Below are 115343 nucleotides of genomic sequence, written 5' to 3' on the forward strand. Positions count from 1 at the left end.
ACAGGTGGAGCTGTCTTCGCCTTTCGTGGGCGGCGTGGTGATCGGGTGAAGCTGCTGTATTTTGATGGCCAGGGATTTTGCCTTTACTATAAAATTCTGCAGAAAGGCCGTTTCCCCTGGCCTTCAGCGGCCGATGGGACGGCTCGACTGACAGCAGCCCAACTGGCGATGCTATGGGAAGGAATAGACTGGAGACGTCCGGACTGGGGTGCTCCGCCGGCACGTGTCGGTTGATTTTATCTTACTGAAACTACTTGTTTTTATGGTGTTCTGTCCTGACTTATGCTAGTCAGGATCATGTCGAATGCGCGCTCAACTCTTTCTGATGATCCAGCCTTTCTGAAGGCGATGATCACCGCCTTGCAGGCGGAGAATGCGAAGATGTTGGCGGCGTTGAAGGCGCATGACCACCTCATTCAGGGCTTGAGGCTACGCATTGCCCGGCTGAAGAAACAGGTCTTCGGCAAGTCTTCTGAAAAGATCGAACGGGAAATCGCGCAACTGGAACTGGCGCTGGAGGATCTGTTGATTGCCAGTGCCGAACACGAGACTGCGCCCGTCGAAGAGCTTGAAGACGAGACGGCTTGCGTTTCGGAGGAAACTTCACAGTCCCGGCCACTGCGTCGGCGTCCGCGCGTGTCGGAAAATGCCGTTCGCGAACGCCGGGAACTGGATCCCGGTCATTGTTGTCCTGCCTGCGGCGGAGAATTGCGCCTTGTCGCAGAGGATGTCAGCGAAATCCTCGACATGATCGCAGCCACGATGAAGGACATCGAGATCGCCCGACCAAAAAAGTCGTGCCGTTGCTGTGAGAGAATGGTGCAGGTACCTGCGCCCAGCCGCCCGATACCGGGTAGTATGGCGGGTGCCGGGCTTCTGGCCTATATCCTGGTCTCGAAGTTCGACGATCACCGTGTGTCCTGAGTACCAACATGGAAAGGAGGTACGTAACTGCAAGAGAGATGAGGGTGGGCCCCTCGGGTTCGGCGATCAGGAGCCGATCCCAAACCACCACAAGCTGCTGTCGTAAAGAGCGATGGTGGTGAGCGTTGTGGAAACGGCGGGACATGATCCCGTCAGGTAAGATCCAGAGAGACGAGCGAAAGCGAACCGTCGATGAACTGCCGAAAGCGTATGGTTGATGTCAGAACCGGGGGTGGTGGTCATCCCGGGATGAGTATGGGCGGTGCCCTGAAGTCCGGCCCACACGGCATCCGGCTCGAAGGCGGCGTGAATCTGGGTCAGGCTCTTTTGCGGAACAGGAGAACCTGTCGTCCCGATGCCAAGGGAGAGGACCGATCGGGCAGCCCCCGAAAGGGCCAGAGTACCGATGCGGGGCACAGGGACAGAACAGCTCGTAGTAGGGTTGAAGGCGCTGTAATGGTGCTGGACCAAAGGGGCTGTGGTGTTCAGCCGCTGCCACTGGCCAACTGGTAACAGGATGAGCTGGATGACAGAGGCAAGACCGTTTACAATTGAGAAGAGAGAGATCTGGGAGGCGTTCCAGCATGTGAACGCCAATCAGGGAGCAGCTGGTGTAGACGGGCAGACGCTCGAAAGCTTTGGGGAACGGCTTGGTCCGAACTGCGTAGCGACAATCAAGGTGAGATTCAGCGTCAATCAGGATGAGACTCGCGCCGGGGTGTGACGGAGAGAGGGCGTAGCCCGACCGTAGTCATATCCCGGCGCGGCGCAGATTTTCGACGTCTCATGATCGCGGTCGGTCCGATACATTTCAGGTTTTCTGGATTGGAGAACCAGTTTGTGCCGGGTCGTCATGTAACCGATCATCAGATGAGATTATTCATGAAGTATCGACAAATGCATTCAGTAGAGGTCGCCGCTGCAAAAGCGTCGATCAGCCGGGCCACGGCCTATCGTCTCGATAAGGAGACGCAACTTCCATCCCAAAGCAAAGCACCACGCGGGCGTCGTCGTCCTGATCCGCTTGAGCCGATATTCGATACGGAAGTTGTTCCGCTCCTCAAAGCAGCACCGGGCATCCGCGCCGTGGCCGTTTTCAACGAGATGCTACGGCGGCATCCAGAACTGCCCGAAGGTATCCGCCGCACGCTCGAGCGTCGCATCCGGTCCTGGCGTGCTGTTCACGGTGAGGCCCAGGAGGTCATCTTCCGCCAGACGCATGAACCTGGTCGGCTGGGCCTTTCGGATTTTACTGACATGAGCAGCCTCGGCATCACAGTCGCCGGCCAGCCGCTCGATCATTTGTTTTATCACTTCCGGCTTGTCTGGTCTGGGTTCGAGCATGCTCATGTCATTCTCGGCGGCGAGAGCTTCGTTGCGCTGGCAGAAGGGTTGCAGAACGCCCTGTGGTCTGTGGGGGGCGCGCCCCTTTATCACCGCAGCGACAGTCTGTCGGCCGCCTTCCGCAACCTCGATGCCGATGCCAAGGTCGACCTGACAAATCGCTATGACGAACTGTGTGCCCATTATCGCATGACGCCGACGCGCAACAACAAGGGCATCGCACATGAGAACGGCTCGATCGAAAGCTCCCATGGCCATCTCAAGAATGCTGTTCGTGATGCCTTGCTGATGCGCGGTACCAGGGAATTCGCTGATCTCAGCTCTTACCGCGCCTTTGTCGACGAGATTGTCAGCCGGCGCAACGCCGCCCATGGCAAGCGTATCGATGCCGAGCGGTCCCATTTGCAGGCGCTGCCCGAGCGCCGGACCACGGACTTCGAAGAGGTTGTCGTGACGGTATCTCGCACCGGCGGCTTTACCTTGCGCAAGGTGTTCTACACCGTGCCGTCCCGCCTCATCGGGCATAGACTTCGGGTGCGCTTGTTCGACGATCGGCTTGATGTCTTTGTCGGGGGTACGCACCTGATGACGCTGCGCAGGGGACGTGGCCATGCCGACGGGCGGCATGATCAGGTCGTCAATTACCACCACATCATCCATTCCCTGCGCAAAAAGCCGATGGCGCTGCGTGGTCTCGTCTATCGTGACAAGCTCTTTCCACGGCAGGAATACCGCAGAGCCTACGAGACACTCATCGAGCATCTTCCCGACAAGCAGGCCTGCAAGATCACCGTCGAGCTTCTGGCGCTGGCGCATGATCGCGGCTGCGAGCGCGAACTTGCCGAAGAATTGGCCACGACACTCGATGCCGGAGATCTGCCCGATCTGGCTGCAATGCAAGCGCTCTTCGGTCCCGATCCAGCCAAATTGCCGACCGTCCATGTCCAACTCGCATCGCTTCATGGCTACGAGGCCTTGATCGGGACAGGAGAAGCAGCATGAAGAACGCTCATGTCATCGATGAAGCGCGGCTCGGCATCATGCTCAACGAACTCCGACTGCCGACAATCAAGACTCTATGGTCGCAATTTGCCGAACAGGCCGATCGAGAAGGATGGCCGGCCGCACGCTTCCTATCGGCCATCGCCGAGCACGAATTGGCCGAGCGTGCCCACCGCAGGATTGAAAGGCATCTCGCTGAGGCACACCTGCCACCTGGAAAGACCCTGGATAGCTTCGCTTTCGACGCCGTGCCCATGGTCTCAAAGGCCCAGGTCATGGCAATTACCGCTGGCGACAGTTGGCTCGCCAAAGGTGCCAATATCCTCATGTTCGGCCCACCCGGTGGAGGAAAGAGCCATCTCGCTGCCGCTATCGGCCTCGCACTTATCGAGAATGGATGGCGCGTGCTATTCACCCGAACAACCGACCTCGTGCAAAAGCTACAGGTCGCGCGCAGGGAACTGCAGCTCGAATCTGCTATCGCCAAACTCGACAAGTTCGACTTGCTCATCCTCGATGATCTCGCCTACGTCACCAAGGATCAGGCCGAAACGAGCGTGCTCTTCGAGCTGATATCGGCACGCTACGAGCACAGATCGGTCTTGATTACCGCAAACCAGCCATTTGGAGAGTGGAACCGGGTCTTCCCAGATCCTGCCATGACACTCGCAGCGGTCGACCGGCTTGTTCATCACGCTACGATCTTCGAGATGAATGTCGAAAGCTACCGGCGAAGAACGGCGCTGGAGGAAAAACGCCAACGCGGACGACCGGCATCTTTTGCGACAATCAAAACCTCGACGGTGATTGCCGCGGAGCGACAATCAGAAAGCGACGAAGAGCTTGCCAGCGACATTCAACGTGATAACTTCAACTCGACCGCGACATAAGAATCTCATCCAGATTGTCGCCCGCGTCTCATCCTGATCGCCGCGCTATACCGAACCTTTACAAGCTTTGGAACAGAATGTCTTCGGGCAGCTACATGCCATCGCCGGTACGCCGGGTGATGATCCCCAAAGCAGACGGGACCCAACGGCCGTTGGGTATTCCGACTGTCACGGACCGCATCGCGCAGGAGGTCGTCCGGCTTTATCTGGAGCCGCTTGTGGAACCAGTATTCCACAAGGATTCCTATGGGTATCGGCCTGATCGCTCTGCCATTGACGCCATCCGGACGGCGCGTCAGCGATGCTGGCGTCACGATTGGGTGTTGGACATGGACATCAAAGGGTTCTTTGACACTATCGATCATGGACTTTTGCTCAGGGCGGTCCGCCATCATACGGATTGTCGCTGGGTTCTGCTCTATATCGAACGGTGGCTAAAGGCACCAGTGATGATGGCGGATGGCAGTCTTGTCTCGCAGGAACGCGGAACGCCGCAGGGTGGGGTGATCTCGCCGCTGCTGGCTAACCTGTTTCTGCATTACGCTTTCGACAAATGGATGGATCGAGAGAATCCGCAAGTGCCGTTCGAGCGCTATGCGGATGACATCATCTGCCATTGTCGGACGGAAGATGAAGCACGCAGGCTATGGCAGCAGGTCGAAGATCGTCTCGCTGACTGTGGACTGACGCTTCATCCGCAGAAGACAAAGATCGTCTACTGCAAGGATACCAACCGGAAAAGATCGTTCCCGACGGTTGCTTTCGACTTTCTCGGCTACAGGTTCCAGCCCCGGCTGGCGATCTGGCGTGGAGGGTTGTTTGGCGTATCCTACCTTCCGGCGGCCAGCCCAAAAGCGCTCAAGGCGTTTCGACGTCGGGTACGCAATTGGGGATTGCAGCGGCGTAGCGACAAGGGGCTGATCGATCTGGCCCGTATGTTTAATCGACAGATTAAAGGTTGGATCGGCTACTTCAGGTGTTTCTACAAATCGGCGCTTTATCCGACACTTCGTCTGATTGACGCTCATTTGCTCCGATGGGTGATGCGGAAGCATAAACGCTTTAAGCAGCGGCCCCGGCAAGCGCGACTCTGGCTCGCCAGACTTGTGAAATCCACGCCGGGGTTGTTCGCCCATTGGTCTCTTCTTTACGCAAATGGTTGAATACTGGGAGCCGTATGAACCGAGAGGTTCACGTACGGTTCTGGGAGCGCGTGAGGGTGAAATCCCCTCGCGCGACTCGCTTGCCGCTCTATCGCCTCAACGAGATCTTCACGCGGATGGGGGCCGATATACCTGACAGCACACTGGTGGACTGGTGCGGTCGTGCCATGCAGGTGCTTCGGCCGCTGATCGAGCGCATTGAGAAGGAGATCATGAAAAGCGATCTCCTCCATGCTGACGATACGCCGATCCGGGTGCTGGAACGCTCATTGCGCGACAAGGGATTGGGCAAAGGTGTGAAGAAGGGCAGGATCTGGACATATGTCCGCGATCAACGTCCATGGGTGGGCAGCGCACCGCCGGGTGCGGTTTATACTTCGCTCCCGACTGGAAGGAAGAGCACGTCCACCATCATCCGCGAGAAGCGAGCGGCATCCTTCAGGCTGATGGTTATAAAGGCTACGCAAAACTATACGAACCTGATGCGGGTGGGAACCGCCGCTTCCGCGAGGCTTCCTGCTGGGCACATTGGCGGCGTGACTTTCATGACATCTGGACCGCGAACAAATCCGGGATTGCGCGCGAGGCGCTTGATCGGATCGGTGCGCTGTATGATATCGAGCGGGGTATTGCAGGTCGGCCCGCCGATGTAAGGCTTGTCACGCGTCAAAAGCACAGCAAGCCGAAGGTCGATGAACTGCACGCATGGGCAGAAAAGCAGTTGCTTCGCATTCCGGGAAAAAGCGAATTGGCGAAGGCTTTGCGCTATGGGCTGAGCAGATGGCCGTCATTATCCCTGTTCCTGGAGGATGGGTGTGTGGCCATAGACAACAATGCTGCGGAGCGAGCCCTGAGGCCCATTGGTGTTGGACGCCGGAATTGGTTATTCGCAGGTGCTGATACCGGCGCGGAAACTCTGGCACGCCATGACGATCATTGAAACGGCGAAGATGAATGGCATCAATCCGCAAGCTTATCTGGCCGATGTGCTCGAGCGCATTCATGATCACAAAATCAATCGGCTCGATGAGTTGCTCCCTTGGAACTGGAAGCCTCTCGCAGCAGAACATGCAAAGGCAGCTTGATGGCGACGGTCAGATTTGTCTTCACGCTCGACTATGTCGCCGAAATACTCGAAGAGGAGGTCGATCTTCTTCAAGCGATCATCTACAATGACGACAACCTGACCTATGGCAATATCATCACCGTCGTAACCGGCGACGATCAGACTACAAGCGCCCTGACGGACGACGGCATTGATGAGCTCAGACAGATGCTGGCCGACGCACGGCGATCAGCCGAAAAATGGCAAGAGTTCCTCGAATGCTTTGTCGACGACCAAGAAGTCGTCGAACGTGTCAAGACATATTCCCCACGGTAACAATCGGGACGTTACTATAGCTCAGCAGAAGTGAAAAATTTGCGACATAACCGGGTGGACAACGGTCCGGAATATATCAGTGGCAAGCTGATGGAATGGGCAGAGAAGCGGGGAATAGCCTTGAGCCACATCCAGCCAGGCAAGCCCCAACAGAACGCCTACGTCGAACGCTATAACCGCACGGTCCGACACGAATGGCTCGACCAGCACATTATCGAAAGCATTGAGGAGGCACAAGAGTTTGCCACGCAGTGGCTATGGACCTACAATAATGAACGGCCCAACATGGGCATCGGCGGCATTACACCCGCACAGAAACTGAAAATGGCCGCGTGAATTCTATGATCGAGCCCCGCTAAGAACGGGGGGATTACCTATACAGTCGAGATAAGCGTAACTTGTATATGGCAGTGTATGATGCGATGGGCGTTAATTGAAATTATCGTCTTCTCATCTCAATCGCTTCTTGAAACGTATCGAGCAGCATATTTGCACTTTGATTCCAATCAAAGCGTTCTGCATTTGGTCGTGCCCGACTTTTGAGACGCTTATAAAGTGCAGCATCATTCAAAAGATGCATTATTGAATCTGCAATAAGTCTAGTATTGTTCGGGTCAGTAAGTATCGCAGCATCGCCCGCCACTTCGGGCATAGAGGAGCAATTTGATGTTAAAACGGGAATACCAGCAGCATTAGCTTCAATGATGGGGAACCCAAAGCCTTCATAAATGGAAGGCATGATCAAAAAGTGTGCGTTCGTGTAAAGTCCCGCTAATTCACTATCCTTAACGTAGCCTGTGAGCCGAACGGAAGGTTTAATTCCAAGCTCTGTGATAAGCTCTGTCAGATTCGTGAGGTGCCAACCCTGTCCGCCTGCTATAACGAGAAGTAGTTTTTTCCGAGTTGCTTCTGGCAACATTGAGAAAGCTTTTAACAAACGTGGTAGGTTTTTCCGAGGTTCTAGAGTACCAACAAAAAGTAAATACGGACGATCAATCTCGAGCTTCCTTGCAAAATGTAAAAAATCAGAACAGTTGGATGCTATCTCGCTCCGCCCTGGATATATAACCTTAGTCTTTGCACCCGCCTCAGGGAAATATTTTCTTAAATCCTCCGCAGTAGATTTCGAATCAGCGACGATTTGGTCGGCGTGCCTAATCGCCGGTTTCATCAGAATACTTTCGGCAAGCCATGTCTGGGATCGCATAGTGGAAGGCGCCTTCTTCCATACTAGATCATGGATGGTAACAATACGCGGGATACGCTTATCGAGGGAACTAGGTAGACGGTGCGCGGGACCCCAGAATACCTCAATGGCGTCTTCTGCGGCGAGTTTGGGTAAAACAGATTGTCCCCAAACCATACGCAGGATGCCACCGGGGTGGTTGCCAATCCGTAGGCTCGTCCTTGGCCAATCTGGAAGGGAGCTTGCAGGATTTTCAGGCAAATAGAGAAAAAGTTCATGTCCTTTAAACGATAAATGACGACACATTTCAAAAACATACCGCCCTATGCCTGTCATACCCGGAACAAGATTACGCGCATCAATTCCAATCTTCATGTTTCAATTCACGCCGCCTATTTCTCTCGAGTTCTGATTTAACGGGGCTCCGCAGTGGAATTTATGCAGCTATTTTCAGTTTGTGTACGGGTGTGATGCCGCCGCATTTGGCTCGCTATTCCGCTATTTGTAAAACGACGCCGTGCACATCTTATACTCTCTGCACAACTCCGGCACCGAAACATCACCTTCCATTCAGTGTAGGATGACAGGGACTTGTGGTTTTCTAGATCTGTTAGCTTTTATCAAAATCTCTTCAATCATCGGGAAATTCTAATATTTAAGTCTATATTAATCGTCTGGAGGCATACGCCCTGCGGAAGGATACTTGGCAGATACTAGTTCTCAAGCTTCGCTAGTTCGTGAAAGGACTGCCCAAATTTAGATTTGGTACTGCGACTCGTAAGTTAGTGCCTCTTCCGTGATTATAAGCGCATCTCCAATGTTAGAACTCATATGTTACGTTACTCTGCTGAATTTAACGCTCTAAGTTTATTTTCCTAATAGTTCCATCATCCATTCAGGCGGGGTGGCTTCCATCTTCTTAAACCCTTCCAAAAGATTATCCTTAAAACCCGGCGTCAACCTATAATGCTGCTCACGAAGAAAAAGTTCGCGATAACGTACGGGATGTTTTCTGTACAACAGTGCGTCGTTCTGAAAGAATTTGGCTCTGTTAGCAGCAGACTCGCGTTCGTTTGCACGGGGCTGGGCAGGATGAAAAACTTCGACTTCTTTGGCATAGGGAATAGCACCAAGTGTTTGAACGCGCCACCCAAAGTCGGTATCTTCCCTGAAATGAGGGTTGTCAAATTGAAGATCAAACCCACCAACATATTGGAAGACAGAACTCCGGACAAATAAGTTCGCCGTCATAAACCCGATGCCCTCAAACCCTACATTTGTCACCGGTCGCCAATCGCTCTCGCCGAGATGGTCGGAGGTAATTATTCCCTCTACGCCGACGACATCAGTGACTTCGAAGTATTTCCGCGCATTAGCAAGCCAATGAGCACTTGGTTTACAATCGTCGTCAGTAAAAGCTATTACTCGCCCTTGTGCAAGGAATGCTCCAGTATTTCTTGCAGTAACAGCCCCTTTAATTGGAGAATGATAATAAGTAAGTGGGAACCCATAAGAACGGTTGCTCTCTGTCCATGGATTTGAACTTTGATCAATTACAATTACTTCGAAATCACGCTCTATCTGCAATTGTAATGAAAGCATTACTTCATTTAGTTGATGGTGTCTTTCGTAACTGGGTATAACAATTGAAAAAAATGGCTTCGTTTGGCTCCGCATTTTTGCGTGGGAGTTCAACAAATTGCCTACTAATGTCGATATGCGCTCCCATGAGTAGCTATTTACGACACAATTACGAGCTGCAGTGCCGATTTCACTGCTCTTTCCAATGTCCTTCAAAGAACGAATAGAGTTGGCGAATTCCTTTACAGTAGGTTCTGAAATCAGCATTACGTTCTTACCACCCGTATCAATGCCGCGCGCCCCTGTTTTTGTCGTTACAGTTGGTAAGCCCATTGACATGAAATCAAACATTTTTATGTTTGTGCCAGATCCGGAGAACATAGGATTAAGCGCCAGATCTGCTGCTGTAAGCCATGTTTTCTTATCCTCTTCATTTAAGGGTCCGGTTATAAGAACATTGTCAAGGTGACTTTTCTTTACCTCCGTACCTACTCCACCAGCAATGATGAACAAAACGTCGGGAACTGATTTTGCTAAGGATTTTACAATGAAGTTGGCGGCTTCGATATTTGGCCCATATGCACTTCCTAAGAAGATTGCAACTCGTTGGCTTGATTTAATTCCAAGCGTCTTTTTCGCAATTTCACGAGTCGCAGCGTCTGGAATTTTATATCCGAAAGCCATTACGCCATTTGGGACTATCTTCATTTTTTCAGGAGAAAAATCATAAATACGCTGAAAACGCAGCATGTCTTCGTGTGAACATACCAATATCAGATCAGCTTGCTGACCAAGCTTATATTCGTCAGCTAGGACTTGATGTATAATTGATAGCTCTGTTTCATTTTTTTCGTCAAACAATTGAGCGCGAAGATAGCCTTCGACGTTCTGAGCGTCATAAACGATCAGCTTTCCGTTCAAAAGTTTCGGGTCTATTAACGGGAAAACCCACGGATGAGAAAAAACAACCACATCGGATTCTTTAATACTGTCTATTAAAGTAGAAAGATACTCTAGTGACAAGTGGCCTAACCGGCTAAACATCACATCAATTACTGTTTTTCCACCAGTTCGGGCGGACCACTCTTTAGCGGCAATGTGATGATCGTCGCTAAGCGGGATCACTATTTCATTTAAGCCTGCAGACAGCTTTTGTTGACGGTAGGACTCACCGGGCCAATCATATGAACCTATATACGTGGCGTTTACATGCTCACCAAGATTATGATAAAGACCCAATAACCGCATACGGCCACCGCCAACAGGTGGATCAATAGGCTGCATATCCGTAATAGTTACTTTCAAAGGCTCAGCAGCAATTTCCACTACTGGAGAAAGGCCAGCAGAAACGAGCTTCCTCGCCACTGAGGCCCATGACATCTTTTGTACGTGTTGGAATCCTTTTTCGCCCATCGATTCGGCCATGTCACGATTGTTGTATAACCACTCAAACGCCTCAGTAAGCGCGTTGGGTGTAGGCTCGCAGAGTAAACCTGTCTCTCTGTGACGGACGAAATAGGTGGGTTCACCAGAATCTATACACGTAACCACTGGTTTGGAGCTGGCAAATGCTTCTAAGGTAACATAACCGTAATCTTCTTTCTTGGGCACAAAAGCAACAGCCAGCGCGTTTGCATAGTGCCACAAAAGCTGTTCATCGCTTAACCGACCTACAAATTGAATTCTTTCATCTTCACCTGCCAAATTGCGTAGTTCATTCTCCGCCTCCCCAGTCCCTGCTATAATCAGCTTCATCGGTAGAGGGGAATTCTTTATAGCTTGGATGGCAAGTTGAACCCGTTTCCAAGGGTGTAAACGTCCGGGTAAGAAGATGAAGTCACCAAGCTTATCTTTACGTAAACCTGTCACTCCTAAGGGTGGATGAATCACATCGGCTCGAATTCCTCGCCAACGATATAGCCGGTCAGCCACTTCGTGGCCAATCGTGAACCTCGCTTTAGTGCTATTAATAGCCTCATAATCCCAAGCATGTACTGTCGCTCGCTCTTTCAGGCGAATTGGATCTTCGCCAGAAAAAGTTTCATAAAACATGTCGTCAAATACTCGTACAGTATGAACTAAGTATAAAACGTGATTGGGGTGTTTAATTGCAAATGTTGGGGCCTTTGTGGAAATGATTACATCAAATCGACTAAGATCAAGCGCAGAACATCGCCGATAGTTGTTGGCTATGCTATCAAATGACGATTCGTCTGCGATGATGGGAACTCTTTCAGCAAGGCAACCTATACTAATTAAACCTTCAAGAAGCCCAAGATAAAAGCGTTCTGCTCCGCCTTCTTCGCCGCCTGCAGATTCTGCAGTTAAAACAGCCACTCTCAAACCGTGGAATTGTTCTAGCTCGGTATAGGAATTTTTGTATCTCACGTATCTCTCTTTTCGGACCGTAGTTTAAATCTCTGCCTTAACCCGACGATGTAACTCTTGGACAGTTAATGGGGGGGCTCCTTCAGCCGAAAGAAAAGATAAATCATGGGTAGTAGTCTTAGAATCTACTGGTGACAATGCCATTAAACGCCCCCCTTCAAAAGACCTAAGATAAATCTTCCGAGCAAAATGGTATATTCCCAACTTATGGGTAGTTGTTGATATAACTCGCTTTAATCGTGGATAGCGATCTATTCTTGAAAGCGAGAAAATTCCTTTGACGGACTTACGAGAATGATTCAACTTACGCCGCAAAGACCTCGCGGGAGCCGACGCTCGCCAAAAAATACTTTGATGTATTTCTGAAAGCTGCGCTTGAATTTGTAAGTTTTCACGCTCTAAGTCAAAAATTTTATCGTTGGCTTGAGAATAGGATTTGGACAAAATATCGTATGCAATATGTACGCGCTCAACCTCGGTAGTAAGCTCTTGTATCTGTCGGCCGCGATCATGGTATTCATCTAACAGTTTCAGAGGCTCAAGGCTATCCATTATAGCCACCAGAGCCTCTTGAACTTTCATGTTTTCTGCTTGTATTTTGCTTAGTGCACTATCAAAGAGTTGCTTCTGCTGCATGGTCTCAACATTGATAATTTTAGAATATAATCTTTCTTTTTCCTTAGCCTTTTTTTTAAATTTGTCAAACTTATTTTGAATTAGATTGCGTTCCTTAACCGCATTCGCCTCGCTGATCGTCTGATAGTCATCAAAAACATTTGGAGGGTATTTGAATCCTTCCAATAACTCTTTGTGTTCCCCTGCAACGTAATATCTGTTTAGACCATCCGCATACGCAAAAATATACCTTTTCTCTAGAAGAAACTGCTCAATGTCAGTGTGCATTTCTATTTGTGTATTGGGAAAGGTGGCTTCAACGACGACTATCCATGGTCTATACACACCCCAATTGTTGCCTTTGAGGACGGATAATTCTAGCCCTTCTACATCTACCTTAAGAAAATGTATATCCTTAGATGGGTATTGATCACTAATATCGGTTAATGTCCTTACATCAACTTCATGCCATTGTCCGATATGGCCCTCGCGATCATGAGCTTCGGCTACAGTTTTATCCATTGTAGCCCACCCGCGCACATCGCATTCCCAAATGGCCAAGCTGCCTGTAACATCACTGACAGCGCAATTGAGATTGATATCCTCTGGGCGGTGGGTTGTTAATTGTAGGTAGTATTGGCGCACTGGCTCGATATTAATGCCTCTCCAACCTAAATCGTAAAACGACTTTGTCACTGAATCGATTACTGGATCGTTGGCACCTACATCAATGTAGAACCCTTTTTCTACATGTTTGAGTGCTTTCCATAGCATTACATCTTCCAAATTTTGCGCGTATGATAGAAAACTCATAAGATTGGTATCCTGACCTTAATAGTGGAATTTTGTAATTCTTTAATTAAAATATGGTGTGTTATTAAGGCAACTCATGGCATGTATGTGGCGATAGCGAATTTGGTTAGTCATTATAAATATACGTTGTGCTTATCCCATACCCCGCATGGCTAGCATATTACCCGTTGATCAATTGTAAAGTGAAGCATCGCTCATCTGGTGCCACCTGTTTATGGCCTAGTCAGGCGCTGGAGCGCTGCCTGCTGGGGAATCGCAAGAATCTATAGATTAGTTAATTCGCTTGTCTTCATGCAAATCTCTCCGATCCTACTATGGCGAGAAAATTCTTTAACATTGCCTACTTTTGGGGAGGGTTGCCTGGGGTTCTGTGGGTACGAAACTCAGCGGCAAGGCTTGAAGTTCCTATGAAAAATGTTTTGTCAAAGTTCACCACATTAAAAACAAGCGCGTTGTCTACCCAGTCATAATTTTGTTCTAGATGAGTGTCGGAAGATACCAACGCGGGGGAAAATGAATATGATCCAGGGCCAAGATCACAAGTAAAACGGAGTTCAAAATATACTTTTTCCCCTTGTTTAAGATCGTACAGTACTTGTCGAGTATGCCAAGTATTAGATCCCCAAACGACATGCCCAGTTCTATCCCTTAGCATAAATCCGAGTACTAGCTTTTCTATTTGGCTGCCGATCTCCGCTACAAGGCGCAAAATAAGCTTCTGCCCAACAGATACGGTTTTCACCAAATCACCAGTTTTTTCGTCAACTAATTGCAGGTTGATAATTCTTGCCTCAAAGGTACCTGACCGTGTTTTAAGCCAGCCAGTCTCATCTCGAGTTTGTTCTATTCTTAATGAATGGGCTTCTTTTTCAGCGATCATTGCATTATAGTAGTCAATTACCTCATCAGGCAAACCGTCCTTTACCGCTGTACCTTTATCCAAGAGAATGACGCGATCGCAAAGGACCCGAACATCACCTAGCGTATGGGTGACTAAGATAATTGCGGTGCCTTGTTCTTTAAATTGACGTATTTTTTCGAAGCTCTTGTGCTGAAAATAACTATCACCAACTGATAAAACTTCATCCACGATCAAAATATCGGGTCTTTTTGCGGTAGCTAAGGCAAATGCAAGTCTGGCTTGCATACCACTAGAATAAACACGAACGGGTTTCTCAAAAAACTCACCAATTTCTGCGAATGATTCGATTTCTGGCATGAGGTTAGTCAGTTCATCATGCGAGTATCCCATTAGCCCACCAGCGAGAAATACATTTTCACGTCCAGTGAACTCCGGATTAAAGCCCAATCCGAGTTCAAGTATAGCATTGATTTTGCCCTCTATGTGTATGCTGCCAGTAGTTGGGCGTATAGTTCCGGTGACCATTTTTAACAGAGTGCTTTTTCCCGCACCGTTCTGGCCAATTAATGCTAATGCCTCGCCCCGCTTAATTTCAAAGCTGATGTTTCGATTTGCCCAGTATTCTGACAGGGGGTCCGATTTAACGCCAAACCATGACGCAAAACGCAGAATATTGCTGCGGTATGTTACGTAACATTTGCCAATTTTGTTTGCTTTTAAAACGTAGCTCATTATATGGCGTCCACCAGTTCTGGGCTTGCTTTACGAAATAAATAAAATGATATGATGATTGCTATTACAGCTATAGTTGAAGATGGAAGGAGGCTAATCAACGTGGGAGGTTGATCTAGCAAGAGCACGTTCTGGTACAGAGATACTAGCCCGGTCATGGGGTTATAATCAATCAGAGCACGGAGATTTTCTGGAACGACACTACTAACGTAAACAATCGGCGTCAACCAGAACCACAGTTGCATAATAACTATCATGACTTGGCCAATATCTCTAACAAACACATTCAGAACACCAAGAAAAACCCCAAGACCGAAAGCTAAAGAAGATATAATCAGGATGCCGATTATGAGATACAGCCAGTTAATATTTGGATTGTGTCCAAAGAAAGCAAAAATGACTCCTATTGCAGCCAATAGAAGAACATGATTAATTATTGCTGTTCCCCAGATAATGATAGGAAGGCACAGCCTTGGAAAAGCTATTTTCTTTAGAACCGAAGCCTGGTCTACAAAGACAGATATACTTCGGTTCAGTATCTCACTGAATAATCCCCAAGCAGCCATACCGGACAGCAAGTAGATTGGATAAGCTGATGAATTATCCATGGTCGGAAGACGTGCGCGCATGACTTCAGATAATACAATTGAGAAAATCAGAGCCTGAGCGAGTGGATGTAATATAAACCACGCCCCCCCCAGATAGGATCGCGCAAAACGGCCTTTCAGTTCCCCCCGAATAGAAGACAGAATGAAATTTCGATATTGCCACAAACTTTTTAGCAAAATGCAACTCCTCGAACACGTGTCTTACTTGCTGACCATAATAGGGTCCGGTATATGGCGTTCTGGTTGGTAATTCTAAGAGGCCTCATGGCTTTCTATGGGCTTGCGTATTGATGAGTAAAAGTGAAGTTCCCAGTTGAACTTGCTGTGTCGCTGTACTTACCATTCTGATTTAGTTCGATATTATCTAGGTGAGGTACGCTAATCTTTTTGTTTTTTGTACGAAGACCGATACAGTTTTAGATGATAAAAATCATCGCTCTTGTGACTTGGCAATTCGATAGCGCCAATCATCTAATATGGAGACGATGGTTGTTTCAATATCGATGACTGGGGACCAATCAAATGCCTTCTTTGCAGCTTTGGCGTTGCCAATAGCTATTGCGATTTCTACGGGGCGAACCCTCTCTGGGGAGACTACAATGTCAATATGGTATCCTGATAATTTGATCATTGTATTGAGTATATCGTTTATTTGCGTAGCTCGTCCGGAGGCAAGATTGAATACCTTGCCTTCGTGGTTAGGATTGTTCATTAAAGCGGTTTGCGCATAAATGCGAACTACATCACGAACGTCGATGAAGTCACGAAATGCCTCAAGGTTACCAACTTGGATTACTGGCTCGGTTCGCCCCTCCATAATCTCAGCAATCTGTTTAGCAAATGCCGATACGACGAATGAATCTGCTTGGCCTGGGCCTGTGTGATTAAATGGACGGAAACGGACAGAACGGAGGCCATCATAGTACATTTGGCCCACCGCAATATCTGCCGCTGCTTTTGTAGCGCCATAAACAGTCTTAGGACGCAATAGGCATTTCTCGTTAACAGGTTTCCCCGCCTTCTCTTCAAAGGTAACGCCATATACCTCTGAACTGCTAGCATATATAAACCTACACTCAGGAACTGCCGACAAGACAGCTGAAGCCAAATTCAATGTACCGTGAAAATTTACATTCCAAGCCATTGAAGCATTGCGCTTTGCTTCCATAGGCGCAGCTATTGCAGCCAGGTGGATCACGGATGTAGGTTGCACTTCGCGGACGATACGATAGGTCTCCAGCCGATCGACCAAATCAAGCTTAATATCGCTATCTTCTGATCGACCGGCAGCAACTAACTCGATTGGCATCGTTTCCGCATACTCGCGAAGAAGCCTCATCAACCAAGTTCCAACAAAACCACTGGCCCCAGTGACAAGGATTCTATGCTGGCGCGTGGATGCTGAGGTTCGAATAGTCATTTCAGGTGGTTTAACCTTTGCAGATCGGCATCTACCATTTCAACGATCATTTCTTCCAGCGAAATTGTAGGTGTCCACCCAAATGCTTTCTTAGCTTTTTCTGGATTTCCAAGAAGAACATCAACTTCTGCGGGACGAAACAGGTCTGGGTCAATAACGAGGTGGCTGTCGAGATCCAGACCAGCATGGGCGAACGCAATTTTGCACATTTCACGTACAGTGGTTGTTCTGCCAGTTGCGATGACATAATCATCTGCGACGTCTTGCTGTAACATCATCCACATCGCACGAACGTAATCTTTGGAATGTCCCCAGTCACGCTTTGCATCTATGTTGCCGAGGCGAAGCTCGTGTGCGAGGCCAAGTTTGATACGTGCTACGCCATCAGTCACCTTACGAGTCACGAATTCAATACCGCGTAGTGGAGATTCATGGTTGAAGAGAATGCCACTGGATGCGTGAAGATTAAAGCTTTCACGGTAGTTCACGGTTAGCCAGTGACCATAAAGTTTGGCAACCGCATACGGGGAGCGTGGATAAAAGGGAGTTAATTCCGACTGCATCGGCTCCTGAATTAGACCATACATTTCCGACGAGGATGCTTGATAAAAGCGAGCGTCTGGAGATTCCAGTCGAATCGCTTCCAGAACATTGGCAACACCCAGACCTGTTACATTGCCTGTCAAAATTGGCTGTTGCCACGACGACTTTACAAATGACTGTGCTGCGAGATTGTAAACTTCATCAGGTTTAGTGTCGCGCATCGTTCGAATAAGGCCTGAGAGATCCAAAAGGTTACCGTCTACGATCTTGACGTCTTTCGTCACGCCAAGCCAATCCAAACGGCTCAGATTTACATCTGATGTGCTGGAGCGGCGCGCAAGACCAAAAACCTCATAGCCTTTTTCAAGAAGGAAGGCTGCTAAGTAAGCGCCGTCCTGCCCTGTTATGCCGGTAACCAAAGCCCTTTTTGTCACATGTATCTCCATTGAATATTGCACAGCAGTTATGTTAACGGCCAAGTCCGATCGCAGAGCTAACACGTTTATAGCAATGTGCCTCTACAATCATCTATTCGAAAGTCAACTAAAAACCATCATATATGTCAGTGAGGTTGACGAGTTCTCTTATAGGTGTGTAGCGAAATGGGCAAGCCCTTCCTGTCAGCATTAAATTGTGTTCTCAGCAGATATTGACCTACTCAAACGCAGAATGATTCGTTTAGTTTTCAAAATAGCGGAAATTTGGGTGGTAATGTGTATTTGACTTGATGATTTAATTGGTTGCTTACATTGAACATGTTCGTGCAATTGTAGGTTTTTTGAGGAAAAGCAGGTTAGGTAGTGGCTTGAAATGACTGTTACTTTTGGAACATCGGGTCTGCGAGGTCCATCAGTTGACTTTACAGATAAGGTTTGTACAGCCTACGTCGTTGCGTTTTTGCGGCATATTAGTTGTGATTTCGAGTTTCGCGATATCTATGTAGCTGCTGATTTGCGCGAATCTAGCCCTCGTATTGCGGCCTCGTGCCTGACTGCAATTGAGCTTGATGGAAAAAAGGCAATCTGGTCAGAGAACGTCCCTACGCCTGCACTTGCGGCGTATGCTATGGCACGGAATGCGCCTGCCATCATGATAACGGGGAGCCATATCCCTGAGGCCTACAACGGCATTAAATTTTATCGCCCAGATGGCGAATTTCTGAAGGAAGACGAGGCACCCGTGCGCCGCCTTGCGGAAGAATTATTGAGTAAGGTTATCGACGGACAGACCATCAACATGCCAGTTCCTCTGGCCGATGTGGCAGAGGAATATGTGAATCGCTCCATCAATTCTTTCGGCTCGGACGCGCTGACTGGAATGAAAATCGGTATCGATCTTCATTCCGCTGTTGGGCGCGATCTTCTTGTTCGTATTTTTGAAGAGCTTGGGGCAGCGGTTTATCCATTCCGCAGGATGGACAAGTTCGTCGCTGTCGATACAGAAGCGCTTGATCCTTCGGATCTATCTCGGGCGAGCGCATTCATCGCTGAGCATGGACTCGACGCAGTAGTGTCGACAGATGGAGACGGTGATAGACCTCTGGTCATCGATGATCAGGGAAGACAGGTAAATGGCGATATATTGGGTATTCTGACGGCTCGATATCTCGGTGCGAAAACTGTCGTTACGCCACTCAGCACGACAAGTGCGCTGGAGGAAAGCAGTTGGTTCGAGAATATCCACAGAACACGGATTGGCTCGCCCTATGTCGTGGCCGAAATGGCGCATGCAACAGCGCACCCCGTCGTTGGTTTTGAGGCGAACGGAGGCTTTTTGCTCGGCGATGATGTGAAGTTGAAGGGTGGCTTATTGCATCGTCTCCCTACGCGTGATGCTGTTTTACCAGCAGTAGCCGCCCTTGTGCGGGCGAAAGGTCAGGGGCTACGGTTGAGTGAGATGGTCGCGACACTTCCTTCTCGCTTCATGAAAGCCGATAGGGTCAAGGAAGTTCCCTCTGATCGCGCTGCTTCATTTCTGCATGCTATAGAAACGTCACAATCATTTCGTTCTAGTTTCTCCCCGTTGATCGTCGAGCCGGAATCAATCTCGACTGTCGACGGCGTGCGAATGGCGTTTGCAAATGGTGATACGGTTCATTTCCGACAATCAGGCAATGCGCCGGAAATGCGGATTTATATCGAAACGGATTCCGCAGAGAAAACTGATCGAATGTTGAGCAAATTTATTGCAAAGCTCTCAGAAACGATCTGAAATCATCTGCGAAAGGAAGTTAAGGTGCGTGAAATGTTGATCAGGCCAGTAGTGTTGGCAGGAGGAAAAGGTACGAGATTGTGGCCGATGTCGCGCTCGCAGCGCCCAAAACAGTTTCTGGCTCTGACTGGCGAACTTAGCCTCTTTCAGATGACCCTGAAACGCTTGTCGGACCCGAAGCGCTATTCCAGGCCGATTATCATAACGAATGCTGACTATCGGTTTCTGGTGGCGGAACAGGCATTGGAATGTGGAGTCGAACTTTCGGACGTTATTCTGGAACCAGTCGCTCGTAACACGGCGCCGGCAATTGCTGCTGCGGCTTTGATTGCTTCCAAGGATGAGCCGACCCTTATTCATGTTGTGGCATCTGACCACAACATTGAAATGGACGATGCCTATTTTCAAGCTATTGATACGGCCAGCAACGCCGCTCGCATGGGGTGTCTTGCGACTTTTGGCATTACGCCGACGGAACCGGCGACCGGTTTTGGTTACATCGAAGCAGGCGAGTTGGAAGAAAGTGGAGCTTGTGCAATTAAGCGCTTTGTAGAAAAGCCAAAGGAAGAAGTTGCGCGCGAAATGCTTGCTGCCGGTGGCTTCTACTGGAACTCAGGGATGTTTCTGTTCCGTTCAGACGTATTCCTCGATGAATGCAGACTTCACGCACCAGCAGTATATGAGGCTGCAGAGGCATCCGTTGCGACTGCACAAGGGGATCTCGATTTTGTGCGTTTGAATAGTGCCGAATTTGAGAAAGCGCCGGATATTTCCGTCGACTATGCGATTTTCGAGAAGACAAAGCTCGCTTCTGTTGTTCCGTCACCGATCCGCTGGTCGGATCTCGGATCGTGGGATGCTGTCTGGAAGGAAAGCAAGCAGGATCTGGCTGGAAACGTTGCTCGCGGACCAGTCAGCCTGCACAACACCAATAACTCGCTGGTCTTGTCTGAAGGCGTTCATGTCGCCGTCAATGGTGTCGATGATCTGACGATTGTGGCCTCGGAAGATGCGCTTTATGTCGGCAAGCTCTCAGAAGCGCAAGGTGTAGGCACGATCGTAAAGGCGCTGATGAAACAGCCCGCCACGGCGAAGCTTGCTGAGGAGCATCGGACCATCTATCGCCCTTGGGGTGGCTACACCCATCTGTTGTCGGGTGATCGCTTTCAGGTAAAGCGTCTGTTCATCAAGCCGGGCAAACAGCTCTCGCTGCAGAAGCATCACCATCGTTCAGAGCATTGGGTGGTAGTTCGAGGCGTGGCCGAAATCGTGATCGATGACAAGAGCCTTTTCCTGTCCGAGAACGAATCGACATATATTTCTCAAGGTGCGGTACACCGTGTCTCAAATCCGGGTAAAATTCTGCTTGAACTGATTGAAGTTCAAACTGGAGCTTATCTGGGCGAAGACGATATTGTGCGCTTCGAGGATGATTTCGGTCGCGTTTGATCGTGTGATTATTTCAGCATGAAAGCCGTGTAATGAATGATGTGACACGTAAACTTCAGGCGGAAGTGGAGCGCTTATCGTTGTGGCTCCACAACGATGCGCTGCCTCTTTGGTTGTCTGCTGGTGTGGATGCACCGAATAACGGTTTCTTTGAACGTGTGGGGCAGGACGGAGTCGCAACGGATGCTGATAATCGTCGGTCTCGTGTGCATCCGAGACAGATTTATTGTTTCGCCAAGGCTGGTGCCATGGGCTGGCAAGGCGAATGGAAGCATACCGTTGAAGCTGGAATAGAATATTATGATCGCGTCTATCGGCGAGAAGACGGTTTCTATGGCAGTCTTGCCGGTCAAAATGGTGAGATGATCGATCACACGTTCGATCTCTATAATCAGGCTTTTTCCGTTTTTGCGGCCGCGCAGATCGCTGTTTCCATACCCGATCGGTTTGATGAAATGCGTCAGCGAGCGCTTGGTCTGATGAATTCGCTCGTGGCAGGTTATCACCATCCTCTTGGCGGATTTGAGGAAGCCAATCCGCCAAAGCTTCCTCTGTGTTCAAATCCACATATGCATTTGTTCGAAGCAATGCTTGCTTGGGAGTCAGCAGATCCAGAAACACAGTTCTGGTCGATATATGCCGATGAGATCGCAAATCTTGCATTAACGAAATTCATAGATGGCAAGACCGGTGCGTTGCGTGAATTCTTCGATCACGATTGGCGACCTTACCCAGGGGACAAGGGCAGGGTGGTTGAACCGGGGCATCAGTTCGAATGGTCCTGGCTGATTGGCCAGTGGGCGGATCGACGGCAGAATAACGATGGTTTGAGGGCGGCTAAGCGTCTATTCCAGATTGCAGTAGATCGTGGTGTGTGCGAGCAGCGCAAAGTTGCCATCATGAGCTTGTATGATGATTTTTCGGTTCATGACGGTCTGGCCCGCCTCTGGCCGCAAACTGAATGGATAAAATCGGCCTTGTTATTCGCTTCGTTGAGCAAGGGCGAAGAGCGAGTTTACTATCTGCAGTCCGCCTTGCGTGCCATTGACGCCCTACGGCCATTTCTTGAAACGCCGATCAAAGGCTTGTGGTACGACAAGTGGCCGGAAGGCGGTACGCTCATTAATGAGCCCGCGCCAGCATCGACCTTTTATCATATTCTCTGCGCCTGTTATGAAGCAGAGAAAACAATATCCGAACTTTAGGCTGTCACGACTTTTTAGCTGTCGCCGCTGATGACGAACGATCAGATATGCCGCTGATGATGCGGCTGTATTGGAGAAACATGCGAGTTCTGCATTTTTTTAAGACCTATTGGCCGGATACATTCGGCGGTATGGAGCGAACCATTCATGCGCTCGCGAAAGGTGCGCTCGAACACGGTATCGAGTCGGACGTGTTGTCCTTGAGCGCAAAGCCGGAAGAAAATACCCGAAATTTTGATGGTCACATGGCATATAAGGCCAAGCTCGACCTTGAATTTGCATCAACGGGATTGTCGCGCGATGTGTTTTCCCGGTTCCGGGAATTGAGCAGCAAGGCCGATATTATTCATTATCATTTCCCTTGGCCAATGAGCGATATCATGCAGATCGGCGTGCGTCCGGGCAAGCCGACTATTGTGACCTATCAATCGGACATCGTTAAACAGAAACTACTCCTGCAACTCTATCGCCCTTTGATGAACCGCTTTCTCGGTAGTGTGGACCGGATCGTTGCCACCTCTCCGAATTATCTTGCAACAAGCGATGTTCTGCAGCGGTTCAGCGATAAAACAACGGTCATTCCGCTTGGCTTGAACGAGGCGGATTATCCTGCTGCCGACGCCACAACCAAGGCGCGCTGGCGCGAACAGTTTCCTCGGCCTTTCTTTCTCTTCGTCGGTGTGCTGCGTTATTATAAAGGCTTAAAAACGCTGCTGGCCGCAGCAAGAACTTCCGATATTGATATTGATATTGTCATTGTCGGCGATGGCCCTATGAAGCCTCAGCTCACCGCTTATGCGAATGAACATAACCTTTCGCATGTTCATTTTTTGGGAGCGCTGCCGGATGCGGACAAAACTGCTCTTCTGGAGTTGAGCTCCGGACTGATTTTTCCGTCGCATCTACGTTCTGAAGCGTTTGGGCTGTCGTTGGTGGAAGCCTCTATGTTTGGAAAGCCGATGATCTCGTGTGAAATTGGCACCGGTACCAGTTACGTCAATCTGAACGGGCAAACGGGAATTGTGGTGCCGCCGCAGAATCCAGAAGCGCTATCAGCTGCAATGCGAAGCATTGCACACGACACGGAGCAGGCCAAAGTTTTCGGAATGAATGCACGAGCGCGATATATCGAGCATTTCACAGCTGATAAAATGGCGCTAGAATATGTGAAAAATTATATCTCGCTGGTGCAGTGATAGGAGGTTGTCCTGCCATTTGAACAACAGGGAATTGTCATTATCTGATGGAGCGCTCAGACGGATAGAGCCGTTTCAAGAGAATAGTTTTGAGCGCGGCATCACTCAACGGGCGGTGCCGCGTTTTTTGTATCGAGCGGAAATAATCTGCCACCTCTCTGCCAGCCCCTTGACGCCGTGCGCCAACTGTAGCACAAACCTATGACACATTTGGCGGATTTGAAAAAATGATTTGTTGAAATCATTGAGGAATTTGGCTTAGCTGGGAATCCAGGCGTCCCGGTGGGCAAGATCACGCGGCCCATTTCAGTACTTAAGAGCGCGTCAATTCCATCGCGATTAGAACAACGTGCCAAACTCCACAGCAATTATTAACGCAGACTGCGTTAAGGATTTGAAATTGCCCGTATATACGGATTATGACCAGCAATAAGGTGCATATGATTGCACTATTGTGGGGATGATAGTTTTCAGGCTCACGTTATAAGATGACAAAACTTTTGAGCTGGGGGCGCTTGCGGGCGTTGCTTTTTTGATGTTCGAAAAGAATGAGTGGAAAGCATGAGCGGCACATCCCTTAAATTTGGCACAAGCGGTCTTAGGGGACTGGCGGACGAACTGAATGGTTTGCCCGCTTATGCCTATTCTCTTGCTTTCGTTAAAATGCTGTTGAAAGCTGGAAAGCTGCAGAAGGGCCACAAAGTTTTCGTTGGTCAAGACCTTCGCCCATCCAGTCCGGCTATTGCAGCACTTTGCATGGCGGCAATCGAGGATGCGGGGTTTCAGCCGGTCGATTGCGGTGTTCTGCCAACCCCGGCTTTGAGCCACTTTGCGATTTCGCAGCAAGCGCCATGCATCATGGTTACGGGCAGCCATATTCCGGACGACCGCAACGGGCTTAAGTTCTATCGCAATGACGGAGAAATCGACAAGAATGACGAGAGCGCCATCAGCGCGATCTATGCCGCTCTGCCAGAAAATCATGCCTTTCGTCATCTGCATGATGTGCCCCTTAGCAGTGATGCAATCGACCGCTATGTGAAGCGTTATGTTGATTTTGTCGGACTTGAGAGCCTTCGCGGCTTGCGCGTCGGGGTCTATCAGCATTCGTCTGTGGCGCGTGATCTCATTATCCGTATCCTCACCGAGCTTGGCGCAGAAGCCGTACCGCTCGGTCGATCCGATGTATTTGTGCCTGTCGACACGGAAGCTTTGCGCTCCGAGGATATCGAACTTCTCGACCAGTGGGCGAAGGAAAGCCGCTTTGACGCCATTGTTTCCACGGATGGTGATGCCGACCGCCCGTTGATCGCGGATGATAAGGGCCGTTTCGTTCGGGGCGATCTGGTGGGAGCGATCACTGCCGACTGGCTTGGCGTCAAAACGATTGTGACGCCGGTGACGTCCAACTCCGCTCTTGAAGAAAATTTCGAGCGGGTCATCAGAACACGGGTGGGGTCGCCCTATGTCATCGAAGGCATGGCGCAGGCCATCGCCTCGGGCATATCGGCGGTGGTCGGCTTTGAGGCCAATGGCGGTGTGTTGCTGGGTACGGATATCAGCCGGGACAATCGCACATTGACTGCGCTTTCGACCCGCGATGCGTTGCTGCCAATTCTCAGCAGTCTTGGTTCCGTCAAGGAGCTTGGCAAACCATTGTCCGAAATCGCAGCCCGCTTCCATTTCCGTATTGCGCTGAGCGACAGGCTGCAGAACGTCCCGCAGGAAAAGAGCCTCGCGTTTTTGTCCTTGTTGAAGAATGAGGCGACGCGAAGTGCACTGTTTCAGATTGACGATCCGATTGTCCGCTCCGAAACGATTGACGGCGTGAAACTCTTCTTCCATTCCGGTAATGCAATTCATTATCGCGCTTCCGGCAATGCGCCGGAACTGCGATGCTATGTGGAAGCTTCAGATGAGAGCCAGGCAGCGAAGCTTCTGGAAACGGGAATTGCCATCGCCGGCAACGCAACGAAGGACAACTGAGCAATGAGCTTTATTCCTGTCATTATCAGCGGCGGTTCCGGTTCCAGATTGTGGCCGCTTTCGCGCGATGCGCATCCGAAGCCCTTCATCGAACTGCCCGATGGCAGCACCTTGATCGGCAAGACCTACAAGCGTGCGGCTCTGCTCGACGGTGTGGACCATATCCTCACCGTGACCAACCGCGATTTCCTGTTTCTGACGCTTGATGCCTATGCCGATGCCAAGGCGCCCAAGGTCGATAATGCGTTTCTGCTGGAGCCGCTCGGACGCGATACGGCGCCAGCTGTGGCGGTTGCGGCTCTGCATGCTGCGGCGACTTACGGCCCGGACGCGACATTGCTTGTCATGCCCGCCGACCACCTGATCGAGGATGAGGCTGCTTTTGCCGAGGCTGTGACAAAGGCCCGCGAGCTTGCTGAAACGGGGCGCATTGTCACTTTCGGTATTGTGCCTGATCATCCGGAGACCGGCTTTGGCTATATTGAAGTTGAAGGCATGGACGTGCTGCGTTTTGTTGAAAAGCCTGATGCCGAGACCGCGCAAACCTATGTTGAGAGCGGTCGATATTTCTGGAACTCCGGCATGTTCTGTTTCACGGCCGGAACCATGCTCGCAGCAATGCAGCATTTCGCGCCTGAAATCTTCAATTCCGTGCAGGCTTCGCTCGAACATGCCCGACGCGGCGTCAACGGTGAGACCAGGACCATCGAAATCGCAAAGGATGATTTTGCGATGGCTCCTGCGATTTCCATCGATTACGCGATCATGGAAAAGGCCGAAAATATTGCCTGCATTCCGGTGTCTTGCGGCTGGTCTGATATCGGGTCCTGGGCCGCGATGGCGGATCTCATCGCGCCGGACGGTGAGGGTAACCGTCTGCGCGGCGAAACGGTTATAGAAGACACGACCGACAGCTTTGTTTTGTCCGAAACCCGGCTCGTCAGCCTCGTCGGCGTTCACGATCTGCTTGTCGTGGACACACCGGATGCTTTGCTTGTGGCGCATCGCGACAAGGCGCAGGAAGTGCGAAAGGTCTTCAATAAGCTGCGGGCAAGTGGTCATGAAGCGGCCAAGCTTCACCGCACTGCGCATCGTCCATGGGGCACTTATACGGTTCTAGAGGAAGGTGATGGCTTCAAGATTAAACGGATCGAAGTGAAGCCAGGACGGCGCTTGAGCCTTCAGGCGCATCATCATCGTTCCGAACACTGGATTGTCGTTTCGGGAACGGCGAAAGTTACCAACGGCGACCGCGAGATCCTGCTAACGACCAATCAGTCGACCTATATCCCCTGTGGCTTCCGCCACCGGCTGGAAAACCCGGGCATCCTACCGCTTGTGCTTATCGAGGTGCAAAGCGGCGAATATCTGGGCGAAGACGACATTGTGCGTTTCGATGATGTCTATGGGCGCACGTAGGGCCGCCTGACCGGCGATACGTAAATAGGGAATCGGTGGGTGCTGCATTTATTCGGGAACCATTCGCTGCCGCGGATGTTTGCCTTTACATGCCCAGAACGGAACAGGACCCGGCTACCGATCTGATCGGTGTGCCGGTCATTGACTTTCAAAAAAACGCCCTTTTTTTCGATGTGGACGGAACACTGCTCGATATCGCGGCCAATCCCGATGGCGTTATCGTTCCAGTTAGCCTGCAAAAATCGCTTTCGCTCATTTCCGACCGGCTGTCCGGTGCAATGGCGCTGGTCACGGGCCGGGCAATTGCGTTCATCGAAGAACGCTTTCCCGATTATCGCGGCCCCATAGCCGCGTTGCATGGTGCCGAATTCCGGCACGCATCCGGGTTGGTTGAGCTGATCGAGCCCGGCGAACATTTTTTGATTGCGAAGGATTTTCTACGACAGGCTGCACTTCGCGTCAGCGGCTTTCTCGCCGAAGACAAGGGTAGTGCGGTTGCCCTTCATTATCGCTCCGCGCCAGAAAAAGCCGATCTGGCACATGATCTCGTCGGGAAGGCACTGAAGCTCGCCGGGCCGGACTGGATCGTGCAATCAGGCAAGATGGTTTTCGAGCTGCGCCCGGCAATCAGCGACAAGGGTGCTGCCTTGCGCCGCTTCATGGAAGAAGAGCCATTTGCGGGGAGGGTGCCGATCGCATTCGGCGACGACCTGACAGATTTACCGATGCTTGGCGCGGCGCGCAAACTTGGCGGTACAGCCGTCGTGATCGGCCGTGCGATCGACCATCCGGGCGCAGCCAGACTGGCAAGCCCGGGTGAGCTGTGGCTTTGGCTTTCTGGGATCGTGAATGAGAATAATACTGAAAGGACTTGACGTATGGGCCGACTGATCGTGGTCTCCAATCGTGTTCCGTTGCCTGATGAGCAGGGCAAGGCGCCTGCGGGCGGCTTGGCAGTTGCGTTGCAGGCGGCGCTCAGCGAACGCGGCGGTATTTGGCTCGGTTGGTCCGGAAAGACACTTCCCAATCGCCAAACACAGGAACTGGCGATCCGCGATGTGGGCTCCATTCGCTACGCGCTGCTCGATCTCCACAAGAAGGATATCGATGAATATTATGCTGGCTTCGCCAACCGCATGCTCTGGCCGCTCTGTCATTATCGTCTCGATTTGATCGATTACACGCGCAAGGACATGGCGGGATATTTCCGGGTCAATCGCTTGTTTGCGAAGCATCTTCTACCGATGATCGAGCCGGAGGATGTGATATGGATTCACGATTACCATCTCATTCCACTGGCCGCCGAACTACGCAATCTCGGTGTCACCAATCGCATCGGCTTTTTCCTGCATATTCCCTGGCCTCCCGCTGATATTCTATTCACGCTGCCCGTGCATGAAACGATCATGCGTGGCCTTGCTTCATATGATGTGGTGGGCTTCCAGACCGAGAACGACGTCGATAATTTCATCGGCTGTCTGCGGCGGGAGAAAATCGGCAAGCGTCTCGATGATGACGGTCTGTTCGAGGCTTTCGGACATCAGTTCCGTGCCGAGCGCTTCGGCATCGGTATCGAGACAGCCGCATTCGCCGAGATAGCCAAAAAGGCGCAACGCCACCCGACGGTAAAGCGCATGAGCGACAGCATGCTGGACCGCGATCTTATCATCGGTGTCGATCGGCTGGACTATTCCAAGGGCATCACCAACCGAATGGAAGCTTTCGAGCATTTCTTGAAGGTTGATCCCGGCAATCGTGGCAAGGTCACTTTCCTGCAGGTCACGCCGAAATCCCGCTCGGAAGTCCAAGAATACAAGGACATGCAACGCGCGGTGGCGGAACTTGCCGGGCGAGTGAATGGTGCGAACGCTACCGTCGACTGGACGCCAATACGTTACATCAATCGCTCTTTGAACCGGGAAGTGCTGGCAGGGTTATATCGGCTTGCCGCTGTGGGACTGGTTACACCGTTGCGCGATGGCATGAATCTTGTCGCCAAGGAATATGTCGCCGCACAGGATCCCGAGAATCCGGGCGTGCTAGTCCTGTCCCGCTTTGCCGGTGCCGCGCAGGAACTGGATGGCGCAATTCTGGTCAACCCGTATGACACCGAGGCGATGGCTTATGCGATGGCCCGCGCACTTTCCATGCCGCTTGAGGAGCGTAGGGAGCGGTTTGAAAGCATGATGGCTTTTCTGATCACCCACGACGTCAATCACTGGTGCGATGACTTTCTGGACCGTCTTTCTTCCGGTTGACGGGCTAGGGTTTGACAACGCCGAGTTTGGCGGCTTCTTCGGCAAGATGTATCGTATAATCGAAGTTGCCCATATCTGACGATAGCAGCGGGGCTTTTGTCTCACGAGCTTCCTTTGGGGAAATGCCAAAACGAATCTTGAATGCCCTGGTAAACTGTGCGCCGTCATGAAATCCGCAGCGATAAGCGATTTCCTTGAATGTCACGTGTCTGCTACGCTCGCGCTCGCCGACCAGAATGCGATAGGCATGATCGAGCCGCTTCTCACGAATGATTGTGGCAACACCACCCTCTGTATCAAATGTCCGGTAAAGACGTGAGCGGGAGACGCGAAGATTCTGGACGATAAGATTTGGCCCCAGCAGAGGATTGAACAGGTTATGGTCGATATAGGCGAGGATAGTCTTGCGCATGGGAAGATTGACGTGAAGGCTCTGCATTTCTTCTCGGGCAACGCCTTTGATGCCTGCGCCAAGCAGTGTCAGCATTGCTTCCTGCGCTGATTTTTCTTCGGCCTTGTCCAGTTTGCCAATCAATGATTGCAGACTATTGAGATATTCAAAAAGCAGACGCGTCAGGGGAGCATTCACTGACAAGACAAGGCCGTGTAAATTGCGCCAGCCTACTATCCCCTCCAGTTCATTGCGGGGGATTGTCACAGTGATGCGTGAGCCGGCGGATGCCTGGCTTTCTACGGTCTGTGTCAGATCGATGATAATAATATCTCCAGGCTTTGCCACGACATCGACCCCGTTGAAATCGCCGCGTAAACTGCCTGCCGTAATAAGTTGCAGAACGTAGTGATCAAGCCCACCCTGTGCGATGAGTTTGCGTGTGCGTGAGTAGTTCTGGGTGTTGAAGGAAGTCGTTCCTACATGGAAAGTGCCGAGTGCGCGAGCAGCAATTGTTCCAAAAAACTGGTACTTCCTGTTCTCTGCCACGATTTCATATATGGGTTTGATTGCAGATCGCCAAAAATCATTGCGAAGCTTGTCGTCGACCATGTCGGTCGAGATTGAAATCTCATTAGCCATCACAAGTCATTCAGTCCAAGGCAGGTTGTTGATATGAAATCGCACGATGTGCGAAATATTGATAGCATGTATTAATATCAATATTTTTTGTTTAGGCGCATATTTTATGCATTCTTGTACTTGAACAAATAAATTCTTCTGCATGGGGATTTGATTTTAGCTAGCCACCCAAAGCGTATATTATTAATCTCTAATATAACTGAAACCTCTCGATTTTGACTAATAAACTCAACCCTGTTGGAACTATCACCATATGTTGTCTGATGCCGAACAGGAACTATTCTCGATAGAATGCCAGAATAGAACTTCTGCTTGTTCGCAGAAGTTTGAACGTCTCGTACAGGGGGCGCTGTTGAACGCCTGGATAAATCTTCTATCTTTGGTTTCAGGTTTGAAGATGTCCCGAATGGCCTTGTCGGTACAAATGGAGCCGGGTTGAGGAGGCGCTTTATAGTCGTGAGCCTGATCGACTTTGGGGCATTTGGGAGTGTTGTTTTGAAAGTGTTTCGATATGAGACTGTTTTTTGCCGCTTTGGCGCTTGCTCTGATCAGCTTCACCAGTGTTGCGGCCTCAGCCGGATTAAACGGTACTCTCGGGACCGAGTGTCGACGTATTCCCGTTCAAGGGACAGGTGCTTCCGATACGGTGACAAGGCCGTCTTGGGCCATGCCGTTATGGAATTCACCATCGGTTCCAGCCAGCCAACGGTCGCAACGTGCCATCGTCTATCCGCAGGCAGTGCAGTCGCCACAGCTTTACCGCTATGACTGTACGCCGACGCCCGCAGAACCAACTTCAATTCCGCGGGCCGATTACAGCGGTCAATAAGGGCTGTCGACCTTGCCCATCTCAACATAGACAGTCTTGATCTGGCTGTAATGGGCCAGCGCGGCAATACCGTTCTCGCGTCCGATGCCAGATTGCTTATAGCCGCCGAACGGTACTTCCACTGGCGTCAGGTTATAAGCATTGATCCAGCAGGTCCCGGCCTTGATCTGGCTGATTACGCGATGGCCCCGTGCTATGTCGGAGGTGAACACACCCGCCGCCAGACCGAACTCGGTATCGTTGGCGCGTGCGATTACTTCGTCCTCGTCGGAGAATTCCAGAACGCTCATCACCGGACCGAAGATTTCCTCGCGAGCGATGGTCATGCCGTCGGTCACATCCGTGAAGACGGTAGGCTCGATGAAAAAGCCTTTGTCGAAGCCTTGCAGTTTCGGCACGCCACCGCCGCAGGCAAGCTTCGCCCCTTCTGCCTTACCCTTTTCGATATAGGACAGCACCTTGTCGCGCTGTGCACTGTTGACTAGTGGCCCCATCTGGGTTGCTTCATCCAGCGGATCGCCAATGCGAATCTTGCGTGTACGTTCGACCAGCCGTTCGACAAAACGTTCGCGCACCTTCTTGTGAACGAAGACGCGGGTGCCGTTCGAACAGACCTGCCCGGTCGAATAGAAGTTACCGAGCATCGCGCCGCCGATAGCGCTTTCAAGGTCGGCGTCATCGAACACGATGATCGGCGACTTGCCACCAAGCTCCATGGTGACGTGCTTCAGGTGTTCGCCTGCCTGCGCCATGATGCGCTGGCCTGTCGGCACAGAACCAGTCAGTGAAACTTTGGCCGTCAAGCGATGATTGACGAGTGCGGCGCCGACATCGCCGAAGCCCTGCACGACATTGAATAAGCCATCGGGAAGGCCCGCTTCCTTGTATGCTTCCGCCAATGCAAGCACTGAAAGCGGCGTGTTTTCGGACGGCTTGAAGATGAAGGCATTCCCCATCGCGAGTGCAGGCGCGGATTTCCACGCAGCGATCTGGATCGGATAATTCCATGCGCCGATACCGACGCAGATGCCGAGCGCTTCGCGGCGCGTATAGGCGAACGAACCGCCAAGCTCCACGAACTCGCCGTTGAAGCCTGAAATGATGCCGCCGAAAAATTCCAGTGCATCCGCGGCCGAAGCTGCATCCGCCACCAGCGTTTCCTGAAGCGCCTTGCCGGTATCAAGCGTTTCGAGCTTCGACAGCTTCTTGTTCTTTTCGCGCAGGATTTCTGCAGTGCGGCGCAGGATGCGTCCGCGTTCGACGGGCTTAAGCGCAGCCCATTCGCCTTGCGCTTTCAGCGCTGCTGCATAAGCCGCCTCGATCACATCGGGTGTCGCCGAATATAGCTTGGCAATTTCCTCGCCGGTTGCTGGATAGATGACCGGCAACGGCTTGCCCGCCTTGTCTTCCATGAATGCGCCGCCGATGAAATGCGAGGCTTTGGGTTGTGCTTTCATTGTTATCCCTTAAATTTTATCAGCGGTCGGAAACTTGCCAGCGCGGATTGATCCAAGGCTCCTGATTGGAGCACGCCAGCGGCGTACGGCCGAGAATATGATCGGAAGCCTTTTCGCCGACCATGATCGACGGGCCGTTGAGATTGCCGTTGGTGATGCGCGGGAAGATGGATGAATCCGCAACGCGCAAGCCTTCGACACCGATCACCCGGCATTCAGCATCGACCACTGCCATTGGATCGTCAACCGCACCCATTTTGCACGTGCCGCATGGATGGAATGCGCTTTCGACGTGTTCCTTGATGAAATTATCGATTTCATCGTCGCTCTGAACATGTGCGCCCGGCTGGATTTCTGCTCCCCGATAAGGATTGAACGCGGCCTGTCCGAAGATTTCGCGGGTCAGCCGTACGCAATGGCGGAAGTCGGCCCAGTCGTCTTCATGCGACATATAATTGAACTTGATGACAGGCTTTTCACGCGGATTGGCCGATCGAAGCGTCACGCTGCCGCGTGATTTTGACCGCATCGGCCCGACATGAGCCTGAAAACCGTGCGATTGTGCTGCCGCCTTGCCGTCATAGCGGATCGCGACCGGCAGGAAGTGATACTGGATATCGGGATATTCCACGCCAGCCTTCGAGCGCACGAAAGCCGCAGATTCGAAATGGTTGGTTGCGCCGTCGCCGGTCTTGAAGAACAGCCATTCCGCACCGATCTTCGCTTTCGAAAACAGGTTCAGTTTGGAGTAGAGCGTGATCGGCTGCGTGCACTCCTGTTGGATATAGACTTCCAGATGGTCCTGCAGGTTCTGCCCGACGCCGGGACGGTCGGCGACCACTTCAATTCCGTGTTCTTTCAGTTGTGCGGCGGGACCGATGCCCGAGAGCATCAGGAGCTTCGGCGAATTGATCGATGAGGCGGCAATGATGACTTCACGCCGTGCACGGATGGTCGAGAAGCTGCGGCCTGCCTCGATCTCAACGCCAACCGCGCGCTTGCCCTCAAGCACGATCTTGCGCGCGAGGCCCTTGACCAGCTTGACATTCGGGCGCTTGAGGGCCGGTTTCAGATAGGCATTGGCGGCAGACCAGCGACGACCATTATGGATCGTCTGCTCCATCGGGCCGAAGCCTTCCTGTTTCTCGCCATTATAGTCTTCCGTGACTTCAAAGCCCGCTTCATGGCCAGCCTCGACAAAGGCATGGAACAGCGGATTGTCGCGTTTGCCGCGCTGGATAAAAAGCGGACCGCTGGTGCCGCGCCAGCCTTCCTGACCGCCGCTCGAATTTTCCATCCGCTTGAAATAGGGCAGTACATCGGCATAGGCCCAGCCGCGCGCACCGCTTTCCGACCAGTGGTCGTAGTCACGGGCATGGCCGCGCACATAGACCATGCCGTTGATAGAAGATGAGCCGCCCAGCACCTTGCCGCGCGGCGTCACAAGGCTGCGTCCGCCGATATGCGGTTCCGGTTCGGTGGAAAAGCCCCAGTCATAGGTTTCCATATTCATGGGGAAGGAGAGGGCAGCCGGCATCTGGATCAGGGGGCCAACATCGGGCACGCCATATTCGATGACGATCACCGAATAGCGACCGTCTTCCGACAGTCGATACGCCATGGCCGATCCGGCGGAGCCGGAGCCGATGATGATGAAATCCGCTTCCATACTCATTTCTCCCCCGCAAACTGGCCCAAAAGCTGAACCGCGATGTAATCCTCTACCAGCGCAATCGCCGAGGCTGCATTGGGCGCATCCGCACCGAGCGCATGACGGATGTAGAGGCCATCGATCATGGCACCAGCGCCCTCGGCAATGCGGCTTGCCCGCTCGCGCGTGGTCAGTTGTTCAAGTGCGAAAACGAGGTTTGAATGCAGGCGGCGCGCGTAGATGCGCAAGAGCCGGCGGGTGTCCTCCGACTGTTGCGCATGCACATAGAAGGTAAGCCAGGCGGCAATGGTTTCCTGCGCGAACTGCGATGCGGAAAAATTGACCGCAATGATGGCCGCGATACGTTCCCGCGGCGTCTCGGTTCGTCCGATGGCGGCGTTGAGATCCTGCCCCAGTTCACGCAGCAAATGCCGCATGGTGGCGAGAATGAGCTTGTCCTTGCCGCCGAAATAATGATGCGCAAGCGCAGGTGAAACGCCCGCCTCATGCGCGATCTGCGCGACGGTCACGTCCAGCGAACCACGCTGGCCGATGGTACGAATGGCGGCATCGATCAACTCGCGCCGCCGCAAGGGTTCCATCCCGATCTTGGGCATAATCGTGGTCCGTTCTCAGGCTAATTATCCGCCAGTTTAACGTTGATTGACTCATCAATCAATAAAAACCAGATGTGCAAATCATGCATTTACCGTCGCAACAGTGGGTGGGTTATCTGGCAGGAGGCTTGCCGGGGATGTGCCAACTGCCTACATTCAACTGATGAGCAGAGCATTCACCAGGGAACAGGATGACGCGCCGACCGATCTTGGCGAGCGCCCGGTCAGTCCGCATCGCAATCTCGTCACGCCGACGGGCCTGAAGATGATCGAGGACGAAATCGCCCAGCTGCAGCGCGAGCTGGCAGACGCCAATGTAGCGGGCGAGCGTTCGGCGATTGCGCGTATCTCGCGTGATCTGCGCTACTGGACGGCGCGGCGCGAAAATGCCGAGCTTTCGGTTCCCGCTTCCGACAGTGATGTCGTGCGTTTCGGCATGACGGTGGAACTGGAAAATCTGGACGACGGCAAGGTTCGCCGCTGGACCATCGTGGGCGAGGACGAGGCCGACCCATCAAACGGCAAGATTTCCCACGTGGCGCCCGTTGCCATTCTGTTATTCGGCAAGCCGGTCGGCGATGTCGTGAAAATCAATAATGTCGAATGGGAAATCGTGTCGCTGAAGGTTGTTTAGTCTTCTTCTATAGCGACCGTATGGTCACGAAAAAACGCTGCGGCGCCGGTTTCATCGATTTCACTCGTTGAAACCATCAGGACGAGTTGGATAATGTCTTCCTGTTCGGCCTCAAGACTGAAACCATTGAAATAAAGAAACAAGTCGGCGGCAGCCAGCCCTGTTCTCTTGTTGCCGTCCACGAAGGGGTGGTTTTTCAGCACACCGAACAGATAGGCTGCCGCCAGGTCGAAGATATCCGGATCGCCATAGGCTTCCTTTTGCAGCGGACGCGCAAGTGCTGAATCAAGCAAGCCAGTATCGCGAATGCCGGTTGCACCGCCATGCAAACGCAATTGCTCCTGATGCAGCGCTTCTATGAAAGCCCGCGAATGAAACTCAATCATTGAGCGAGCACGCGATAAGCGGTCTCGTATTTTTTCATCCGCTCGCGGGCGATCTTCATTTTCTTCTCGAAGATTTCCGGGTCTTCCGTGCTCCTGGTCAGTCTCAGCCCATCCTTGTCTGCGGTCAGGACCAGAGTGTCGCCAGTTTGCACGTTCAACTGCTCCAGCATTTCCTTCGGGATGATCACACCGTCGGAATTGCCGATTTTGCGCAGGGTTACGTTCATGGCTTTGCTCCTATGTTATAACGCATGATATAACATGTTGCGCCTGTGTTGTCACCACAAGCTACAGCCAACCCTTTCGGCGGAAATAGTAAAGCGGCAGCAGGGCGGAGGCGATCATCAGACCAAGCGCCATCGGATAACCCCATGGCGATTGCAGCTCCGGCATGAAGGAAAAGTTCATGCCGTAGATGGAAGCCACTAGCGTCGGCGGCATAAAACCGACCGCCGCCACAGAGAAAATCTTGATGATGGCGTTCTGTTCTACCGAAATCAGACCAACGATCGTATCGAGAAGGAATGTGACCTTGTTGGACAGAAAATCCACATAGGCGGTCAGGGATTGCGTGTCGCGTTCCAGCGACTTGATCCAGCTGCGCGTTTCCTTCTTGCCGGCTGCGGGATTGTTGATGGCCGACAGATAGACCAGCATGCGGCTGATCCCCGCCAGACTTTCGCGCATTCGCGAGAGAAATGTTCCCTGTCCACCGATCTGGGTCAGTATGTGACGGAAATCCTCCGTCGTCATCGGTCGCGCTTTCGGCTGACGGCGATAGATGGAATGCGAGGCAGCATCGATCTTGCCTGCGACACCTTCCAGAATGTCGGCGAGGCGGTTCGTCGTGGCTTCGGTAATACCAAGCATGATCGACAGGCCCGAGCATTTGGGTGATATCAACCCGTTGCCCGGTTTGGTGGAGCGCAGGATATAGGTGCTGAACGATTTCGGATTGGCATAGCGCACGGTTATCAGCCGTGAACCATGCAGGATGAAGGTGACGGGCGCCAGCTCGCGATGGTCGAGATCGACCGCGTGCAGGATCGGCACTGTGAGATATTGGGCGCCGGTTTCCATGTAGAAGCGGCTCGATTCCTCGATTTCCGTCATGTCTTCGCGGGTGGGGATCGAAATGCCCATCCATGCTTCGACAATACTGTCTTCATTGACGCCAGGAGCAAACAGGTCGATCCAGATAACATTTTCGGGCAGCGGAGTGCCGGGCTCGACTTCCACTTGTTCGAGGTGGTCTCCGGAAAGGCTGTAAAGTGTGATCATACTGGCACCTGACGTCTGGCCCGAAATCTCGAGCGGCTGGATTATGGGGCACTGTGCGCGAAAATTGTTAACGGAATGCGGCAGTGGTTTCCAGCCCGCAATCAGCTTTCTTCATGATGGTTGACAGCTCCATTACATAGGTCTAATTCATCAAGTCATCAGATGACTTTGGTGAAGATATGAAGGCGATATCCCGCAAGACTTTGACGGATTCGGCCACGCAGGCATTGCGAGGCGAAATCACGTCGGGACGCTGGTCGATAGGCGACCAGTTGCCAAATGAAGCCGCACTTTCCGCAACGCTCGATGTCAGCCGCGGCACGGTGCGCGAAGCTGTTCGGGCGCTGGTGGCGCAAGGAATGCTGGAAACCCGGCAGGGTTCGGGAACCTATGTCCGTTCCACTGCCGACACGGCACGCAGCCTCGACCGCATCCGCCATACCAGCCTGCGCGACCGCTTTGAGACCCGGGCAGTTCTCGAAACGGAAGCCGCGCGTCTGGCCGCCTTACGCATCAAGCCGAAGGGGATTGTGCATCTGGAGAAAATGCTGGCACAACGCGGCAATCGCGATGAACTCGACCGGGCAACTTTCGTGGCCCGAGACTTTGCCTTTCATGAGGCCATCGTCGCTGCCTCGGGCAACAGCGCACTGATCGAGGTCTATGCCTTTTTCTCCGCCTCCATTCGCGAATCCATAGAAGCTACGCTCGACGGCGAACTGCCCGAGCCAAACCATGAGGCGCACCGCCAGATCGTTGAAGCTATCGCTTCGGGCGATCCTGACCAGGCCGGTGCAACGGTTCGCCGCTTCATGGCGCCCCTGATTGAAGAACTTGAAAGGTTGCTGGCATCATGAGCCACACGAACACAGGCCTGTCGGAAGCGGCAGAAAGCGAGGCGATATTTCAGCCCGAGGCGCTGGTCGACGCTGAGGCGGACAGCGTTCCGCCGCCGCCAGTCCAGCAACCGCCAAGCAAGGCGATGCGCATTTTGCTGGGTCTGAGCCTCGTGCTGATCGCCGCCAATCTGCGACCGGTATTTTCCAGCGTTTCCGTGCTTTTGCCGGAAATCATCGATGCCACCGGCATGTCATCCGTTGCAGCCGGTATCCTGACCACATTGCCGGTTGTCTGCCTTGGCGTCTTTGCGCCATTCGCACCACGGCTGGCGCAGCGTTTCGGCGCCGAACGCGTTCTGCTTTTCGTGCTGGTCGTGCTGACTGTCGGCACCGCCATTCGCGGCTTCGGTTCGTTCTATTCGCTTTATATTGGCGCAGCATTGGCCGGTGCCGCAATTGCTACTGGCAACGTGCTGCTTCCGGGCGTCGTCAAGCGTGATTTCCCGAAAACTGCGGCCATCATGACCGGTCTTTATACGATGGCGCTATGCGGCGGCGCTGCCTCCGCGGCCGGATTCACCATTCCCATCAAGGGGATGCTCGGCGGTTCCTGGAATCTTGCTCTGGCATTCTGGGCTGTTCCGGCGGCAGTCGTTCTGCTGTTGTGGCTGCCGCAGGCCATGCGTGCGAAACACAATGTCGCCCATTCGGGTTTCAAGGTGATCGGCTTGTGGAAGGATAAGCTGGCCTGGCAGGTAACCCTGTTCATGGGTCTGCAATCCTCCACCGCCTACATCGTTTTCGGATGGCTGGCGCCGATCCTGCGCGAACAGGGCCTGAGCCCGGCAGCGGCCGGCGGTCTGGTCTCTTTTTCGATCCTGGCTCAGGTCATCACCTGTCTCGCGGTACCGTCGATTGCTACCCGCCAGAAGAACCAGAGCCTGCTCAATGTCATTCTCTGCGCTTGTGCGGCCTTGCCGCTGATCGGCTTTCTCTATCTGCCACTATGGACCTATTGGGGACTGGCGGTCATTCAGGGCATCGGGCAGGGCGGTCTCATCGCCGCCGCCATGATGGTGATCGTGCTGCGGGCGCCGGACTCACACACGGCGGCGCATCTGTCCGGCATGGCGCAGTGCGTCGGCTATACGCTTGCCGCAATCGGCCCGCTCATCGTCGGGCTGATCCACAGCGCAACGGGCAGCTTTACCGCCTGTGGTCTTTTCTTCGCTGTGTTGGGGCTGGGGGCTGCCATCGCCGGATGGGGAGCCGGGCGCGCGCAACATGTAGGTGTGCAGGTAATCAAGGAATAGCAGCAACAAAAAACCCCGGCAAAACCGGGGTTTTTCTTTATTGTTGTATGAAGGCTCAGGCCTTTTCGTACAGTTCTTCGACGAATTCCCAATTGATAAGGCTATCGACGAAGGCCTCGAGGTACTTCGGACGCAGATTGCGATAATCGACATAGTAGGAGTGTTCCCACACGTCGACGCCAAGGATCGGCGTTGCACCGTGAACCAGCGGGTTTTCGCCGTTCGGGGTCTTGGAGATTTCAAGCTTGCCGTCCTTGACCGACAGCCAGGCCCAGCCTGAACCGAACTGGCCGACGCCAGCAGCGATGAAATCCGCACGGAACTTGTCGTAGCCGCCAAGATCGGACTCGATTGCCTTTTCAAGCTTGCCCGGCAGCTTCTTGCCGCCACCGTTCTTCTTCATCCACTTCCAGAACAGGATGTGGTTGTAGTGCTGGCCGGCATTGTTGAAGAGGCCCTGGTTCTTGCCGTAGCTTTCCTTGACGATCTCTTCTAGGCTCTTGCCTTCGAGGCCGGAGCCTTCGAGCAGCTTGTTGCCGTTGGTGACATAGGCCTGATGGTGCTTGTCGTGATGAAGTTCAAGCGTCTCGCGCGACATGAAAGGCGCAAGGGCGTCATAGTCATACGGCAGGGCGGGCAGTTCGAAAGCCATTGGAAACTCTCCTCTTTTCTTTGAGCTTACATGGGCAGCTTGCGGCGGGCCGAGCAGATGCTGCCTCAAAACTTGCGTGCAGAATCTACATAGGCCGCATCGGTGCGGGCGGCAATGGCGTGAATGAGCAATTCAGCTTCAAGACAATGAATTATTATTGAAATCACAGTAGGATGGCGCAATTCTAGATTTTATGCTTCGCCATGCGTGGCGGACCCTCACAGGAGGAAACGGTGTCCCACAGTTCTTATGTCTTCGACGCTTATGGCACATTATTCGATGTCCATTCGGCGGTGCGGCGACATGCAGACAAAGCCGGGCCGGACGGCCGGGCATTTTCCGAACTGTGGCGGGCCAAGCAGCTCGAATATTCCTGGGTGCTCAGCCTGATGGGTGCCTATAGCGATTTCTGGAAACTCACCGAGGAGTCGCTCGATTTCGCATTCGCGCGTTACCCGTCCGTAGATCCGGCACTGCGCAATGATTTGCTCGATGCCTATTGGAAGCTCGATTGCTATCCGGAAGTGCCCGCTGCTCTCAAAAGCCTGAAGGAGAAGGGCGCACGGCTTGCGATCCTTTCCAATGGTTCGCCCGCCATGCTCGAATCCGCAGTGCGTTCGGCAGCGCTCGACGTCCTGCTGGACGACGTGATTTCGGTTGATGAAGTCAGGAAATACAAGACTGCCCCGGCGGTCTATGAGCTCATCACTCTGCAATGGCGGCTTTATCCTTCCGCAATCTCGTTCCAGTCCTCGAACCGCTGGGACGTGGCAGGGGCGGTGCGGTTCGGCATGCGCGGGGTCTGGATCAATCGGACCAACCAGCCCGACGAATATAAACAGTTTGCTCCGGCACTGATTCTGCCAAGCCTTCAGTTGCTTGATTGAGTTCTCACTAAAATTTGAACTCGCCGGGTTTATGGAAAGCTGGCTCCTGCACCCAAAATTGTGTCGCGGCTGCAACACGAGCCATGCTGGTGGGCTTTCGCCACGTTTAGGCCGCATTACGAACGGGCGTACGCCACATTTTTCGGGCGTTTTCCGTGCAACCAAACACCGGAAACAGCCGTTTACGGCCTTTTCGATGGCTCACTGCGTATCTGCCACAATTGGCCGGGTCGCAATTCGTTAACCCTGAATGTGTATCTGTAACTCCTCCCGTCACTAAACTGGTTTTCATATGCAAACGACCCTTACCCGCCGTTCCTTTCTGACGGCAATGACAGCAACAGCGGCCGCCGGTCTGGCCGGTTGCGCTCAGTTGGGGCAGAATGTTCCAATCATTGATGTGGATCAGTCGGGCAACCCGATCAACCGCACCCCGCAGGCTAATGTCGATTCCTCCTATGGCGGATGGACGCAGATGTATGCTGCCGTCGAGGATGGCGGCTTCCAGCTTCCGGCAATTCCGATCCAGAAGATGGACAAGCGCTTCCTGCGTCAGGTTGTGCAGGATCCAACCGGCGAACTGCCCGGTACATTGGTCATCGATACGGCCAACCGCTTCTGCTATCTGGTCCTCGAAAACGGACAAGCAATGCGCTACGGCGTGGGCATTGGCCGCGAAGGTTTCGCGTGGTCGGGTCGCGCTGTGATCCAGTACAAGCGCCAGTGGCCGCGCTGGACCCCACCGGATGAAATGGTCGCCCGTCAGCCGGAACTGGTGCAGTACAGCGCCAGGAACGGCGGCATGGCTCCGGGCCTCAAGAACCCGCTCGGCGCCCGCGCTCTCTATATTTTCCAGGACGGCAAGGACACGCTGTACCGCCTGCACGGCAATCCGGAATGGTGGTCCATCGGCAAGGCAGTCTCTTCGGGCTGCGTACGCTTCCTGAACCAGGACATCATCGACCTCTATGATCGCGTTCCGGCGAAATCGCCGATTCTCGTGATGTAATAGCGATTGTCTGAACGACAGATTGCAAAAGCCCCGGATAGCCAGCTGTCCGGGGCTTTTTCCATTGTGCCGCGCGCCAACTTGCCGCCGCCTTGAAAATAAGTCACTTTCCGCGCGGACAAATCGTCGGAACAAGGGGAGGGAAGTCATGTCCGAGGAAAAAGTCGCCAAGGAAGTCGTGAAAGGCCCTGCATCCTATTTCCCGTCCATCGAGAAAAAATACGGGCAGCCTGTCCAGCATTGGCTTTCGCTGATCGAGCAGCGAAAGGGCGACAAGCATATGGAAATCGTCAACTGGCTGAAGTCGGAATTCGAGATGGGGCATGGCCATGCCAATGCCCTTGTCGCCTACGCCCTCGCCAAACCGGCGAAGGCGTGACACTGGCACCTTCTACCGTTTGAAGCCGCCGAGAATGCCGCGCACAAGTGCGCGGCCAAGCGAATTGCCGACCGAGCGGACAACGGACTTCATGGCCGTTTCCGCGACCGTCTGGCGACCGGAGCGGCGACCAGTACCAAGTGCGGTGCCGACGAGGTCGCCAAGGATACTACCGCCGCCTTCTTCCTCTTCCTTGGTCTTTTGCTGGGCTGCTGCAGCATTCTGCGCCTTGCGGGCCAGCATTTCGAAAGCGGAATCGCGATCCAGTACCTGATCGTACTGCCCGGCAACCGGGCTTGCGGCGATGATCTTCGCGCGTTCTTCCGGCGTCAGCGGGCCGATACGCGATGAAGGCGGGCGCATAAGCGTGCGCTGCACGATTGAAGGCACCCCCTTGGCTTGCAGCGTCGACACCAGTGCTTCGCCAGTGGCGAGATTGGTGATCGCCTGAAACGTGTTGAAATCCGGGTTCGGACGGAATGTATCGGCTGCCGTCTTCACGGCATTGGTTTCGCGCGGCGTATAGGCGCGAAGCGCGTGCTGCACGCGATTGCCGAGCTGCGCCAGAACGGTTTCCGGCACATCGAGCGGATTCTGCGTCACGAAATAAACGCCGACACCCTTGGAGCGGATCAGGCGCACCACCTGTTCGACACGGTCGACCAGAGCCTTCGGCGCTTCATCGAAGAGAAGATGGGCTTCATCGAAGAAGAAGACGAGCCGCGGCTTATCGGGATCGCCGACTTCCGGCAGTTCCTCGAAGAGTTCCGACATCAGCCAAAGCAGGAAAGTGGAATAGAGCCGCGGGCTCATCATCAGCTTGTCGGCAGCAAGCACGCTCACTACACCGCGCCCGTCGGTCGTGGTGCGCATCAGGTCTGAAATCTTGAGCGCTGGTTCCCCGAAGAATTTCGAGCCGCCCTGCTGGTCGAGGACCAGAAGCGAACGCTGGATTGCACCCACCGAAGCCTTGTTCACATTGCCGTACTTGCCCGAAAGTTCTGCCGAGCGCTCCGCCATTTCGGCGAGGATGGCTTGCAAGTCCTTCAGGTCCAGTAGCAGCAAGCCTTCTTCGTCCGCCAGGCGGAAGGCGATGTTCAGCACACCTTCCTGCGCCTCGGTCAGATTCATCAGGCGCGACAGGAGGAGCGGCCCCATTTCGGAAATGGTGGCGCGGACAGGGTGTCCCTGTTCGCCGAAAATATCCCAGAAGATCACAGGCGCCGCGCGCATTTCGTACGGATCGAGCTTCACTTCCGCTGCACGCTTGAGGAGGCCGTCATTTTGAACGCCGATCGCGCCAATGCCGGAAAGATCGCCTTTGATGTCGGCGCAGAAAACCGGAACGCCAGCCGCTGAAAAGCTTTCGGCCAGAACCTGCAGCGTGACCGTTTTACCCGTGCCGGTCGCGCCGGTGACGAGACCGTGCCGGTTGCCGTATTTCAGCGCTAGATATTCCGGCTGCTGGTAGGAGTCGTCAGGCTTGCGGCTCGCGCCAAGAAAAATAGCGTCTTCGGCAGTCATCAGGCAGCTTGCTCCCTCTGTTCAACTATAACTTATGATATAGAGCAAAATCCGGCCGGAGTGAAACGAGGATCGGTAAGATTATGCCGGATCGCGGCCCTCAACGCGCAGGATAGCCGTTTGGGTGCGACGGAATAGCTTCCAGGTAGGCAGCAATGGCATTGCGGTCGGCTTCGGCAAGGTGAGCCATGTTCGCAACCACATCGGTCATCGATCCGCCAAGCGAATCGAAATCCGGGGTAAAGCCGCTTTGCAGGGCGTAGGAGATGTCTTTCCCGCTCCAGCCGCCGATGCCCGCTTCATCCGGCGTGATGTTCGGCACGACGCCTTTTTTCCCGTCACTGCCGGTTTCAGGCGACAATGCTCCGGCGAGCCACTTGCTTGTGTCTACCCCCCCAATCGCATTGCGCGGTGTGTGACATTCGCCGCAATGGCCAAGGGCTTCAGTCAGATACTGGCCGCGCTTCACCTGGTCGGAAGCATTTGCGATTTCCACCGCAGGCTGGTCGGACAGGTAAAGCTGTTTCCAGAGGCCGAGCCCCCGTCGGACCGTGAAGGGGAAGGAAAGCTTGTGCGGCGCTGCGACATTATCGGAGGGCGGCAATGTTTTCATAAACGCAAAGAGATCGGCCACATCCTGGGGCTGCATTTTGGTATAAGAAGTGTAGGGGAACGATGGATAAAGATGTTCGTCCTGCTTGCCGACCCCCTTCAGCATCGCATTGGCAAAGTCCTGTATGGTCCATGTGCCGATACCTTGCTCTGACGGGGAAATATTGGGAGCGATGAATGTCCCGAAATCTGAAACCAGTTCATGTCCGCCTGCCAGAACCTTGCGTGCATCGCCGGAGGCACCTGGCGCGGCATGGCAGGAGGCACAGCCGCCTGCCCAGAAAACCTGTTCGCCCTTGACGGGATCGCCCGGCTTCATCGCGTCCAAAACGGTCGCGTCCACCTTCTGCGGAGCGGTCAGAATCCAGAAGGCAGCGGCTCCAAGGACGACCACGGCGCCTGCGGCATATGCCAGTTTTCGGACCATTCCATCTGTTCCCGTGAGGCGGTTCCAGGACAAGCCAGACCGCTCTTATGACCGTTATTTAGCGTGACAGTTCCAAAGTACGGATGCACTGGAATTGCACCGCACTTTTGCTGCAAATTTTTTTGCACACCGAGTGTTTCCGTTCGGTGTGCATTCTGTCAACAGCGAAGATCAGTTCTTCTTGACGCGATAGGCTTGATGGCAGGAACCACAATTGGCGGCAACCTGCTGGAAGGCTGGCTTCAGCGCATCAAGATCCTGCGGTTTGGCAGCCAGTGCCGTAGCGGCGTCGGTCCGGAATTTTTCGACGTGCTTGACGAAGTCGTCTTTGGTTTCCCAGATTTTCGGCGAAGCTTCAGTATCGCCCTGATCCGAACCGGCCGGGAACAACGCATCCACATCCAGCTTCTTGGCATCGGCATCGATCTTTTCCAGCGCAGCAAGTGCTGTGGTGGCGTCGAATGGCTTCTCACCCTTGATCATCGGAGCAATTGACCCGACTGAGCGTCCAAGGTCCTTCATGATTGCCTGACGATCTGCGGTGACGTCAGCCTGTGCTGCGCCGGCGATCAATACAGCTGCAGAGCTGATAGTCAGGAAAAACAAACGCATGCGATCCTCCGCATTTAAAAATTGAACAGACTTCGTCCCTTGGTTCAAATATCCGATACAATCCGGGGCATTGCAATCATTGCGTCGGTTAAATCCCCAGTGCAGCAAGTATCATCCTGAATTTATAGGGATTATTACATAGGCTTCACGTTATCGTGAAAAACATGACTTAAATACTATTGTTTTATACTGATCGGTGTCATTATTTGTGCCGGTATACTCGGTTGGGCAGCCCAAAACAAAAAGGCCCCGGAACCCGGGGCCTTTTCGAGCATGTAAAGTTTGATCAGACGAACTGGCCGAGGCCCGGAATTGCGCCGATGACGGCATCAACTGGTTCGTCACCAGCCTTTTCCTTGGCAAAGCGGATGGTTTCCTTGGCAACGCCGGAAATTTCACCCATGCCCAGACCAGCGCCCATGAGCTGGGAGCCGAGACCCATCACGCCGCCCATCAGGCCGGACAGGAAGCCGCCGCCCTTGACCTGCGCGATTGCTTCTTCAGCGCCGGGGAATGCTGCCAGAAGCTTCTGGACTTCCGCTGCCGGGCCTTCCTTCTGCAGGAAGGCGAGGATCATGCCGACTGCCTTTTCTGCCGTTGCCGCATCGATGCCAACTTTGGAGGTGATGCGTGCGATCAGTTCTTCCATGGAAACTCTCCCAAAAATCTTACGTTTACGTAATATGCATTCTCGCCTTCGCTTTGCAAGCCGCCATGAGCGAAAATATTAGAGCATGATTCCGAAAAGTGGGAACCGGTTTTCGGATAAAATCATGCTCAAACAAAAACTTGGAGCGAAACGACGATACACTTACAAACATCCCGCTCTAGGAGAATATGTCTCGTGATGTGACGAGATAATTACGCTGTTCGAATTTCCTGCAATTCGAGTTCCTCGATCATGACCTCCCGCATGACGAATTTCTGGATCTTGCCGGTTACGGTCATCGGAAACTGATCCACGAATCGGATATGGGCTGGAACCTTGTAATGCGCGATGCGCTGTCGGCAATATTCGGCCAGTTCCTCTTCGGAAAGCTGGCCATCCTTGTGCAGCTTGACCCAGGCGCAGATGATTTCGCCGAACTTTCGATCGGGAATGCCGAATATCTGGACGTCGCTGATCGCGGGATGGCTGAAGAGGAACTCTTCAATCTCGCGGGGATAGATGTTCTCGCCGCCGCGAATGATGAGATCCTTGATGCGCCCGACGATGTTGCAATAGCCTTCCTCGTCTATCGTCGCGAGGTCTCCCGTGTGCATCCAGCCCGCATCATCTATGGCGCCGGCTGAACTTTCCGCATCGTTCCAGTAGCCGCGCATGACGCTGTAGCCCCGCGTCAGCAATTCGCCCTTTTCGCCACGCGGCACCACCTTGCCATCCGCATCGACGATCTTCACCTCCAGATGCGGATGGATGCGCCCGACGGTGGAAACGCGCCGTTCCAGTGGATCGGTCGTCGAACTCTGAAAGCTGACCGGGCTGGTTTCCGTCATGCCATAGGCGATGGTGATTTCGCTCTGGTGCATCTCGCTCACCACACGCCGCATCACTTCGATGGGGCAGGGCGATCCGGCCATGATGCCGGTGCGCAGGCTGGTGAGGTTGAAACGGCTGAAATCCGGGTGATCCAGCATCGCAATGAACATTGTCGGCACGCCATGAAGGCCGGTGCATTGCTCCTCTTCAACGGTCTGGAGCGTCAGGAGCGGATCGAAACTCTCGTTCGGGATCACCATGCAGGAACCATGGGTCACGCAGGCAAGATTGCCGAGCACCATGCCGAAGCAATGATAGAACGGCACCGGGATGCAGAGCCGGTCCTGTTCGGAAAGCTGCATCGCCTCGCCGACGAAAAACCCGTTATTGAGGATATTGTGATGCGAGAGCGTTGCGCCCTTCGGGCTGCCGGTCGTGCCGCTGGTGAACTGGATATTGATGGGATCGTCAAATTGCAGTTCTTCGGCAAGCTGCGCCAGTTCTTGCCCGGTGACTTCATCGCCGGATTGGGCGACATCGTCGAAATTCAGCATGCCCGGCGTCTGTTCCGCGCCGATCCGGATGACGCACCTTAGATTGGGAAGTCGCTCAGACATCACGTGGCCGGGGCGGGCTTCATCCAGTTCAGGCACGATGCTGCGCAGGATATCGATATAGTTGCTGGTTTTCAGTGACGGCGCGAGGATGAGTGCTGCGCATTCGACTTTCCCCAGCACATATTCCAGCTCATGCGCCCGATAGGCCGGGTTGATGTTGACGAGGATCAGACCCGCCTTTGCGCTCGCAAACTGGGTGAGAATCCATTCGAGATTGTTCGGCGACCATATGCCGAGACGTTCGCCGGGGCGAAGCCCGATGGCGAGGAAGCCTTCGGCAAGCCGATCGATCAGTTGTTTGAGTTCGGAATAGGTCAGCCGGATATTCTGGTGCCGGACGATCACGGCAGGACGGTCGGGATATTTTTCCGCGATCTGGTCGAGATGCCGACCGATCGTATTGCCGATGAGAAGCTTGTCGCTCGCACCGTGTACATAACTGGCCTGCTGCATTTCCGATCCTCCCAAACCGAAGATGACGCCCGAAGGCGATGCATCAAGTGTTGGGAGGATGCCATTCGCGAGGCTTCGTGAAAACCGCAGTTTTTATGTTCAGCTTCAGCGCTTGGTGCAACGCACCAGAGTAGCGGCGCCAGCATTGGTATATTTGCTCTGCATCGTATAGAGCCAGCCCTTGCATTCAGACATGCTGCTGAAGCACCGGACACGGTCGATCGAAACCAGTCCGTCGCCGCCTGTGATGAAGGGCGAGTCGTCCACGCCGCTGAACTGGCCGACGATGATGCCGCTGCCTTTTCTCGGCACGCTGCAACGCTGGCCCGCATATTCGCTGACATCCTTGCGCACCTGCGCTTCAGCCGACATCGGCAACGCGACAAGGCCGGAAACCGCAAGCGATGCGGAAGTGAGGCAAACGGCAATGACCTGACGCAACATCGGTTTTTCCCTAAAAAGAATAGCTATTGAACAATACTATAAGATCATAAGCGAAGTAGCGCGTTTTTTCAGAGCATGTCTCCCGTAAGTGGGAACCGGTTTCGGGATCAAGACATGCAAAAAATGAAGGAAGCATCGCATCCTAAAAAAGCCGGACGCGATGCTTGTTTTCGCGGATCAGAGCGTGTCGCCCGCCTTGCCTGTCACCTTGAGCGCGAAGGCATAGGTATAGGCGACTTCCTCCAGTCGCGAGAAGCGACCCGACGCCCCGGCATGGCCCGCATCCATATTGATACGGAACAGGACGGGATGGTCGTCGGTCTTGAGCTCACGCAGTCTGGCGACCCACTTTGCAGGCTCCCAATACGTGACGCGCGGATCGGTAAGGCCTGCCACGGCCAGAATGGCGGGATAGGCCTGACGGCTGACATTGTCGTAGGGCGAATAGCCGGCAATGATCCGGTAATCCGTTTCCGATGTGATCGGATTGCCCCATTCGGGCCATTCCGGCGGGGTCAACGGAAGAGTGTCGTCCAGCATCGTGTTCAGCACGTCAACGAATGGCACTTCGGCAATGATGCCGCCGAATGCGTCGGGGGCCATATTGGCAATCGCGCCCATCAGCATGCCGCCTGCCGAACCGCCATGCGCAACGATGCGGTCATGACTGGTGAAGCCTTCGGCAACGAGGTGCCTTGCGGCAGCGATGAAATCGGTGAACGTGTTCACCTTCTTGTCGCGCTTGCCGTTTTCATACCAGGCAAAACCCTTGTCCTTGCCGCCGCGGATATGCGCGATGGCGTAGACGAAGCCGCGATCCACGAGCGAGAGCCGCGACGTGCTGAAGCTTGCCGGAATGGTGATGCCATAGGAGCCGTAGCCATAAAGCAGGCAGGGCGCGGAGCCGTCGAGCTTTGTATCCTTGTGATAGAGCAGGGACACCGGCACCAGTTCACCATCCGAAGCCTTGGCGAACACCCGGCGCGTGACATAGTCATGCGCATTGTGACCGGAAGGAACTTCCTGCGTCTTCAAAAGCTTCCGCTCGCGCGTCCGCATATTGTAGTCGAAGAGCTGTTCCGGCGTCGTCATGGACGAATAGGAGAAGCGGATCACATCCGTATCATATTCGGCGCTGCCGTGAAGGCCGAGCGAATAGGCCTCCTCGTCGAAGGCGATGGCATGTTCCTCGCCGGTTTCGCGATCACGGATCACGATGCGCGGCAGGCCGTTATCGCGTTCCATCCAGACAAGATGATGCTTGTAGGCGGAGTGTGACAGGATCAGCCGCCCCGGCTTTTCCGCCACGACCTCGACCCAGTTTTCCGGCTGCGGTGTGGCAGCAGGCGCCTGGCATATCTTGAAATCCTTGGCGCCATCCGCATTGGTCAGGATGTAGAACACATCGCCACCCGGTGCGATGTCATATTCCGTACCGGTCTTGCGCTCCATGACGAGCTGCGGCTTTGCCGCCGGATCGCTGGCTGGAAGGAGCCAGCATTCCGACGTTTCATGGTCATGAATGTCGATGAAGATATAGTCGTCCAGCGCCGAGCCGCCGACACCGAGGAAGAAGCCTGGATCTTTCTCTTCGTAGATCAGATGGTCCTCAGACTGGTCCGTGCCCACCTTGTGATAGAAAACCTTGGACGGTCGATGGTTCTCATCAAGGCGCGTATAGAAAAAGCCCTTGCTCTCCGCATCCCACGCACCGCCGCCATTCGTGTCGGTGACGATGTCTTCAAGGTCTTTCATGGACGACAGGTCGCGGACTTTCAGCTTGTAGAATTCCGAACCCTTGTCATCGTAACCCCAGATCAAAAGCTGGTGATCCGGCGCATGATCGGCTGATGCAAGGCGGAAATAGGCCTTGTCCTTGCCTTCGACGTCACCGTCGAGAAGGATGGTTTCCGCGCCGCCATCGCGTGGCGTGCGAATGAAATAGGGCTGCTCGCCGCCGGTGCGATAGGACACGCCATAGGCGAAAGGCCCATCCTTCGCGGGGACGGAGGAGTCGTCTTCCTTGATGCGTCCTCGCATTTCTGCGAACAGGCTTTTCTGTAGCGCTTCCGTGTCCTTCATCAGCGCTGCCTGATATGCATTCTCTGCTTCCAGATGCGTGCGAATTTCAGGGGACAGAACCGACGGGTCCTTGAATACTTCCTGCCAATTGTCCGCACGCAACCAAGCATAGTCGTCGGTGCGTGTGATCCCGTGGCGGGTGTCATTGACCGGATGTTTGGCTGCATGCGGTGGTTGAAGTTGGGGGGAGCTTTGAGACATCCACAATTCCGATGAAAACTGTTTCGATTTGCTGCAAGGCCGGTAAGCCGTGCCTTCTAGAGCATTTCCTGTTTTGATTGAATCATTGGAAATGCTCTATCTGTTTGTTTTTACGCATGTCTTTATCCCGAAACCGGTTCCCACATTCGGGAGACATGCTCTAGTGGATTGAATTTGACGTTTGAATCCCGGCTGACATAGATGCTGTTTCAAACGTCAAATTCGAAAAATCCACCAGATACATATACTTCCTAGTGGTCTTTTGGATACCAACATTTGCTCAGCGCTTGAACCGAGGGATGCAAATGTTGGAATCGGACCACTAGCGGGTGATAGTGATATTTATATAGTTGGCCGAAGTGGCGAAAGCGAGTTGATTTCGTTGAAATATATTTGAGCAATGCCTTTTTGAGGCCCGATTCTGTCGCCAAAAGCTACCTAGCGGAAACATGTTAGTCTTGGACTTCGTACAAGAAAACTTGAGGGAGAAAACTATTGCTAACGCAGTTCGAGCAAATTAAAGGAAGCACGGCTGTGAACTGCAGCTTCATCCATATCCTTCAATAAACGGCAGGGGCGGCAACGCGAACACATCGCGATTCAAAGTTTCCCCATCTTAGTAAGGTTGAGTTCGAGTTTTTCTATTTGATGATTCAAGAAGAAAGACTTGTTGTTAATGTAATGTGGTTTGACAATTCTATTGCAAATGACATTATCAACTGGTATTCGCAGCCGGGAACGGATGGGGCAGGGTTTAGGAATACGTAACGACGATGGCAGGCGGGGATCCCCAGTCGTCGATTACGCAACAATAAGAAGTAAAAAGGAAATACAATGGAAAATCTGGACACGCACGACGAAAGCGCGGAACTGCTTCTGAGCCTTACTGCAGATGTTGTCGCCGCATATGTCGGCAATAATTCGATTCGCGCTGGTGAACTGCCGCTGTTGATCGCTGAAGTACACGCTGCTTTCAAGCGTCACGTCGAACGCGAAGAAGCGCCTGTCGTTGTCGAGAAGCCGAAGCCTGCCGTCAATCCGAAGAAGTCGGTTCACGACGACTACATCATCTGCCTCGAAGACGGCAAGAAGTTCAAGTCGCTGAAGCGTCACCTGATGACCCATTACAACATGACGCCGGAACAGTACCGCGAAAAGTGGGATCTCGACCCGAACTATCCGATGGTCGCTCCGAACTACGCTGCTGCTCGCTCGCGCCTGGCTAAGAAGATGGGCCTGGGCCGCAAGCCTAAGGACGCTTAATCGCTCCGACTGTCGAGCGGACCGCGCTTTGCAGTGTCTGTTCTGAGAGCTTTATAGAAATGGCCAGTATCGTTGAGCTTACGCTCCTAGATGCTGGCCATTTTGTTTTGGATTTGAGCACGTCCGGAAGCGCATGGTCTTTTCAACCAATCCGGTCGAATGCTTGTTTTAGTGCAATGTGCCTGTTCAGGTCATAATTCCAGTTGCCGCACATTCCTTTCAGGCGCTCCCTTTCCATGAGACGCGTCAGACGCCGTTTGGTCCGTTCCTTCTCTTCCAGCGGGGCCTTGAGAACTTCATCGAGATCGATGCCGGCGATGATCTGCAAGGCAATGTGTTGCATTGCGGTCAGTTGATTCTGTTTTTGCCGGGCAAAAAATAGTGTGCGGGCTTGCTTCAGATCCGCGTCCATGGCGATCATTCCTCATTTCTTGATGCGAATGAGCATGAGCCACGCGAAATGTCGTTGGATAATATTCCTAGATTCTTTCTGATTTTTCTGTAAGATGGCCATCAAACGCGATGGATTCAAACGCGTTAATGCCGTTTTGGCAAGGCTTTAGCCTATGTTAGAGCTGTCGAAACTAACCGCAGACAGCAATTCCTTCTACGAAACTTATCCACACTTGCAATTTTCTCCGTATAAGAAGATATTCCTATTTTGGCGAGGAAAGATGAATGTCTTTGGAACTATCGGATGTCATTCATACACGGGCGGAAGCTTTCGAAGCATTGAAGTTGCTTGCGGTGCGGCATGGGCGAAGCCTTAACCTTGGAAGGGTAGAGGGTGTCGCCGACCGGTCGCGGGAGCAGCAGAACATAGCGCTGTGCGATGCCCTTATTGATCTGCTGGTGACTATGTTCGGTGTTTCCGGCGCGGAATTGCGGTCACCACTGCGGTGCAGGCGAGAGGTGGCGCGTGTGCGGCAGATCGGCATGTATGTCGCGCACACGGCTTTCGGGCTGGCCATGCGTGAAGTGGCTGCCGGATTTGCGCGAGACCGGACAACCGTAATGCATGCCTGCCATCTGGTGGAGGACATGCGCGACGATACGGAGTTCGATGCGATCGTCTCGACATTCGAACGCATTGCGCAAAGTGCTTTCACGGCCTGGAGGTTGGCGGCATGACCACCCAATTGTTAGCGTCCGAAGCGAGAATTATGCGCTTTCTGAAAAATGGCGGCTGCGAGGTTCAGGATTCCATTCGCGCTTCGCATGTCTTGCTTGCAACGGATCAGGGGACCATCGCTGCTTCCCGCGCCGAATTGGAGGCCATGCAGAAAAAGGGATTGCTGTATTGGAATGAGGAACGGCTTGTTTCATCGCAGCCCACTATCAAGCGCGCAAAGGAAGGCGGCAAGCCGTTGCGCAACCCGGCAAGAACCTTGCAGACGATTGACTATGAGCAGGGCGAAAAGATTGAGATCAATCCAGAGGAATCGCCTCTTGCGATGCTCTACAGGCGCAAGAATGCGAATGGTTCTTCCTTTATCTCGGAGAGCGAGTTCCTTGCCGGTGAAAGGCTGCGGGCCGACTTCACACGCGGATCGCTGATGCCGTCCGTCACCATGCGCTGGGACACCAGTGTTGGCGGCGGGCGCAGCGGGCCGGGCGGCATGGCAGAGCTGACCGATATCGCGCTGGCCAGCCGCATCCGCGTCGAGCGGGCGCTGGAAGCAGTCGGGCCGGAACTGAACGGCGTTCTGGTTGATGTCTGCTGCTTCCTGAAAGGGCTTGAAACCGTGGAACGTGAGCGGCAATGGCCCGTTCGTTCTGCCAAGATGCTGCTCAAGGTCGGTCTGGCCGCGCTGCACCGGCACTACAATCCTCAACTCGAAAAGGAGCGGGGCAGAGGCGCTGTCCTGCATTGGGGAGCAGACGACTACCGGCCGCAAATGCGTCCGCAGAATATGTGAGGTGGCGCACTCATTGACACCTTTCCGGGGCGGGGCTATCGCCTCTTTCTCAAAGGGACTTTGTGTCCGTTGGGGAAGTGGGGAGAAATCACATGAATTCGGTACGGGATCGGCTGGAAAGCATCCTGTCGCGTCTGGAAGCGCGGACAGCAAGCGAACACGTTTTCAGCAAGGTCTATGCACAGCAAGCGCGCGCTGAGGCTGACGCCGCCGATGCGCGTCTTCGTGATGGGCGCGCCCTTGGGCCGCTCGACGGGCGCATTGTTTCGATCAAGGATCTCTTCGATGTTGCCGGAGAGCCGACGCTTGCCGGTTCGGTTATTCGCCGCGATGCTGCCCCGGCGACACAGGATGCCAAGATTGTCAGCCGTCTGCGCGATGCGGGTGCGGTCATTGTCGGCAAGACCCAGATGACGGAGTTCGCCTTCACGCCGGTCGGCCTCAATCCGCATTACGGCGAGCCGGGCAATGCGATTGATCCGACGCGCGTTCCGGGCGGATCGTCGTCGGGTGCGGCAGTTTCGGCAGCGGAAGGAACAAGCGAGATCGCTATCGGTTCGGATACTGGGGGATCGGTGCGCATTCCGGCAGCGCTGAACGGCATTGTCGGCTTCAAGCCGACCGCCCGGCGCATTCCGCTCGACGGTGCGTTTCCGCTGGCGCCGTCGCTCGATTCCGTTGGTCCGCTGACCAGGACAGTAGCCGACGCCATTATAAGCGATGCGATTATGGCAGGCGAAACGCCCGTGTTGCCGAACGCCTTGCCGCTGAAGGGTCTGCGCATTGCACTGCCGAAAGGCTATCTTCTGGCCGATATGGAGCCCGACGTCGCAAAGCACTTCGAAGCAACGGTTGCGCTTCTTGAAAAGGCAGGAGCGATCATCGCCGATCTGGAAGTCGACGATCTGATCCAGCGCCTGCGTGAGGCAACCCGCGTTGGCTCAATCGCCGGGATCGAGGCAAGTCATATCCACGCATCGACCTGGCTTAGCGATCCTGACGCCAATGTCGATATTCGTGTGAAGCACCCGCTGTCCGTCCGCGTCAAGGTTCCGATGGAAACCTATCGCGGGATCATGGAAACACGCGCAACGCTGGTTCGGCAAATGGACGAGCGCCTGAGCGGCTTCGATATGTTCGTAACGCCCGCTACGCCGATTGTTGCGCCGACGATTGCTTCGGTCAGCAATGACGAGGCTGAATATGACCGTGTGGAAGGGCTGCTGCTGCGTGATACGCAGGTCGGAAACCAGTTCGACCTGTGCAGCATCACCGTGCCCATGCCGGGCATGACACTGCCGACCGGCTTCATGCTCAGCGCGCGCGGCGGCACGGATAAAAGGCTGCTCGCCGCAGCCTTGTCGGTTGAGAAACTCTTAGAGCCTGAATCAAAAAGCGGCATGTGAGTGCGAAAATGGTGATTTTCGAGTACCGGAGCGCAATGTACTTTTTGGTACATGAGTACCGGAGCGCAGGTAAATTGCCATTTGCAGCCGCACAGGGCGACTTTTGGAACGGGTTCTTAGGCTGATTCTTTCGCAAGCTCTGCTTCACGACGGATGCGTGCCACCATGGCGCGCAGTCCGTTGGAGCGCTGCGGTGTCAGATGTTCATCGAGGCCGAGCTTTTTCAGAATGGCTTCCGGGTCCACCGCGAGAATTTCTGAAGCCTTGTGGCCAGAATAAAGTGCCAGCACGATGGCCACCAGACCACGCACGATATGCGCATCGGAATCGCCAAGAAACTCGATGACCGGATCGTTGCCGTCTTGTGGCAGCGTCTTCAGCCAGACTTGGCTGACGCAGCCCTGAACCTTGTGTGCAGCGTCGCGTGCATCGTCGGGATAGGGCGGCAGTTCCTTGCCGAGGTCGATGACATAGCGATAGCGGTCTTCCCAATCGTCGAGAAATTCGAAATCGGACATGATGCTATCGATGGTCGTGGTCATAATACTCGCCTGAAAGAAGTTTCTTGCCGCTTATATAGTCATGAAACGCTGCAAGGTCACGGAAAACTCGAGCGCACCCAGCTGCGTGTCTAAAAAAGCTTTAGCGTTGAATTGAACCAGTCGGGCGACGGTCCAGTGCGCGCAGGGCTTCGTCCCGCGAGGTCGGGATGGGAATGCCGATTGCGGCCTGCACAGGGGTGGCGGCTGCCGGTTCCACTTTTGCAGGCGGTTGCGGCTTGGTGCCGAAACGATCACTCAGATATTCGAGGGCCACGCGGCTTCCTTCCAGAAGGCCGCTCCCGGCGCCGGAAACAAGCGAGGTACCGTTCTGGCAGAAGGATGGGTTGTCGATGCACAGCTTGCCCAGTTCCACGGCGGTTTTGCCATTAGCGAGAAGCTGATCGATTGAATCCGGCTCCCGCTTCGTCTCGGCAATGGTTGGCTTCTCCTGCGGCTTGTTTTGCTCATCCGCAGGGAAAAAGCGCGGCATCACGATGAATGCCAACGACAACCAGAAAACGGATTTGATGAGAAAACGGATCATTGCCTTCTTGCGGTTGCGTGCCTTCGGTTTGCGTCAATGTCGGATGAATTGGAAAAAATTCCGTAACTGTTCGGTTTATTGGAGCGCATCGCGAAAAGTGTGAAACGGTTTTCGGACAAGATGTGCGTCATGGTAAAGCTTTTGAACGTCAAAATTGTGCCGCGGCTGTGGTTTCGCCGCCTGATCGCTACTCTCTGTTTACCATAGGCAGAAAAGCAGACCCGGCGCGTCACTTATCCGCTTTGGGCGGTTTCGTTTTATCGTTTCTTTAAAGCCTCGGCTGCAATCTGTTGCTGGCTGGGAGAGCGTCGTCACGGCGAACGGTTTTCCGGTTTTGACAATGCAAGAGTATTGAGTGAGTACGGCACGTTGAACGCCATTCTTTTGAAAACAGCAGAGACCGTCCGCATGAATGTGCAGGCGATCAGCCGTTTTTACGAACGTTTCTGCCGCCATTGGGTATCCAGTCCCGATGCGGCCTCCATACGTGTTATCGGTTCGGTCATCACCGCGCCGGTCCTGCTTTGTGCGGCCGTGCTCGCTTCGGGTGTGACACCGGGCTTTACGGAATTTGCGATTCTTGCAGCAAGCTTTGCAGGCGTCGCCATGATCCTTTGCGCGCTGTCGCTGATGGGCGTCGCCGCACCTGTTCTGGCTGGCCTGAACTTCGCTGCCTATGGCGTGGGTCTTGCTGCCATTGGCGCTTTTTCTCATGGCAACGCGGTTTTGTGGTTAATGGCGGCTGGTCTGCCGCTTGAAGTCTGGTTTGCGACCCGCAAGCCTGCCGCCGCAGCAGCAGGCGCCGCATTCGCGGCCATGGTTCTCGGCTATTTTGCGACGGCAAGCGGTGGCGCCATTTCCGGCGGCAGCTATGTGTCCGTCGCTGTTCTGGTACTTTATGCGGCAAGCCTTGTTGCACGTGGTTATGCGAGCGCCGCCAAGCCCGCGCAGATCAAGGTCACCGCGCCGCAAGCCGCGGTTGCTGCGGGTGACCTGCAGTTCAGCCTCGATTCGGATGGCGTGGTTGCCTCGGTCGATATGAATTCGGCAAAGCTTCTGGGCGTACAGTCCAAAATGCTGGAAGGCACGGCGCTCATCGACCGTGTTCATGTCGCCGACCGTGTAGAATATCTTTCGCTTCTGGCCGATCTTCGCGCCGGTTCCGCTTCCAGCAAGATCGATGTGCGCCTGCGCTCCATCGAAAATGGCGATACGGTCTTCCGCACTTATCGTCTCGAAGGTGCCGCAAGCGCTCGCGCTATCACGCTGGTTGGCCGCTCGCTCGAAGGCGAGCAGAAGCTTCTGGACGAGATTGCAACACTGAAAGCGGAGCTTGAATCGGAGCGCATCGGCAAGGGCCGTCTGCTTGCAGCCGTCAGCCATGAGCTGCGCACGCCGCTCAATTCGATCATCGGCTTTTCCGATATGCTGTCGCATGAAATGGGCGGCAAGCTGGCCAATGAGAAGCAGCGCGAATATGCAGGCCTCATTCACCAGTCCGGCCATTACCTGCTGGAACTCGTGAATGCTGTTCTCGACAATTCGCGTCTGGAAACCGGCAATTACAGCATCGACCCGCAGAATTTCGCTTTCCGTGACGCGGCTGAAATGTGCACCTCTGTCATGCTGCCGCAGGCTGAAAAGAAAGGCGTTGCCTTCTGCCACCGCGTCGGCGCAGGCATTGGTGAACTGGTGGCGGATCGCCGCGCCATTCAGCAGATTCTGCTCAATCTGGCCAGTAATGCGGTGAAGTTCACACAAAGCGGCGGTTGCGTCACCATCGATGCAACCCGCGTGATGGCGAGCGGGCGTGCGATGCTGGAAATCAGTGTGTCGGATACGGGCATCGGCATCGAGCCGGAAGATATGCAGCGCATCGGCACGCCATTCGTGCGCGCCGACAATAACTATACGCGCGCGCAGGAGGGAAGTGGCCTCGGACTTTCCGTGGTCAAGGGGCTGGTGGAACTGCATCAGGGAAGCATGCAACTCAAGAGTTGCCCCGGCGAAGGCACGATCGTCACGATTCGCCTTCCGGTGGCAGGCCCGCAGGTTGTCATGGGAGAAGACGAATATCAGGAACTTGGCCCAGAGCTTGGCATGGTGATCGACATGCACCGTCACCAGGGGGAAAGGCGTAATGACTGGCAGAACGACGAAGACAACAGCCAAATCCGGGAGCAGAAAGATGCGCAAACCCGCAAAACGGCGTAGTCTCGGCTCGCGGCTCCTCCACTTCTTCTTCACATCGGCTTCGGCACTTGCAATCGCTGCCGGAGATTTCATCGTGCGCAACCCCGTCCTGACTGGCGGGGCAACTGCGTTTCTGGTGGTGATGAGTTTCGTCTCGGCTAATGCGCTCTGGTATCAGCCGGAGGCGCACAAGGCCGTATTCTTCAGCACAAGACCGGACTTTGTGTTCAAGCCGACTCCACGTGCAGTCCTGCCGGGCACGGCGGCGGCAAGTGACAATGCCCCGAAGCCCACCGAGACCGCCTCTGCCGAACCTGCAAACAATGAGACTGCCCAGCCGCTGGAAGCCGCGAGCCTGTCGGCGGACCGGCTGAACATGAGCGCATCGGTTGATGACATGCTGCCGGCACTTGCGCCCAATGCCGATCTGGAAATCGCACGGCTGCAGCAACGTCTTTCGACGCTTGGAATTTACAAGGGACCGGTGGATGGTTTCACCGGGCCGCAGACCCGCGAAGCGGTGGAACGCTGGCGCGCTTTGCAGCAGAAGCTCGGCGTGCAGGAAGCAAACATTCCGGCGCAGTTGCAGGCCGATGCCCAAAACAGTGCCTCGGCTCAGGACGATGTTGCCAAAGTCATCGAGGTAGCGGTTCCGACGCCGCGCCCGCAGCCCGCCGTTTTGAAGACGGAAACGGTTTCAAAACCGAAACCCGCTCTCGCTTCCTATGAAAAGCCCGCGCCGAAAAAGCAGGTGGCGGCAACGCCCGCCGTGCAATCGGTGAAAGTGAGTTCGCAGGATATCATCCGCGTACAGGCCGGGTTGAAGGCATTCGGCAATGACACCGTGCCGGTGAACGGACAGCCGGGCAAGACGACACAGGAAGCGGTGCGCGAATTCCAGAAACTGTTCAGTATGCCGGTAACCGGCGAAATCGATGCGACGCTGATCACCAAGATGCGTGAGATCGGCCTGATAAGCTGATGGGTTTCCGATGCGCCTGACATCCGACTTCTGGGTTTCGGCTTTGATCCGCAAGGTTCAGGGCGAGGGCGGCTTTGCCTATCTTGCCCGTCGCGGATCGCCGGAGGCGGGCGCAATCTTCATCAAGGTAAGCTCACGCTTCGGCACCTGCGATCTATATTCGCCTGCGCCGCAAACTTCTTATGAAGAGGATAATGACGGCGAGCGCATGTTCCTGCGCATTCTGCACGATGCCGATGACATGGCGGCAAGTGACCGTATGGCGCGGGAAACCCGCTTCGATCCCGACCTGTGGCTGGTCGAACTGGAAGATATAGCCGATGCCTCGGCACTGTTCTCGATTTCGCAAGACGGAGAAGCTTTCTAAAACTTCTTTCCGATGAACTCTATTTCACCAATCGCTGAAGCGACGGGTGATCGGAATTGGCGGCGTCGGCGAGTGGCGTGTCGTCCTCGGCCATTTCACGCAATTTCCCACGCAGCATGGCCGACATGTCTTCCGCCTTCCAGCGCCGCACGAGCGCCATCGCTTTTTCGCGGTCGATGGAGCGATAAATATGCACAAACTCACGCAGGCTGTCGCGGTTGGTGTCGATAGGCCCCAGAATGGCAGTCATGACGAGATAGCATTCCGCAGGCGACAATCCGAGCGCCTTGAGTGCAATCGGCAGATGCGAATCCGGCCACTGTCCGATGATCGCGTCGGACCGTTCAAAGGACAGGTCGAGCGTATCGGCCAGCGCATTGCGGAAAAACTGGCTGTCGATCAGCAGTGCGGTATCGATGAGATGCTGCGAACCGGTGGTCGCACCAGCCTCGAAGAAAGGCTGTTGCAGCGCGCGCGCCAGTCGTTCGGAACTGTCTTCCTTCATCAGCGGCGCTCTGGCCGCAGAAAGGTCAGGTACATCCGGCCTTTCGAGCGGTTCGGCTTCGATATTGGCGAGATTTTCCTGAAGGGTCAGCGTGCGATCGATGACCGGATCGGCGAAACTGCGCAGCACGCCTTGCAAAAGAACGTCACCGGACTGGCGTCGCGCAATGGCGCGCGCATGGGCAAGACCGTTCTTGCCGATGATCTCGATGAGGTCGGAAGGGCGCAGAAGGGGAGAGCGCAACAGGATCGGTGCGGAGATTTCGACGGGGTCGTCGGCCAGCGTCAGAATGAGGCGGCGCGGTGCGTCTTCCAATTGTGCCAGCGCATTGGCTGCATGACGCTTGCCGCGGGTGGACGCGCATTGCAGTAGCGGCATGGCGAGATCTTCAAGCTGTTGCATGTCCTGCCGTCCGGGGCGCGTGATACCCGCGAACGCCGAAATTGCGGCCGCCAGAAGGTCGTCCGCCTTGCTGCTCCCCGCTTTTGAATTCGACGGGCTCCGGTGGCCTGAAATATCCTCCAGGGCGCGGAACTGTTCATTTGTCACGCAGAATACTCCGGTAGGCACACAACTCACCCGCCCCAAATTGCAGATCACGCATCCGGCGGCAGCCGGTTGATGCGCAAATGCACCCCGCATGGGTCGGTATTCCGGATAGTAGCGTTGAAGCCTTAGCAACTCATTAACCGTGCCATAAAGAAACAGCATTTGGGTCGGGTATCTAGAGCCCTTCAAACGGCGCGCATTCCGCCTCCGCAAAGAAGCGCCGCACTTCCGTGTTCCACGTCGCGTCAGGCACGAAAACGCGCAGCACGGCGGCACCTTCGCCGATATTCTGCTCAATCAGGATGGAACGTGCATCGGCTTGCGAACCATCCGAGCGCAGACTTGCCATGCCGATGGGATCGGCAAGGATCAGATCGAGCTTGCGTTCGTTGGAAACGCTGTCGTTGAGGCTATAGAGATTGTCTCCGTTGGGCGCATAGATCGAGAGCGACCAATAGGGCACATTTGCCCCGGTCGTGATGTGCACGGGACCATCGGCAAGATCGAAGCGACAGGTGGCTTCCTGTACCAGCGGGTCGCTGTCGCTGACCGGGCCGGTCTTTTCGTCCAGCCTGTGGAAACGGTATGGCTCGCTTCCGGTTTCGATCCGCGACCAGGCGTTCTTGTCGGAATAGAAAGGAACGAGGAAAAGGACTGCGATATGCACAATCGCGGCACCGACGATGCCGAGGAGAACGAGGTGGAGAATTCTAGCCACGGCACGCCCCCTTGTTTGCACCCGGAACACGGGTGAGACCTGGCATCACCAGATCGGAGAGGCCGGAGGATGATGCCGCAGGCGTATCATAGAGCGTCATGACAAGAACGAAATCGCCGCTTCCTTCCACTGGCAACCAGTTGCCGGAAGCTGCATCGGGGCCGATGGTGATTGTGACGCTACCGTCATCGTCATAAAGCACTTCGCGGGAATGCAGCGCTGCCTGCAGTCCTTCGCGCGGCGGGATCGGTTCGAGATCAGGTGAGGCGGGAAAGACGGTCCAGAATCGGGCCGGTGGCGTCAAGCCACTCAGGCGATAGGTGCAGCCGCGCCGGAGGGTGCGCCCGCTACTGTCGCTGCGCGCATAGAAGGGCAGGCCTTCAGCCGTTCCAAGCGCCAGATAGGCTTTGCGAGCAGCCCGAGCCTTGGAATAGGGGTCGGCATCGGGTGTGCCTGCCGCCGGATAGGCGCTCCAGACCCCGACACGAAGTTCTCCGAAACCTTCAAACCGGTCGAGAACCTTGTCGACGCTCCAGATGCCGCCGCCAAGCGCCAGCACAAGCACAATCGCCGAGTTGAATATCCTTTTGAACATCGCCCCTCAGAGTACCGATATTTTCGTGCGTTCGGCGATCTTAGGCAGAGGCGGAGCCGCAAGGAAGCGGTCATGCAGTTCTTTGATAACTTTTGTCGACATGGGCGAAAGGACGCGCGGCGGTGCTGCCATGGTTTCTTCCGGCTTGGCATTTGCCACTTGCGGCTCGCTCTTCTTGGGCGGCGCCGGGAAAGGCGGAGTAACGCCGGGTATTGGCTTCAACTCGATATTCTGGTGCGCATAGGCCATCATGCGCTGCCAGGCCATGGCTGGCAGGATGCCGCCGGTCAGGTCTTTCATCGGCGTGAAATTATCATTGCCGAACCAGACAGCCGCCGTGAAATTGCCGGTGAAGCCGACGAACCATGCATCGCGATAGTTCTGTGTCGTGCCGGTCTTGCCACCCACCCGCGTCATCGGCAATGCCGCCCGGCGTCCGGTGCCGCGTTCGGGCACCTGCACCAGCATGGAATTCATTTCGAGTGCGGCCTTTTCCGACAGCGCCCTGTGCGGCTTCGGTGCATCGCGACCAAAGTCCCACAAAACCTTGCCTTCCGACGAAACGATCTGCGTAAATGCATGACGGTTACCGGCCATGCCCGCATTCGGAAACACGTTGAAGCCGGTGGCCTGATCCATCACCGTCATTTCCGATGTGCCGAGCACCATGGTCTTGTGTGACGAGATCGGCGATTCCACGCCCATCGCCTTGGTGAGGGCTACGATGGGGGTTGTGGTCAGATAATCGCGCGCCAGCCGCACCGGTACGCTGTTCAATGAACGGACAAGTGCGGTCGTCAGGTCCACACGACCGGCAAAACTGCGGCCGTAATTACGAGGCGACCAGTTACCCCAGCTGATCGGACCATCCGAAACGATGGTGCTGGGCGTCAGGCCCTTTTCCATCGCTGCCGCGTAGACATAGGGCTTGAAGGACGAACCGGCCTGCCGCAATGCCTTGGTGGCGCGGTTGAACTGGCTTTCGCCGTAGTCCCGCCCGCCAACAAGCGCACGGACGGACCCGTCATTGGCAATGACCACGGTCGCAGCTTCTGCAGCATTATAATCCTTGCCGAACTGGCGCAGATGATACTCCAGTGATTCCTCTGCCGCCTTCTGCAGGTTGCGGTCGAGCGTCGTGCGCACGATCAATGTGTGCTGTGGAATTTTGGCGGCGACCTTTTTCACCTCCTCGAAAGCCCAGTCGAGGAAGTAATCCGGGCTCTCATTCTTGGCGCGGTCGATGACGCTTGCCGGATGACGGCGTGCAACGGCCACTTGTCCGTCGCTCAGGAAGCCGCTTTCAACCATGTTGGAAAGCACGACATTGGCACGCGCACGCGCTGCGGGCAGATTGACATGCGGCGCAAACTTGGCGGGCGCCTTGAAAAGGCCGGCCAGCATCGCGGCTTGTGCCAGCGAGACATCCTTCACGCTTTTGCCGAAATAGAATTCCGAAGCGGCAGCAATACCGAAGGTTCCTCCGCCCATATAGGCGCGGTCGAGGTAAAGCTGCAGGATTTCCTTCTTGCTGAGATTGCTTTCCAGCCAGAGCGCGAGGAAGGCTTCCTTGATCTTGCGTTCGATGGTGCGCTCGTTGGAGAGAAAAAGGTTCTTGGCAAGCTGCTGCGTGATGGTCGAGCCGCCTTGCACGACACCATTGGCGCGCATGTTCTGGCTGAGTGCGCGAGTCAGGCCCCAGAAATCAATGCCGTAGTGGTCGAAGAAGCGCCGGTCCTCGGTGCCGAGCACAGCCTTGATGACGTGATCCGGCAATTCGTCGATGGGCACGGCCTGACGATGCAGAATGCCGCGCTGGCCGATTTCATTGCCGTAGCGATCGAGGAAGGTAACGGCATAATCGTCCTGCGCGCGCCAGTCCTTCTTGGTTTCCTCGAAGGCAGGCAGGGCGAGGACGAGCATCAACACCGCACCGCCAACGCCGAGCGTAAACCCTTCATCGAGAACTTCGACCACGAAACGCCGGAAGCCGCGCACGCGAAAACGCCGTGAGAAAATGGTGATATTTTCCCACCACTCGCCGAGATTGTAGCGCAGGCTGTAGAGAGTGGAATCGATCCATGCGTCAAGCCCGATCAGGCGCGACGCCCTGAAGGGTTTGCGCTTCTCGCTTTCGGGGTCTTTATCTGCCGTTTTACGCATGAACACTGACTTCGGCATGGTTGGTTTCGGAGAAAGGCGAAATTACCGTTCCATCATAGCAGATAAATAAGCCACACCTCATGTGAAATGGTTAAGGCGCTCGCAGCTTTTTGGCGTCAGGAATAAAATCAATTATAGGAAAATAATCCTTGACTGCGTAACGCTGCTTTGCTAGGTTTCATATACAATCAAAGAGTTCTGACTAATCAGGTTTATCTCCCTTCGACGCATGCAAACATCACCCTGAAAAGCTGTGGAGGCTTTTCAGGGTGATGTCTTTTGAGGCCACTGGTCGAGGATAAAGTTTTTGCCGCAAAAATCGTAATGAGACATTGGCCAATTTGGGTCTTCTTCTCTTTGGACAACGAAAAGATGATCTCGCGCCGCGCCGCAAGTGCAACAAAACTCCCGATTAAACTCATGAGGCGGAGTTCAGTGGGGCAGTACACTTGCGGAGTAGTTTTCATAGACAGAAAAAATGCGATGCGGTTGGCATCTGGGTCTGCAACATGAAAGGAAACCATCATGATTGACCTTAAGGATGCAATATTTACCTCTGAGGTTACGTGGATCTGGTTCGCCAAGATGGCGGGTGCAATGGCAGGCTCTTTTATGTCGCTCGCCTATATGGCTCCGCGAGGAAAGCGAGAAGCTGCGATCCGTTTCGCGGTCGGCGTGATCTGTGGCATTGTTTTCGGTGGCGCAGCAGGCGTCAAGATTTCAGAAGTAGTGGTTCTTGGAGGATTGCTTGGCCGGGAGGAACTGATGTTGATAGGATCCGCGGTTACAAGCTTGGCGGCGTGGTCGGTTCTCGGGGTTTTTCAGCATTTGTCCGAACGACTGAAACATGCGCCTATACCCGGGCTACTTCCTGAAGAAAAAGAAACGATGACGAATCCTGACGATGGATGAAATCGTAAAATACTGTTCTCGGTGTTCAAGAAGAGTTTGGCAGCCACCTTTCGGGAATCAAGTGTCCCCCTAGCTGTTTTGCTATAGAGGAAGCAAAAAGCAGTCAGACCTAGACACTTGTCGATATGTCAGAAGACAGACCGATCTCGTCCATGGCATTCCTGTTTAGTGTTGTATGGGTCTGGGCAAGGAACGGACATGTAGGTTCAGTCGTCCTCCGCATGTCGACAATAATTCCCCAGAAAGAAAGGCTCATTGGTTGAGATAGAGGATGGCCTTGGTCGATCCTGGTTCAACTGGTTTCGTTTCGTTTCGTTTTTTAATCATTCTCTAGTGCTTCCGGAACCGCAACCGTCTTGATCGATCAGGATGCTTTAACGGATATTCTGCTACAACAGGCGACCGCAATTGTCGGAATTGTTACGGTAATCGGTCGTATAGAAGGCACTTCACGCATTTCATAATTTCACAAAGCGTGATAGTCAGGGGCTGAATTTTCCTTTGGGCCCGGAAGAGGAATGGTTGTTCATGCATCGTTCAGCTGTGGGGCGCTATATAAGGCGGCATGATGAAACAAAATTCTGCACTCAAAGTTTTCGCGCTTCTAGCGGTTAGTATTGGCTTGCTGCCGGTCGATGCCGGTGCCTTGCCGATGACTGCGCCGCAGAAATCCAATCTCATTGTCGCTGCCGCCGGAGATTGTGCGGCGGTCGGCGAACAGGTGGCTGCCCAGCAGGGCGGTCAGCTTGCCAAGGCCACCGCCACGACTCAGAACGGGCGTCCCATGTGCGTGGTCGTGGTGCTTGTGCCAGGCCGCGATGGCGAGCGTCCACGCCGCGTTGAAGTGGCTGTTCCCGCTCAATAACTACAGCTTTTGCCGCTGTTTTTCGTAGATTGAGGGAGAATGTCCGCTTGCGTATCCTGATCGTTGAAGACGACAAGGACCTGAACCGGCAGCTTTCCGAAGCAATGGCTGCTGCCGGTTATGTGGTCGACCGTGCCTATGACGGCGAGGAAGGGCATTATCTCGGCGATACGGAGCCCTATGATGCTGTGGTGCTCGACATCGGCCTGCCGCGTATGGATGGCATCAGCGTCGTGGAGCGTTGGCGGCGCAGCGGGCGTACAATGCCTGTTCTCATGCTTACGGCCCGCGATCGCTGGAGCGACAAGGTTGCCGGTATTGACGCCGGAGCCGACGATTATGTGGCCAAGCCCTTTCATATCGAGGAAGTGCTTGCGCGGTTGCGCGCGCTGATCCGCCGCGCTGCGGGACATGCTTCGTCGGAACTCGTCTGCGGGCCGCTCTATCTTGATACGAAAACGTCGAAGGCAAGTGTCAACGGCGTTGCGCTCAAGCTTACCTCGCACGAATATCGGCTTCTGTCCTATCTGATGCACCATATGGATGAGGTGGTCTCGCGTACTGAACTGATCGAACATCTCTACGATCAGGATTTTGACCGCGATTCCAATACGATTGAAGTCTTTGTCGGTCGCTTGCGCAAGAAAATGGGTGTCGACCTGATCGAGACCGTGCGCGGCATGGGCTATCGCATCCGCTCTGAAGAGGGCGGGGACGAAACGAAAGGCGATGACAGCTGAAGCTTCTTAGCGTCTTTCCTCCGCTACGTTCGCTCGCAGTCCGCGTCGTTACTCTTTCGACGATCTGGGTCATCGTGGCACTTGTGGTGGTGGCGACTTTCATCGGCTCACTTTATGGCGAAGCTGCGCGCAGCAATTTTGAACGCCTGTTGACCGCCCACCTGTTCAGTCTGGTCGGTGCCGTCAGCACGTCGGGCGAGGGCTCCTTGCAGGGGCGCCCGGAACTGGGCGAATTACGCTATTCCAGCCCGCTCTCCGGTTGGTACTGGTCCGTCGATCCCGTCACGCCGAACCTGACCGGAAAATTGCAATCGCCATCGCTGATAGGGCGCATCGTACCTGAAATGCCGGTCTCGCAGGCACCCTTCGACAGTTCCTTCATGCGTAGCTACACCTTGCCCGGCCTCAACGGCGAGGAGCTCTTCATCGTTGAAACCGAAGTGGTTCTGGATACTGCCAATCGCGTTGCGCGTTTTCGTGTCATGGGCAATCTCAGCGAGGTTCTGAAGGAGATATCCGATTTCAGAACCAGCCTCGCGACCTATCTGGCGATTTTCGGCATCGGCAGTATCCTCATCAATGCCGCTGTGATCCTGTTCGGCCTGCGTCCGCTCGACAAGGTGCGTCAAGCGCTGGCCGATATTCGCGAGGGACGTTCGTCCAAGCTCGATGCGTCGCTGCCTGTCGAAATTGCGCCGCTCGCCAATGAAATGAATGCGCTGATCGAAAACAATCGCCGTATTGTCGAACGGTCGCGAACGCAGGTCGGCAATCTCGCCCATTCTCTCAAAACCCCGCTTTCCGTGCTGGTCAATGAAGCACGGAGCATGGGTGGTGAACATGGACGCATTGTTCAGGAACAGAGCGAGGCGATGCAGGTGCAGATACAGCACTATCTGCAGCGCGCGCGCATTGCCGCGCAGCGTGACAGTGTGGTGTTCCGTACACCTGTGACGCCGATTCTCGAACGCATGCAGCGCGTCACGGCGAAACTCAATCCGGCTTTCAGCGTTACCTTCAGGAATGAACTGCCCAATGCGGTCTTTGCTGGCGAAAGGGAAGATCTGGAAGAGATCGTCGGGAATCTGCTGGAGAATGCGGGCAAATGGGGCCGCAAACGTATCAATATCGGGCTTGCCCCTATTTCTGGGGAGCAACGGCAGTTTGAAGTCCTGATAGAAGATGACGGTCCAGGTCTGGCATCAGACAATATCGAGGCAGCGCTGAAGCGCGGCAGCCGCGTCGATGAAACAAAACCGGGAACGGGGCTTGGGCTGGCAATCGTGCAGGATACCGTTCGCGAATATGGCGGCAGCCTGCATCTGGGCAAGAGTGCGTTTGGTGGATTGGGTGTTCGGATCGTGTTGCCGCTGACGGAAGATTGAAGGTTGTTTTTGGTCGAAAGCCAACTAGAAGATAAACTGAAAAAGTCACATGCCGATATAGTGTGCATGCTAATTGTTTATGAAGGCCGGTTGTTATGATGATGGTATCCAGGTTTTCTCACCCAGTTTCAGTCGCTTCGATGATGCTTGCCGTGGCGCTCGCATTGTCAGCCTGTGGCACGACCGGCAAGGGCACTGGTCTTGCTTCGCTGGGCGGTGGTTCTACGGAACAGAAGCCCGAAACCAGCCTGTTGACGTCTCTTGGAAACGGTCTCCTTGGCAGCGCCGCAAATCAGCTGAACGCAGCCGACCGCAAGAAGGCCCTTGAGGCTGAATATCGTGCGCTTGAATATTCACCGGCAGGTAAGGCCGTATCCTGGAGCGGGAGCGGGTCGAATTCCGGCGACGTGACGGCGGCGCAGCCTTATCAGGTCGGCTCTCAGAATTGCCGCCAGTATTCGCACAGCTTCAACATCGGCGGGTCGCAGCAGACTTCCCGTGGAACAGCATGTCGCAATCCAGACGGCAGCTGGACTCCTCTGACGTAACTCTCGCGTCCTACCTTTGCGGCGAATTGCCCTAGGTAGCAACTTACTGCAGGTAGTAGTTGGTTTTTCCCTTGGCTGCGCTTAAGTCGTAGCCATGGGATTCTGGCTTATTGCAGCATTACTGACATTGGCAGCCACTCTGGCTGTTTTGTTGCCTCTCACGCGGCGCAAGCAGGCATTCTTGCCCGCTGAAAAGAACGATCTTGAGGTCTATCGGGATCAGTTGCGCGAGGTCGAAGCCGACGCTGCACGCGGCATGATCGACCCGCAGAGCGCCGAACAGGCACGCATCGAAATCTCGCGTCGCATTTTGAATGCTGAAAAGTCCGGCAAGGAAGCTGCGGAAGCCGCGGGCAAGGCAGTGCCGGGCCGGATGCTGGCTTTCATCGCCGTGCTTGCAGTGCCGCTGATCGCCTGGGGCATCTATCCGCTTTTCGGCAAACCGGACATGCCTTCCATGCCGCTCGCCGAACGGCTTTCGGCCAGTGCGAATCGCGGCTCTGTCGATGAACTGGTAGCGCGTGCCGAAGCGCATCTGGCGCAAAATCCGGGCGATGTGCGTGGATGGGACGTGCTGGCGCCGATCTATCTGCGGCTTGGTCGCGCCGCTGATGCCGTCAATGCCTATCGCAGCTCCATTCGCATCGCCGGTGAGAATTTCCCACGCGTTTTGGGATTGGGTGAAGCACTGGCAACCGCTTCGGGCGGCACCGTGACCGCCGAGGCTGAAGGCTTTTTCAAGAAAGCTGCCGATCTCGAACCGAATGATGTTCGCCCGCAGTTCTACCTCGCACAGGGCGAGATGCAGGACGGTCGTATGGATATAGCCGCCAATCGCCTGCAGGCGTTCCTCGACAAGGCGCCGGCCGATGCGCCGTGGCGCGGTCAGATCGAACAGGCTATCGCCCGGCTTCGTAACCCTGCTTCCAACGGTGAACAGCAGCCGAAAGGGCCGACAGCGGATGATGTCGATGCCGCTTCGTCGCTCAGCCCGGAGGACCGGCAGGCGATGATCGAAGGCATGGTTCAACGTCTTGATGAAAGTCTTCGCCAGAATAGTGGGGATGTCGAAGGCTGGAAGCGTCTCGTGCGCTCCTATATGATCCTCAACCGTCGCGATGCAGCGCTGGACGCTCTCAATCGCGGCATGACAGCCCTTCAGGGCGAAAGCCGGACGAACTTGCAGAGTTTCGCAGCCGGTCTTGGACTGGAGACAGGGAACGCACAAAAATGAGCGCGACCGCAGAAGACAACGCACGTGGTGCCAAACCGGCGGGTAATTTTGCCCGAACCGTCAGCCAAAGAAAGCGCAAGCGCCTGTTCCTGATCGGCGGCGCACTGGCGGTTCTGGCCGTAGCGGTTGGATTGATGCTGATGGCCTTTAGTCAGGACATTCGCTTCTTCCGTACACCTGCCGACCTGACGGAACAGGATATGGCCTCCGGCTCGCGGTTCCGTCTCGGTGGCCTCGTCGAGGAAGGGTCCGTCAGCCGCGAGGGCAGCGAGCTGCGCTTTACAGTGACCGATACGATCAAGACCGTGAAGGTCGTGTTCGAGGGTATTCCGCCCGATCTCTTCCGCGAAGGACAGGGCGTTGTCGCCGAAGGGCGCTTCGGAGACGATGGCGTGTTCCGCGCCGATAATGTGCTGGCGAAGCACGATGAGAATTACGTTCCCAAGGACCTTGCCGACAGCCTGAAGGAAAAGGGCGTCTGGGAAGGCAAATAAAAACTAGGGCATTTCGTATCGGACCGGTGGTCCGGCAGATGCTTGATGGAGACTGCAGATGAGTGTCGAGATCGGCCATTTCGCTCTGGTTCTGGCACTGGCCCTGTCGATTGTCCAATCGATCGTGCCGGTGGTTGGTGCGCATCGCCGGGATACGCAGCTCATGTCAGTCGCGGCGCCGACGGCAATTGCAGTCTTCGCGTTGATCTGCCTTGCATCGGCGGTGCTTGTCCATGCCTATGTCGTGTCGGATTTCTCGGTCCTGAACGTGGTTGAGAACTCGCATTCGCAAAAGCCGCTCCTCTACAAAATCACGGGCGTCTGGGGCAATCACGAAGGCTCAATGCTGCTGTGGGTGTTCATTCTCACCTTTTTCAGTGCGCTGGTCGCTGCATTTTCTGGCAATCTGCCTGAAACATTGCGCGCCAATGTCCTTGCCGTGCAGGGCTGGATCGGTGTCGCATTTCTGGCATTCATTGTGTTCACCTCGAACCCGTTCACCCGCATTTTTCCGGCTCCGATGGAGGGCGGTGATCTCAATCCGATCCTTCAGGATATCGGTCTCGCGATCCATCCGCCGCTGCTCTATCTCGGCTATGTCGGTTTTTCGGTATGCTTTTCCTTTGCCGTAGCGGCACTGCTCGAGGGGCGTCTCGATGCTGCATGGGCGCGCTGGGTACGTCCGTGGGCCCTCGTGGCCTGGATGTTCCTGACTGGTGGCATCGCCATGGGTTCTTACTGGGCCTATTACGAGCTTGGCTGGGGCGGCTGGTGGTTCTGGGACCCGGTCGAAAACGCTTCGTTCATGCCGTGGCTGGTCGGCACCGCATTGCTTCATTCGGCTCTCGTGATGGAAAAACGCTCGGCGCTGAAAATCTGGACCGTGCTGCTTGCGATCCTCACTTTCTCGCTGTCGCTGCTTGGTACATTCCTTGTCCGCTCCGGTGTTCTGACCTCGGTTCACAGCTTCGCCACCGATCCGGGGCGCGGTCTTTTCATTCTGGCGATCCTTGCAATTTTCATTGGCGGATCGCTGTCGCTTTTCGCATTTCGCGTGCAGAGCCTGACGGCAGGCGGCATCTTCCACCCGATTTCGCGCGAAGGCGCGCTCGTCTTCAACAATCTGTTTCTGACGACCGCTGCCGCAACTGTGCTGATCGGTACGCTCTACCCGCTGCTGCTGGAAGTGATGACCGGCGACAAGATTTCCGTCGGCGCACCGTTCTTCAACATGACGTTCGGTCCGCTGATGATCCCGCTTCTTTTTGCGGTTCCCTTCGGCCCGCTGCTCGCCTGGAAACGCGGTGATCTTTACGGCGTGTCGCAGCGGCTGATGACAGCTTTCGCGCTCTCGCTTCTGGCTGCGGCGATCGTTCTGTGGAGCACATCGGCGAAATCGGTTCTCGCTGCCTGCGGTACCGGGCTTGCCGTATGGCTGATTTTCGGCAGCCTGACGGATCTTGTTCTCAAGTCTGGCATCGGCAAGGTATCCGCTGGCAAGGCAGTTGCGCGCTTCAAGGGTTTGCCACGTTCGGTCTTTGGCACGGCGCTCGCCCATATCGGGCTTGGCGTAACGCTGCTCGGTATTGTGAGCGTGACCACGTTTGGCACTGAGAATGTGTTGATCATGCGTCCGGGCGACACGGCCAAGGTGCAGAATTACACACTTCGCTTCGACGGCCTGCGCCCGCTGACCGGTTCGAATTTCACCGAAAACCGGGGCACTTTCACGCTGCTCGATTCCAGCTCGCGCAGTCTCGGGCAGATTGAGCCGTCCAAGCGCTTTTTCCCAGCACGCCAGATGCCAACAACTGAATCGGGCATCAAAACCCTGTGGTTCAGTCAGGTCTATGTCGCGCTTGGCGATGAACCGGGCGATGGATCAGCCGTCGTTCGCATCTGGTGGAAGCCTGACGTGACACTCATCTGGTATGGCGCTCTCGTGATGATGGTGGGTGCGCTGTTTTCCCTTGCAGATCGTCGCCTGCGGGTTGGCGCACCTTCGCGCAGTCGCAAGTCTGCGTCGAAAGAAGCGGAGGCCACAGCATGAGAAAGCGCTCGGCATTTGCGGCGCTCCTGCTCGGTGCTGCTCTGGCTATTCAAGGGACGGCGGCGTTCGCAGTCAATCCGGATGAAGTCCTGTCCGATCCGGCGCTTGAAAAGCGCGCGCGAACCATTTCCGGCGAACTGCGCTGCATGGTCTGCCAGAACGAATCCATCGACGATTCCAATGCCGAGCTTGCCCGCGATCTTCGCGTTCTCGTCCGTGACCGGCTGAAAGAAGGCGATAGCGACGAACAGGTCATGGATTTCATCGTCGACCGTTACGGCGAATTCGTGCTTCTGAAGCCGCGTCTCAATGCGCGCACAGTGCTTCTGTGGGGCTTTCCTGTCGCCGTGCTTCTGATCGGTGCGGTCGCGCTGGTTGTTGCCTTTCGCGGACGCAAACAGGCAGGCGAAGCGCCTAAACCGCTCACCGAAAGCGAAAAGGTGGAACTCGCGCGTCTGCTGGACGGAAAATAAGCGCTGGTCGCCTGCGGTTGTTATTCGTAACCTTACGAAACTTTCATGTTGTGGAAACGGAGCGGTAAGGTAGCCCTGACTATCTTACGCTCTATAAAGGTTTCACAGGTCCACGTTTCCTGAAGGATCAGGGACGGCCGGATTGCTGCTCGTAAGGAGAAATAAATGTCCAGAGCCAGGATTTCCAACTATCGCAAAGGCGTTGCCGCGATTGCACTATCGGCTGTTCTCGCCGGTGGTTTTGTCGCGACCGGCCCGCTCGGTGCGCTCAATGACGCCCGCGCGGAAGCCGTGCAGGTAACGCCACCACCGCAGGCTGCGGGTTTTGCCGATCTTGTTGAGAAGGTTCGTCCGGCTGTCGTCAGCGTTCGTGTAAAGAAGGACGTGCAGCAAACTGCTGATCGCGGTGGCAGTGGCCAGTTCTCGGGCCCTCCCGGGTTTGATCAGCTTCCGGACGATCATCCGCTGAAGCGCTTCTTCCGTGATTTCGGCATGGACCCGCGTGGCGATGCACGTCCCGACGCTCGCCCGGATCGCCGCGGCCCCGGCAAGCGTGGCCCGCGCCCCGGTCATGAACGTCCGGTCGCTCAGGGTTCCGGCTTCTTCATTTCCGAAGACGGCTATGTCGTAACCAACAATCACGTCGTTTCCGATGGCGATGCATATAGCGTTGTCATGGATGACGGCACGGAACTTGACGCGAAGCTGATCGGCACCGATCCGCGCACAGATCTGGCGGTGCTGAAGGTCAACGATCCGAAGCAGAAGTTCACCTATGTTGCATTTGGCGATGACAACAAGATTCGCGTCGGCGACTGGGTCGTGGCTGTCGGCAACCCGTTCGGCCTTGGCGGCACGGTGACGTCGGGTATTGTATCGGCTCGTGGCCGTGATATCGGCGCCGGTCCTTACGATGACTTCATCCAGATCGACGCGGCTGTGAACAAGGGTAATTCCGGTGGTCCGGCCTTCAACCTGTCTGGTCAGGTGATCGGCATCAACACCGCCATCTTCTCGCCTTCGGGCGGCAGCGTGGGCATTGCCTTCGCAATCCCAGCCTCGACCGCTAAGCAGGTTGTTGACCAGCTCATCAAGAAGGGCTCGGTGGAACGTGGCTGGATCGGTGTTCAGATTCAGCCGGTGACGAAGGATATTGCTGCTTCGCTCGGCCTTGCCGAAGAGAAGGGTGCAATCGTTGCGTCGCCGCAGAAGGACGGTCCTGCTGCCAAGGCGGGCATCCAGTCCGGTGATGTGATCACGGCTGTCAATGGCGAAACCGTGCAGGATCCGCGCGATCTGGCACGCAAGGTTGCTGGCATTGTTCCTGGCGAAAAGGCGGCACTCACCGTCTGGCGCAAGAACAAGGCCGAGGAAGTCGATATCACCATTGAAGCGATGCCGGGCGATCTCGGCAAGGCAGCCAGCGCCTTGGGCGACAATGGCGGTGGTCAGAACGAGGCCCTCGACTCCTATGGCCTGACCGTGACCCCGTCCGAAGACGGTAACGGCGTAGTGGTAACCGATGTCGATCCCGACAGCGATGCCTCCGATCGCGGTATCCGTTCCGGCGATATCATCATGAGCGTCAATAACCAGACGGTGAAGAGCGCCAAGGATATCAACAACGCCATCAGCGAAGCCGCCAAGTCGGGTCGCAAGGCAGTGCTGCTGCAATTGCAGAGCAACGATCAGAGCCGCTTTGTGGCCCTGCCGATCGATCAGGGATGATGACCGGCAGCCCCTTAAGGCTCTGAGCTATTCGATGCCAGGCGGTTCTCCGCCTGGCATCGCCTTATCATCAAACGGTATTATAAGTAGCGCCATGAAGATTCTCGTTATTGAAGATGACCGCGAAGCGGCCCGCTATCTGGAGAAGGCCTTCACCGAGGCCGGACATTCCGCCGATATCGCCGGAGACGGCGAAACCGGCTATACGCTGGCCGAGAATGGAAGCTACGATGTCCTCGTAGTCGACCGTATGCTGCCAAAGCGCGATGGCTTGTCCGTCGTGGCTGGTCTGCGCGCCAGGGGTATGGAAACCCCGGTCCTGATCCTTTCCGCGCTCGGCGAAGTGGATGACCGCGTCACGGGCTTGCGCGCCGGTGGTGACGACTACCTGACCAAACCCTATGCATTTTCCGAACTGTTGGCTCGCGTCGAGGTCCTGCAGCGTCGTTCCAGCCCGCGTGAGGCGGACACGATCTACCGCGTCGGTGATCTGGAGCTTGACCGGCTTGCGCATACTGCGCGCCGTCAGGATGTAGATATCACGCTTCAGCCCCGCGAGTTTCGTCTTCTCGAATATCTGATGCGCCATGCCGGACAGGTCGTCACGCGCACGATGTTGCTTGAAAACGTCTGGGATTATCACTTCGATCCGCAGACCAATGTGATCGACGTGCATATCTCGCGGCTGCGTTCGAAAATCGAGAAGGGCTTTGACGGTCCGCTGCTTCATACTGTGCGTGGCGCCGGTTACATGTTGAAGGCAGGGCGAGCGAAACAATCTGCAGCCGCCAAGGTGGATTGATGAGCCGCTTCTCAGCGCTCATGCGCACAACCGCTGTTCGACTATCAACGCTCTATCTGCTGCTCTTCATCGTGGGTGCGATAGCGTTGGTTTTCTACATGACCAATTTATCGGCCTCCATGCTGGCAGCGCAGACCCAGCAGTCGCTGGGCGAAGAAGTCGGCAGCATCGGCAAAAGCTATGCGCGAGGCGGCATCCCGCAGCTCGTGCGCACAATCGACTATCGTTCACGCCAGCCAGGTGCTTACCTCTATCTGGTGGCCGACCCGACAGGCCGCATCCTTGCAGGCAATGTTGAAAGCGTAGAACCCGGTGTTCTGGACACCGATGGCGTTATCGAGCGCGGGTTCAAATATCGGCGCTATGGCGAGCAGGGCACGGAAACGGAACATCGCGCCATTGCAGTCGTTATTGCATTGCCGAACGGCATGCGGCTTCTGGTCGGGCGCGATCTGGGTGAACCAGAACGGTTCCGCGATGTTATTCGCCAGTCGCTGATGCTGGCGCTGGGCATCATGGGTGTTGGCGCGCTCTTGATCTGGCTGGTAGTCGGGCGCCGTGCATTGAAGCGCATTGATGAGGTTTCGCGCGCGTCGCAGCGCATTATGGATGGCGACTTGACCGGGAGGCTTCCGGTCAATGGCTCCGGTGACGAGTTCGATCGCCTGTCAAGCAATCTCAACGTCATGCTCGGCAAAATTCTGGAATTGAACGAGGGGCTGAAACAGGTCTCCGATAACATCGCACATGATCTTAAAACGCCGCTGACGCGTCTGCGTAACCGCGCGGAAGAAGCTCTTTCCGGCAAGAAGGCGGGGCCTGAATATCGTGAAGCGCTTGAAGATATCATTGGCGAGTCGGATCAACTGATCCGGACCTTCAACGCGATCCTGATGATTTCGCGTCTTGAAGCAGGTTATTCGTCCGAAAGTCTGGAGAATATGCCGGTAGCGCCGATCCTTCGCGACGTGGCCGAAATGTATGAGCCCGTTGCCGAGGACGTGGGCGTGAACCTGACACTTGGCGATCTCGATGAAGTTGCGCTTCATATCAATCGCGAACTGGTCGGGCAGACGATTTCCAATCTCGTGGACAATGCAATTAAATATGCCGGTGGTGATGAGCGGACCGCGACCGTGAGTCTTTCGATGGAACGTGATCCGAACTGGGTCCGCATCATCGTTGCCGATAACGGTCCCGGTATTCCTGAAGAAAAACGCGAACAGGCAACGGAACGTTTTGTCCGTCTTGAGGAAAGCCGCACACAGCCGGGCTCGGGACTCGGTTTAAGTCTTGCCAAGGCTGTGATGAAATTGCACGGTGGCGCACTTCGTCTTGAAGGCAATGATCCGGGCCTGCGCGCCGTGCTGGAGTTCCCGTTGCCATCGGACAAGGTCGAATAATGGCGTGACTTAAGAGGGGATCATGGCGGCAGAACACGCAACGGCACTATTCTTCGAGAGAGAGATCCGTGCTTTGACGCCGCTTGATCCCGCAAGGGCGGAAACCTTCCTGGCCGACCTTGCGGCGCGCGCCGGAGAAGAGGAACTTACAAGTGTCGTAGCCTTGTTGAAAAAGGCGGAAGCTGAAAGTTTCTTCTCCGCCGTTCTCGATCTTTCTCCATTCATTCGCGAAGCGCTGATCCGTCATCCGCGTATTCTTGATCGCATCGTCGCCAAGGCGCCGGAGGCTGCACTACAGGATATTCTGGCTGAAATCTCGGTCAGTGCTGCAAGTGCAGACGTGACGGAAGCCTCCCTCATGACCAGCCTGCGTGTTCTGAAACGTGAGGCGCATGTTCTTATCGCGCTTTGCGATCTCGCTGGCATTTTCAATACGGAAGCAACGACGGGCTGGCTCACTGATCTGGCCGAGGCCTGCACTGGCGCTGCCATCCGGTTTCTGCTGCTTGACGCTGATAGTGCGGGCAAGATCAAACTTCCTGACCGAAACCAGCCTGACAAGGACAGCGGCTGGATTGTTCTCGGCATGGGCAAGTTCGGTGCGCGTGAACTCAATTATTCGTCCGATATTGATCTCATCGTCTTCATCGATGAAACCAGACCGGCCATCGGCGATCCGTATGAATGCGTCGAAACTTTTTCACGGCTGACGCGCCGCCTTGTCCGCATCCTGCAGGATCGCACCGGCGATGGCTATGTCTTCCGCGTTGATCTTCGCCTGCGTCCGGACCCCGGTTCCACGCCGCTGGCCATTCCTGTCGGTGCAGCACTTCATTATTACGAAGGGCGCGGCCAGAACTGGGAACGCGCAGCCATGATCAAGGCCCGGCCCGTTGCGGGGGACCGCGAATCCGGAAAGCAGGTGCTGGCGGAGCTCTCCCCCTATGTCTGGCGCAAGTATCTCGACTATGCAGCCATTGCAGACGTGCACTCGATCAAGCGCCAGATTCACGCCCACAAGGGCCACGGCGATATTGCCGTGCGCGGGCATAATGTGAAGCTCGGACGCGGCGGCATCCGCGAAATCGAATTCTTCGTTCAGACGCAGCAGCTCATCGCTGGCGGACGATTTCCCGAATTGCGCGGCAACCAGACGGTGCCGATGCTCGCACGACTGGCGGAGCGGGGCTGGATCACCGAGAAGGCGCGCGATGCCTTGGCAAAGGAATATTATTTTCTTCGTGACGTCGAGCATCGCATCCAGATGATTGCCGATGAGCAGACGCATATTCTGCCGGAAGACGATGAAGGCTTTGCGCGTGTCGCCCATATGATGGGTTATGCTGATCCGGCGGCCTTTTCCGATGTTTTTCTCGATGCGCTCAAGGTTGTCGAAAAGCACTATGCGGCCCTGTTCGAACAGGCTCCCGAACTTGGAAGCTCATCCGGCAATCTGGTCTTCACTGGCGATGTGGATGATCCGGGCACGCTGGAAACGCTCGCGGCCATGGGCTATGAGCGCCCGAGCGATATATGTCGCGTGATCCGCACGTGGCACTTCGGGCGTTATCGCGCCACACAATCGGCAGAAGCGCGCGAGCGTCTGACCGAGCTTACGCCTGCTCTGCTCAAGGCTTTTGCCGAGACCAAGCGCGCGGATGAAGCGCTCTTGCGTTTTGACGGTTTTTTGAAGGGCCTGCCTGCGGGCATCCAGCTTTTCAGCCTGTTGCAATCCAATCCCCGTCTCCTGAACCTTCTCGTGATGATTATGAGCGCCGCCCCCCGGCTTGCCGAAATCATCACGCGCAACCCGCATGTTTTTGACGGTTTGCTCGATCCGGCGATTTTCTCGGAAATGCCGACACGCGCCTATCTGGAAGAACGCCTTCGCGTGTTTCTGGGACCTGCGACCGATTATGAGGAAGTGTTGGACCGGCTGCGCATCTTCGCTGCCGAACATCGTTTTCTGATCGGTATTCGCCTGCTCACAAGTGCCATTGATGGCGTGCGCGCTGGTCGCGCGTTTTCCGATCTGGCTGAACTGATGATCGGCAAGGCATTCGAGGTTGTCGAAGCCGAACTGGAACGACGCCACGGCAAGGTTAAGGGCGCCAAGGTGACTCTTCTGGCTATGGGCAAGCTTGGCAGTCGCGAACTCACCGCCGGTTCGGATGTCGATCTGATCCTGCTTTACGATCACGACAAGGAGACGGATGAATCAGACGGTGAAAAGCCGCTGGCTCCGTCGCAATATTATATTCGCCTGACCCAGCGGCTCATTGCGGCACTTTCTGCGCCAACGGCGGAGGGCGTGCTCTACGAAGTCGATATGCGGCTGCGCCCTTCCGGCAACAAGGGACCGGTTGCCACCCACATCGAATCCTTCAGCAAGTATCAGCGCAGCGAAGCATGGACATGGGAACACATGGCCTTGACCCGTGCGCGCCCGATTCATGGCGACGAGGCGTTTATGAATCACATCAGAAGCGAGATCGACGAGGTTCTTGTCTCTCCCCGTGACGTGAAGAAGATCGCCAAGGATGTGCGCGAGATGCGCGACCTCATCTATCAGGAAAAGCCGCCTGCCGATGATTGGGATTTCAAGCTGAAGCCCGGCGGCATTGTCGATCTGGAATTCATCGCCCAGTTTGCCGTGCTGGCAAACAAGCTCGACCGGAAACCGCGTCCCTTGGGTACAGAAGAAATCCTTTCGGCCCTCGACCCGTCTTTTGCTGATCCGGCGCTTGCCGATAGCCTTGTCGGCGCCCATCGCCTCTATACCAATCTGAGCCAGACGATCCGTCTGTGTCTTGGAAGCGATGCCAAACGTGAAGAATTCATACCCGGCATGATCGACCTGCTATGCCGTGCGGCCGACATGCCAGACATAAAGCGCGTCGAGCATCATCTGGCGGAAGTCGCCGTTGACGTGCGTACGAGTTTTGAGAAGCTTTTGAACATCTAGAGCATTTCCAGCAAAAGTGCGAAGCGGTTTTGCGTGGGATAATGCGATGAAACAAAGACTTAGAGCGGCTCCAGCAGCTCTGTTTTTAACTGGAGCCGTTCTAATCAGGCGGCGTGAATTTCGGCGCTGTGATTGCCTATATGACCTGGCTTGCGATCAGGGATGCAGACCGAAACCACGGTGCCAACGCCTTCGGTTGAGCGAATGCGAAGCCAGCCGCCGTGAAGCTCAGCCAGTGAACGGGTGATGGCAAGTCCGAGGCCGGAACCGGTATGGGTCTTGGTGAACTGGTTTTCCACCTGTTCGAAGGGCTGGCCGATTTTCTTGATTGCCGATTTTGGAATGCCGACACCGGTATCCTGAATAGTCATGAAGAGGGCTGAGCCGGTCTTTCGCGCCCGTACCGTGATCTGCCCGCCATAGGATGTGAACTTCACCGCATTGGAGAGAAGGTTTATGAGCACCTGCTTGATCGCGCGCCGGTCGGCATAGAGCTGCATTGCCTCTTCGATGCGTGTATTGACCGCAATATTCTTCTCATCCGCCTGCAGCGAAATCATGCGTACCGTTTCATTGATAAGCGGGCAGAGATCGATCTGCTCACGGTCGAGCGAGAAATGCCCGGCCTCAATCTTCGACATGTCGAGAATGTCATTGATGACATTAAGCAGGAAGTTGCCGCTTGTATGGATGTCGTTGATGTATTCCTCGTAACGGTCGGAACCGAGCGGGCCGAACGTGCCTGCCTGGATCATTTCCGAGAAACCGATGATCGCATTGAGCGGCGTGCGCAGCTCGTGAGACATATTGGCGAGGAATTCGGACTTGGCACGGTTCGCAGCCTCGGCGCGTTCCTTTTCCTGACCGTATTTGCGGGCAAGTTCGGACAGCTCGCGCACGCGGTCCCGTTCGCCTTTGCGCGCAATCGACAGGTCGTGAATGGTCGCCATCAGGCGGCGTTCGCTGTCGACCAGACGTTCCTGATGCAATTTGAGCTGGGTAATGTCCGTGCCAATGGAAACAAGGCCGCCGTCCTGCGTGCGACGTTCGTTGACCTGGAGCCAGCGGCCATCGCTGAGCTGGCGTTCAAAGGTCTGACCACCGGCGCGGTTATGTTCATTGGCCATGCGGCGTTCGAAAGTGAACGGGCGTGTATGGGCATCAACTTCGTTGCGCGGCACGCCGGGTTTCAGCGTCCAGACGGGAAGGCCAGCATATTCACTGAACTTGGAATTCGCCATGACGAGGCGATTGTTGGAATCCCACAGGATGAAGGCTTCCGAAATATTCTCGATGGCTTCGCGGATGCGCATGTCGGCTTCCGCCGTCTGCTGCGCAAAGCGGTGCTGTTCGCTGACGTCGAAAGCAATGCCGACCAGATGAAGATCGCCTTCGCTGGCGATCTCGGCGCGAACGCGCATCCACACCCATGAACCATCGGCATGGCGCATGCGGAAGACGCGGTCAACGTGCGAGATATCGCCCGCGGCAGCCTGTTCGGCGATGGAATAGAGGTCGCCATCTTCCGTGTTGATGATTGCAGCCACATCGCCGAAAGGCAGCACTGCATCCTGCGCTTCGTAGCCCAGCATCTCATACATGGAGCGCGACCAGTAAATGCGACCGCGTGCCATGTCCCAATCCCACAGGCCGCAGCGACCGCGCCCCAGCGCCAGATCGATACGGCGCTGGATCTGGCCGGAAAGGTCGTCGGCCTCGCGAGCTCGCGCCGCTTGGCTGAAATAGGCGTAAAGGATGGCGAACATCACGCCGGTTGTGCCTGCGAAGAGCGTCACATTGAGCGACACTGCCCGGCGCCATTCCGCAAAGATCGTGCTTTCCGGTTCGACGGCGATAACGGAATAGGGCAGGGTCATCGGCTTGGACAAGGCGCCAAAAGCCGGTTCGCCTTGCAGCATGACTTTCAGCACGCCTGCACGTTCTGCAAACAGGAATAGCGGCTGCGCTTCGGTAAGGATCGTATCGACCGGCTTGCCGGACAGATCGGATATCGGGCCGGATATTGCGACCACGGAGGATTGCGGGTCGATGACGGCAAGCGTCATGCCGGACGAGGACAGCCCACGCGAACGAAACTCGGCTATTGTGTCCTGAATATCCTTCGCGGCGATCTGTGCGCCCGCGTCGGTGCCGTTGGCAACACGTTCGATCATCTGTGCAAGATTGGCGGTTGCAGCCGACAGAAATGCCTTATGCTGTTGCTCGATATCTTCCCGCCACGCCAGCATCGAAAAGACGCGCGCTACGCCGAGAATAATCAGAAAGATAATGATGAGCGCTGGAACGAGGCGTCGCAGGATAGGCTCGATTGAGATGAACTTGCCATAGGCCGGACCAGCAAGAAGACTGACATGGCCCGAAAGCTTGCCTTTCCTTCTTTTCCGACCGGATTCGCAATGCGTCCCCGCCGGCGCGCCATACGCGTCGGTGCTCGCCATATAATGGTCCCTCGTGAATTCCCTGCGAGTGAAGTGATTCGGAATACGCCACCTCCGAATGTCATCAATGAATCAAAAGTGATTCGCGCTGTCCAGCGAATTCGTTAACGAGGCGTAAAAATCAGGGTTTTCATCAGCCGATTTATTCATGAATCTCAAGCTCTTAAGTGGAATCGATATTGCATCTGATTCGCCTAAAGGCATGAAAAGACTCACGAAAGCTGACTGTCCACCGCCTCTGCGTTCATCAGCATGAAAAGGCTCGTTCCGATTGCCGGTTAAGCAGTCGGAGCGAGCAAATCATCACAACGATCAGGATAGGTCGCGAATCAGGCGAGAGTGCGGTCCACGATATCGCGCAGGTCGGTAGACAGTTTGCCCGCGCCCGAAATACGCGCCAGCGCTGCCCTTGCATGTTCGCGGCGGGTATCTTCAAGCGAACGCCAGGAGCGAAGCGCCGTCAGAAGCCGTGCGGCAAGCTGTGGATTTTCCGGATCGATGGACAGGATCGTATCTGCAAAGAACTCGTAGGCCGCACCATCCTTGCGGTTGAAGCCGGTTGGATTGGATGCCGAGAACGAACCAATCACCGAGCGGACGCGGTTTGGATTGTCGAGCGAGAAGAGGGCGTGTTTCGTAAGATCGCGCACGGCCTGCAAGGCTTCGTCGCCGGGACGGCTCGCCTGCGCACTGAACCACTTGTCCATCACAAGACCATCCTTACCAAACTGGCGTTCGAAACTTGCCAGTGCGTCCTTTGCCTCGTTCGTATCACCAAAGCGGTGTACCAGCACGGCCAGTGCCGCGAAGCGGTCGGTCATATTATCCGCATTGGCGAACTGGCTGGTGGCCCGTTTCTGGCTTTTCTCGTGACGGCTCAGATAATCGAGCAGCACGTTCCGCAAGGCACGTTTGCCTGCCGCGCCTGCATCTGGCGAGAAGGCGCCGTCCTGTTTCAGGGCATCGTAGAGCGTGGTGAAATCGCCAGCATAACGGGCGGCAATGGCGTCCACGAAATGGTTTCGGCTGGCGAGAATCGCATCCGGATCGACATTGCTGCCCATTTCGCGCGCGATATCGCTTTCGCTCGGCAGCGTGAGGCAGAGCGCGCGGAAGGCTGGATCAAGCGTTTCGTCGGAAGCAACGTTTCCGGCAAGTTCGATGATTTTATCGTCAACTGCCGGTGCATGACCACCGCGGATACGCTTGGCGCCTTCAAGCAGAGCCAGGTTGAAAATTCCGGTCAATGCCTGCCAGCGGGCGACCGGATCGCTGTCGTTCAGGGCCAGGAATGCACGATCATCGTCCGATAGGGGCGCCGACAGGTTTACGGGAGCCGAGAACCCGCGCAACAGCGACGGAACAGAGCGTTCCTTGATGCCATGAAAGACGATCGTTTCGGACGGACGATGCAGATGAATGACGTCGCCGCGCACGTCCCCACCTTCGACGGATGTTGGAACCATATCCTCGCCGTCTGACCCAATAAGACCGTAGGTGATCGGGATATGCATCGGTTTCTTGACCGATTGTCCGGGCGTTGCCCCCAGCGACTGTGCCAGTTCAATCGAGAAGGTTTCCTTCGCAGCATCGTAGGAGAAAGCAGCTTCCACCTTCGGGGTTCCGGCCTGATCGTACCAGAGCGCAAACTGTGAAAAGTCCTGACCGGAAACATCGGCGAAGACCTTGATGAAATCCTCGATTGTTGCGGCTTCCCCGTCATGGCGCTCGAAATAGAGGTCCATGCCCTTGCGGAATAGCTCAGGCCCAATGATTGTGCGGATCATGCGCACGACTTCCGAACCTTTTTCATAGACGGTCGCCGTATAGAAATTGTTGATCTCGCGATATTCGCGCGGGCGTACCGGATGGGCGAGTGGCCCGGCATCTTCCGGGAATTGCTGCGCCTTGAGAATTTTCACTTCGGCGATGCGCTTAACCGGGCGCGAGCGCTCATCGGCGGAGAATTCGTGATCGCGATAGACCGTCAGGCCTTCCTTGAGGCAGAGCTGGAACCAGTCGCGGCAGGTGATGCGGTTGCCGGTCCAGTTGTGGAAGTATTCATGTGCAATCACCGCCTCGATGCCCGCATAGTCAACGTCGGTAGCGGTTTCAGGGTCGGCCAGCACATATTTGTCGTTGAAGACGTTGAGCCCCTTGTTCTCCATCGCGCCCATGTTGAAATCGGAAACGGCAACGATGTTGAAGATGTCGAGATCATATTCGCGACCAAACTTCTCCTCATCCCAGCGCATGGAGCGTTTCAATGCATCCATCGCGTAGAGTGCGCGGCCTTCCTTGCCATGCTCGACATAGATCGCCAGATCGACCGGTTGTCCTGACTTCGTGGTGAAGTGATCCTTCACGACGCCGAGCGATCCGGCAACGAGCGCGAAGAGATAAGATGGTTTTGGGTGCGGGTCATGCCAGATGGCGAAATGCCGGTCCGGCGTGCCTTCGACCGATCCGCTCTCGACCGGATTGCCGTTGGACAGAAGAATAGGAGCGGCTTGTTCGTTAGCGTCAACCCGCACGGTATAGACTGACAGAACATCCGGGCGATCATAATAATAGGTAATGCGGCGGAAGCCTTCTGCCTCGCACTGCGTGCAATAGACGCCGCTTGAACGATAGAGGCCGGATAGCTGGCGGTTGGTGGTCGGATTGATTTCCGTCACGACTTCAAGCGTGAAGCGCTTGCCTTCTGGCAGGTCGCTGATTTCGAGCTGATCGGGCGTTGCGATATAGCTGTTGTCGGTGAGCTGCTTCCCGTCGATGGCGATGCTGACAAGTTTCAGTTCGTCACCATCGAGAATCAATGGCGTACCAGCTGCAGTGCCATCGCGACGCTCAATCGTGAGGGTCGCACGGACGATGGTTTTTTCCGGTTCCAGGGAGAAGTCCAGTTTCGTCTCGGGTATGGCGTATGGGGTCGGACGATAATCTTCGAGACGGAATGTCTGGCCGGTTTCAGTACGCATAGCGAAACTCTCTCCCTGAACTCTCATTGAACTCACGATGTTGGATTCGTACCTAAAATTGTCGCCAAGGGAAACTCAATTCCAGAACAACCAACTGGCCTTTTATGACCGGAGCATTTCCAGCAAAACTGCGAAGCGTCTGCGCGGGGAAATCAGTTCACTGGATTGATTTCTATTCCCGCTTCGATGCGTCGGATAATGCGACAAACAAACGACAGGCGCTTTGCCAAATAATTTTCAGCGGGACCTTTGTGCTACTGGTGCTGTCTCACAAACAGGAATAAGAAAACAGGCGCTCGAATATTTTGGGCGAACCTGCGCTTTGTGTTTTTAAGGAATTGCGTTGTGAACGCTCATGCGAGCGCGCCTGTCGAGGCTGCCCATCTTGAAACCAACCCGATGCTCGGCATCGGTCTCAAAATCGCTTCTGTTGCCGTTTTTGTCGCCATGTCCACCTTGTTGAAGGCGGCTGAAGGCGTGCCTGTCGGACAGTTGATCTTCTTCCGGTCGTTCTTCGCAATCTTCGCTATATTGCTCTATCTGGGGTGGCGCGGGCAGCTTTCTGGCGTGTTCCGCACCCAGAACGGTTTCAGCCATTTCTGGCGCGGACTGGTGGGTGTCTGTTCCATGTCGATGAGCTTTTTCGCTCTCACCAAGCTGCCGCTGCCCGAAGCAATCGCGATCAACTACGCTTCACCACTGATTACCGTCATTCTTGGCGCGGTCATCCTGCATGAAGTCGTGCGGTTTTATCGCTGGAGCGCGGTTCTCATCGGGCTTGGTGGCGTGATGGTTATCATCTGGCCGCGGCTGACGGTTTTTTCCGGCGGTAGTATGGGGCATGACGAGGCCATGGGTGCGTTCGCCGCTCTTGGTGCGGCTATCTTGTCTGCGGTGGCGATGATGCTTGTACGTCGCCTCGTGCAGACGGAACGCACCTCGACCATCGTGATCTACTTTTCCATATCCGCGAGCGTCATTTCCTTGGTGAGCTTTCCTTTTGGCTGGATCGTGCCGAACTGGTCGCAGCTTGCCATGCTGGTCGGTGCTGGTTTTGCCGGGGGCGTCGGCCAGATTCTTCTGACCGAGTGCTATCGCCATGCGCCGATGTCGACGATCGCGCCCTTCGAATACACGTCGATGCTGCTGGGACTAGCCATCGGCTTTCTGCTGTTCGGCGATATTCCGACCTTCGAAATGCTGGCCGGTAGTGCCATCGTCATGGCGGCAGGCGGTTTCATCATTTACCGCGAGCACAAGCTTTCGATTGCGCCCCACAAAGTCAACGCACCGCAGACGCAATGAATTCAGCTTTGACCGGGTGTGCCTTCTGCACGGGGATCGAGCTGCATGGTCTCCGGCGTGGACTGGCCGTCCGGCGTATGGAATTTGTACTCGGTCTTCTGGTCGCTGATCGCCGGGCGCTCGAAGCGACGGATGCGCCAAAAGGCATGCAGGCCGTATAAGCCGTAGGCGATGGCCATGGTTACGAAGAAGCCCGATGCGCCAATCAGATCCATCAACGGGCCGGAAAGGGCAGGCCCGATGACACTGCCCACGCCGTAAATAATCAGCAACCCGCCGGAGACCTTCACGAATTCGCTGGCATCTGCGTAGTCATTGGCGTGAGCGACGTTGAGGCTGTAGATCGGATAAATCACCGAACCGAACAGAAACATCATCGCGTAAAGCGCATAGGGCGAGGTGGGATGGAACAGCACCATCACCATCGACAAAGCAAAGCCGATGACACCGGCGATCACCATGACATAGCGACGATCGACAAAGTCCGATCCTCGTCCGAGCGGGTACTGGAAGATAGCGCCACCGATCATGGCGCAGGCAAGCATTGTGGCGATGCCGAAGGTGGAGAGGCCATTCATCTCACCGTAAATCGCGGCGAGGAAGTTCCAGGTGCCCGCAACGATACCTGCAATCAGCGAGCCAACAGCCGCAGCAGGTGACCGTCGATAAAGTCCCTTCAAATCGAGCGAAACCTGCGTCAGCGGATTGGGTGACTGCGCGCTTGAAAGGGCGGTTGGAAGGAGTGCGCTTGCATAGATGATGGCACAAATGATGAAGAGCGTCTGCGTTCCCGCATCGCCGAACGGCAGGATGTACTGCCCGCAGAGCAGGCCGAGCATAGTGATGATCATATAGATCGAAAAGATGCGACCGCGCGATTCATTGGTTACGCGCTCGTTCAGCCAGCTTTCAATAATCATATAGCTGCCTGCGAGCGAAAAGCCCGCAACGCCACGGAAGATCATCCATGCGACAGGATTGACGACCAGTGCGTGGAAAAGCAGCGCCATCGAAAGCAACGTCGCAAGCGAAGAGAAGACGCGAACATGCCCGACGCGCCGCACCAGATGCGGCACCACAATGCAGCCGATCGTGAAGGCGAGGGAATAGCTCGTACCCATCCAGCCGATGGTCGTGGTCGACCAGCCTTCCATGCCGCCCCGCAGGGGCAGAAGAATACCCGCGAGGCCACCGGCGAGCAGCATCAGAAAGGTGCTTGCAAGCAAAGCGGCTATGGGCAGGAGCTGGCCAGCCATGAAAAACTCCACAGTGAAATCCCATGGGGAAACTGAATTTAGGGCTACTTGTCGCCGAAAGGCGGTTTGGCAAGCGGCGAAATAGAACAAGTTTGCGGCATGTTGGTGACAATGCCGCCTGCGTCGCCTGCCGATGCCACTGAACTAAAAAGATTTCAACTCATCAATTCGGCCAATTTCAGCTTCACAGCCAGAAAATCGCGCCATGCAAAACGCTTTTGTGCCGGCGTTCGTAGAAGATAGGCCGGGTGCAGGGTCGGCATGACAGGAATTTCGAGGCCGTTGGGCGTATGATGAATTTTCCAGTTGCCGCGCAGGCGAAGGATGCCTTCCGTCGCGCCGGTGAGGGCCTTGCCCGCAGGACCGCCCAGGGCAACCAGAACTTTCGGTGAGGCAAGCTCGATCTGTCGTTCGATGAATGGCCGACAAAGTTCCGTCTCAAGCGGTGTCGGCGTGCGGTTGCCGGGCGGACGCCACGGGATCGTGTTGGCGATGTAGACGCTTTCTCGCTTCAGGCCGATGGATTCGATCATGCGATTGAGAAGCTGTCCGGATTTTCCGACAAACGGCAATCCTTCCATATCCTCATCCCGTCCGGGCGCTTCACCGATGAACATGATGTCGGATGACGGATCACCATCGGCGAAACAAAGGTTCTTCGCCGTGAATTTCAGGTTGCAGCCGTCGAATGCCGCAAGCTTCTCCCGCAATTCCTCCAGCGTTGAAGCCTGTGCCGCCGCTTCGCGTGCGAGCGCAATCTGCGCCGTATCGGGAAGGTCGGCTGCGGCTTGAACAGGCTTGCTGGTGGGGGCGGGGGCCGGCGCTGGGCGCGGTTGTTGCTGCCGGGCGCGCTCAGGCGAATTCGGCATCTGCGCCGTTGGCTGCGAAGAGGCAGGGCGTTGAGGCTCTGCAAACCGGTCTATCGGCGTTTCGGAAAGCGGCATGTCAATGCCTGCCTCCGCATAGAAGCGGAGCAAACCTTCAATATCCAGCGTTTCGCGATTATCAGCCATTATCTACCTCACCTCTGAGGTGGCGAATTTTGCAGGTGAATGCAAGAGCCCGGTTTAGATTTAGGGTTCGTTTGGCCTGTTAGTGACAGTTCATACCCTGTTTGATGCGCATATAGCCAGGCAAGGTGCGAACATGGTCCTGACATGACATGAGGACATGCTTCTTCTATCATCACAAACAAATCTTCATCGCGGCTTCTTGAATGGAATGAATTTGACGTTTACGTTAAGGTAAATCAATTTGAGGACGTAGGACGCCTGTTTTGGACAATTGGACGCATTTGCGGCAGTCTCCAACTCTGCGACAGGGTAAGGCAGAATACGGGGAAACGGCGATCTTTTCGTACCGCCAGTGCTGACGGGCAGTCGGTTCATGGGTATTCGCGATTAGATCATGCACAAAAACAATTGGATGCGTCGTCTGGGCTATCTTAGTGAGAAGACGATGTTACACCGGACGGAGGGATGAATGTCTGAAGCCCCAGAATATGCAAACCAGGAGCTTCCCGAACGCGAGAGCATGGAATTCGACGTTGTGATCGTCGGCGCAGGCCCTGCTGGCCTTGCTGCGGCAATCCGTTTGAAGCTGGCGAATCCAGAGCTGTCCGTCGTCGTCCTCGAAAAGGGCGGGGAAGTCGGCGCGCATATTCTTTCCGGCGCTGTCGTTGATCCGGTAGGTATCGACCAGCTTCTGCCGGGCTGGCGCGAGGAAGAGGGGCACCCTTTCAAGACGCCGGTTACTGCCGATCATTTCCTCGTGCTGGGGCCCGCAGGTTCAGTACGCCTGCCGAATTTCGCCATGCCGCCTCTGATGAGCAATCATGGCAATTACATTGTGTCTCTGGGCAATGTCTGCCGCTGGCTCGGCACCAAAGCCGAAGAACTTGGCGTAGAAATCTATCCGGGTTTTGCAGCAACCGAGGTGCTCTACAATGACGAGGGCGCGGTCATCGGCGTCGCCACTGGCGATATGGGCGTCGAGCGCGACGGAACGCATGGGCCGAACTACACGCGCGGCATGGCGCTGCTCGGCAAATATACGCTGGTCGGCGAAGGCGCGCGCGGCTCGCTTGCCAAGCAGCTGATCACCAAGTTCAAGCTCGACGAAGGCCGTGAACCGGCGAAATACGGTATTGGCCTCAAGGAACTATGGCAGGTTGATCCTTCCAAGCACAAGCCGGGTCTGGTCCAGCACTCCTTCGGCTGGCCGCTCGACATGAAGACGGGCGGCGGCTCGTTCCTTTATCATCTGGAAGACAATATGGTTGCGGTCGGTTTCGTGCTGCATCTCAACTACAAGAACCCGTATCTGTCGCCGTTTGAAGAGTTCCAGCGTTTCAAGACGCATCCGGCCATCAAGGATGTCTTTGAGGGTGGCAAGCGTCTTTCCTATGGCGCACGTGCGATTACCGAAGGTGGCTTCCAGTCGGTGCCAAAGCTGTCGTTCCCGGGTGGAGCGCTCATCGGCTGCTCGGCTGGTCTGGTCAACGTGCCGCGCATCAAGGGCAGCCACAATGCGGTTCTTTCCGGCATTCTCGCTGCCGACAAGATCGCCGAGGCAATTACCGCAGGCCGCGCCAATGACGAGCCGGTCGAGATCGAGAACAATTGGCGTTCAAGCCTGATCGGCACGGATTTGAAGCGGGTGCGCAACGTCAAGCCGCTGTGGTCGAAGTTCGGCACGATTGCCGGCGTGGCGCTCGGTGGTCTCGATATGTGGACCAACCAGCTTTTCGGTTTCTCCATCTTTGGAACGCTGAAGCATGGCAAGACCGACGCGCAGTCGCTTGAGCCGGCTGCAAAACACGCGAAGATCGATTATCCGAAGCCGGATGGCGTTCTGACCTTTGATCGTCTGTCGTCGGTGTTCCTGTCGAACACGAACCATGACGAGAACGAGCCTGTGCATCTTCAGGTTCGCGACATGAAATTGCAGCAGACTTCCGAACACGACGTCTTCGCTGGTCCGTCGACGCGTTACTGCCCTGCGGGTGTTTATGAATGGGTGGATGCCGACGGCAACTCCGCAGCTGATCCGCAGGCAAAGGATGTGCGGTTTGTCATCAACGCTCAGAACTGCGTGCACTGCAAGACTTGCGACATCAAGGACCCGAACCAGAATATCAACTGGGTGCCGCCACAAGGTGGTGAGGGACCTGTTTACGTGAACATGTAATGTTTACGTGATGACACGAGAAAAAGGCGGTCTGGGACCGCCTTTTTTATTGCAGCATGACGGACTGGGTTTCCGGTTCTTCTTCATCTGGCCGAACGGGTGGTGGAACGGAAAAATCGAGCCGCACTGGCAGATGATCGGAGCCGGCATCTTCGCGAGCCGAAACCTCCGCCCCTCCGATTTCAGGGCTTACGAGTATCTGATCAATCGGCAGGCCGATATAAGGAGCGAGCTTAACAGGCAGTAGGTGCGTCATCCACGTGCCGCCAATACCGGTCATATGGCGGGTGCCTGAGGCACGTTCGACGCGGCGAACGGCATTGCTCCACGGCGCTGCATTGAAGTCACCGGCGACGACCAGAGGGCCTTTCAGCTTCTGCAGTTCTGGTTCGATGTAGCGGAGTTGATAGGGCTGCCAGCGCGGCCATGGCCATGAAAAGTGCAGTGCTGCGACATGCACGGTCGTTCCGCCGAAATTGATCGGCGCAATTGCGAGCAAACCATCGCCGACACAGGCCGTCTGTGCATCTTCGCTGAAAGGCCGCTTCGAAAGGATGCCCACGCCCCATGTGTTGGGATCATCAGCACAATTGAGATGGTAGGGATAGGAGCCTTGGAGAATGGTGAGCCACTTGGTCCATTGGTCGCTCGCCTCCTCATAGGTGATGACGTCCGGCTTCTCCCGCGCGATCATCTGGAGAATGCGTTTCGGTTCGGGATTGTCTTCGCGCAAATTGATCTGGACGAGACGGTAGCGTGCGCCGCCTTGTTCCTGCGCATGGGCGCCGGTGGAGCCGCTCAGGAAATCACGTGCAGCACCAACAGTCGTGCTTAGAGCCATGACGGCAAAGAGTAGCAGCATCGCCGCCTCACGCCGCATCTTGGTGAAAAGCAAGGGAATGGTCAGCACTGCCAGCAGGACGGACAGATGAGCTCGAAAATGCGAAAAGGAATCGAGAGCCGGGTGCACCGCTCCAAGAAATCCCAGCACGAGCGGAACCGACAGCGCGACAGCAGCCAGCAGCAACAGGAATGAAAGGTTTTCACGGCTTTTCGACATGAAATGCCTCTAGCTATCGAATACGGCGCGATGATGGAGGTGAAGGCAATAGGGCGTTAGGGGAGTAAGGCAGTATGTTAAGAGCATCATCTGTTGCTAACCAACATATTGCTCTACTGTCTTACCACCCTATTCCCCTAGCGTCACTGGAAAGCCGTCTCGTAGAAGCTGCGAAGCTTGCGGGAATGCAGCCGCTCATCCGGCATGGCCGCAATTTTTTCCATCGCGCGGATGCCGATGCGCAGATGCTGTGCCACCTGCCGCTTGTAAAATTCGGTCGCCATGCCCGGCAGTTTCAGTTCGCCGTGCAGCGGCTTGTCGGAAACACAGAGCAGGGTGCCGTAAGGCACACGGAAACGGAAACCATTGGCCGCAATTGTGGCTGATTCCATATCAAGTGCGACAGCACGCGCCTGTGAAAGGCGCTGCACCGGGCCGCGCTGGTCGCGCAGTTCCCAGTTGCGATTATCAATGGTCGCGACCGTACCGGTACGCATGATCTGTTTCAAATCATAACCTTCCAGACCGGTGATTTCCTCGACGGCTTCTTCCAGCGCAACCTGAATTTCCGCAAGTGCCGGCAATGGCACCCAGACGGGCAGATCGTCATCGAGAACATGGTCCTCACGCATATAGGCGTGTGCCAAAACGTAATCGCCAAGCTGTTGGCTGTTGCGAAGGCCAGCGCAATGACCGAGCATAAGCCATGCGTGAGGGCGAAGCACTGCAATATGGTCGGTTATGGTCTTGGCATTGGACGGTCCCACGCCAATATTGACCATCGTGATGCCCGAATGGTCGCCCCGTTGCAGGTGATAAGCTGGCATCTGCGGCAGGCGGGGCAGAGGGCTGCCACTGCTTGGTTCGGTCTCGCCCGCGCGCGTAATCAGATTGCCCGGTTCAACGAACTGTTCATAACCGCCGCCGCCTTCTGCCATCAATTCGCGGGCATAGGCGCAGAACTCGTCCATATAAAACTGGTAGTTTGTGAACAGCACGAAGTTCTGGAAATGCGCCGGGCTTGTCGCCGTGTAGTGCGCCAGCCGATGCAGTGAATAATCGACGCGCTGGGCAGTGAATGGTGCAAGCGGCATCGGTTCGCCGGGGGCGGGCTCGAAATCGGCATTGACGATCTTGTCGTCGGTCGCCGCCAGATCGGGTACATCGAACAGATCACGCAGCGGATGCGTGAAGGCGTTGGCGACGGAAGCCTCGACATAGGTGCCTTCCTTGAAGGCAAAATGGATCGGGATCGGCGTCGACGATTCCTTCACGGTCACGGTCACACCGTGATTGCGCATCAGGAGGCGAATCTGCTCGTTCAGATAATGATCGAACAAGTCGGGCCGCGTGATGTTTGCGGAATAATCACCTGGCGTCGAGACATGGCCATAGGCCAGCCGTGAATCCACATGAGCGAAGCTGGATGTGGATAGACAGATCTCGGGATAATAAGCGCGGTAACGCTGCGGTGGAATTTCGCCACGGGCAACCTTCTCGAACGCATCGCGCAGGAAAGCCGTGTTGCGATCATAGAGCTTTTGCAGGGCGGCAACCGCCGCACCGGCATCGGTGAAAACCTCCGGATCAACGGTCGAAGGCGTTTTGATCTCGGTCAAAAAAGGATGTTCGATTCGCTGTGTCATGGCCTAGTATAGCAGAGTCCATGACTGGTATATGACCCAGTTTATGCGACGCGTTGCAGGCTTACATAAAGCACGAGGCCGATGCCGCTCATCTGGGAATGCTGGCCAATCTGCGTGTAGGCGAAGGTGGCTGCCGGACCGGTGAAAATGGCGGTGAAAAAGAAAACCCGAAGGGCGATTGCGGCGATGGTCCGGGTTTTTTTCATGGCCGCTCTCCGACAGGCTTCTGGGTGAACGCGGCGACAGGTCCGATTACCGGTTGATCCCGGTAGAGGTTGTACCTCTGGTCAGCGAAAATGCTGGCAACAGCGGCAAAGCCAGCGATCATCAGGCAGACAATTGTTAAACGTCGAAGCATACCGGTTGGCCCCCAAAGCCGTAATGATTTCTGTTCTCCCTCATCAATTTAGCCATTGCGCCTGAACCCTCCCTGAGAGGGTCGTTCATGCGGCGTTCAAAAATATTGATGTTCCGTTTATTGCGGTGTGTGGCTCTTGTGCCTGCTGGAAAGGGACTTATGTTTTCCATCATTGGAATGCGGGAACATAAGTCCCGCTCAACGTCAGGATCAGCGGGAGAGAGCCCATGGCCGAACAGACCAAGCCCATCGAGTTGTATTATTGGCCGACACCGAACGGTTTCAAGATCAGCATTATGCTGGAAGAGCTGGGCGTTCCCTACGAGGTCAAGTATGTCAATATCGGCAAGGGCGATCAGTTTCAGCCGGACTTTTTGAAGATTGCTCCTAACAACCGTATGCCCGCCATCATCGATCCGGAAGGGCCGGGCGGCCAGCCGATCTCGGTGTTCGAGTCTGGAGCTATACTGCAGTATCTCGGGCGGAAGTTCGGTAAGTTCTATCCGACCGACGAACGCAAGCGCGTCGCAGTTGACGAATGGCTGATGTGGCAGATGGGTGGCCTCGGCCCGATGTCCGGGCAGGCCGGGCATTTCCGTGTCTATGCGCCGGAAAAGGTTCAGTACGGCATCGACCGCTATACCAACGAGGTTAACCGTCTCTATGGTGTGTTGAACACGCAGCTTGAAGGCAAGGAATACATTGCAGGCGAATATTCAATTGCCGACATGGCTTCGATCGGCTGGATCAATGCCCATAAGAACTACGACCAGAACCTGGATGATTTCCCGAATCTGAAGCGCTGGCATGAGACAATGAATGCGCGCCCTGCGGTTCAGCGTGGTCTGCTTGTCGGGAAAGAAGAGCGAGAAAAATCCAATCTGGCGACGGACAAGGAAGCCCAGAAAATTCTCTTTGGCCAAAAGGCACGCTGAATAAGCGATCAAAAGAAAGGGCAGCTTCGAGGCTGCCCTTTCTTATTCTGGATGCCACTGAATATTACTGGCGCGTGAGGCTCTCGCTCTTGCAGATCAGGCCGCCCATCACGCAGCCGGAAAGTGAAAGCGTGTTGCCCTTGACGCTGGCTTTGCCGGTATAGGTTTTGCCCTCGTCGAGCTTGTTGACCTCACCCTTGTAGCTGCCGCCCGTGCCTGACATCGTGCCGATGGACTTGCCCTTGTACTCGCCGGTCTGCACCGTACCGCAGAACTTGTTGGCGCCGCAGGACGCATAGCTGATGATCGTGCCGTTCGGGCGCTTCCACGTGCCGACGATCCCTTCGTCGGCAAGGGCAGGGGCGGCAAAAGTGGCTGCAAGCGTCATTCCAAGAATAAGTGTGCGGATCATTCTTTCCTCCCAAATCGCCGCCAGTCCCGGCTTTGCCGGTCGCAACGATGAAACCGCTGTGATGCGTTTTGAAGTTTGAGACAGAAGCCCTCCTCGAACATCCGTCAAGCTTACGCAAACGTAAACGTAAACCAGTTTTTGGCGAAGCGGAAGAGGGATATTTGTGTCTCGCTTGGCACCTGAAATACTGCCCTTTTTACACACACAGCCGCATTCGAATGTTGTCTATAGTTAGCAACTGGTTTCGTTCGACCGTGCGGATTTGAATCGAATTTTTGCAAAAATCAAGCAATCGGCGACACTTGCATGTTTAACAAAATCCCAAGTTTACCCCTTGTTCGGATTTTGTTGGTTGCTCGTTAAGCATCTGGTTTAACGCGCATTTCAACCCTTTCCCGTAGATTTGAGAGCATGAACGGAACGACAGAGACGGCAGTTTCAAAGCAATGAAATCAGGCTTTGAAAATAAAGACTGGACGGTTCTCGGGATTTAACAGGGACAGAGAAAAATGGCACAGTTTCAGAGCTTCTCGAATACGCACAACGCAATCGCACAGGATCGCATTCTTCTCGAAATGGGCATGAAATTTGCCATCGGCCGTGATTGCGAGATCGACGTGGTGGAAGCCCACAAGTGGCTGAACATTGCCGCCATCCGCGGCAGCGAGAAGGCCGCCCGTATGCGCAATCAGGTGGCAGCGACGATGAGCAAGGGCGAACTGGCAGCAGCGCTGCGCGGTGCGCGTGAGTGGATGACCGCCCACTGACTGGCAAGATAGTCGTTATGAAAAAAGCCGCCTTCAAGGCGGCTTTTTTGTTGACTCAGCTTATACCGAGATACCGGCCCGGTTTGTGGTTGATTGCGATGATGAGGTTCATGGCAATCGCTCCGATCAGGGAAAGCACCATGTTTTCCCACGGGATAAAGAACAGCGAGATCAGCATGATAAGGACATCGAGGCCGAGCTGAAACCAGCCGGCTCTTATCCCATAAGCGTCCTGTAGATAGAGCGCCAATATATTGACGCCGCCGACGCCGGAGCGGTGCCGGAAAAGTGCCAGCACCCCCATACCCATCAGGGTGCCGCCCATGAGTGCTGCGAAGAGCGGATTGACGCTTGAGAAATCGACACTCATGGGCATCAGTCGAGCAAAGCCCGACATCATGGCCACTGCGACAAAGGTTCTGATGGTGAACGCCCAACCCATTCGACGCACGGCGAAATAATAGAATGGCAGATTGATCAGGAAATAGAGCAATCCGAATTCCGTGCCTGTTGCATACTGGATGAGAAGGGCGATACCAGCCGTGCTGCCGGTCATCAGCATAGCCTGACTATAAAGCGTAATGCCGAGCGCAATGAAGGACGTGCCGATCAGCATAGCCATCGCATCTTCATAGAGGCGGTGACGGTCTGATGCGGCGGCTTTCGACGCATCGATGAGCGGGGCGGCGTTATCTGCGATATCGGCCACGTGGAAACTCCAGAACAGCGAGAAGCCGGTAATCCGGCAAATAGATTACGGTGCCGGAATGAATTCCGGCTTGTCATGCATTCGCGCTGTGCAGAGGGTTGGGTCAAAGCACGCGGCGTCAAGTCTTGGGAGACGGTTAAATATAACAGCCGTTTTGACGCTTCGCACGGCTTGAAAGATTGTTATTTCACGGTCGTGTTTGTAGATTTATCGCGATTGCGAAGGCTGTTTGTTTTGATTTATTTCGTGCGTCATCTGCGCGAGGAAGCGTTTGACGTCATGAGGGCTGCGCAAATGACGCTTGGCGAGATGCTGAGGCGCACTTTCCAGAAAGGCCAGTGCGCGAATGCGACCGTTCTTGCGATAGCCTGCCACCCATTTCAGGAAGTCCCAGTCGAAACGCTCCACACAACCTTCCGCCATATCCGGGCGTGAGCGTCCGTAATGGATTACGGTTCTTTTGAGTACGCGCCACAGGCGACGCACAGTCGATATATCGAGAAAAACGAGCGTATCGGCTCGCGATGCACGATAAATCATAGTTTCGCTATGATTGCCTTCGAATATCCATGTGTCCTGATCTGCTGCTTCGTTGGTGAGACGGCTGATCTCGTCACGCGGGCGCATCGTCCAGCACGGCTGCCAGTAGAGGGTATCGATATGAATGACCGGTAAGCCGGTAATCTCGCCGAGCGCACGTGCCAGGCTTGATTTTCCCGAACCGGCGCCGCCTATGATCATGATCCGCTCTATCACCTGCATCGTCTCCGGATTTTAACTCTGTTCGAATAAAAATCGGACATGAGGCAGGAAGTACTATAATTTTACTTCATGGCACCTGCATGACCATAACGAGCAAAGAAAGCCCGTTAGAAAATTTGTATTGGAGCTGAAGGTAATATTGACCAAATGATTGACAGTCAACTTTGCGGAGCGCAATATTGGCGTATAAACGGAACGGGTCAGAGCAACAATGACATCTACCGTTCCTCTATATTAGTAAGATCGCAAGGCGTAAAAGTGCCGAGTGATCGAAAGAGCTGCATTCGATAGGGAGTGACAAGATGTCAATTCGAACCATCACCGCCATGGCCGGCACAGCCATCATCATGAGTGCTGCTGCATTTGCCTTTTCATCGCCTGCTAATGCGCTGACGATGAAAGAATGTAGCGCAAAATATCAGTCTGCCAAAGATGCTGGCACGCTTGGTGACATGAGGTGGAATGATTTCCGCAAGGCGCAATGCGGTGATGATGCAGATGCTGCCGCAGCACCGGCAGCTCCAGCCAAAAAGGCAACCAAGAGTGCAGCCGCCCCTGCCGCAGACGACAGTGCCAAGGGCCTGACAATGAAGGAATGTAGCGCGAAATATCAAGCTGCCAAAGATGCTGGCACGCTTGGCGGTATGAAATGGAACGATTTCCGCAAGGCGCAATGCGGTGCAAATGCCGCCGCAGCTCCTGCACCTGCTTCTCCAGCTAAGAAAACGGCAAAAAGCACTGCTGCTGATGACAGCGCCAAGGGCTTAACGATGAAGCAGTGCAGCGCCAAGTATCAGGCGGCAAAAGACGCTGGTGTTGACAATGTTGCAAAATGGAACGATTTCCGCAAGGCTGAATGCGGACCTGGTGCAGATCCAGTTGCCTTCAGCACCGACGGTACCAGTGAACCAACTGCCCCAACGGTTGCGGCGCCCAGAGGCGTCAAATTTCCAACGGCAGTTTCTGCAAAGTTTTCGAACGAATCAGCTGGCAAGGCTCGTATGCACACCTGCCTCGAGCAGTATTATAGGCTGAAAGATGCCAATGCATTGGGTGGTTTGAAGTGGATACAAAAAGGTGGCGGTTACTACAGCCTCTGCAATGCACGCCTGAAAGGCAATTCCTGATCTGATCAGGACGATTCGAATAAGAAGGGGCCTATTTTCCCCTTCTTATTTGGTTCGTGAGAACCAGCCCGCGACCGCGACTGCGAGCCAGCCAAGTATCATCAACGATCCACCTGTCGGCGCGGCCATTGGAAAGAGCCGGTCGCCTATCATATCACGCATGAAGAGGTCGCCGCAGAATAAGGCGAGACCGATCACAAGTAATGCGCCGCCCAGATAAGCGGTACGGCTGAAAGGTACAATGAGAGATAGGACCAGAAATGCGGGCGCATGGCCGAGGAGCAGAGGAGCGATGTTGCCCAGATGGTTCTCTCCACCATGGGCGGCGCCCGCATAAGCGGCAATTGCAAGGGCACCGCACAGTCCGGCAAGCGTGCTGAAAAGAATGTTGGGATACTGGCTATCGGATCGAATCTGCATCTATGGCTCCACCGTTCAGGCAGTTTCACGAGTATCTGCGTGTTTGCGCGCATCCTCCAAAGCGGCGGGTAGGGCAGCTTCAAAGAGATCGAGCTGCTCATCGATGCCGACGCTCACGCGAATACAGCGGTCGAGAACCGGTGCCCCGGGTTTGCGCACGAAGATGTCACGCGCGATTAGCTCGTTGAGAACTGCTGTGGCGAATGCTCCATCCTTACCGCAATCGACGGCAACAAAATTCGTGGCAGATGGGACGGTTGTAAGGCCGTTTGCCTCAGCGATTGCAGCGATGCGATCGCGCCCTGCCTGTATTTTCGCGACTACGTCACGCAGATAAGCTTGATCCTTGAGGGCGGCGATAGCTGCTGCCTGCGCAAGGCGATTCACTGCGAAATGATCGCGAATCTTGTCGAAAGACTTGATGGTTTCGGCGCTGCCGACAACATATCCACATCGGATTCCCGCTAGACCATAAGCCTTGGAGAAGGTGCGCATCCGAAGAATGTTGGGTCGGTCGGTTTCAAAAGGCGGGAAGGCGGACGCTGGCCCTGTTTCGCAATAAGCTTCATCCAGAATGAGGAGGGTGGTTTCAGGAACGCGCTCGATGAAGGATTGAATGTCCGAACCCATATGCCAGGTTCCCATCGGATTGTCCGGATTGGCGAGGTACAGAATTGCAGCATCTTGCTTGCGGGCCGCATCGAGCAGGCCGTCGAGGTTCGATTTGTCGTTGATATAAGGAACAGTAACCAGGTTTCCGCCATAACCCGCAACGTGGTAGTTGAAGGTTGGGTAGCCGCCCAGCGAGTTGATGACCCTGTCACCTTCCTGAACATATTGTCTGACTACCAGCCCGAGCAAGGCGTCGACACCTGCTCCCGGCATTATGTGTTGCGGCTTTACGCCGTGATGTGCGGCAATGGCATGGCGCAGTTCATAGTTTTCAGGATCGCCATACTTCCAGATTTCGCTCGTTTCGGTCCGAATTGCATCAAGGACAGACGGCGCTGGACCAAAACTGCTTTCATTCGCGCCGACCCGTGCCTTGAAAGGCTTTCCGCGCTGTAGCTCCAGCGTTTCGGGGCCGGTAAAAGGAACAGTAGAAGGCAAGCTTGCGACGAGTGGTGTAAGGCGAGGCGATCCCATGGCGATTTCCAGTCGATTCTCAGTCCATCAACGTGTGAGGAGGGCAGTCGAAGAGCTGGAGAAAATCTTATCCACCTACGCCTGTCCAGCTCGGAAGGCATAGCAACTTGTAGTGACTGGTGCCATCACAATGATTCTAGTCGATTGAATAATCCAAGCGAACGATCAGGCTTGCTGCCCGCCGATCGAGTTAAACGATAAGGATCTGCAGAGTGAAACGGGTCGGAACCCGAACATCTGCACGCCTCAGGCGCGCGTGCGCACCGTCGGTGTCTCACAACCACAAGCACAACGCGCAGTGCCGGAGCCATCAAAAACGCCTGTCGATCTGATTGAATCAGATCGACGTTCCAAGCATTCAACCATATCGCACCTTGTCCGAAACCGGTTTACCCATTCCGAGATGCGTTTTAGTGGACCTCGAGCACTTTCACGCATGAATCGAGATCATGTGTCGCCAAATGGGCGTAACGCATGGTCATCTGGAGTGTCTGGTGCCCCAGCCACATCTGAACACGACGGATATCGATCCCGCCCCGGACGAGACGGGATGCGCAGGTATGACGTAAAATATGCGGAACGACCTGATCGTCCGTACCAAGACCGACTTCCATCTTCGCTTCATTCCAGATCTGGCGGAACCGGACCTGATTGAGCATGGAGAAGGGGCCTTTGAGCTTCTCATGCGGGATATGTGCAGCCTTGCGGGCACGGCGGGTGAGTGGGACAGTGCGGCTGCGATTTGATTTGGTGAGCCAGAACGTAACCCGCTGATCTTGAACATCGTTCCAGGTGACACCGATTGCTTCTCCAAGGCGGCAGCCCGTGTCGACAAGAAAAAGGGAAAGCCGATAACTGTCTTCACAGCGCGACTTGATCGCGGCGAACAGGCGCTTTTCTTCCTCATATTCGAGGAATCGAATACGTCCCACACGCTCCTTCTGCCGGACGAATTCCGGTAGATTAAAGATATCTCCCATCTTGTGCGCCTTTCGCAGCAGCTTGCTCAGCGCAGCCATCTTTCGATTGATGGTTGCATTGCTGTTGCCACGCTCACGAAGCGAACCGATGACGGAATCAAGCATTTGCTGATCGAAACCTGAAAAGCGTTCGCCCTTCAAAATCTCATCAATCTCGCCGAGAAACGACTTCACATTATACTTGTGTGATCCATCATCCCACAGGATGTTGACATATTTCCCCGTCAGTTCCGCCACCGAAAATTGCTCGACAAGCCGGTGGTTCGGACTTTTGCTGGATGTGTACTTTAAGTTGTAGTCGACTATCGGCGCAAACTTGTCGCCTGTGTCGATCTTCGTTTCCCCAACGACGATCATTGCACGCCCCCCTTCTTCTTGTAGGACGTACAACTAATGAAATAATTCCCGGAGCACAAGATAAGTGAACTAACTTTATGCGGAGACATGATTGGACCTTTCTAAAAGACCATGTTTGCCCCCAGCTTTCTGTCGTCCCCGAATTCCCCTCGTTTATCGATCCTTTTCGAAATTCCCTGTTCGAAAGGATCGTGTCACTTAATCGTAAGCGGTGTTTCAAATGGATGAGCGCCAACGGTTTCCCGTTGGCGCATTTTTTCAACGTCGTTCTTATTAGAACGAGCGCTGGAAGCGAAGCATGCCCTGGAATGCATCCTTGGTAACACGCAGAGGATGGTCATCGTCCCAGCGGGTGTAAGAGACTTCAGGCGTAATGGTGAAGCCCGGAACCAGCTGATAGGCAACGTTTGCGGTAACTGCGGTCTTGCCCCAGTCTTCGTATGCAGCCTGCACGTTGATGACAGCCTTTTCAGAGGCCTTGTACTTCAAGCCACCCCAGACGGCCCAGTCACCGCCCCACTGACCATACATCTGATCGTCAGACTCTTCCGAGGAATAACCAGCCTGTACCCAGACAGAGAACTGGTCGGTGAGGTTTACGTCACCGCGAACTTTAGCCGCCCATTCTTCAATAACGGAGTCATAAGCAACTACAGCTGCGATCGCACCCCAGCCACCGGCATACTTCACGCCACCAACAACGTGCGGAACATAATCGTTGACAACGTAGCCTTCGCCGCCTTCTTCCAGAGCAACAGTTGCCGAGAAGCCGTTGCCGCCAGTGAAGGTGTAAGAAATCTTGCCAGTACGATAAGCACCTGCAGCTACAACATCGTCGTTGATGACATCGCCAAGATAGCCAGTGAACGTATGGAACGACGATTCGTCGAGACCTACGCGAAGGCCGCCCAGTTCGATGTAAGCGAATTGCAGCGTGGTCGACTGACGATCAGCACCATAGCCTTCAAAACCGGTGTCACCGAGATTGCCTGGAACGGCATCCCACTGAAAGCGGTTTTCGGTAAACGTACGAAGAGTACCCAGTTCCGTTTCAGTCGCAGTATGCGTGCGCAGTGCGAAACGTGCACGCTTCACCCAGCCACCCAGTTCAACGCCGGAGTAGGCATCATCGCCACCCTTTACGTCGTAACGAACGTAACCGGAAATACGCAGGCAGGTTTCGGTGCCTGGGATGTAGAAGTAGCCAGCGCCGTAAGCATCGCAGACGCGGACATATTCAACGGCTTCTGGCTCTGGCGCGACGATTGCGTCGGCAGCCTGAGCGCCGGAAGCTGCAACCAGAGCTGCAGCGGAGCCAAGGAGAAGGCTCTTGATGTTCATTTCTGACCTCCAGTCAAGAATCGGAGGCTTTCGAAATAAATAAGTATTTTCAATGTGTTATAGAGTTTGCAGATTCGGAACTCAAAAAGTCAGCAAATCGGAAGTGATCCGACATGCGTCGAATACGGGGCGTAAAAGCACGGAATCGCACATCGCGTGGCAATCTGGATCTGATTTTTATGAAGAGATTTGCTTGAGGCAGCTGGCGGAGAGGATGGGATTCGAACCCACGAGACCCTTATGAGGTCTACTCCCTTAGCAGGGGAGCGCCTTCGACCACTCGGCCACCTCTCCGGTAAGGGCGAGATAGCTGGTACGCTTTGTCATTTCAAGCGAATTGCGCGCCAACTGGTAAAATTTCCTGCGAATTATCGCACTTTATATATACGCAATCAGGAATATGCGTGGAATCGGCCGCTTTCACCAGGCGTCGGCAGCCTCATTTCGAGCTGTTTAACAAGAAAGATTCGCACCCAAATCAGCTAATGTGGCAATACGCGACGGTGCTTTGACATATTCTCCACTCGGAGCACGGGAAGTCATGGATTCGCGGGCTGAAAACCGCCACGATGCCAAATATCGCGTGTTTTCAAGCGTTAAGACCCGTTAACTCGCGTTCACTCATGTTAATAAACTCTAAATAGCCCACCCTGAAACGGGCAATTTCGTGTCTTTTCTGCAACAACCCTCCCTCATAGAAGCACCAGAAAGGTTGGGAGAGTGTATTCGATGTTGAAACGAAGGAACGGGCGAGTATCTTCACATCCAGAAGAAGGAGCGCTTCGGGGCGACTTTTTCAAAAGGGGATGGGGACAGGTTGTCCTTCAGCCAAATCAGAATGCCCAGACCCATTTTTAACTTTGACTGGAGGTCAGAAATGAACATCAAGAGCCTTCTCCTTGGCTCCGCTGCAGCTCTGGTTGCAGCTTCCGGCGCTCAGGCTGCCGACGCAATCGTCGCGCCAGAGCCAGAAGCCGTTGAATATGTCCGCGTCTGCGATGCTTACGGCGCTGGCTACTTCTACATCCCAGGCACCGAAACCTGCCTGCGTATCCATGGTTATGTTCGTTACGACGCAAAGGGTGGCGATCGCGTTTACGCTCGTACGCCTGGCGATCTGGACCGTGACACCTGGGGCAAGAACGCCCGTGCAACGCTCCGCTTCTCGACCGCTTCGGAAACCGAACTCGGCACTCTGAAGACCTTCACCGAACTTCGTTACAACTGGAACGGCGGCGGCGACGGCGAAGAAGACGCATACGGCTCGAGCGAAAACAGCTCGCTGCGTTATGCTTACATCCAGCTCGGCGGCCTGCGCGTTGGTCTGGATGAATCGGCCTTCGTAACCTTCCCTGGTTACCTCGGCAACGTCATCAACGACGACGTGATCCTCGCTGGCGGCTACCGCACCAACCTCATCAGCTACACCTTCACCGGCGGCAACGGCTTCTCGGCTATCCTGTCGCTCGAAGAAGGCGGCAACGGCGACTCCGACGTTGACGTAACGCTGAACGACTACACGCCGCACATCGTTGGCGGTCTGAAGTACGCTGGTGGCTGGGGCTCGATCGCAGCTGTTGCAGCTTACGACGCTCGTAACGAAGAGTGGGCCGGTAAGGTTCGCGGCGACGTCAACATCACGGATCGCTTCTCGGTCTGGGTACAGGGCGCTTACAAGTCCAACGACGACGAATACTTCGCTACGTCGGATGGTAACGGCGGTTTCTACACCTACCGTGGCATCACCAGCTTCTACGGCACGTGGGGCGGCGACTGGGCTGTCTGGGGTGGCGCTGCATTCAAGGCAACCGAAAAGGCTACCTTCAACCTGCAGCTCGCTTACGACGACACCAAGACCTTCGCAGCAACCGCAAACGTTGCTTACGAACTGGTTCCTGGTTTCACGATCACCCCGGAAGTTTCCTACACCAAGTGGGACGACGAAAACATCAGCCTCGACGGCAAGGATGCCTTCCAGGGTATGGTTCGTTTCCAGCGCTCGTTCTAATCCCTCTGGGATTGTTCACAAAGAACCCGGCAGCATCGCTGCCGGGTTTTTTGTTTGCGGATTTTCACGGTTGCGATCTTGCTTTCACCGAAATCTCGGTCTTTGTACGAATAGAAAGCGGCTTGTGTTCCGCAGCTTCGCATTCGATAATTTCCAGCGTGGAGACGCCACGACATGTTCAAATGGTTTTGGCCCGGAGTTACGTGGACCACAGCGCTGACTGCGCTTGCGCTCTGGTTTGGTGCCGATCGGGTCGAGACGGATATTGCATCACGTACCGGCGAAGCATTGGCTCCATATGTATGGACGGGCTTTGATGTGGACGGTCGCGATGTGACGCTTAAAGGTATTGCGCCCGATCCAGAGGCTCAATCCGCTGCGAAAATGGTGCTGGAGCAGGTGAGGGGGATTCGCGAAATCACCGATCTGACGAGTGTTCTTCCGCTCGTGTCGCCCTATTCGCTACAGATAAAGAAGAGTGCAGACGGAATCATTCTATCTGGTTCCGTCCCTGATAATGATGTCAGGGACCGTATCATGACGGCGGCTGAAAGTGCGGCTCGGGGCATCCCGCTTGATGATGAAATGGCCGTAGGCCGAGGCAGCCCGGCGAATTTCGTTGATTCGGTGGAGTTTGCCTTGCAATTTCTGTCGGCTCTGCGGGAAGGAGAGATTGAGATTTCAGACCTCAACATCTCTGTCAAAGGCAAAGCTGCAGACGATGCCAGCTATCAAAAGATAGAATCCCGGTTGCACTCCCCGCTTCCTTTCGCTCTGAAGGCAGGACGGGTAGAGATTGGCGAACCTTAGCTTTTACGGCGAGGAAGGCTGACGGAATCTCGAATTTCGTCCCCTGTTAGTTTTCTGTTCGGAATTGACAGCCCGCCTGTTCGAGCCTTTCCTTTCTCTTTATGAATAGGCATAGCGGATCATATGTTCCATTTCCGGAATAGAAAGCGGACCTGACAATGCTTTATTTAGCCGTATCGTTTTGGCCGGTTCTCGTTGTAGCGGTTTTAATCGGTGCGGGTGTGGGCTGGCTGACCGGTTCGAAATAGTGGCGGCAAATTGGGGGCGGGGAAAAATTGACGACGATTATGTTCGTCAGGCTTGAGTAATTTGGAGTACGAGGAAACCATATGCCGTTGCTGATTGTTCAACTGGCTGTTCTTGTTGCCATCGCTTTTGTTATTGGCTGTGTTCTGGGTCGTTTCGTGCGGCGCAGAAGTGCGGCGATGCCGGATCACGAGCGTACAATTATTGCAGCGGCACACGCGACATTGCCAGTTGCTGAAAAGCCGGAAGCGTCAAATAAGATCTCTTCCCCGGCAAAAACTGAAGAACCCAAAATCTCATCCCAACCGCGTGAACCGGAGAAGCTTCAGTTGAAAGCTGTGCCCGATGCTGAAGTGGTCGGGAACTGGCCTTCTCGGGAGGAAAAGGCGGGGGCTGAGGCAAATGCCGAGCCTGTACGCGATCCGGGCCGACCTGAGCTTTTGGAAGCTGCGCGCCTTGGAAAACCTGATGACCTTACCGTCATCAAGGGCATTGGCGGGGCGGTTCAGGGATTGCTCAACGGGATCGGCGTGTTTCATTACGACCAGATTGCCGGCTGGAATGAAGACGAATCGCGCTGGATCGAGCGAAACATAGGCTTTCCGCGCCGTGTGGAGCGCGAAGACTGGAGCGGGCAAGCCACCAAGCTGGCGAATGCAGCAAATAAAGCCAGTGCTAGGAGATCGGAAAAGCCCGGCAAAACAGCGACCAAACCAAGATCGCGACGGACAAAAAAAGCAGGCGAATAGCCTGCTTTTTCATTTCAGAGCATTTCTACTATTTCAATATAAGTGCGAAGTTTTCTAGCGCCGACCGTAAATCAGATCGGTCTGTATATCCGCACTTCCGGTCAGGCGGGCCTTATAGACTTCGTAGTTTTCCATCACGCGCTGAACATAGTTGCGTGTCTCGGAGTAGGGGATACGTTCGATCCAGTCGACGACCTGATCGATAGGCTTGCCACGTGGATCGCCATATTTCTCGACCCATTCGGATGCGCGGCGAGGGCCTGCATTGTAACCGGCGAAGGTAAGAACGTAAGACCCATTGAAACGGTCAAGCTGCTCGCCGAGGAAATGGGCGCCAAGCGTCGCATTATACCCTGCATCCGTCGTGAGGCGTGGCGCGGAGAAGCTCATGCCGTTGCGGGTCGCCACGCTTTTGGCCGTTGCTGGCATAAGTTGCAGCAGACCGCGTGCGCCAGCTTTTGAAACCGCGCCGACGTTGAATTCACTTTCCTGCCGGGCAATAGCATAGGCTAGAGCCTTACCTGATCCGCTTATATTGGCATTGGCGGGAATTGCGCCAAGCGGATGCGAGAGAGCACCAACATCAAGACCTCGCAATGCAGCATTTTTGCCGACGCGCAGCGCCAGATAGTGGTTCTCGTCGCGCTCGGCCATGACCGCCAGCAGAGCCAGTTCGCCGACACTGTCGAGTTCCTGCGAAAGCTGATTGTAGAGCGTCGTTGCGCGACTGCTATAGCCGACCTGTTCCAGCCGCTTGATTGCCTGCACGGCGGGACGGCCCGCAAACCGCGCGCGATCCGCTTCCGTTGGTCTTGGATAGATAAGCTCAGGTGCTTTTTCGCTCAGTTTGGCTGCCGAAAGCTGTCCGTAAAATGTTGTGCCGAAATGGGCGGAGCGGCGATAATAGTCGCGCGCATCGCCACCGCTACCTGCTTCGGCCGACCGTCCGAGCCAATAGAAAGCACGAGACGCCGAAATCGGACGCGAGGAGATTTCTGCGATCTTGGCAAAATGTGGCGCAGCCGTCTTCGGCTGGTTCAGGGCGCGCAGTGCATACCATCCGGCATGGAATTCCGCTTCTGCGGCCATTGTGGGCGATTCGGCGGCGTGGGCCGAAACCAGCTTGTAGGCGAGCTGCGGTTTGCTAAGGTCGAGCAGTTCCCGTGACAGGATGCGGCGTTCGACCCACCAGGCATCCGGATCGACAAGCGCCGACGCCTGACGTGGTGCCTTGAGCATGAGGTCTGTCGCCTCGTTATAGCGTTCGGCGCGACGCAGATAGCGAATCTTCAGGAACTGATAGGCGGCGTTTCCCTGCCACGTGCGGTCGACGCCCGCTATCGCCTTGGCGGCATTCGGAGACTTCTGTGCTACTGCCGCAAAAGCGTTGTAAAGCGATTGGGCCTGTGCCGGACCTGCAAGCAGTTTTGCGGACTGCATACGGTCATTATAAAGAGAACGCAGAATACGGCGCTGATGATCTTCGCGCGTCAGAACGTCAGAGAACTCTTTCAGGATCTTTTGCTCGTCATCGGCTGATAAGCGCTGTGTAGCCCACCATGGTGAAAGCAGTTCGCGCGCTTTGCCCGCATTTCCAGTGCTGACATAGGAGCGGGCAAGAAGAATCATGCCTTCTGTAGTCTGCGGGCGCGTATTGCCGAATGTTGCGATTACGGTCGCAGGAGCTGGATTTTCCTTGAACAAGGCCCGTTCAGAGTTACGGCGCAGAACCGATGTCCCCGGCCAGCCGCGCAAATCTGTTGCCGCCGCTGCAATTTCAGCGCTCGGCACACCATCAAGACCGGATGTCGCGATAGCCCACGTCAGAATCTGGCGGTCAAGCGAACCACGAGGCATCCCGTTGCGGAATGCGATAGCACTTGCCGTGTCACGGGAGGAAAGGGCATCAAGCCCGCTTTTCAGCGTTCCACCAATCGCTGCCGGGTTTTCCATACGGCTGACTGCTGACGTCACGACCGGATCAGGCGTGGCCGGACGCGGTTTCGGTGTCACCAGATTCATCGGCGACTGGTGTGTCGTCGTCGGTGCAAAGGGACGCGCAAGCGGGGTGGGAACGCCGGACGGCAGCGAGGATTGGGCGAGCGAAATCACCGGCTGCAGAGCAACCGCAACAAAGCAACTCGCGAGGAGAGCTTTTCTTTTCAGGGATATCGCTGCGACTTGTTTTGACATTGGCTAACTAGAACAAAGACTTGGTTGATGTGCAATATGTTGTTGAAATCCGGCTTTTCTTAGCCCGGTTTTTGACTGGCTATTTCAATGATGAGGATAGGCTCAAGGAATGAATCTATCCTTAATAAAGCGTTATCGCTTCGGTGTTGCCGCATCTTGGTTGTTTCGGGCCGCCGATGTTTCTAAAGGCAATCGAGCGAATAGCCGGTGGAGCTTGGGGATCGCTTTAAATTTTGTCGCAAAACTGCCGTATTGCCCTTGTTTTGCCTGTATACCCCGCTTGCTCCACTCGTGTGGCAAGACTATTGTGCAACGCCTCAACCCGGTCAGAAGCCCCAGAGTGATCCCAAGCTGATCGGTGGAATGAGGTCCAGTCTTTCTTTTTTCAGGAGTTCACTAATGCTGAAGGGCTCAATTACCGCGCTTGTCACGCCATTCGATTCCGAAGGAGCGTTCGACGAGAAAGCCTTTCGCGCATTTGTAAACTGGCAGATCGAAGAAGGCACCAAAGGGCTCGTCCCAGTCGGCACGACTGGTGAAACACCGACCCTGTCGCATGACGAGCACAAGCGCGTCATTGAGGTTTGCATTGAGGTTGCAGCTGGTCGCGTTCCCGTGATCGCCGGTGCAGGTTCCAACAATACTGTGGAAGCGATCGAACTGGCGCAACATGCCGAAAAGGCTGGCGCTGATGCCGTTCTCGTCGTCACGCCTTACTACAACAAGCCGAACCAGCGTGGTCTTTACGAACATTTTTCGCGTGTGGCCCGCTCCATTTCGATCCCGCTCATCATCTACAATATTCCCGGTCGTTCGATCGTCGACATGACACCGGAAACGATGGGCGCACTCGTTCGCGATCACAAGAACATCGTGGGCGTCAAGGATGCGACTGGCAAGATCGAGCGCGTATCCGAACAACGCGCAACCTGCGGCAAGGATTTCATCCAGCTTTCCGGTGAAGACGCAACGGCTCTTGGTTTCAACGCCCATGGCGGGGTAGGGTGCATTTCGGTGACGTCCAACATTGCGCCGCGTCTTTGCGCCGAATTCCAGGATGCATGTCAGGCCGGCGATTTCTCCAAGGCACTCGAATTGCAGGATCGCCTCATGCCGCTGCACAAGGCACTCTTCATCGAGCCAAACCCGTCAGGCCCGAAATATGCGCTGTCGCGCCTCGGCCGCGTGGAAAATGCCTTGCGCTCGCCGATGGTGACTGTGGAAGCCGCGACGGCAGAGAAGATCGATCAGGCCATGAAGCATGCGGGTCTGGTCAACTGACCCGTCAAGTTTACCGCTTTCGCTGATTTTTACGCTCCCGTAGCTTCGGGAGCGTTTTCATTTCAGGCATTGCACATTATATGGTGCCATCATGAACAAGCCCAAGAATTCTCCTGTGCGCAAAATCATCGCGGAAAACCGCAAGGCGCGCTTCAATTTTGAAATTCTAGATACGCTCGAAGCCGGTCTCGTCCTGACCGGCACCGAGGTCAAGTCGCTGCGCGCCAATCAGTCCAACATAGCGGAGAGCTATGCGAGCTTTGAGAATGGCGAGTTCTGGCTTATCAATTCCTATATTCCGGAATATACGCAGGGCAATCGTTTCAACCACGAGCCGCGGCGCTTGCGCAAACTGCTCATCAGCAAACGCGAAATGTCCCGCCTGTTCAACTCGGTATCACGCGACGGGATGACCGTGGTGCCATTGAAGCTTTACTTCAATGATCGGGGTCGCGCGAAGCTGGAACTGGCGCTGGCGCGAGGCAAGAAGACTCACGACAAGCGCGAGACGGAAAAGAAGCGCGACTGGAATCGTGAAAAGGCTCGCTTGATGCGGGATAAGGGATAAAGATCAGCAAAGTATGAGAGCGCCTCAGGCGCTCTTTTGATTCAGATAGTCGCGTACATTCCGGAATACGGTTCGGAACATGGTATCCGTCAACCGCCCGGTATTGGTGTTATAGCGCGAGCAGTGATAGCTGGAAAAAATGCGCAGGCTGCCAATGTCGCTTGCCCGGTCGTGACCGAAGGGATGTCGCGCAACCGGCGCACCAAGTGCACGAACCGTCGATTGATGCGCAATCGTTCCCAGTGTGACGATTGCCTGCAGATTCCGAAATCGGGTCAGCATCGGCAACAGGAATTGTCGGCAATTGTTGATCTCGGCGCCGATGGGCTTGTTTTCCGGCGGCACGCAGCGCACCGCATTGACGATGCTGGCATCCAGCAGGCGCAAACTGTCGTCAGGACGAGCCTCGAACTTGCCAGTGGCAAAACCGAATTCACACAGTGTGCTGTAGAGCAGATCACCGGCATAGTCGCCGGTGAAGGGGCGTCCGGTTCTATTGGCGCCGCGCAAACCTGGCGCCAGCCCCACAATCAGGAGCCGAACATCGTCATCATGCGCTGGCAGAAACGGTGGAACCGGTGAATTATGCCACGAAGGCTCCTTGCGGCGCCATTCCTGCAGGAATGCGTGCAGCCTGGGGCAGATATCACAGTTGGGAGATGGTTCGGAAATCATGCCCCTGCATGAACCGGCTCGACGACGGCGTCAATAGCTGTCGTCGAGATCGTCATCCTGGCGGCGCGGTGCGCGTTCCGACGGATCGCGGCCAATCTCAGCCTTGAGCGAGACCAGATCGATGAAATGATCGGCCTGGCGGCGCAGTTCATCGGAAATCATGGCCGGCTGGGTGGTGAGGGTCGAGACAACCGAAACCTTGCGGCCCTTGCGCTGAAGTGCTTCGGCAAGTGAGCGGAAATCGCCGTCGCCTGAGAAAATCACAAAATGGTCGACTGTATCGGTGAGCTGCATGGCATCGACTGTCAGTTCGATGTCCATATTACCCTTCACCTTGCGACGCCCGGTGGAATCCGTGAATTCCTTGGCAGCCTTAGTGACGACCTTGTAGCCGTTATAATCCAGCCAGTCGATCAGCGGGCGGATCGAGGAATATTCCTGATCTTCAACCAATGCCGTATAGTAATATGCACGAAGCAGATAGCCACGCTTCTGAAATGCCTTCAAAAGCTTCCGATAATCAATATCGAACCCCAGAGTTTTCGAGGCGGCGTATAAATTGGCGCCATCAATAAAAAGGGCAATTTTTTCACGAGAATCGAACATCGTGCAATATATCCACTCTACGGCCGGACGGGAGTGGACCGACGACCGCTTATAAGTTTGTTTTCTAAACGGCGGGTGGTATCAAATTTTACCAATGCGTTTATTGCCTTCTAAGGATATATCACAGAAAAACAAGCAACCATGGGTTGTTATTTACCTGCACAAAATTACCTATAAGGGAGTCTTGTCTCAGTAATCCCGTTCTGGCTTACAAAATATTGTGCCGTTTTGACGCGCCGCCGTGTTTTATCGGGTGAATCCATGAAATTGACGTTCTTTTGGCAGATTTCATGAGGTGAGGCACGAGCAATTCCGCTTTTGCTTGTAATTTGGCTCCACAAGCGTTATGTGGGGAAAAATCCAATAAAGTTCGAGAAATGAAAGGGACCGCGCATGGCCCGCGTCACTGTTGAGGACTGCGTAGATAAGGTCGAGAACCGTTTTGAACTGGTTCTGCTGGCTGGTCACCGTGCTCGCCAAATTTCCCAGGGTGCACAGATCACCATCGACCGCGACAACGACAAGAATCCTGTTGTTGCGCTGCGCGAAATCGCTGATGAAACCCTGTCGCCAGATGATCTGAAGGAAGATCTCATCCACTCTCTGCAGAAGCATGTGGAAGTCGACGAGCCAGAAGCCGCTGCGCCTGCACAGATTGCTTCGTCTTCGGAAGAAGTTGCAGAAGGCATTGCAGACGCTGCCGAGGAAGATGTGGTTGCTTTCGACCGTATGTCGGAAGAAGAGCTGCTCGCCGGTATCGAAGGCCTCGTCGCACCAGAGAAGAACGACGACTTCTAATCGTCGTTCGAATTATTTCTCTTTGTGCATGCGTCGCGACTTTCCAGTCGCGGCGCATGTTTTTATGCGCCGACGGTTTACACACTGACTGGTCGAGAAGTTTCTGAATGCTTGTTGCCGGTTAGAATGACCAGATGACGAGCGATTTCTGCCGGAAATTAATATTGTCGGCAGAAAATTAAGCCTAAACGTCGAGAACTATTCGATTTTCGGCGATTTTGGGTCACAATGCCCGGTATGTGTGCAGGTACAAGTACCGGTTTCGAAAGGGAGTTCTCGTAGATGATGCGCCAATATGAGCTTGTGGAGCGTGTTCAGCGATACAAGCCTGACGTGAACGAGGCGCTTCTCAACAAGGCATATGTCTATGCCATGCAAAAGCATGGCAGTCAGAAACGTGCTTCCGGCGATCCCTATTTCTCCCATCCGCTCGAAGTCGCTGCGATCCTCACCGATATGCATCTGGATGAAGCGACGATTGCAATCGCGCTCCTGCACGACACGATCGAAGATACGACGGCCACTCGGCAGGAAATCGATCAGCTCTTCGGCCCTGAAATCGGCAAGCTCGTCGAGGGACTGACCAAGCTCAAAAAGCTCGACCTCGTTTCGAAAAAAGCAGTGCAGGCGGAAAACCTTCGCAAGCTGCTTTTGGCGATTTCAGAAGATGTCCGCGTGCTTCTGGTGAAGCTTGCGGATCGTCTGCACAATATGCGCACGCTGGGCGTGATGCGGGAAGACAAGCGCCTGCGTATTGCCGAGGAAACGATGGATATCTATGCGCCACTCGCTGGCCGCATGGGTATGCAGGATATGCGGGAAGAGCTCGAAGAGTTGGCCTTCCGCTATATTAATCCGGATGCATGGCGCGCCGTGACGGATCGCCTGGCCGAGCTTCTGGAAAAGAACCGCGGCCTGCTGCAGAAGATCGAAAAGGACCTGTCCGAGATTTTCGAGAAGCATGGCATCAAGGCCAGTGTGAAGAGCCGCCAAAAGAAAGCGTGGTCGGTTTTCCGCAAGATGGAAACCAAGGGTCTCTCATTCGAGCAGCTTTCCGACATTTTTGGTTTCCGCGTGATGGTCGACACCACGCAGGATTGCTATCGGGCGCTCGGTCTCATTCATACGACGTGGTCGATGGTTCCGGGCCGGTTCAAGGATTATATCTCAACGCCTAAACAGAACGATTACCGGTCGATCCACACCACCATCATCGGTCCGTCGCGCCAGCGTATCGAGCTGCAGATTCGCACACGCGAAATGGATGAGATTGCGGAGTTTGGTGTCGCAGCCCACTCGATCTACAAGGATCGTGGCAGCGCCAATAATCCGCACAAAATGTCGACCGAGACCAATGCTTATGCATGGCTGCGCCAGACAATCGAGCAGCTTTCAGAAGGCGATAATCCGGAAGAGTTCCTTGAACACACTAAGCTAGAGCTCTTTCAGGATCAGGTCTTCTGCTTCACGCCCAAGGGCCGCCTCATTGCTCTGCCGCGTGGTGCGACGCCGATCGATTTCGCCTATGCCGTTCACACCGATATCGGTGACAGCTGCGTCGGTGCGAAGGTCAATGGTCGCATCATGCCGTTGATGACCGAACTGAAGAACGGCGATGAGGTCGATATCATCCGTTCCAAGGCGCAGGTTCCCCCTGCGGCATGGGAGTCGCTTGTTGCAACCGGTAAGGCGCGCGCAGCCATTCGCCGAGCGACCCGTTCGGCTGTTCGCAAACAGTATTCGGGGCTTGGCATGCGCATTCTGGAACGCGCATTCGAACGTGCCGGTAAGCCGTTCAGCAAGGATATTCTGAAGCCAGGACTTCCGCGTTTGGCACGCAAGGATGTAGAGGATGTGTTGGCCGCAGTCGGACGTGGTGAGCTGCCGTCAACCGATGTGGTCAAGGCGGTCTATCCTGACTATCAGGACACACGCGTCACATCGCAGAATAGTCCGGCGAAGACTGGCGAAAAGGGCTGGTTCAACATCCAGAACGCCGCCGGCATGATCTTCAAGGTGCCCGAGGGCAGTGAGGATGCAGCGAAGACCGATGCGGAAGCCGTGGCGAAGCCCGGGAAAAAGGCGCTGCCGATTCGCGGCACCAATTCGGACCTGCCTGTGCGCTTTGCACCGGAAGGGGCCGTGCCAGGAGATCGTATCGTCGGTATCCTGCAGCCCGGCGCCGGTATAACGATCTATCCGATCCAATCACCTGCACTGACGGCCTATGACGATCAGCCGGAACGTTGGATCGACGTG

At 54.8% G+C, this 115343-nt stretch carries 99 protein-coding genes, 1 tRNA gene and 3 pseudogenes (2 of these 103 cut by a window edge); 55 read left to right on the forward strand and 48 right to left on the reverse strand.

What is annotated here, in order from left to right; genetic code table 11:
- On the forward strand, positions 1–234 hold the 3' portion of the coding sequence (gene tnpB, locus ABDF71_RS04910) for an IS66 family insertion sequence element accessory protein TnpB (protein ID WP_011982990.1). It extends 114 nt beyond the left edge of the window; 234 of the gene's 348 nt are visible here — the last part of the coding sequence; the start codon falls outside the window, past its left edge; it ends in the stop codon at positions 232–234.
- A 63-nt stretch (positions 235–297) separates the two neighbouring features.
- Positions 298–912, forward strand: a pseudogene (locus ABDF71_RS04915) (transposase domain-containing protein); the annotation flags it as partial.
- Positions 913–990: 78 nt separating this feature from the next.
- Here ABDF71_RS04915 and ABDF71_RS04920 read toward each other — a convergent pair.
- Entirely contained in the window at positions 991–1341 is a 351-nt protein-coding gene (locus ABDF71_RS04920; RefSeq protein WP_124916644.1) for a hypothetical protein, read from the reverse strand.
- A 109-nt stretch (positions 1342–1450) separates the two neighbouring features.
- Here ABDF71_RS04920 and ABDF71_RS04925 point away from each other — a divergent pair, with 109 nt between their 5' ends.
- From ABDF71_RS04925 to ABDF71_RS04955, 7 genes and pseudogenes are all read left to right on the forward strand, one after another.
- Complete coding sequence (locus tag ABDF71_RS04925) at positions 1451–1648, forward strand: hypothetical protein (RefSeq protein WP_500061194.1); 198 nt, start codon at positions 1451–1453, stop codon at positions 1646–1648.
- A 116-nt stretch (positions 1649–1764) separates the two neighbouring features.
- The gene (gene istA, locus ABDF71_RS04930; RefSeq protein WP_500060850.1) at positions 1765–3270 is read left to right on the forward strand and encodes an IS21 family transposase; all 1506 of its coding nucleotides are present in this window, start codon (positions 1765–1767) and stop codon (positions 3268–3270) included.
- Positions 3267–4160 (forward strand): IS21-like element helper ATPase IstB, encoded by an 894-nt coding sequence (gene istB / locus ABDF71_RS04935; protein ID WP_500060852.1) that lies wholly within the window; start codon positions 3267–3269, stop codon positions 4158–4160. Before istA ends, istB begins: the two co-directional genes overlap by 4 nt.
- A 14-nt stretch (positions 4161–4174) precedes the next feature.
- Positions 4175–5323, forward strand: a complete 1149-nt coding sequence (ltrA, locus tag ABDF71_RS04940; protein ID WP_500061196.1) for a group II intron reverse transcriptase/maturase — start codon at positions 4175–4177, stop codon at positions 5321–5323.
- A gap of 80 nt (positions 5324–5403) precedes the next feature.
- Positions 5404–6408 (forward strand): annotated as a pseudogene (gene tnpC, locus ABDF71_RS04945) (IS66 family transposase); the annotation flags it as partial.
- Positions 6408–6704, forward strand: a complete 297-nt coding sequence (locus ABDF71_RS04950; RefSeq protein ID WP_500061198.1) for a hypothetical protein — start codon at positions 6408–6410, stop codon at positions 6702–6704. The pseudogene tnpC and the gene ABDF71_RS04950, both read left to right, overlap by 1 nt.
- A gap of 51 nt (positions 6705–6755) precedes the next feature.
- Positions 6756–7040, forward strand: a pseudogene (locus ABDF71_RS04955) (transposase); the annotation flags it as partial.
- 103 nt (positions 7041–7143) lie between these two features.
- Here the strand turns inward: ABDF71_RS04955 and ABDF71_RS04960 are convergent.
- The 7 genes from ABDF71_RS04960 to ABDF71_RS04990 form a co-directional block, all read right to left on the reverse strand.
- Positions 7144–8265 carry a glycosyltransferase family 4 protein gene (locus ABDF71_RS04960; RefSeq protein ID WP_500061200.1) on the reverse strand — a complete coding sequence of 374 codons (1122 nt, stop codon included), beginning with the start codon at positions 8263–8265 and terminating at the stop codon, positions 7144–7146.
- A gap of 492 nt (positions 8266–8757) precedes the next feature.
- Entirely contained in the window at positions 8758–11859 is a 3102-nt protein-coding gene (locus ABDF71_RS04965) for a glycosyltransferase (RefSeq protein WP_500061202.1), read from the reverse strand.
- A gap of 24 nt (positions 11860–11883) precedes the next feature.
- Positions 11884–13287, reverse strand: coding sequence for an FkbM family methyltransferase (locus tag ABDF71_RS04970; RefSeq protein WP_500061204.1), 1404 nt, complete (start codon positions 13285–13287; stop codon positions 11884–11886).
- A 340-nt stretch (positions 13288–13627) separates the two neighbouring features.
- The gene (locus tag ABDF71_RS04975; RefSeq protein WP_500061206.1) at positions 13628–14881 is read right to left on the reverse strand and encodes an ABC transporter ATP-binding protein; all 1254 of its coding nucleotides are present in this window, start codon (positions 14879–14881) and stop codon (positions 13628–13630) included.
- Complete coding sequence (locus ABDF71_RS04980) at positions 14881–15666, reverse strand: ABC transporter permease (RefSeq protein ID WP_500061208.1); 786 nt, start codon at positions 15664–15666, stop codon at positions 14881–14883. Before ABDF71_RS04980 ends, ABDF71_RS04975 begins: the two co-directional genes overlap by 1 nt.
- Before the next feature lie 253 nt (positions 15667–15919).
- Positions 15920–16909: a GDP-mannose 4,6-dehydratase gene (locus ABDF71_RS04985; RefSeq protein WP_500061210.1), complete on the reverse strand. Its 990-nt coding sequence runs from the start codon at positions 16907–16909 to the stop codon at positions 15920–15922.
- On the reverse strand, positions 16906–17886 hold the full coding sequence (locus tag ABDF71_RS04990; RefSeq protein WP_500061212.1) for a GDP-mannose 4,6-dehydratase: 981 nt from the start codon (positions 17884–17886) through the stop codon (positions 16906–16908). The genes ABDF71_RS04985 and ABDF71_RS04990 overlap by 4 nt, the downstream gene beginning before the upstream one ends.
- A gap of 376 nt (positions 17887–18262) precedes the next feature.
- Between ABDF71_RS04990 and ABDF71_RS04995 the strand changes: the two genes are divergently transcribed.
- From ABDF71_RS04995 to otsA, 8 genes are all read left to right on the forward strand, one after another.
- Positions 18263–19663, forward strand: coding sequence for a phosphomannomutase (locus ABDF71_RS04995; RefSeq protein WP_500061214.1), 1401 nt, complete (start codon positions 18263–18265; stop codon positions 19661–19663).
- A 24-nt stretch (positions 19664–19687) separates the two neighbouring features.
- The gene (locus ABDF71_RS05000) at positions 19688–21112 is read left to right on the forward strand and encodes a mannose-1-phosphate guanylyltransferase/mannose-6-phosphate isomerase (protein WP_500061216.1); all 1425 of its coding nucleotides are present in this window, start codon (positions 19688–19690) and stop codon (positions 21110–21112) included.
- A 32-nt stretch (positions 21113–21144) separates the two neighbouring features.
- Positions 21145–22317, forward strand: coding sequence for an AGE family epimerase/isomerase (locus tag ABDF71_RS05005; protein ID WP_500061218.1), 1173 nt, complete (start codon positions 21145–21147; stop codon positions 22315–22317).
- Between the two features lie 80 nt (positions 22318–22397).
- Positions 22398–23513: a glycosyltransferase family 4 protein gene (locus ABDF71_RS05010; RefSeq protein WP_500061220.1), complete on the forward strand. Its 1116-nt coding sequence runs from the start codon at positions 22398–22400 to the stop codon at positions 23511–23513.
- 561 nt (positions 23514–24074) lie between these two features.
- Complete coding sequence (locus ABDF71_RS05015) at positions 24075–25499, forward strand: phosphomannomutase (RefSeq protein ID WP_151662823.1); 1425 nt, start codon at positions 24075–24077, stop codon at positions 25497–25499.
- A 3-nt stretch (positions 25500–25502) separates the two neighbouring features.
- A complete protein-coding gene (locus tag ABDF71_RS05020) occupies positions 25503–26918 on the forward strand; it encodes a mannose-1-phosphate guanylyltransferase/mannose-6-phosphate isomerase (protein WP_151662822.1) in 1416 nt (471 codons plus the stop codon).
- An 89-nt stretch (positions 26919–27007) separates the two neighbouring features.
- Positions 27008–27793 carry a trehalose-phosphatase gene (gene otsB, locus ABDF71_RS05025; RefSeq protein ID WP_500061223.1) on the forward strand — a complete coding sequence of 262 codons (786 nt, stop codon included), beginning with the start codon at positions 27008–27010 and terminating at the stop codon, positions 27791–27793.
- 3 nt (positions 27794–27796) lie between these two features.
- Positions 27797–29176 (forward strand): alpha,alpha-trehalose-phosphate synthase (UDP-forming), encoded by a 1380-nt coding sequence (gene otsA, locus ABDF71_RS05030; protein WP_278514150.1) that lies wholly within the window; start codon positions 27797–27799, stop codon positions 29174–29176.
- A 4-nt stretch (positions 29177–29180) separates the two neighbouring features.
- On the opposite strand, the gene ABDF71_RS05035 is transcribed toward otsA, so the two are convergent.
- The 4 genes from ABDF71_RS05035 to betI form a co-directional block, all read right to left on the reverse strand.
- Positions 29181–30209 (reverse strand): helix-turn-helix domain-containing protein, encoded by a 1029-nt coding sequence (locus ABDF71_RS05035; RefSeq protein ID WP_500061225.1) that lies wholly within the window; start codon positions 30207–30209, stop codon positions 29181–29183.
- Positions 30210–31031: 822 nt separating this feature from the next.
- The gene (gene betB / locus ABDF71_RS05040) at positions 31032–32495 is read right to left on the reverse strand and encodes a betaine-aldehyde dehydrogenase (protein ID WP_036585847.1); all 1464 of its coding nucleotides are present in this window, start codon (positions 32493–32495) and stop codon (positions 31032–31034) included.
- A gap of 19 nt (positions 32496–32514) precedes the next feature.
- Positions 32515–34164, reverse strand: a complete 1650-nt coding sequence (betA, locus tag ABDF71_RS05045) for a choline dehydrogenase (RefSeq protein WP_500061653.1) — start codon at positions 34162–34164, stop codon at positions 32515–32517.
- 2 nt (positions 34165–34166) lie between these two features.
- Positions 34167–34763, reverse strand: coding sequence for a transcriptional regulator BetI (gene betI / locus ABDF71_RS05050; RefSeq protein ID WP_500061228.1), 597 nt, complete (start codon positions 34761–34763; stop codon positions 34167–34169).
- A 163-nt stretch (positions 34764–34926) separates the two neighbouring features.
- Here betI and ABDF71_RS05055 point away from each other — a divergent pair, with 163 nt between their 5' ends.
- Positions 34927–35397, forward strand: a complete 471-nt coding sequence (locus ABDF71_RS05055) for a GreA/GreB family elongation factor (RefSeq protein ID WP_151662818.1) — start codon at positions 34927–34929, stop codon at positions 35395–35397.
- Here ABDF71_RS05055 and ABDF71_RS05060 read toward each other — a convergent pair.
- From ABDF71_RS05060 to ABDF71_RS05070, 3 genes are all read right to left on the reverse strand, one after another.
- Positions 35394–35783 carry a type II toxin-antitoxin system death-on-curing family toxin gene (locus ABDF71_RS05060; RefSeq protein ID WP_061347201.1) on the reverse strand — a complete coding sequence of 130 codons (390 nt, stop codon included), beginning with the start codon at positions 35781–35783 and terminating at the stop codon, positions 35394–35396. The genes ABDF71_RS05055 and ABDF71_RS05060 overlap by 4 nt on opposite strands.
- Positions 35780–36010, reverse strand: a complete 231-nt coding sequence (locus ABDF71_RS05065; RefSeq protein WP_061347202.1) for an AbrB/MazE/SpoVT family DNA-binding domain-containing protein — start codon at positions 36008–36010, stop codon at positions 35780–35782. The genes ABDF71_RS05060 and ABDF71_RS05065 overlap by 4 nt, the downstream gene beginning before the upstream one ends.
- A 61-nt stretch (positions 36011–36071) precedes the next feature.
- On the reverse strand, positions 36072–37064 hold the full coding sequence (locus ABDF71_RS05070) for a magnesium transporter CorA family protein (protein WP_010661562.1): 993 nt from the start codon (positions 37062–37064) through the stop codon (positions 36072–36074).
- 179 nt (positions 37065–37243) lie between these two features.
- Between ABDF71_RS05070 and ABDF71_RS05075 the strand changes: the two genes are divergently transcribed.
- Positions 37244–37921 carry a FadR/GntR family transcriptional regulator gene (locus ABDF71_RS05075; protein ID WP_036581178.1) on the forward strand — a complete coding sequence of 226 codons (678 nt, stop codon included), beginning with the start codon at positions 37244–37246 and terminating at the stop codon, positions 37919–37921.
- Positions 37918–39216 (forward strand): CynX/NimT family MFS transporter, encoded by a 1299-nt coding sequence (locus tag ABDF71_RS05080; protein ID WP_012092470.1) that lies wholly within the window; start codon positions 37918–37920, stop codon positions 39214–39216. The genes ABDF71_RS05075 and ABDF71_RS05080 overlap by 4 nt, the downstream gene beginning before the upstream one ends.
- Positions 39217–39271: 55 nt before the next feature.
- Here the strand turns inward: ABDF71_RS05080 and ABDF71_RS05085 are convergent, their stop codons facing one another.
- Positions 39272–39868, reverse strand: a complete 597-nt coding sequence (locus ABDF71_RS05085; protein ID WP_012092469.1) for a superoxide dismutase — start codon at positions 39866–39868, stop codon at positions 39272–39274.
- A gap of 233 nt (positions 39869–40101) precedes the next feature.
- Here ABDF71_RS05085 and ABDF71_RS05090 point away from each other — a divergent pair, with 233 nt between their 5' ends.
- The 3 genes from ABDF71_RS05090 to ABDF71_RS05100 all read left to right on the forward strand — a co-directional run bounded on the left by ABDF71_RS05090 (position 40102) and on the right by ABDF71_RS05100 (position 42143).
- A complete protein-coding gene (locus ABDF71_RS05090; protein ID WP_010661566.1) occupies positions 40102–40755 on the forward strand; it encodes a haloacid dehalogenase type II in 654 nt (217 codons plus the stop codon).
- A gap of 292 nt (positions 40756–41047) precedes the next feature.
- Complete coding sequence (locus tag ABDF71_RS05095) at positions 41048–41764, forward strand: L,D-transpeptidase (RefSeq protein WP_012092467.1); 717 nt, start codon at positions 41048–41050, stop codon at positions 41762–41764.
- 148 nt (positions 41765–41912) lie between these two features.
- Positions 41913–42143, forward strand: a complete 231-nt coding sequence (locus tag ABDF71_RS05100) for a DUF4287 domain-containing protein (protein WP_012092466.1) — start codon at positions 41913–41915, stop codon at positions 42141–42143.
- Positions 42144–42155: 12 nt separating this feature from the next.
- Here the strand turns inward: ABDF71_RS05100 and ABDF71_RS05105 are convergent, their stop codons facing one another.
- The 7 genes from ABDF71_RS05105 to ABDF71_RS05135 form a co-directional block, all read right to left on the reverse strand.
- Entirely contained in the window at positions 42156–43667 is a 1512-nt protein-coding gene (locus ABDF71_RS05105; protein WP_012092465.1) for a helicase HerA-like C-terminal domain-containing protein, read from the reverse strand.
- 100 nt (positions 43668–43767) lie between these two features.
- Entirely contained in the window at positions 43768–44706 is a 939-nt protein-coding gene (locus ABDF71_RS05110; protein WP_151606394.1) for a c-type cytochrome, read from the reverse strand.
- Positions 44707–44877: 171 nt separating this feature from the next.
- Positions 44878–45318, reverse strand: coding sequence for a c-type cytochrome (locus ABDF71_RS05115; RefSeq protein ID WP_010661571.1), 441 nt, complete (start codon positions 45316–45318; stop codon positions 44878–44880).
- Between the two features lie 286 nt (positions 45319–45604).
- Positions 45605–45967 (reverse strand): DUF2267 domain-containing protein, encoded by a 363-nt coding sequence (locus ABDF71_RS05120; RefSeq protein WP_010661572.1) that lies wholly within the window; start codon positions 45965–45967, stop codon positions 45605–45607.
- A 212-nt stretch (positions 45968–46179) separates the two neighbouring features.
- Positions 46180–47868 carry an AMP-binding protein gene (locus ABDF71_RS05125; protein ID WP_500061235.1) on the reverse strand — a complete coding sequence of 563 codons (1689 nt, stop codon included), beginning with the start codon at positions 47866–47868 and terminating at the stop codon, positions 46180–46182.
- Positions 47869–47973: 105 nt separating this feature from the next.
- Positions 47974–48312, reverse strand: coding sequence for a hypothetical protein (locus ABDF71_RS05130; protein WP_040129572.1), 339 nt, complete (start codon positions 48310–48312; stop codon positions 47974–47976).
- Positions 48313–48489: 177 nt separating this feature from the next.
- A complete protein-coding gene (locus tag ABDF71_RS05135) occupies positions 48490–50595 on the reverse strand; it encodes a S9 family peptidase (RefSeq protein WP_151610290.1) in 2106 nt (701 codons plus the stop codon).
- A gap of 834 nt (positions 50596–51429) precedes the next feature.
- Here ABDF71_RS05135 and ABDF71_RS05140 point away from each other — a divergent pair.
- Complete coding sequence (locus ABDF71_RS05140; RefSeq protein WP_010661576.1) at positions 51430–51858, forward strand: Ros/MucR family transcriptional regulator; 429 nt, start codon at positions 51430–51432, stop codon at positions 51856–51858.
- A 142-nt stretch (positions 51859–52000) separates the two neighbouring features.
- Here ABDF71_RS05140 and ABDF71_RS05145 read toward each other — a convergent pair whose 3' ends face one another.
- On the reverse strand, positions 52001–52270 hold the full coding sequence (locus ABDF71_RS05145) for a cytoplasmic protein (protein ID WP_500061654.1): 270 nt from the start codon (positions 52268–52270) through the stop codon (positions 52001–52003).
- 272 nt (positions 52271–52542) lie between these two features.
- Between ABDF71_RS05145 and ABDF71_RS05150 the strand changes: the two genes are divergently transcribed.
- The 3 genes from ABDF71_RS05150 (at position 52543) to ABDF71_RS05160 (ending at position 55183) form a co-directional block, all read left to right on the forward strand.
- Positions 52543–52989 carry a helix-turn-helix domain-containing protein gene (locus ABDF71_RS05150; protein ID WP_029925331.1) on the forward strand — a complete coding sequence of 149 codons (447 nt, stop codon included), beginning with the start codon at positions 52543–52545 and terminating at the stop codon, positions 52987–52989.
- Complete coding sequence (locus ABDF71_RS05155) at positions 52986–53777, forward strand: DUF6456 domain-containing protein (protein ID WP_012092458.1); 792 nt, start codon at positions 52986–52988, stop codon at positions 53775–53777. The genes ABDF71_RS05150 and ABDF71_RS05155 overlap by 4 nt, the downstream gene beginning before the upstream one ends.
- 92 nt (positions 53778–53869) lie before the next feature.
- Positions 53870–55183, forward strand: coding sequence for an amidase (locus ABDF71_RS05160; protein ID WP_500061238.1), 1314 nt, complete (start codon positions 53870–53872; stop codon positions 55181–55183).
- 116 nt (positions 55184–55299) lie between these two features.
- Here the strand turns inward: ABDF71_RS05160 and ABDF71_RS05165 are convergent, their stop codons facing one another.
- Both ABDF71_RS05165 and ABDF71_RS05170 read right to left on the reverse strand, forming a co-directional pair.
- Entirely contained in the window at positions 55300–55725 is a 426-nt protein-coding gene (locus tag ABDF71_RS05165; RefSeq protein WP_012092456.1) for a SufE family protein, read from the reverse strand.
- A 100-nt stretch (positions 55726–55825) separates the two neighbouring features.
- Positions 55826–56269, reverse strand: a complete 444-nt coding sequence (locus ABDF71_RS05170) for a hypothetical protein (RefSeq protein WP_278514121.1) — start codon at positions 56267–56269, stop codon at positions 55826–55828.
- Between the two features lie 369 nt (positions 56270–56638).
- Between ABDF71_RS05170 and ABDF71_RS05175 the strand changes: the two genes are divergently transcribed.
- From ABDF71_RS05175 to ABDF71_RS05185, 3 genes are read left to right on the forward strand one after another with little or no spacing between them, the layout of a single operon-like run.
- A complete protein-coding gene (locus tag ABDF71_RS05175; protein WP_500061655.1) occupies positions 56639–58483 on the forward strand; it encodes a sensor histidine kinase in 1845 nt (614 codons plus the stop codon).
- Positions 58458–59444, forward strand: coding sequence for a peptidoglycan-binding domain-containing protein (locus ABDF71_RS05180; protein ID WP_151607663.1), 987 nt, complete (start codon positions 58458–58460; stop codon positions 59442–59444). The genes ABDF71_RS05175 and ABDF71_RS05180 overlap by 26 nt, the downstream gene beginning before the upstream one ends.
- 10 nt (positions 59445–59454) lie before the next feature.
- Entirely contained in the window at positions 59455–59811 is a 357-nt protein-coding gene (locus tag ABDF71_RS05185; protein ID WP_006472705.1) for a DUF1491 family protein, read from the forward strand.
- 19 nt (positions 59812–59830) lie between these two features.
- On the opposite strand, the gene ABDF71_RS05190 is transcribed toward ABDF71_RS05185, so the two are convergent.
- From ABDF71_RS05190 to ABDF71_RS05205, 4 genes are all read right to left on the reverse strand, one after another.
- Complete coding sequence (locus tag ABDF71_RS05190) at positions 59831–60865, reverse strand: DUF2336 domain-containing protein (RefSeq protein WP_012092452.1); 1035 nt, start codon at positions 60863–60865, stop codon at positions 59831–59833.
- Between the two features lie 175 nt (positions 60866–61040).
- Positions 61041–61583 (reverse strand): DUF1254 domain-containing protein, encoded by a 543-nt coding sequence (locus tag ABDF71_RS05195; RefSeq protein ID WP_012092451.1) that lies wholly within the window; start codon positions 61581–61583, stop codon positions 61041–61043.
- On the reverse strand, positions 61576–62178 hold the full coding sequence (locus ABDF71_RS05200) for a DUF1214 domain-containing protein (RefSeq protein ID WP_151612943.1): 603 nt from the start codon (positions 62176–62178) through the stop codon (positions 61576–61578). The genes ABDF71_RS05195 and ABDF71_RS05200 overlap by 8 nt, the downstream gene beginning before the upstream one ends.
- Positions 62179–62184: 6 nt before the next feature.
- Positions 62185–64359: a penicillin-binding protein 1A gene (locus ABDF71_RS05205; RefSeq protein ID WP_040129560.1), complete on the reverse strand. Its 2175-nt coding sequence runs from the start codon at positions 64357–64359 to the stop codon at positions 62185–62187.
- Between the two features lie 507 nt (positions 64360–64866).
- Between ABDF71_RS05205 and ABDF71_RS05210 the strand changes: the two genes are divergently transcribed.
- The 13 genes from ABDF71_RS05210 (at position 64867) to ABDF71_RS05270 (ending at position 79940) form a co-directional block, all read left to right on the forward strand.
- Positions 64867–65253 (forward strand): DUF6107 family protein, encoded by a 387-nt coding sequence (locus ABDF71_RS05210; RefSeq protein ID WP_278514110.1) that lies wholly within the window; start codon positions 64867–64869, stop codon positions 65251–65253.
- Positions 65254–65821: 568 nt separating this feature from the next.
- Positions 65822–66118 (forward strand): hypothetical protein, encoded by a 297-nt coding sequence (locus ABDF71_RS05215; RefSeq protein WP_010661592.1) that lies wholly within the window; start codon positions 65822–65824, stop codon positions 66116–66118.
- A gap of 47 nt (positions 66119–66165) precedes the next feature.
- Positions 66166–66858 (forward strand): response regulator transcription factor, encoded by a 693-nt coding sequence (locus ABDF71_RS05220; protein ID WP_012092446.1) that lies wholly within the window; start codon positions 66166–66168, stop codon positions 66856–66858.
- A 74-nt stretch (positions 66859–66932) separates the two neighbouring features.
- Positions 66933–68243: an ATP-binding protein gene (locus ABDF71_RS05225; RefSeq protein ID WP_500061244.1), complete on the forward strand. Its 1311-nt coding sequence runs from the start codon at positions 66933–66935 to the stop codon at positions 68241–68243.
- Positions 68244–68338: 95 nt separating this feature from the next.
- Entirely contained in the window at positions 68339–68791 is a 453-nt protein-coding gene (locus ABDF71_RS05230; protein WP_012092444.1) for an RT0821/Lpp0805 family surface protein, read from the forward strand.
- 94 nt (positions 68792–68885) lie between these two features.
- Positions 68886–70025 carry a c-type cytochrome biogenesis protein CcmI gene (gene ccmI / locus ABDF71_RS05235; RefSeq protein WP_278514105.1) on the forward strand — a complete coding sequence of 380 codons (1140 nt, stop codon included), beginning with the start codon at positions 68886–68888 and terminating at the stop codon, positions 70023–70025.
- The gene (gene ccmE / locus ABDF71_RS05240) at positions 70022–70519 is read left to right on the forward strand and encodes a cytochrome c maturation protein CcmE (protein ID WP_010661597.1); all 498 of its coding nucleotides are present in this window, start codon (positions 70022–70024) and stop codon (positions 70517–70519) included. The genes ccmI and ccmE overlap by 4 nt, the downstream gene beginning before the upstream one ends.
- Positions 70520–70577: 58 nt before the next feature.
- Positions 70578–72569, forward strand: a complete 1992-nt coding sequence (locus ABDF71_RS05245; protein ID WP_012092442.1) for a heme lyase CcmF/NrfE family subunit — start codon at positions 70578–70580, stop codon at positions 72567–72569.
- The gene (locus ABDF71_RS05250) at positions 72566–73042 is read left to right on the forward strand and encodes a cytochrome c-type biogenesis protein (protein ID WP_012092441.1); all 477 of its coding nucleotides are present in this window, start codon (positions 72566–72568) and stop codon (positions 73040–73042) included. Before ABDF71_RS05245 ends, ABDF71_RS05250 begins: the two co-directional genes overlap by 4 nt.
- Before the next feature lie 165 nt (positions 73043–73207).
- Positions 73208–74770 (forward strand): Do family serine endopeptidase, encoded by a 1563-nt coding sequence (locus ABDF71_RS05255; RefSeq protein ID WP_012092440.1) that lies wholly within the window; start codon positions 73208–73210, stop codon positions 74768–74770.
- 94 nt (positions 74771–74864) lie between these two features.
- Entirely contained in the window at positions 74865–75572 is a 708-nt protein-coding gene (locus tag ABDF71_RS05260) for a response regulator transcription factor (protein WP_010661601.1), read from the forward strand.
- Positions 75569–76975: a sensor histidine kinase gene (locus ABDF71_RS05265; protein WP_029376305.1), complete on the forward strand. Its 1407-nt coding sequence runs from the start codon at positions 75569–75571 to the stop codon at positions 76973–76975. The genes ABDF71_RS05260 and ABDF71_RS05265 overlap by 4 nt, the downstream gene beginning before the upstream one ends.
- Positions 76976–76997: 22 nt before the next feature.
- Positions 76998–79940 carry a bifunctional [glutamine synthetase] adenylyltransferase/[glutamine synthetase]-adenylyl-L-tyrosine phosphorylase gene (locus ABDF71_RS05270; RefSeq protein WP_279676350.1) on the forward strand — a complete coding sequence of 981 codons (2943 nt, stop codon included), beginning with the start codon at positions 76998–77000 and terminating at the stop codon, positions 79938–79940.
- Between the two features lie 104 nt (positions 79941–80044).
- Here the strand turns inward: ABDF71_RS05270 and ABDF71_RS05275 are convergent, their stop codons facing one another.
- Together ABDF71_RS05275 and pepN are read right to left on the reverse strand one after the other, a co-directional pair.
- The gene (locus ABDF71_RS05275; RefSeq protein ID WP_040129550.1) at positions 80045–82399 is read right to left on the reverse strand and encodes a PAS domain-containing sensor histidine kinase; all 2355 of its coding nucleotides are present in this window, start codon (positions 82397–82399) and stop codon (positions 80045–80047) included.
- A gap of 329 nt (positions 82400–82728) precedes the next feature.
- Positions 82729–85380, reverse strand: coding sequence for an aminopeptidase N (pepN, locus tag ABDF71_RS05280; protein ID WP_500061249.1), 2652 nt, complete (start codon positions 85378–85380; stop codon positions 82729–82731).
- Between the two features lie 399 nt (positions 85381–85779).
- On the opposite strand from pepN, the gene ABDF71_RS05285 reads away from it, so the two are divergent.
- Positions 85780–86685: a DMT family transporter gene (locus tag ABDF71_RS05285; RefSeq protein ID WP_275982702.1), complete on the forward strand. Its 906-nt coding sequence runs from the start codon at positions 85780–85782 to the stop codon at positions 86683–86685.
- Positions 86686–86687: 2 nt separating this feature from the next.
- Here the strand turns inward: ABDF71_RS05285 and ABDF71_RS05290 are convergent, their stop codons facing one another.
- On the reverse strand, positions 86688–87941 hold the full coding sequence (locus ABDF71_RS05290) for an MFS transporter (RefSeq protein WP_010661607.1): 1254 nt from the start codon (positions 87939–87941) through the stop codon (positions 86688–86690).
- Between the two features lie 155 nt (positions 87942–88096).
- Positions 88097–88954, reverse strand: coding sequence for a uracil-DNA glycosylase (locus ABDF71_RS05295; protein ID WP_094513285.1), 858 nt, complete (start codon positions 88952–88954; stop codon positions 88097–88099).
- 469 nt (positions 88955–89423) lie between these two features.
- Between ABDF71_RS05295 and ABDF71_RS05300 the strand changes: the two genes are divergently transcribed.
- A complete protein-coding gene (locus ABDF71_RS05300; RefSeq protein WP_279676345.1) occupies positions 89424–91130 on the forward strand; it encodes an electron transfer flavoprotein-ubiquinone oxidoreductase in 1707 nt (568 codons plus the stop codon).
- A 46-nt stretch (positions 91131–91176) separates the two neighbouring features.
- Here the strand turns inward: ABDF71_RS05300 and ABDF71_RS05305 are convergent, their stop codons facing one another.
- The 3 genes from ABDF71_RS05305 to ABDF71_RS05315 all read right to left on the reverse strand — a co-directional run bounded on the left by ABDF71_RS05305 (position 91177) and on the right by ABDF71_RS05315 (position 94042).
- A complete protein-coding gene (locus ABDF71_RS05305; RefSeq protein WP_012092431.1) occupies positions 91177–92190 on the reverse strand; it encodes an endonuclease/exonuclease/phosphatase family protein in 1014 nt (337 codons plus the stop codon).
- 143 nt (positions 92191–92333) lie between these two features.
- On the reverse strand, positions 92334–93836 hold the full coding sequence (locus tag ABDF71_RS05310) for an AMP nucleosidase (protein ID WP_012092430.1): 1503 nt from the start codon (positions 93834–93836) through the stop codon (positions 92334–92336).
- A gap of 41 nt (positions 93837–93877) precedes the next feature.
- Complete coding sequence (locus ABDF71_RS05315) at positions 93878–94042, reverse strand: hypothetical protein (RefSeq protein ID WP_162998228.1); 165 nt, start codon at positions 94040–94042, stop codon at positions 93878–93880.
- A 379-nt stretch (positions 94043–94421) separates the two neighbouring features.
- Between ABDF71_RS05315 and ABDF71_RS05320 the strand changes: the two genes are divergently transcribed.
- Positions 94422–95129 (forward strand): glutathione binding-like protein, encoded by a 708-nt coding sequence (locus ABDF71_RS05320; RefSeq protein ID WP_012092429.1) that lies wholly within the window; start codon positions 94422–94424, stop codon positions 95127–95129.
- A gap of 64 nt (positions 95130–95193) precedes the next feature.
- Here the strand turns inward: ABDF71_RS05320 and ABDF71_RS05325 are convergent, their stop codons facing one another.
- A complete protein-coding gene (locus tag ABDF71_RS05325; protein ID WP_010661613.1) occupies positions 95194–95541 on the reverse strand; it encodes a DUF2147 domain-containing protein in 348 nt (115 codons plus the stop codon).
- 509 nt (positions 95542–96050) lie between these two features.
- Between ABDF71_RS05325 and ABDF71_RS05330 the strand changes: the two genes are divergently transcribed.
- On the forward strand, positions 96051–96308 hold the full coding sequence (locus tag ABDF71_RS05330; protein WP_279676343.1) for a sel1 repeat family protein: 258 nt from the start codon (positions 96051–96053) through the stop codon (positions 96306–96308).
- Between the two features lie 55 nt (positions 96309–96363).
- On the opposite strand, the gene ABDF71_RS05335 is transcribed toward ABDF71_RS05330, so the two are convergent.
- The gene (locus ABDF71_RS05335) at positions 96364–97017 is read right to left on the reverse strand and encodes a YitT family protein (protein ID WP_012092428.1); all 654 of its coding nucleotides are present in this window, start codon (positions 97015–97017) and stop codon (positions 96364–96366) included.
- A 207-nt stretch (positions 97018–97224) separates the two neighbouring features.
- Complete coding sequence (locus tag ABDF71_RS05340) at positions 97225–97758, reverse strand: P-loop NTPase family protein (RefSeq protein WP_235691885.1); 534 nt, start codon at positions 97756–97758, stop codon at positions 97225–97227.
- Positions 97759–98081: 323 nt separating this feature from the next.
- Here ABDF71_RS05340 and ABDF71_RS05345 point away from each other — a divergent pair, with 323 nt between their 5' ends.
- Positions 98082–98906, forward strand: a complete 825-nt coding sequence (locus tag ABDF71_RS05345; RefSeq protein WP_279676340.1) for an antifreeze protein — start codon at positions 98082–98084, stop codon at positions 98904–98906.
- Between the two features lie 45 nt (positions 98907–98951).
- On the opposite strand, the gene ABDF71_RS05350 is transcribed toward ABDF71_RS05345, so the two are convergent.
- The 5 genes from ABDF71_RS05350 to ABDF71_RS05370 all read right to left on the reverse strand — a co-directional run bounded on the left by ABDF71_RS05350 (position 98952) and on the right by ABDF71_RS05370 (position 103444).
- Positions 98952–99326, reverse strand: coding sequence for a DUF423 domain-containing protein (locus ABDF71_RS05350; protein ID WP_012092426.1), 375 nt, complete (start codon positions 99324–99326; stop codon positions 98952–98954).
- Positions 99327–99341: 15 nt separating this feature from the next.
- On the reverse strand, positions 99342–100472 hold the full coding sequence (locus ABDF71_RS05355) for a pyridoxal phosphate-dependent aminotransferase (protein WP_012092425.1): 1131 nt from the start codon (positions 100470–100472) through the stop codon (positions 99342–99344).
- Positions 100473–100882: 410 nt separating this feature from the next.
- Entirely contained in the window at positions 100883–101809 is a 927-nt protein-coding gene (locus ABDF71_RS05360; protein ID WP_029925277.1) for a tyrosine-type recombinase/integrase, read from the reverse strand.
- 273 nt (positions 101810–102082) lie between these two features.
- Positions 102083–103150 carry a porin gene (locus tag ABDF71_RS05365; protein WP_040129537.1) on the reverse strand — a complete coding sequence of 356 codons (1068 nt, stop codon included), beginning with the start codon at positions 103148–103150 and terminating at the stop codon, positions 102083–102085.
- A gap of 203 nt (positions 103151–103353) precedes the next feature.
- Positions 103354–103444 (reverse strand) — tRNA-Ser (locus tag ABDF71_RS05370).
- A 583-nt stretch (positions 103445–104027) separates the two neighbouring features.
- Between ABDF71_RS05370 and ABDF71_RS05375 the strand changes: the two genes are divergently transcribed.
- The 3 genes from ABDF71_RS05375 (at position 104028) to ABDF71_RS05385 (ending at position 106963) form a co-directional block, all read left to right on the forward strand.
- The gene (locus tag ABDF71_RS05375; RefSeq protein WP_353405109.1) at positions 104028–105158 is read left to right on the forward strand and encodes a porin; all 1131 of its coding nucleotides are present in this window, start codon (positions 104028–104030) and stop codon (positions 105156–105158) included.
- A gap of 174 nt (positions 105159–105332) precedes the next feature.
- A complete protein-coding gene (locus ABDF71_RS05380) occupies positions 105333–105968 on the forward strand; it encodes a BON domain-containing protein (protein ID WP_353405111.1) in 636 nt (211 codons plus the stop codon).
- Between the two features lie 329 nt (positions 105969–106297).
- The gene (locus ABDF71_RS05385; protein WP_094514886.1) at positions 106298–106963 is read left to right on the forward strand and encodes a helix-hairpin-helix domain-containing protein; all 666 of its coding nucleotides are present in this window, start codon (positions 106298–106300) and stop codon (positions 106961–106963) included.
- Between the two features lie 54 nt (positions 106964–107017).
- Here the strand turns inward: ABDF71_RS05385 and ABDF71_RS05390 are convergent, their stop codons facing one another.
- Positions 107018–109156: a lytic transglycosylase domain-containing protein gene (locus tag ABDF71_RS05390; RefSeq protein WP_500061258.1), complete on the reverse strand. Its 2139-nt coding sequence runs from the start codon at positions 109154–109156 to the stop codon at positions 107018–107020.
- 399 nt (positions 109157–109555) lie between these two features.
- On the opposite strand from ABDF71_RS05390, the gene dapA reads away from it, so the two are divergent.
- Positions 109556–110437 (forward strand): 4-hydroxy-tetrahydrodipicolinate synthase, encoded by an 882-nt coding sequence (dapA, locus tag ABDF71_RS05395; RefSeq protein ID WP_010661626.1) that lies wholly within the window; start codon positions 109556–109558, stop codon positions 110435–110437.
- Positions 110438–110528: 91 nt separating this feature from the next.
- On the forward strand, positions 110529–111005 hold the full coding sequence (gene smpB, locus ABDF71_RS05400) for an SsrA-binding protein SmpB (protein ID WP_010661627.1): 477 nt from the start codon (positions 110529–110531) through the stop codon (positions 111003–111005).
- 24 nt (positions 111006–111029) lie between these two features.
- On the opposite strand, the gene ABDF71_RS05405 is transcribed toward smpB, so the two are convergent.
- Positions 111030–111680 carry a uracil-DNA glycosylase gene (locus ABDF71_RS05405; RefSeq protein ID WP_010661628.1) on the reverse strand — a complete coding sequence of 217 codons (651 nt, stop codon included), beginning with the start codon at positions 111678–111680 and terminating at the stop codon, positions 111030–111032.
- Between the two features lie 30 nt (positions 111681–111710).
- On the reverse strand, positions 111711–112286 hold the full coding sequence (locus tag ABDF71_RS05410; protein ID WP_012092419.1) for a LabA-like NYN domain-containing protein: 576 nt from the start codon (positions 112284–112286) through the stop codon (positions 111711–111713).
- 393 nt (positions 112287–112679) lie between these two features.
- On the opposite strand from ABDF71_RS05410, the gene rpoZ reads away from it, so the two are divergent.
- Positions 112680–113084, forward strand: a complete 405-nt coding sequence (gene rpoZ, locus ABDF71_RS05415; RefSeq protein WP_010661630.1) for a DNA-directed RNA polymerase subunit omega — start codon at positions 112680–112682, stop codon at positions 113082–113084.
- 282 nt (positions 113085–113366) lie between these two features.
- A protein-coding gene (locus ABDF71_RS05420) for a RelA/SpoT family protein (RefSeq protein ID WP_012092417.1) crosses the window boundary here: on the forward strand, positions 113367–115343 show its 5' portion. Its footprint extends 270 nt past the window's final position; 1977 of the gene's 2247 nt are visible here — the first part of the coding sequence; the start codon lies at positions 113367–113369; its stop codon lies off the right edge, out of view.

Source organism: Ochrobactrum sp. WV_118_8, from assembly GCF_039631535.1.
Classification (GTDB): domain Bacteria; phylum Pseudomonadota; class Alphaproteobacteria; order Rhizobiales; family Rhizobiaceae; genus Brucella; species Brucella anthropi.

Coding starts and splice junctions, on each gene's coding strand:
- ABDF71_RS04925 (WP_500061194.1), top strand. CDS start 1,451: ATGACAGAGGCAAGACCGTTTACAATTGAGAAGAGAGAGATCTGGGAG.
- istB (WP_500060852.1), top strand. CDS start 3,267: ATGAAGAACGCTCATGTCATCGATGAAGCGCGGCTCGGCATCATGCTC.
- ABDF71_RS04950 (WP_500061198.1), top strand. CDS start 6,408: ATGGCGACGGTCAGATTTGTCTTCACGCTCGACTATGTCGCCGAAATA.
- ABDF71_RS04960 (WP_500061200.1), bottom strand. CDS start 8,265: ATGAAGATTGGAATTGATGCGCGTAATCTTGTTCCGGGTATGACAGGC.
- ABDF71_RS04970 (WP_500061204.1), bottom strand. CDS start 13,287: ATGAGTTTTCTATCATACGCGCAAAATTTGGAAGATGTAATGCTATGG.
- ABDF71_RS04975 (WP_500061206.1), bottom strand. CDS start 14,881: ATGAGCTACGTTTTAAAAGCAAACAAAATTGGCAAATGTTACGTAACA.
- ABDF71_RS04985 (WP_500061210.1), bottom strand. CDS start 16,909: ATGACTATTCGAACCTCAGCATCCACGCGCCAGCATAGAATCCTTGTC.
- ABDF71_RS04995 (WP_500061214.1), top strand. CDS start 18,263: ATGACTGTTACTTTTGGAACATCGGGTCTGCGAGGTCCATCAGTTGAC.
- ABDF71_RS05005 (WP_500061218.1), top strand. CDS start 21,145: ATGAATGATGTGACACGTAAACTTCAGGCGGAAGTGGAGCGCTTATCG.
- ABDF71_RS05010 (WP_500061220.1), top strand. CDS start 22,398: ATGCGAGTTCTGCATTTTTTTAAGACCTATTGGCCGGATACATTCGGC.
- ABDF71_RS05015 (WP_151662823.1), top strand. CDS start 24,075: ATGAGCGGCACATCCCTTAAATTTGGCACAAGCGGTCTTAGGGGACTG.
- ABDF71_RS05020 (WP_151662822.1), top strand. CDS start 25,503: ATGAGCTTTATTCCTGTCATTATCAGCGGCGGTTCCGGTTCCAGATTG.
- otsB (WP_500061223.1), top strand. CDS start 27,008: ATGCCCAGAACGGAACAGGACCCGGCTACCGATCTGATCGGTGTGCCG.
- otsA (WP_278514150.1), top strand. CDS start 27,797: ATGGGCCGACTGATCGTGGTCTCCAATCGTGTTCCGTTGCCTGATGAG.
- ABDF71_RS05035 (WP_500061225.1), bottom strand. CDS start 30,209: ATGGCTAATGAGATTTCAATCTCGACCGACATGGTCGACGACAAGCTT.
- betB (WP_036585847.1), bottom strand. CDS start 32,495: ATGAAAGCACAACCCAAAGCCTCGCATTTCATCGGCGGCGCATTCATG.
- betA (WP_500061653.1), bottom strand. CDS start 34,164: ATGGAAGCGGATTTCATCATCATCGGCTCCGGCTCCGCCGGATCGGCC.
- betI (WP_500061228.1), bottom strand. CDS start 34,763: ATGCCCAAGATCGGGATGGAACCCTTGCGGCGGCGCGAGTTGATCGAT.
- ABDF71_RS05055 (WP_151662818.1), top strand. CDS start 34,927: ATGAGCAGAGCATTCACCAGGGAACAGGATGACGCGCCGACCGATCTT.
- ABDF71_RS05060 (WP_061347201.1), bottom strand. CDS start 35,783: ATGATTGAGTTTCATTCGCGGGCTTTCATAGAAGCGCTGCATCAGGAG.
- ABDF71_RS05065 (WP_061347202.1), bottom strand. CDS start 36,010: ATGAACGTAACCCTGCGCAAAATCGGCAATTCCGACGGTGTGATCATC.
- ABDF71_RS05070 (WP_010661562.1), bottom strand. CDS start 37,064: ATGATCACACTTTACAGCCTTTCCGGAGACCACCTCGAACAAGTGGAA.
- ABDF71_RS05075 (WP_036581178.1), top strand. CDS start 37,244: ATGAAGGCGATATCCCGCAAGACTTTGACGGATTCGGCCACGCAGGCA.
- ABDF71_RS05080 (WP_012092470.1), top strand. CDS start 37,918: ATGAGCCACACGAACACAGGCCTGTCGGAAGCGGCAGAAAGCGAGGCG.
- ABDF71_RS05085 (WP_012092469.1), bottom strand. CDS start 39,868: ATGGCTTTCGAACTGCCCGCCCTGCCGTATGACTATGACGCCCTTGCG.
- ABDF71_RS05095 (WP_012092467.1), top strand. CDS start 41,048: ATGCAAACGACCCTTACCCGCCGTTCCTTTCTGACGGCAATGACAGCA.
- ABDF71_RS05100 (WP_012092466.1), top strand. CDS start 41,913: ATGTCCGAGGAAAAAGTCGCCAAGGAAGTCGTGAAAGGCCCTGCATCC.
- ABDF71_RS05105 (WP_012092465.1), bottom strand. CDS start 43,667: ATGACTGCCGAAGACGCTATTTTTCTTGGCGCGAGCCGCAAGCCTGAC.
- ABDF71_RS05110 (WP_151606394.1), bottom strand. CDS start 44,706: ATGGTCCGAAAACTGGCATATGCCGCAGGCGCCGTGGTCGTCCTTGGA.
- ABDF71_RS05115 (WP_010661571.1), bottom strand. CDS start 45,318: ATGCGTTTGTTTTTCCTGACTATCAGCTCTGCAGCTGTATTGATCGCC.
- ABDF71_RS05120 (WP_010661572.1), bottom strand. CDS start 45,967: ATGGAAGAACTGATCGCACGCATCACCTCCAAAGTTGGCATCGATGCG.
- ABDF71_RS05125 (WP_500061235.1), bottom strand. CDS start 47,868: ATGCAGCAGGCCAGTTATGTACACGGTGCGAGCGACAAGCTTCTCATC.
- ABDF71_RS05130 (WP_040129572.1), bottom strand. CDS start 48,312: ATGTTGCGTCAGGTCATTGCCGTTTGCCTCACTTCCGCATCGCTTGCG.
- ABDF71_RS05135 (WP_151610290.1), bottom strand. CDS start 50,595: ATGTCTCAAAGCTCCCCCCAACTTCAACCACCGCATGCAGCCAAACAT.
- ABDF71_RS05140 (WP_010661576.1), top strand. CDS start 51,430: ATGGAAAATCTGGACACGCACGACGAAAGCGCGGAACTGCTTCTGAGC.
- ABDF71_RS05145 (WP_500061654.1), bottom strand. CDS start 52,270: ATGGACGCGGATCTGAAGCAAGCCCGCACACTATTTTTTGCCCGGCAA.
- ABDF71_RS05155 (WP_012092458.1), top strand. CDS start 52,986: ATGACCACCCAATTGTTAGCGTCCGAAGCGAGAATTATGCGCTTTCTG.
- ABDF71_RS05160 (WP_500061238.1), top strand. CDS start 53,870: ATGAATTCGGTACGGGATCGGCTGGAAAGCATCCTGTCGCGTCTGGAA.
- ABDF71_RS05165 (WP_012092456.1), bottom strand. CDS start 55,725: ATGACCACGACCATCGATAGCATCATGTCCGATTTCGAATTTCTCGAC.
- ABDF71_RS05170 (WP_278514121.1), bottom strand. CDS start 56,269: ATGATCCGTTTTCTCATCAAATCCGTTTTCTGGTTGTCGTTGGCATTC.
- ABDF71_RS05180 (WP_151607663.1), top strand. CDS start 58,458: ATGCGCAAACCCGCAAAACGGCGTAGTCTCGGCTCGCGGCTCCTCCAC.
- ABDF71_RS05185 (WP_006472705.1), top strand. CDS start 59,455: ATGCGCCTGACATCCGACTTCTGGGTTTCGGCTTTGATCCGCAAGGTT.
- ABDF71_RS05200 (WP_151612943.1), bottom strand. CDS start 62,178: ATGTTCAAAAGGATATTCAACTCGGCGATTGTGCTTGTGCTGGCGCTT.
- ABDF71_RS05205 (WP_040129560.1), bottom strand. CDS start 64,359: ATGCCGAAGTCAGTGTTCATGCGTAAAACGGCAGATAAAGACCCCGAA.
- ABDF71_RS05210 (WP_278514110.1), top strand. CDS start 64,867: ATGATTGACCTTAAGGATGCAATATTTACCTCTGAGGTTACGTGGATC.
- ABDF71_RS05215 (WP_010661592.1), top strand. CDS start 65,822: ATGAAACAAAATTCTGCACTCAAAGTTTTCGCGCTTCTAGCGGTTAGT.
- ABDF71_RS05230 (WP_012092444.1), top strand. CDS start 68,339: ATGATGATGGTATCCAGGTTTTCTCACCCAGTTTCAGTCGCTTCGATG.
- ccmI (WP_278514105.1), top strand. CDS start 68,886: ATGGGATTCTGGCTTATTGCAGCATTACTGACATTGGCAGCCACTCTG.
- ccmE (WP_010661597.1), top strand. CDS start 70,022: ATGAGCGCGACCGCAGAAGACAACGCACGTGGTGCCAAACCGGCGGGT.
- ABDF71_RS05245 (WP_012092442.1), top strand. CDS start 70,578: ATGAGTGTCGAGATCGGCCATTTCGCTCTGGTTCTGGCACTGGCCCTG.
- ABDF71_RS05250 (WP_012092441.1), top strand. CDS start 72,566: ATGAGAAAGCGCTCGGCATTTGCGGCGCTCCTGCTCGGTGCTGCTCTG.
- ABDF71_RS05255 (WP_012092440.1), top strand. CDS start 73,208: ATGTCCAGAGCCAGGATTTCCAACTATCGCAAAGGCGTTGCCGCGATT.
- ABDF71_RS05260 (WP_010661601.1), top strand. CDS start 74,865: ATGAAGATTCTCGTTATTGAAGATGACCGCGAAGCGGCCCGCTATCTG.
- ABDF71_RS05270 (WP_279676350.1), top strand. CDS start 76,998: ATGGCGGCAGAACACGCAACGGCACTATTCTTCGAGAGAGAGATCCGT.
- ABDF71_RS05275 (WP_040129550.1), bottom strand. CDS start 82,399: ATGGCGAGCACCGACGCGTATGGCGCGCCGGCGGGGACGCATTGCGAA.
- pepN (WP_500061249.1), bottom strand. CDS start 85,380: ATGCGTACTGAAACCGGCCAGACATTCCGTCTCGAAGATTATCGTCCG.
- ABDF71_RS05285 (WP_275982702.1), top strand. CDS start 85,780: ATGCTCGGCATCGGTCTCAAAATCGCTTCTGTTGCCGTTTTTGTCGCC.
- ABDF71_RS05290 (WP_010661607.1), bottom strand. CDS start 87,941: ATGGCTGGCCAGCTCCTGCCCATAGCCGCTTTGCTTGCAAGCACCTTT.
- ABDF71_RS05295 (WP_094513285.1), bottom strand. CDS start 88,954: ATGGCTGATAATCGCGAAACGCTGGATATTGAAGGTTTGCTCCGCTTC.
- ABDF71_RS05300 (WP_279676345.1), top strand. CDS start 89,424: ATGTCTGAAGCCCCAGAATATGCAAACCAGGAGCTTCCCGAACGCGAG.
- ABDF71_RS05305 (WP_012092431.1), bottom strand. CDS start 92,190: ATGTCGAAAAGCCGTGAAAACCTTTCATTCCTGTTGCTGCTGGCTGCT.
- ABDF71_RS05310 (WP_012092430.1), bottom strand. CDS start 93,836: ATGACACAGCGAATCGAACATCCTTTTTTGACCGAGATCAAAACGCCT.
- ABDF71_RS05315 (WP_162998228.1), bottom strand. CDS start 94,042: ATGAAAAAAACCCGGACCATCGCCGCAATCGCCCTTCGGGTTTTCTTT.
- ABDF71_RS05320 (WP_012092429.1), top strand. CDS start 94,422: ATGGCCGAACAGACCAAGCCCATCGAGTTGTATTATTGGCCGACACCG.
- ABDF71_RS05325 (WP_010661613.1), bottom strand. CDS start 95,541: ATGATCCGCACACTTATTCTTGGAATGACGCTTGCAGCCACTTTTGCC.
- ABDF71_RS05330 (WP_279676343.1), top strand. CDS start 96,051: ATGGCACAGTTTCAGAGCTTCTCGAATACGCACAACGCAATCGCACAG.
- ABDF71_RS05340 (WP_235691885.1), bottom strand. CDS start 97,758: ATGATCATAGGCGGCGCCGGTTCGGGAAAATCAAGCCTGGCACGTGCG.
- ABDF71_RS05345 (WP_279676340.1), top strand. CDS start 98,082: ATGTCAATTCGAACCATCACCGCCATGGCCGGCACAGCCATCATCATG.
- ABDF71_RS05350 (WP_012092426.1), bottom strand. CDS start 99,326: ATGCAGATTCGATCCGATAGCCAGTATCCCAACATTCTTTTCAGCACG.
- ABDF71_RS05355 (WP_012092425.1), bottom strand. CDS start 100,472: ATGGGATCGCCTCGCCTTACACCACTCGTCGCAAGCTTGCCTTCTACT.
- ABDF71_RS05360 (WP_029925277.1), bottom strand. CDS start 101,809: ATGATCGTCGTTGGGGAAACGAAGATCGACACAGGCGACAAGTTTGCG.
- ABDF71_RS05365 (WP_040129537.1), bottom strand. CDS start 103,150: ATGAACATCAAGAGCCTTCTCCTTGGCTCCGCTGCAGCTCTGGTTGCA.
- ABDF71_RS05375 (WP_353405109.1), top strand. CDS start 104,028: ATGAACATCAAGAGCCTTCTCCTTGGCTCCGCTGCAGCTCTGGTTGCA.
- ABDF71_RS05380 (WP_353405111.1), top strand. CDS start 105,333: ATGTTCAAATGGTTTTGGCCCGGAGTTACGTGGACCACAGCGCTGACT.
- ABDF71_RS05385 (WP_094514886.1), top strand. CDS start 106,298: ATGCCGTTGCTGATTGTTCAACTGGCTGTTCTTGTTGCCATCGCTTTT.
- ABDF71_RS05390 (WP_500061258.1), bottom strand. CDS start 109,156: ATGTCAAAACAAGTCGCAGCGATATCCCTGAAAAGAAAAGCTCTCCTC.
- dapA (WP_010661626.1), top strand. CDS start 109,556: ATGCTGAAGGGCTCAATTACCGCGCTTGTCACGCCATTCGATTCCGAA.
- smpB (WP_010661627.1), top strand. CDS start 110,529: ATGAACAAGCCCAAGAATTCTCCTGTGCGCAAAATCATCGCGGAAAAC.
- ABDF71_RS05405 (WP_010661628.1), bottom strand. CDS start 111,680: ATGATTTCCGAACCATCTCCCAACTGTGATATCTGCCCCAGGCTGCAC.
- ABDF71_RS05410 (WP_012092419.1), bottom strand. CDS start 112,286: ATGTTCGATTCTCGTGAAAAAATTGCCCTTTTTATTGATGGCGCCAAT.
- rpoZ (WP_010661630.1), top strand. CDS start 112,680: ATGGCCCGCGTCACTGTTGAGGACTGCGTAGATAAGGTCGAGAACCGT.